General features: G+C 71.1%; 102 protein-coding genes, 3 tRNA genes and 1 pseudogene (1 of these 106 only partly in view). 80 read left to right on the top strand and 26 right to left on the bottom strand.

What is annotated here, in order from left to right; all coding sequences use genetic code 11:
• Positions 1-644, top strand: the 3' portion of a protein-coding gene (gene thrB, locus R4P08_RS04805; protein ID WP_317812614.1) for a homoserine kinase. Its footprint begins 319 nt before the window's first position; only the last 644 of its 963 coding nucleotides appear in the window; its start codon lies off the left edge, out of view; its stop codon occupies positions 642-644.
• Positions 645-692: 48 nt separating this feature from the next.
• Here thrB and R4P08_RS04800 read toward each other — a convergent pair whose 3' ends face one another.
• Positions 693-2,348 (bottom strand): long-chain-fatty-acid--CoA ligase, encoded by a 1,656-nt coding sequence (locus R4P08_RS04800; protein ID WP_317812613.1) that lies wholly within the window; start codon positions 2,346-2,348, stop codon positions 693-695.
• Between the two features lie 469 nt (positions 2,349-2,817).
• On the opposite strand from R4P08_RS04800, the gene rho reads away from it, so the two are divergent.
• The 17 genes from rho to R4P08_RS04715 all read left to right on the top strand — a co-directional run bounded on the left by rho (position 2,818) and on the right by R4P08_RS04715 (position 18,327).
• The gene (gene rho, locus R4P08_RS04795) at positions 2,818-5,031 is read left to right on the top strand and encodes a transcription termination factor Rho (protein ID WP_411741155.1); all 2,214 of its coding nucleotides are present in this window, start codon (positions 2,818-2,820) and stop codon (positions 5,029-5,031) included.
• Complete coding sequence (gene prfA, locus R4P08_RS04790) at positions 5,028-6,113, top strand: peptide chain release factor 1 (RefSeq protein ID WP_317812612.1); 1,086 nt, start codon at positions 5,028-5,030, stop codon at positions 6,111-6,113. The genes rho and prfA overlap by 4 nt, the downstream gene beginning before the upstream one ends.
• Positions 6,114-6,150: 37 nt before the next feature.
• Complete coding sequence (gene prmC / locus R4P08_RS04785; RefSeq protein ID WP_317812611.1) at positions 6,151-7,092, top strand: peptide chain release factor N(5)-glutamine methyltransferase; 942 nt, start codon at positions 6,151-6,153, stop codon at positions 7,090-7,092.
• On the top strand, positions 7,089-7,742 hold the full coding sequence (locus tag R4P08_RS04780) for an L-threonylcarbamoyladenylate synthase (RefSeq protein WP_317812610.1): 654 nt from the start codon (positions 7,089-7,091) through the stop codon (positions 7,740-7,742). The genes prmC and R4P08_RS04780 overlap by 4 nt, the downstream gene beginning before the upstream one ends.
• Positions 7,743-7,745: 3 nt before the next feature.
• Entirely contained in the window at positions 7,746-8,906 is a 1,161-nt protein-coding gene (locus R4P08_RS04775) for an MraY family glycosyltransferase (RefSeq protein ID WP_317812609.1), read from the top strand.
• A 10-nt stretch (positions 8,907-8,916) separates the two neighbouring features.
• Positions 8,917-9,357: a hypothetical protein gene (locus R4P08_RS04770; RefSeq protein ID WP_317812608.1), complete on the top strand. Its 441-nt coding sequence runs from the start codon at positions 8,917-8,919 to the stop codon at positions 9,355-9,357.
• A 253-nt stretch (positions 9,358-9,610) separates the two neighbouring features.
• Entirely contained in the window at positions 9,611-10,390 is a 780-nt protein-coding gene (atpB, locus tag R4P08_RS04765) for a F0F1 ATP synthase subunit A (RefSeq protein WP_317812723.1), read from the top strand.
• 99 nt (positions 10,391-10,489) lie between these two features.
• Complete coding sequence (locus R4P08_RS04760) at positions 10,490-10,738, top strand: ATP synthase F0 subunit C (RefSeq protein WP_317812607.1); 249 nt, start codon at positions 10,490-10,492, stop codon at positions 10,736-10,738.
• 26 nt (positions 10,739-10,764) lie between these two features.
• Positions 10,765-11,337, top strand: coding sequence for a F0F1 ATP synthase subunit B (locus R4P08_RS04755; protein ID WP_317812606.1), 573 nt, complete (start codon positions 10,765-10,767; stop codon positions 11,335-11,337).
• Positions 11,338-11,351: 14 nt separating this feature from the next.
• The gene (locus R4P08_RS04750) at positions 11,352-12,170 is read left to right on the top strand and encodes a F0F1 ATP synthase subunit delta (RefSeq protein WP_317812605.1); all 819 of its coding nucleotides are present in this window, start codon (positions 11,352-11,354) and stop codon (positions 12,168-12,170) included.
• Positions 12,171-12,261: 91 nt separating this feature from the next.
• Complete coding sequence (gene atpA, locus R4P08_RS04745; protein WP_317812604.1) at positions 12,262-13,905, top strand: F0F1 ATP synthase subunit alpha; 1,644 nt, start codon at positions 12,262-12,264, stop codon at positions 13,903-13,905.
• 52 nt (positions 13,906-13,957) lie between these two features.
• Entirely contained in the window at positions 13,958-14,944 is a 987-nt protein-coding gene (locus R4P08_RS04740; RefSeq protein WP_317812603.1) for a F0F1 ATP synthase subunit gamma, read from the top strand.
• 3 nt (positions 14,945-14,947) lie between these two features.
• Positions 14,948-16,396: a F0F1 ATP synthase subunit beta gene (gene atpD, locus R4P08_RS04735; RefSeq protein ID WP_317812602.1), complete on the top strand. Its 1,449-nt coding sequence runs from the start codon at positions 14,948-14,950 to the stop codon at positions 16,394-16,396.
• 9 nt (positions 16,397-16,405) lie between these two features.
• Positions 16,406-16,777 (top strand): F0F1 ATP synthase subunit epsilon, encoded by a 372-nt coding sequence (locus tag R4P08_RS04730; protein ID WP_317812601.1) that lies wholly within the window; start codon positions 16,406-16,408, stop codon positions 16,775-16,777.
• A gap of 57 nt (positions 16,778-16,834) precedes the next feature.
• A complete protein-coding gene (locus tag R4P08_RS04725) occupies positions 16,835-17,284 on the top strand; it encodes a DUF2550 family protein (RefSeq protein ID WP_317812600.1) in 450 nt (149 codons plus the stop codon).
• A gap of 44 nt (positions 17,285-17,328) precedes the next feature.
• Entirely contained in the window at positions 17,329-18,009 is a 681-nt protein-coding gene (gene nucS, locus R4P08_RS04720; protein WP_317812599.1) for an endonuclease NucS, read from the top strand.
• A 15-nt stretch (positions 18,010-18,024) separates the two neighbouring features.
• The gene (locus R4P08_RS04715; RefSeq protein WP_317812598.1) at positions 18,025-18,327 is read left to right on the top strand and encodes an ATP/GTP-binding protein; all 303 of its coding nucleotides are present in this window, start codon (positions 18,025-18,027) and stop codon (positions 18,325-18,327) included.
• On the opposite strand, the gene R4P08_RS04710 is transcribed toward R4P08_RS04715, so the two are convergent.
• Together R4P08_RS04710 and mce are read right to left on the bottom strand one after the other, a co-directional pair.
• Positions 18,308-19,234, bottom strand: coding sequence for a hypothetical protein (locus R4P08_RS04710; protein ID WP_317812597.1), 927 nt, complete (start codon positions 19,232-19,234; stop codon positions 18,308-18,310). The two genes, R4P08_RS04715 and R4P08_RS04710, sit on opposite strands and share 20 nt — an antisense overlap.
• Positions 19,235-19,269: 35 nt before the next feature.
• A complete protein-coding gene (gene mce, locus R4P08_RS04705) occupies positions 19,270-19,740 on the bottom strand; it encodes a methylmalonyl-CoA epimerase (RefSeq protein ID WP_317812596.1) in 471 nt (156 codons plus the stop codon).
• Between the two features lie 75 nt (positions 19,741-19,815).
• On the opposite strand from mce, the gene R4P08_RS04700 reads away from it, so the two are divergent.
• Both R4P08_RS04700 and R4P08_RS04695 read left to right on the top strand, forming a co-directional pair.
• Positions 19,816-21,015, top strand: coding sequence for an acetyl-CoA C-acetyltransferase (locus tag R4P08_RS04700; protein ID WP_317812595.1), 1,200 nt, complete (start codon positions 19,816-19,818; stop codon positions 21,013-21,015).
• Positions 21,016-21,050: 35 nt separating this feature from the next.
• Entirely contained in the window at positions 21,051-21,980 is a 930-nt protein-coding gene (locus tag R4P08_RS04695) for a tetratricopeptide repeat protein (RefSeq protein WP_317812594.1), read from the top strand.
• A gap of 49 nt (positions 21,981-22,029) precedes the next feature.
• Here the strand turns inward: R4P08_RS04695 and glgB are convergent, their stop codons facing one another.
• Positions 22,030-24,363, bottom strand: a complete 2,334-nt coding sequence (glgB, locus tag R4P08_RS04690; RefSeq protein ID WP_317812593.1) for a 1,4-alpha-glucan branching protein GlgB — start codon at positions 24,361-24,363, stop codon at positions 22,030-22,032.
• A gap of 11 nt (positions 24,364-24,374) precedes the next feature.
• Positions 24,375-26,393, bottom strand: a complete 2,019-nt coding sequence (locus R4P08_RS04685) for a maltotransferase domain-containing protein (RefSeq protein ID WP_317812592.1) — start codon at positions 26,391-26,393, stop codon at positions 24,375-24,377.
• 151 nt (positions 26,394-26,544) lie between these two features.
• Between R4P08_RS04685 and R4P08_RS04680 the strand changes: the two genes are divergently transcribed.
• The 3 genes from R4P08_RS04680 to R4P08_RS04670 are packed head-to-tail and all read left to right on the top strand — an operon-like array spanning position 26,545 to position 29,400.
• Positions 26,545-27,387: an ABC transporter ATP-binding protein gene (locus R4P08_RS04680; RefSeq protein WP_317812591.1), complete on the top strand. Its 843-nt coding sequence runs from the start codon at positions 26,545-26,547 to the stop codon at positions 27,385-27,387.
• Positions 27,384-28,169: an NUDIX hydrolase gene (locus R4P08_RS04675; RefSeq protein WP_317812590.1), complete on the top strand. Its 786-nt coding sequence runs from the start codon at positions 27,384-27,386 to the stop codon at positions 28,167-28,169. Before R4P08_RS04680 ends, R4P08_RS04675 begins: the two co-directional genes overlap by 4 nt.
• A gap of 10 nt (positions 28,170-28,179) precedes the next feature.
• Positions 28,180-29,400, top strand: a complete 1,221-nt coding sequence (locus R4P08_RS04670; RefSeq protein ID WP_317812589.1) for a THUMP-like domain-containing protein — start codon at positions 28,180-28,182, stop codon at positions 29,398-29,400.
• A gap of 243 nt (positions 29,401-29,643) precedes the next feature.
• Here the strand turns inward: R4P08_RS04670 and R4P08_RS04665 are convergent, their stop codons facing one another.
• The gene (locus R4P08_RS04665; protein ID WP_317812588.1) at positions 29,644-31,014 is read right to left on the bottom strand and encodes a hypothetical protein; all 1,371 of its coding nucleotides are present in this window, start codon (positions 31,012-31,014) and stop codon (positions 29,644-29,646) included.
• 229 nt (positions 31,015-31,243) lie between these two features.
• On the opposite strand from R4P08_RS04665, the gene R4P08_RS04660 reads away from it, so the two are divergent.
• The 6 genes from R4P08_RS04660 (at position 31,244) to R4P08_RS04635 (ending at position 38,312) form a co-directional block, all read left to right on the top strand.
• Positions 31,244-32,875 carry an AMP-binding protein gene (locus R4P08_RS04660; protein WP_317812587.1) on the top strand — a complete coding sequence of 544 codons (1,632 nt, stop codon included), beginning with the start codon at positions 31,244-31,246 and terminating at the stop codon, positions 32,873-32,875.
• Between the two features lie 133 nt (positions 32,876-33,008).
• Positions 33,009-33,794 (top strand): electron transfer flavoprotein subunit beta/FixA family protein, encoded by a 786-nt coding sequence (locus tag R4P08_RS04655; protein WP_317812586.1) that lies wholly within the window; start codon positions 33,009-33,011, stop codon positions 33,792-33,794.
• A gap of 51 nt (positions 33,795-33,845) precedes the next feature.
• Complete coding sequence (locus R4P08_RS04650; protein WP_317812584.1) at positions 33,846-34,796, top strand: electron transfer flavoprotein subunit alpha/FixB family protein; 951 nt, start codon at positions 33,846-33,848, stop codon at positions 34,794-34,796.
• 83 nt (positions 34,797-34,879) lie between these two features.
• The gene (locus R4P08_RS04645; protein ID WP_317812583.1) at positions 34,880-36,076 is read left to right on the top strand and encodes a cysteine desulfurase family protein; all 1,197 of its coding nucleotides are present in this window, start codon (positions 34,880-34,882) and stop codon (positions 36,074-36,076) included.
• Positions 36,073-37,233: a tRNA 2-thiouridine(34) synthase MnmA gene (gene mnmA / locus R4P08_RS04640; protein WP_317812582.1), complete on the top strand. Its 1,161-nt coding sequence runs from the start codon at positions 36,073-36,075 to the stop codon at positions 37,231-37,233. Before R4P08_RS04645 ends, mnmA begins: the two co-directional genes overlap by 4 nt.
• A gap of 35 nt (positions 37,234-37,268) precedes the next feature.
• A complete protein-coding gene (locus R4P08_RS04635; RefSeq protein ID WP_317812581.1) occupies positions 37,269-38,312 on the top strand; it encodes a cobalamin-independent methionine synthase in 1,044 nt (347 codons plus the stop codon).
• Between the two features lie 35 nt (positions 38,313-38,347).
• Here R4P08_RS04635 and R4P08_RS04630 read toward each other — a convergent pair whose 3' ends face one another.
• Entirely contained in the window at positions 38,348-39,043 is a 696-nt protein-coding gene (locus R4P08_RS04630) for an exonuclease domain-containing protein (protein ID WP_317812580.1), read from the bottom strand.
• A gap of 58 nt (positions 39,044-39,101) precedes the next feature.
• Between R4P08_RS04630 and ligA the strand changes: the two genes are divergently transcribed.
• Positions 39,102-41,282 (top strand): NAD-dependent DNA ligase LigA, encoded by a 2,181-nt coding sequence (gene ligA, locus R4P08_RS04625; protein ID WP_317812579.1) that lies wholly within the window; start codon positions 39,102-39,104, stop codon positions 41,280-41,282.
• A gap of 105 nt (positions 41,283-41,387) precedes the next feature.
• Here the strand turns inward: ligA and R4P08_RS04620 are convergent, their stop codons facing one another.
• Positions 41,388-42,035: an amino acid-binding protein gene (locus R4P08_RS04620; RefSeq protein WP_317812578.1), complete on the bottom strand. Its 648-nt coding sequence runs from the start codon at positions 42,033-42,035 to the stop codon at positions 41,388-41,390.
• 77 nt (positions 42,036-42,112) lie between these two features.
• Between R4P08_RS04620 and gatC the strand changes: the two genes are divergently transcribed.
• From gatC to gatB, 5 genes are read left to right on the top strand one after another with little or no spacing between them, the layout of a single operon-like run.
• Positions 42,113-42,412 carry an Asp-tRNA(Asn)/Glu-tRNA(Gln) amidotransferase subunit GatC gene (gene gatC / locus R4P08_RS04615; protein ID WP_317812577.1) on the top strand — a complete coding sequence of 100 codons (300 nt, stop codon included), beginning with the start codon at positions 42,113-42,115 and terminating at the stop codon, positions 42,410-42,412.
• Positions 42,409-43,863, top strand: a complete 1,455-nt coding sequence (gene gatA, locus R4P08_RS04610) for an Asp-tRNA(Asn)/Glu-tRNA(Gln) amidotransferase subunit GatA (protein WP_317812576.1) — start codon at positions 42,409-42,411, stop codon at positions 43,861-43,863. Before gatC ends, gatA begins: the two co-directional genes overlap by 4 nt.
• Positions 43,860-45,245, top strand: a complete 1,386-nt coding sequence (locus R4P08_RS04605; protein ID WP_317812575.1) for a DHA2 family efflux MFS transporter permease subunit — start codon at positions 43,860-43,862, stop codon at positions 45,243-45,245. The genes gatA and R4P08_RS04605 overlap by 4 nt, the downstream gene beginning before the upstream one ends.
• A 57-nt stretch (positions 45,246-45,302) precedes the next feature.
• On the top strand, positions 45,303-46,337 hold the full coding sequence (locus R4P08_RS04600) for an ATP-dependent 6-phosphofructokinase (protein WP_317812574.1): 1,035 nt from the start codon (positions 45,303-45,305) through the stop codon (positions 46,335-46,337).
• A gap of 10 nt (positions 46,338-46,347) precedes the next feature.
• Complete coding sequence (gatB, locus tag R4P08_RS04595) at positions 46,348-47,829, top strand: Asp-tRNA(Asn)/Glu-tRNA(Gln) amidotransferase subunit GatB (protein ID WP_317812573.1); 1,482 nt, start codon at positions 46,348-46,350, stop codon at positions 47,827-47,829.
• Between the two features lie 50 nt (positions 47,830-47,879).
• Here gatB and R4P08_RS04590 read toward each other — a convergent pair whose 3' ends face one another.
• Together R4P08_RS04590 and R4P08_RS04585 are read right to left on the bottom strand one after the other, a co-directional pair.
• Positions 47,880-49,520 carry an HNH endonuclease signature motif containing protein gene (locus tag R4P08_RS04590; protein WP_317812572.1) on the bottom strand — a complete coding sequence of 547 codons (1,641 nt, stop codon included), beginning with the start codon at positions 49,518-49,520 and terminating at the stop codon, positions 47,880-47,882.
• Between the two features lie 88 nt (positions 49,521-49,608).
• Positions 49,609-50,652 carry an oxidoreductase gene (locus R4P08_RS04585; protein WP_317812571.1) on the bottom strand — a complete coding sequence of 348 codons (1,044 nt, stop codon included), beginning with the start codon at positions 50,650-50,652 and terminating at the stop codon, positions 49,609-49,611.
• Positions 50,653-50,718: 66 nt separating this feature from the next.
• Between R4P08_RS04585 and R4P08_RS04580 the strand changes: the two genes are divergently transcribed.
• Together R4P08_RS04580 and R4P08_RS04575 are read left to right on the top strand one after the other, a co-directional pair.
• Positions 50,719-51,528, top strand: a complete 810-nt coding sequence (locus R4P08_RS04580; protein ID WP_317812570.1) for a DoxX family protein — start codon at positions 50,719-50,721, stop codon at positions 51,526-51,528.
• Positions 51,529-51,611: 83 nt separating this feature from the next.
• On the top strand, positions 51,612-53,099 hold the full coding sequence (locus R4P08_RS04575) for a YhgE/Pip domain-containing protein (RefSeq protein WP_317812569.1): 1,488 nt from the start codon (positions 51,612-51,614) through the stop codon (positions 53,097-53,099).
• Here R4P08_RS04575 and R4P08_RS04570 read toward each other — a convergent pair.
• Positions 53,088-53,357: pseudogene (locus R4P08_RS04570) on the bottom strand (PH domain-containing protein); the annotation flags it as partial. The gene R4P08_RS04575 and the pseudogene R4P08_RS04570 overlap by 12 nt on opposite strands.
• A 351-nt stretch (positions 53,358-53,708) precedes the next feature.
• Between R4P08_RS04570 and R4P08_RS04565 the strand changes: the two are divergent.
• The 4 genes from R4P08_RS04565 (at position 53,709) to R4P08_RS04550 (ending at position 58,871) form a co-directional block, all read left to right on the top strand.
• A complete protein-coding gene (locus tag R4P08_RS04565) occupies positions 53,709-55,604 on the top strand; it encodes an acetolactate synthase large subunit (protein WP_317812568.1) in 1,896 nt (631 codons plus the stop codon).
• On the top strand, positions 55,601-56,107 hold the full coding sequence (gene ilvN, locus R4P08_RS04560) for an acetolactate synthase small subunit (protein WP_317812567.1): 507 nt from the start codon (positions 55,601-55,603) through the stop codon (positions 56,105-56,107). Before R4P08_RS04565 ends, ilvN begins: the two co-directional genes overlap by 4 nt.
• 35 nt (positions 56,108-56,142) lie before the next feature.
• Complete coding sequence (gene ilvC, locus R4P08_RS04555) at positions 56,143-57,156, top strand: ketol-acid reductoisomerase (protein WP_317812565.1); 1,014 nt, start codon at positions 56,143-56,145, stop codon at positions 57,154-57,156.
• An 86-nt stretch (positions 57,157-57,242) separates the two neighbouring features.
• Positions 57,243-58,871 (top strand): hypothetical protein, encoded by a 1,629-nt coding sequence (locus tag R4P08_RS04550; protein WP_317812564.1) that lies wholly within the window; start codon positions 57,243-57,245, stop codon positions 58,869-58,871.
• A 9-nt stretch (positions 58,872-58,880) separates the two neighbouring features.
• On the opposite strand, the gene R4P08_RS04545 is transcribed toward R4P08_RS04550, so the two are convergent.
• Together R4P08_RS04545 and R4P08_RS04540 are read right to left on the bottom strand one after the other, a co-directional pair.
• Complete coding sequence (locus R4P08_RS04545) at positions 58,881-60,365, bottom strand: NAD(P)/FAD-dependent oxidoreductase (RefSeq protein ID WP_317812563.1); 1,485 nt, start codon at positions 60,363-60,365, stop codon at positions 58,881-58,883.
• Positions 60,362-60,943: a hypothetical protein gene (locus R4P08_RS04540; protein WP_317812562.1), complete on the bottom strand. Its 582-nt coding sequence runs from the start codon at positions 60,941-60,943 to the stop codon at positions 60,362-60,364. The genes R4P08_RS04545 and R4P08_RS04540 overlap by 4 nt, the downstream gene beginning before the upstream one ends.
• A gap of 143 nt (positions 60,944-61,086) precedes the next feature.
• Between R4P08_RS04540 and serA the strand changes: the two genes are divergently transcribed.
• The 5 genes from serA (at position 61,087) to R4P08_RS04515 (ending at position 67,207) form a co-directional block, all read left to right on the top strand.
• Complete coding sequence (gene serA / locus R4P08_RS04535; RefSeq protein WP_317812561.1) at positions 61,087-62,679, top strand: phosphoglycerate dehydrogenase; 1,593 nt, start codon at positions 61,087-61,089, stop codon at positions 62,677-62,679.
• A gap of 35 nt (positions 62,680-62,714) precedes the next feature.
• The gene (locus R4P08_RS04530) at positions 62,715-63,734 is read left to right on the top strand and encodes a 3-isopropylmalate dehydrogenase (RefSeq protein WP_317812560.1); all 1,020 of its coding nucleotides are present in this window, start codon (positions 62,715-62,717) and stop codon (positions 63,732-63,734) included.
• Between the two features lie 89 nt (positions 63,735-63,823).
• Positions 63,824-65,686: a DUF294 nucleotidyltransferase-like domain-containing protein gene (locus R4P08_RS04525; RefSeq protein ID WP_317812559.1), complete on the top strand. Its 1,863-nt coding sequence runs from the start codon at positions 63,824-63,826 to the stop codon at positions 65,684-65,686.
• Complete coding sequence (locus tag R4P08_RS04520; RefSeq protein ID WP_317812558.1) at positions 65,686-66,399, top strand: exonuclease domain-containing protein; 714 nt, start codon at positions 65,686-65,688, stop codon at positions 66,397-66,399. Before R4P08_RS04525 ends, R4P08_RS04520 begins: the two co-directional genes overlap by 1 nt.
• 10 nt (positions 66,400-66,409) lie before the next feature.
• Positions 66,410-67,207 (top strand): fumarylacetoacetate hydrolase family protein, encoded by a 798-nt coding sequence (locus R4P08_RS04515; RefSeq protein ID WP_317812557.1) that lies wholly within the window; start codon positions 66,410-66,412, stop codon positions 67,205-67,207.
• Between the two features lie 85 nt (positions 67,208-67,292).
• On the opposite strand, the gene R4P08_RS04510 is transcribed toward R4P08_RS04515, so the two are convergent.
• Positions 67,293-68,423 (bottom strand): isochorismate synthase, encoded by a 1,131-nt coding sequence (locus R4P08_RS04510; RefSeq protein ID WP_317812556.1) that lies wholly within the window; start codon positions 68,421-68,423, stop codon positions 67,293-67,295.
• 123 nt (positions 68,424-68,546) lie between these two features.
• Between R4P08_RS04510 and gltX the strand changes: the two genes are divergently transcribed.
• The 3 genes from gltX (at position 68,547) to R4P08_RS04495 (ending at position 70,310) form a co-directional block, all read left to right on the top strand.
• Complete coding sequence (gene gltX / locus R4P08_RS04505) at positions 68,547-70,031, top strand: glutamate--tRNA ligase (protein ID WP_317812555.1); 1,485 nt, start codon at positions 68,547-68,549, stop codon at positions 70,029-70,031.
• Between the two features lie 79 nt (positions 70,032-70,110).
• Positions 70,111-70,182: transfer RNA gene (locus R4P08_RS04500), tRNA-Gln, on the top strand.
• Between the two features lie 55 nt (positions 70,183-70,237).
• A tRNA-Glu gene (locus tag R4P08_RS04495) sits at positions 70,238-70,310 on the top strand.
• A 47-nt stretch (positions 70,311-70,357) separates the two neighbouring features.
• Here R4P08_RS04495 and R4P08_RS04490 read toward each other — a convergent pair.
• The 3 genes from R4P08_RS04490 to R4P08_RS04480 all read right to left on the bottom strand — a co-directional run bounded on the left by R4P08_RS04490 (position 70,358) and on the right by R4P08_RS04480 (position 73,797).
• Positions 70,358-71,395, bottom strand: a complete 1,038-nt coding sequence (locus R4P08_RS04490) for an acyl-CoA thioesterase (RefSeq protein ID WP_317812554.1) — start codon at positions 71,393-71,395, stop codon at positions 70,358-70,360.
• Positions 71,396-71,500: 105 nt separating this feature from the next.
• Positions 71,501-73,078, bottom strand: coding sequence for an MDR family MFS transporter (locus tag R4P08_RS04485; RefSeq protein WP_317812553.1), 1,578 nt, complete (start codon positions 73,076-73,078; stop codon positions 71,501-71,503).
• Positions 73,075-73,797, bottom strand: coding sequence for a TetR/AcrR family transcriptional regulator (locus R4P08_RS04480; RefSeq protein ID WP_317812552.1), 723 nt, complete (start codon positions 73,795-73,797; stop codon positions 73,075-73,077). The genes R4P08_RS04485 and R4P08_RS04480 overlap by 4 nt, the downstream gene beginning before the upstream one ends.
• Positions 73,798-73,910: 113 nt before the next feature.
• Here R4P08_RS04480 and R4P08_RS04475 point away from each other — a divergent pair.
• Positions 73,911-73,986: transfer RNA gene (locus tag R4P08_RS04475), tRNA-Glu, on the top strand.
• A gap of 91 nt (positions 73,987-74,077) precedes the next feature.
• Positions 74,078-74,950, top strand: coding sequence for an ABC transporter substrate-binding protein (locus tag R4P08_RS04470; RefSeq protein WP_317812551.1), 873 nt, complete (start codon positions 74,078-74,080; stop codon positions 74,948-74,950).
• A gap of 36 nt (positions 74,951-74,986) precedes the next feature.
• On the opposite strand, the gene R4P08_RS04465 is transcribed toward R4P08_RS04470, so the two are convergent.
• The gene (locus R4P08_RS04465; RefSeq protein WP_317812550.1) at positions 74,987-75,688 is read right to left on the bottom strand and encodes an IclR family transcriptional regulator; all 702 of its coding nucleotides are present in this window, start codon (positions 75,686-75,688) and stop codon (positions 74,987-74,989) included.
• A 70-nt stretch (positions 75,689-75,758) separates the two neighbouring features.
• Here R4P08_RS04465 and leuC point away from each other — a divergent pair, with 70 nt between their 5' ends.
• The 3 genes from leuC (at position 75,759) to R4P08_RS04450 (ending at position 78,340) form a co-directional block, all read left to right on the top strand.
• Entirely contained in the window at positions 75,759-77,225 is a 1,467-nt protein-coding gene (gene leuC, locus R4P08_RS04460; RefSeq protein ID WP_317812549.1) for a 3-isopropylmalate dehydratase large subunit, read from the top strand.
• 6 nt (positions 77,226-77,231) lie between these two features.
• Positions 77,232-77,828, top strand: coding sequence for a 3-isopropylmalate dehydratase small subunit (gene leuD / locus R4P08_RS04455; RefSeq protein ID WP_317812548.1), 597 nt, complete (start codon positions 77,232-77,234; stop codon positions 77,826-77,828).
• A 134-nt stretch (positions 77,829-77,962) separates the two neighbouring features.
• On the top strand, positions 77,963-78,340 hold the full coding sequence (locus tag R4P08_RS04450) for an HU family DNA-binding protein (RefSeq protein ID WP_317812547.1): 378 nt from the start codon (positions 77,963-77,965) through the stop codon (positions 78,338-78,340).
• Positions 78,341-78,381: 41 nt separating this feature from the next.
• On the opposite strand, the gene R4P08_RS04445 is transcribed toward R4P08_RS04450, so the two are convergent.
• From R4P08_RS04445 to cofC, 3 genes are read right to left on the bottom strand one after another with little or no spacing between them, the layout of a single operon-like run.
• On the bottom strand, positions 78,382-79,326 hold the full coding sequence (locus R4P08_RS04445; protein WP_317812546.1) for an NUDIX hydrolase: 945 nt from the start codon (positions 79,324-79,326) through the stop codon (positions 78,382-78,384).
• Positions 79,323-81,419, bottom strand: coding sequence for an RNA degradosome polyphosphate kinase (locus R4P08_RS04440; protein ID WP_317812545.1), 2,097 nt, complete (start codon positions 81,417-81,419; stop codon positions 79,323-79,325). The genes R4P08_RS04445 and R4P08_RS04440 overlap by 4 nt, the downstream gene beginning before the upstream one ends.
• Positions 81,416-82,138, bottom strand: a complete 723-nt coding sequence (gene cofC, locus R4P08_RS04435; RefSeq protein ID WP_317812544.1) for a 2-phospho-L-lactate guanylyltransferase — start codon at positions 82,136-82,138, stop codon at positions 81,416-81,418. Before cofC ends, R4P08_RS04440 begins: the two co-directional genes overlap by 4 nt.
• A gap of 110 nt (positions 82,139-82,248) precedes the next feature.
• On the opposite strand from cofC, the gene R4P08_RS04430 reads away from it, so the two are divergent.
• Both R4P08_RS04430 and R4P08_RS04425 read left to right on the top strand, forming a co-directional pair.
• A complete protein-coding gene (locus R4P08_RS04430) occupies positions 82,249-83,247 on the top strand; it encodes an NAD(P)H-dependent glycerol-3-phosphate dehydrogenase (RefSeq protein ID WP_317812543.1) in 999 nt (332 codons plus the stop codon).
• Between the two features lie 10 nt (positions 83,248-83,257).
• A complete protein-coding gene (locus R4P08_RS04425; RefSeq protein ID WP_317812542.1) occupies positions 83,258-84,364 on the top strand; it encodes a D-alanine--D-alanine ligase family protein in 1,107 nt (368 codons plus the stop codon).
• A 9-nt stretch (positions 84,365-84,373) separates the two neighbouring features.
• Here the strand turns inward: R4P08_RS04425 and R4P08_RS04420 are convergent, their stop codons facing one another.
• On the bottom strand, positions 84,374-85,060 hold the full coding sequence (locus tag R4P08_RS04420; RefSeq protein WP_317812541.1) for a DUF3515 domain-containing protein: 687 nt from the start codon (positions 85,058-85,060) through the stop codon (positions 84,374-84,376).
• A 110-nt stretch (positions 85,061-85,170) separates the two neighbouring features.
• Between R4P08_RS04420 and thiL the strand changes: the two genes are divergently transcribed.
• From thiL to R4P08_RS04405, 3 genes are read left to right on the top strand one after another with little or no spacing between them, the layout of a single operon-like run.
• Positions 85,171-86,157, top strand: a complete 987-nt coding sequence (gene thiL / locus R4P08_RS04415; RefSeq protein WP_317812540.1) for a thiamine-phosphate kinase — start codon at positions 85,171-85,173, stop codon at positions 86,155-86,157.
• A 22-nt stretch (positions 86,158-86,179) separates the two neighbouring features.
• Positions 86,180-86,701, top strand: a complete 522-nt coding sequence (locus R4P08_RS04410) for a gamma carbonic anhydrase family protein (protein ID WP_317812539.1) — start codon at positions 86,180-86,182, stop codon at positions 86,699-86,701.
• Between the two features lie 3 nt (positions 86,702-86,704).
• A complete protein-coding gene (locus tag R4P08_RS04405; protein ID WP_317812538.1) occupies positions 86,705-87,421 on the top strand; it encodes a uracil-DNA glycosylase in 717 nt (238 codons plus the stop codon).
• A 117-nt stretch (positions 87,422-87,538) separates the two neighbouring features.
• Here the strand turns inward: R4P08_RS04405 and R4P08_RS04400 are convergent, their stop codons facing one another.
• Positions 87,539-88,333 (bottom strand): enoyl-CoA hydratase-related protein, encoded by a 795-nt coding sequence (locus R4P08_RS04400; RefSeq protein WP_317812537.1) that lies wholly within the window; start codon positions 88,331-88,333, stop codon positions 87,539-87,541.
• 127 nt (positions 88,334-88,460) lie between these two features.
• Between R4P08_RS04400 and R4P08_RS04395 the strand changes: the two genes are divergently transcribed.
• The 11 genes from R4P08_RS04395 (at position 88,461) to smc (ending at position 101,127) form a co-directional block, all read left to right on the top strand.
• Entirely contained in the window at positions 88,461-90,206 is a 1,746-nt protein-coding gene (locus R4P08_RS04395; RefSeq protein WP_317812536.1) for a DAK2 domain-containing protein, read from the top strand.
• Positions 90,203-92,449 carry an ATP-dependent DNA helicase RecG gene (recG, locus tag R4P08_RS04390; RefSeq protein ID WP_317812535.1) on the top strand — a complete coding sequence of 749 codons (2,247 nt, stop codon included), beginning with the start codon at positions 90,203-90,205 and terminating at the stop codon, positions 92,447-92,449. Before R4P08_RS04395 ends, recG begins: the two co-directional genes overlap by 4 nt.
• A 29-nt stretch (positions 92,450-92,478) precedes the next feature.
• Positions 92,479-93,066, top strand: a complete 588-nt coding sequence (rsmD, locus tag R4P08_RS04385; RefSeq protein ID WP_317812534.1) for a 16S rRNA (guanine(966)-N(2))-methyltransferase RsmD — start codon at positions 92,479-92,481, stop codon at positions 93,064-93,066.
• Positions 93,063-93,536, top strand: a complete 474-nt coding sequence (gene coaD, locus R4P08_RS04380; RefSeq protein WP_317812533.1) for a pantetheine-phosphate adenylyltransferase — start codon at positions 93,063-93,065, stop codon at positions 93,534-93,536. The genes rsmD and coaD overlap by 4 nt, the downstream gene beginning before the upstream one ends.
• A gap of 138 nt (positions 93,537-93,674) precedes the next feature.
• Positions 93,675-94,466: a DivIVA domain-containing protein gene (locus R4P08_RS04375; RefSeq protein ID WP_317812532.1), complete on the top strand. Its 792-nt coding sequence runs from the start codon at positions 93,675-93,677 to the stop codon at positions 94,464-94,466.
• 23 nt (positions 94,467-94,489) lie between these two features.
• The gene (locus R4P08_RS04370; RefSeq protein ID WP_317812531.1) at positions 94,490-95,083 is read left to right on the top strand and encodes a YceD family protein; all 594 of its coding nucleotides are present in this window, start codon (positions 94,490-94,492) and stop codon (positions 95,081-95,083) included.
• Positions 95,080-95,793 carry a ribonuclease III gene (gene rnc / locus R4P08_RS04365; protein WP_317812530.1) on the top strand — a complete coding sequence of 238 codons (714 nt, stop codon included), beginning with the start codon at positions 95,080-95,082 and terminating at the stop codon, positions 95,791-95,793. The genes R4P08_RS04370 and rnc overlap by 4 nt, the downstream gene beginning before the upstream one ends.
• Position 95,794: 1 nt before the next feature.
• Entirely contained in the window at positions 95,795-96,736 is a 942-nt protein-coding gene (mutM, locus tag R4P08_RS04360; RefSeq protein WP_317812529.1) for a bifunctional DNA-formamidopyrimidine glycosylase/DNA-(apurinic or apyrimidinic site) lyase, read from the top strand.
• Positions 96,737-96,756: 20 nt separating this feature from the next.
• Positions 96,757-97,257 carry an OsmC family protein gene (locus R4P08_RS04355; protein ID WP_317812722.1) on the top strand — a complete coding sequence of 167 codons (501 nt, stop codon included), beginning with the start codon at positions 96,757-96,759 and terminating at the stop codon, positions 97,255-97,257.
• A complete protein-coding gene (locus R4P08_RS04350) occupies positions 97,254-97,544 on the top strand; it encodes an acylphosphatase (protein WP_317812528.1) in 291 nt (96 codons plus the stop codon). The genes R4P08_RS04355 and R4P08_RS04350 overlap by 4 nt, the downstream gene beginning before the upstream one ends.
• Positions 97,545-97,560: 16 nt before the next feature.
• Positions 97,561-101,127: a chromosome segregation protein SMC gene (gene smc, locus R4P08_RS04345; protein ID WP_317812527.1), complete on the top strand. Its 3,567-nt coding sequence runs from the start codon at positions 97,561-97,563 to the stop codon at positions 101,125-101,127.
• 37 nt (positions 101,128-101,164) lie between these two features.
• On the opposite strand, the gene R4P08_RS04340 is transcribed toward smc, so the two are convergent.
• The 3 genes from R4P08_RS04340 to R4P08_RS04330 are packed head-to-tail and all read right to left on the bottom strand — an operon-like array spanning position 101,165 to position 104,579.
• Positions 101,165-101,908: a succinate dehydrogenase/fumarate reductase iron-sulfur subunit gene (locus R4P08_RS04340; protein ID WP_317812526.1), complete on the bottom strand. Its 744-nt coding sequence runs from the start codon at positions 101,906-101,908 to the stop codon at positions 101,165-101,167.
• Positions 101,905-103,881 (bottom strand): fumarate reductase/succinate dehydrogenase flavoprotein subunit, encoded by a 1,977-nt coding sequence (locus R4P08_RS04335; protein WP_317812525.1) that lies wholly within the window; start codon positions 103,879-103,881, stop codon positions 101,905-101,907. The genes R4P08_RS04340 and R4P08_RS04335 overlap by 4 nt, the downstream gene beginning before the upstream one ends.
• A complete protein-coding gene (locus R4P08_RS04330) occupies positions 103,878-104,579 on the bottom strand; it encodes a succinate dehydrogenase (RefSeq protein WP_317812524.1) in 702 nt (233 codons plus the stop codon). The genes R4P08_RS04335 and R4P08_RS04330 overlap by 4 nt, the downstream gene beginning before the upstream one ends.
• 114 nt (positions 104,580-104,693) lie before the next feature.
• On the opposite strand from R4P08_RS04330, the gene ftsY reads away from it, so the two are divergent.
• The 10 genes from ftsY to rplS all read left to right on the top strand — a co-directional run bounded on the left by ftsY (position 104,694) and on the right by rplS (position 115,123).
• Positions 104,694-106,163, top strand: a complete 1,470-nt coding sequence (gene ftsY / locus R4P08_RS04325; RefSeq protein ID WP_317812523.1) for a signal recognition particle-docking protein FtsY — start codon at positions 104,694-104,696, stop codon at positions 106,161-106,163.
• A 248-nt stretch (positions 106,164-106,411) separates the two neighbouring features.
• Entirely contained in the window at positions 106,412-107,707 is a 1,296-nt protein-coding gene (locus tag R4P08_RS04320; protein WP_317812721.1) for an ammonium transporter, read from the top strand.
• 28 nt (positions 107,708-107,735) lie between these two features.
• Positions 107,736-108,074: a P-II family nitrogen regulator gene (locus tag R4P08_RS04315; RefSeq protein ID WP_317812522.1), complete on the top strand. Its 339-nt coding sequence runs from the start codon at positions 107,736-107,738 to the stop codon at positions 108,072-108,074.
• Between the two features lie 156 nt (positions 108,075-108,230).
• Complete coding sequence (locus R4P08_RS04310) at positions 108,231-110,606, top strand: [protein-PII] uridylyltransferase (RefSeq protein ID WP_317812521.1); 2,376 nt, start codon at positions 108,231-108,233, stop codon at positions 110,604-110,606.
• Between the two features lie 64 nt (positions 110,607-110,670).
• On the top strand, positions 110,671-112,242 hold the full coding sequence (ffh, locus tag R4P08_RS04305; RefSeq protein WP_317812520.1) for a signal recognition particle protein: 1,572 nt from the start codon (positions 110,671-110,673) through the stop codon (positions 112,240-112,242).
• 241 nt (positions 112,243-112,483) lie between these two features.
• The gene (rpsP, locus tag R4P08_RS04300; RefSeq protein WP_317812519.1) at positions 112,484-113,005 is read left to right on the top strand and encodes a 30S ribosomal protein S16; all 522 of its coding nucleotides are present in this window, start codon (positions 112,484-112,486) and stop codon (positions 113,003-113,005) included.
• Positions 113,006-113,010: 5 nt separating this feature from the next.
• A complete protein-coding gene (locus R4P08_RS04295; protein WP_317812518.1) occupies positions 113,011-113,253 on the top strand; it encodes an RNA-binding protein in 243 nt (80 codons plus the stop codon).
• 33 nt (positions 113,254-113,286) lie between these two features.
• Positions 113,287-113,820: a ribosome maturation factor RimM gene (gene rimM, locus R4P08_RS04290; RefSeq protein WP_317812517.1), complete on the top strand. Its 534-nt coding sequence runs from the start codon at positions 113,287-113,289 to the stop codon at positions 113,818-113,820.
• Between the two features lie 32 nt (positions 113,821-113,852).
• A complete protein-coding gene (gene trmD, locus R4P08_RS04285) occupies positions 113,853-114,617 on the top strand; it encodes a tRNA (guanosine(37)-N1)-methyltransferase TrmD (protein WP_317812720.1) in 765 nt (254 codons plus the stop codon).
• A 164-nt stretch (positions 114,618-114,781) separates the two neighbouring features.
• Positions 114,782-115,123, top strand: a complete 342-nt coding sequence (gene rplS / locus R4P08_RS04280) for a 50S ribosomal protein L19 (RefSeq protein WP_317812516.1) — start codon at positions 114,782-114,784, stop codon at positions 115,121-115,123.
• Positions 115,124-115,343: the final 220 nt, after the last annotated feature.

Genomic DNA, 115,343 nt, shown 5'->3' with positions numbered 1-115,343 from the left:
ACGCGATACCGCACTCGCGGGGCCTCGGCTCGTCCGCCTCCGCGGCGGTCGGGGGACTGGTCGCGGCGGACGGCCTGATGGGCCGGGTACTGACCGATGAGCATCTGGTGCAGCTCGCGGGCGAGTTCGAGGGTCACCCCGACAACGCCGCGGCGAGTGTCCTGGGCGGCGTGGTGGTCTCGTGGACCGAGCGATCGGCGACCAACGTGACGTACCGCGCGGTCCGGATGGACGTGGACCCGTCGATCGTCGCCACCGTCCTCGTTCCCGAGGAGACCTCCTCGACGGCGCAGACCCGCGGGCTGCTGCCGGACGTCGTCCCGCACGAGGACGCCGCGTTCAACGCCAGCCGGGCCGCCCTGATGTCCGTGGCGCTGGCGTCGCACCCCGAGTTCCTCCTGGCCGCCACGGAGGACCGGCTGCACCAGTCCTACCGGGCCCCCGCGCTCGTCGGCACCACAGAGTGGGTGGCTCGGCTCAGGAACCGCGGGCTCGCGGCGACGGTCTCCGGCGCGGGACCCACTGTTCTGGTCCTCGGGACGGCCGCCCTCCCAGTGGATCTGCGCGAGAGCGCGGAGGCCCAGGGATGGCGGGTGCTGGACCTGCAGATCGCCGACCGCGCGAGGGTGGTCTCCGCGAGCTGAGGGCCGCGGGACGGCACAGGAACAGGCGCCGGCGCCGGCGCCGACGGGTCAGCGAGCCTGCCCCGGCGAGATGGTGGTGACCTGGTAGTCCCCGGCGGCGTAGCGCGAGCGGATCGCCCGTTTGTCGAACTTGCCCACCGAGGTCCGGGGGACGTCACTGACAAAAGCCCAGTGATCCGGCCGCTTCCACATGTCGAGGGAGCCCTCCAGCGCCTCCCAGAGGGTTCGGGCGGTGGCGTCGGCGCCTGATTTGAGTTGGACCAGGACGAGCGGGCGGTTGCCCCAGCGCTCGTCGGGGACGCCCACGACCGCGGCGTCGGCGACGCGGTGGTCCTGCAGGACCGCGTGTTCGAGTTCGACGGAGGAGATCAGCTCCCCACCGGAGGCGATGATGTCGTCGACCCGGTCCACCACGTAGAGGTAGCCCTTGGGCGAGATGCTGGCCATGTCGCCGGTGCGGAGCCATCCGTCCACAAAGCGATCGCTGGCCTCCCCACCCAGGTAGCCAGCCGTCACCCACGGTCCCCGGAGCTGGAGTTCGCCGACCGACAGGCCGTCGTTCGGCAGCACCCTGCCCCCGTTCACCACCCGGGCCTGGACGGCGGCCGGGAACCGGCCCTGCCCGAGGATCTGGGTTCGTCGGTGGGTGGCCGAGGAGTGCGGGTCCGGCCGGGAGAACGTGGCGATCGGACTCGTTTCGGTGAGCCCGTAGGCCTGCATGATGGTCACCCCGTGGCGTTCGACAAAAGCGTCGAAGAGTGTCTCCGGGACGGCAGAGCCGCCGACGAGGACCTCGCTGAGGTGGCCGAGCGGCTGGGGGTGGGTCTCCAGATGGCGCAGGAGTCGCTGCAGCGTGGCGGGCGTGGTGGCGACCTTGTTGGGTCGGAACCTCCCCAGGAGACCGGCCATGTCACGTCCGGCGTGGAAAGCCCTGCCCGGTCGCGGGCGGGCGATGACGAGGCTCGCCCCGGCCATGAAGCACGCGTAGGGCAGTCCCCAGGACATGACATGATACATCGGAACGGTGGTGAGGACGGTGTCCCCACTGCGCAGGGCGGCGCTCTCGGCCATGCACATCTGCATCGAGTGCAACCAGATGGACCGGTGCGTGTAGGCGACGGCCTTGGACGCACCGGTGGTGCCCGAGGTGTAGGCGATCGCCGCGGTCCTGCGCTCGTCCAGGTCCGGCCAGGGATAGGTGGTCGGCTTGCCGTCGAGGAGCGGTTCGAGCGCGTGGACCTCCATCGGCAGGCCCCCGTTGTCGGGGGAGGCGTGACTGTCGATGACGACGAGGTGGCGCAGCGACCCGACGTCGGCCGCCACGTCGAGGGCCAGGGTGATCAGTTCCGGATCCACCAGGAGGACGGACACCCCGTTGTCCCTGAGGGCGGCGACCAGGAACGGCCGTGGCTGGAAGACGTTGACCGGCAGGACGACGGCGCCCATCGACGGGATGGCGAACATCGCCTCCACGACCTCGTTCCGACCCTCCGAGAGGATGGCCACCACGTCGCCGTCGCCGACCCCCAGATCGCCGAGGGCGTGGGCGGTGGCCGCGGCCCTGGCCGCGAGCACGTCGAACCTGGTGGTCTGAGGCTGCAGGTCCTCGACGAACCCGGTGACCGTGGAACTGCTGTGGCGCTCGGCGGCGTGGGCGAGGATCCGGGACACGAGCAGAGGTGTGTCCAGCATCGTTCCGAACATGGGCCTCCTTCCGCGCGTCCGCGATCGGCTGTAGATTACCGCTGTTCGCGGTCGAGTAAGCCGCGACGGTGGCGACTCGCACGGTAGACATGCGTGGAACCGACCGTCGGGTAGTATGCTTGCCGAAGCCACGGACGCTCGGTCGTCCCGCATCCGAAAGACATCTCCAGTCCGCCCACCGCCTGATGCGGAGGGCGGAGCGTGAGATGGTCCCGGCGGGAGCGGCCGATAGGCGAGTGGTCAACAGGGATCCCGTGCCCGTGCGTGGTTCTCATCCGGAATCGACGGCATGCGTCCGGTCGCCCCGGTAGGTGTCACCTCGTGTGGATCCCCCTCAGACAAATCCGTGTCCGGCCATCTCGCCGCCGCGGAAGGCCTCAGCGGCCACCCGGGACGCCCAGTCCGCGTCCCGGACACATGCTCGGTGCGAGGCGGTCACCCGCCCAGCCCGAGCCCAGAAAGGACCCCCGTGACCTCGACGGAAACCCACTCCACGCTGCCGCAGGGCGCCGCACTGGCAGCCATGCGACTAGCGGACCTCAAGTCTCTCGCGCAGCAGATGGGCCTCAAGGGCCTGTCGGGTAAGCGCAAGGGCGATCTCGTCGAGATGATCGACGGCGCCCGTGGCGGCAGAGCAACAGCCGCCCCCAAGGCCGCCCCCAAGGCCGCTCCCGTGACGGCCCCGGTACGCGATCCCCAGCCGGAGACCCAGCGTGAACAGCCCCAGGGCGAACAGCAGCCCCAGCGTGAACAGACCCAGGGCGAACCGCAGCCCCGGCGTGAGCAGCAGGCCCGGCGTCAGGCCCAGAAGCGCGACGAGGGACCGTCGCAGGAAAGCGCGTCGCACGAGGGACAGGCGCACGAGGCTCAGCCGCAGGAGGGGCAGCGGCGTGACGACGCGCAGAGTCGTGGCGACGAGCAGAGTCGGGACGACGGGCGGTCGCAGGGCGACCGGACCCGTCGCGAGGACGGCGCCCGCAACGGTGGTCAGAACCAGAACCAGAACCAGAGCAACCGGCAGCGCCGGGGTGGTCAGAACCGCGACGACCAGGGTTCGGGCCAGCAGGACTCGGGTCAGCAGGGCGGCCGCAACCGCGACCAGCAGAACCGCGACCAGCAGGACTCGGGTCAGCAGGGCGGCCGCAACCGCGACCAGCAGAACCGTGACCAGCAGAACCGTGACCAGCAGGACTCGGGTCAGCAGGGCGGCCGCAACCGCGACCAGCAGAACCGTGACCAGCAGGGCGGGCGTAACCGCGACCAGCAGTCCGGCGACTCGGCCAACCAGGGCAACCAGGGCGGCGGCAACGGCCCGCGCGGCGACGCCCAGAACCGCGACGACGACGACGACGGCAGCGGCCGGGGTCGTCGGAGCCGTCGGCGCCGCGAGCGCAACCGGGGCGGCGGCGGTGCCCGCCCGGTCGAGGGCGAGACCGAGGTGCGCGACGACGACGTTCTCCAGCCGGTTGCCGGCATCCTCGATGTGCTGGACAACTACGCGTTCGTGCGCACCTCCGGGTACCTGGCGGGTGAGAACGACGTCTACGTCTCGATGAACATGATCCGCAAGTACGGGCTGCGCCGCGGTGATGCGGTCACCGGAGCGGTCAAGATGCAGCGCGACGGCCAGAACGACGGCCAGAACGACAGGCAGGGCGGCGGCCAGAACGACCGGCAGGGTGGCGGCCGGGGCGGCAACCAGAGCAACGCCAACAAGAACCGTGCCGCCAAGTTCAACCCGCTGGTCCGTATCGACTCGGTCAACGGCGGCCCCGTCGAGGACGCGAAGAACCGTCCGGAGTTCGGCAAGCTCACCCCGCTCTACCCCAACCAGCGGCTGCGCCTGGAGACCGAGAAGAACATCATCTCGACCCGTGTGATCGACCTGATCATGCCGATCGGCAAGGGGCAGCGCGCGCTGATCGTCTCCCCGCCCAAGGCCGGTAAGACCACGATCCTGCAGAACATCGCCAACTCGATCGCGATCAACAACCCGGAATGCCACTTGATGGTCGTCCTGGTCGACGAGCGGCCGGAGGAGGTCACGGACATGCAGCGGTCGGTGAAGGGCGAGGTCATCGCCTCGACCTTCGACCGTCCGCCGTCGGACCACACCCAGGTCGCGGAGCTGGCGATCGAGCGGGCCAAGCGTCTGGTGGAGATGGGGCAGGACGTCGTCGTCCTCCTCGACTCCATCACGCGCCTCGGTCGCGCCTACAACAACTCCTCGCCGGCCTCGGGCCGGATCCTCTCCGGTGGCGTCGACTCCACGGCGCTGTACCCGCCCAAGCGGTTCCTGGGCGCGGCGCGCAACATCGAGAACGGCGGCTCGCTGACGATCATCTCCACCGCGATGGTCGAGACCGGGTCCGCCGGCGACACGGTGATCTTCGAGGAGTTCAAGGGCACGGGTAACGCCGAGCTCAAGCTCGACCGGCGCATCGCCGAGCGCAGGGTGTTCCCGGCGGTCGACGTGGGCCCCTCGGGTACCCGCAAGGAAGAGCTGCTCATGACCCCCGAAGAGGCCGGGGTGATGCACAAGCTGCGCCGGGTGCTGTCGGGGCTCGACTCGCACCAGGCCATCGATCTGCTCATGTCGCAGCTCCGCAAGACCAACAACAACTACGAGTTCCTGCTCCAGGTGGCCAAGACGACGCCGACCCTGCCGCAGGACGAGGAGTGACCGAGGCTCCGGGGCACTCGCCGTCCTCGGTCGACGACGTCCTCTCCGAGTACGGCGGGCTCGAGGCGCAGTTGTCGGACCCCGCGCTGCACGAGGACGCGGCCGCGGCGCGGCGGGTGGGCAAGCGCTTCGCCGAGCTCACCCCCGTGGTGCAGTGCTATCGCGCGTTGGTGCGGGTACGAGGCGACCTGGCCGCCGCGCGCGAACTGGCCGACGACGACTCGTCGTTCGTCGAGGAGGCCGAGCGGCTGGCCGTCGAGGCCGTCGAACTCGAGTCCAAGCTCGCGGACCTCCTCGCGCCGCGGGACCCCCACGACGCCGATGACGTGGTCATGGAGATCAAGTCCGGCGAGGGCGGCGAGGAGTCCGCGCTGTTCGCCGCGGACCTGGCCCGCATGTACACCCGGTACGCGGAGAAGCACGGTTGGGTGGTCGAGACGCTCGGGATGACCGAGTCCGATCTGGGCGGCTACAAGGACGCCTCCTTCTCCATCCGGTCCCGGCAGCCCTCGCGAGACGGGGTGTGGTCGCGCCTGAAGTTCGAGGGCGGGGTCCACCGGGTCCAGCGCGTCCCGGTGACCGAGTCGCAGGGTCGGGTGCACACCTCCGCGGCCGGCGTCCTGGTGTTCCCGGAGCCGGAGGACGTCGGTCCGGTCGAGATCGACGAGTCGGACCTGCGGATCGACGTCTACCGGTCGTCCGGCAAGGGCGGCCAGGGCGTCAACACCACCGACTCGGCGGTGCGGATCACGCACCTGCCCACGAACACCGTCGTCACGTGTCAGAACGAGCGCAGCCAGCTGCAGAACAAGGCGCGCGCCATGCAGGTGCTCGCGGCGCGACTCCAGGCGGCGGCCGAGGAGGCCGCGAGCGCGGAGGCATCCGAGGGACGGGCCACGCAGGTCCGGACGGTCGACCGCTCGGAGCGGATCCGCACCTACAACTTCCCGGAGAACCGGATAGCGGACCACCGGGTGGGCTTCAAGGCGCACAACCTCGACTCGGTGCTGGACGGCGACCTCGACGCGGTGCTCGACGCCCTGGCCGACGACGAACGGCGCCGGCGCATGGAAGACGCGTAGGGCGGTGGACGCCCACCCGAACGCAGTCCCGGTCCCCGTGACCGAGGTCGTCAGGTCGGCCGCGCGGGCGCTGCTGGCCGCCGGTGTCGACTCCGCACAGGCAGAGGCGCGGTTGATCTGCGCCCACGTCCTGGGTGTCGACCGGGGGGCGCTCGCGCTGGCCGACGGGGTGGACGCCGCCGGGGTGGCCGAGGTCGAGCGGATGGTCGCCGCCCGCGCCAGGGACCGCACCCCGCTCCAGTACCTCGTGGGCCGCGCGACGTCGGGTCGGCTCGACCTCGCGGTGGGGCCGGGCGTATTCATCCCGAGGCCGGAGACGGAACTGCTGGTCGAGAGCACGCTGGCAGCGCTTCCAGCGCCCGGCCCCGGCACCGGACCCGGTCCCGTCGTGGTGGACCTCTGCGCGGGCAGCGGGACCCTGGCCCTGGAGATCGCCCACGCCCGCCCGGATGCGAGCGTCCACGCGGTCGAGCTCCACGGGCCGGCGCTCGAGTGGCTCCGGCGCAACGTCGCCGAGCGTGCGGCGGCGGGGGACACACCGGTCGAGGTCCACCAGGCGGACGCCACCGACCCTGGCCTGCTCGCGCACCTGCGGGGACGCGTCGACGCCGTGGTGTCCAATCCGCCCTACATCCCGCAGACCGACGACCTCCCCGCCGACGTACTCGGGCACGAGCCGCCGACCGCGCTCTTCGGGGGGACCGACGGCCTCGTCGTCATCGCGCCTCTCGTCGACGTCGCGGCCGGACTCCTCGCCCCGGGAGGCCACCTGGCCCTCGAGCACGACGACACGACCGGTGCCGCCGTCGCGGCGGTGGTCTCCGCCCGGGGACGCTTCGGTACCGTGGACCAGCACACCGACCTCGCCGGACGTCCGCGGTTCGTCACCGCCACGAGACTCGACTCTGACCACGACGACGACAACTCCGGCCCCGACGACGAGGTCGACCCGACAGTCCAGAAGGGGATCACCCGGTGACCATCACCTACGACTGCACCGAGGACACCGGCCGGGAGGTCGGGCTCAGTGCTGCGGCGAGCGGACTGCGCGCGGGCCGGCTCGTCGTGACCCCCACCGACACCCTGTACGGCATCGCCGCCGACGCCTTCGACCCGGATGCGGTCAACCTGCTGCTCTCGGCCAAGCGTCGCGGACCGGACATGCCGGTACCCGTGCTGGTGGGTTCGTGGGAGACCATCGACGGCCTGGTCGTGAGCACTCCGGCCCTGGCCCGCGACCTCATCCGCGCCTTCTGGCCGGGGGGATTGAGCCTCATCGTGCACCAGGCGCCGTCGCTGAACTGGAACCTGGGGCACACCCAGGGGACGGTCATGCTCCGGATGCCGCTGCACCCGGTCGCCATCGAACTCCTGCGGGAGGTCGGGCCCCTCGCGGTCTCCAGCGCCAACGTCTCCGGCCAGCCGCCGGCCACCACGGTCGCGCAGGCGCGCGAGCAGCTCGGCGATTCCGTGGCCGTGTACCTCGACGGTGGCCCGTGCGCGATCGGCGAACCGTCGACGATCGTCGACCTCACCGGCCCCGGGCCCCGCATCGTCCGGGAGGGGGCGGTCAGCGCGGAGCGGGTCGGGGCGGTCCTCGACATCGACCCCGCGACCCTGCGCGGCTGACCCGTGGGAATCGGGGTCCCGTTCCGAGAGCTCCTGCTCATCGGGGTCACGGCAGGCCTGGTCACGTTCATCGTCACGGGCCTGGTCAGGGGAGTGGCGCCCGCGATCGGCGGCCTGGCGTATCCGCGTGATCGCGACGTCCACGTGGTGCCGACCCCGCGGCTCGGGGGAGTGGGCATCTTCACCGGCATGCTGGTCGCGGTCTACCTGGCCGCCCAGCTGCCCGCGCTCAACCGCGCGTTCCCGCCGTTCGCCCCGGACGTCGAGGCCACGATCATCGCCGGCGGGGTGATCGTGCTGGTCGGGATCGTCGACGACATCCTCGGCATCGGCGCGGTCACCAAGCTCGCCGGTCAGGCCGCGGCCGCGGGTGTTCTGGTGGCCATGGGCGTGTCGTGGACGCTGGTCTACATCCCGTTCGGCGGCGGGAACATCCTGGTCCTCGACCAACTCCAGGCCGGGCTGCTGACGGTGGTGTTCACCCTGACGATCGTCAACGCGATGAACTTCGTGGACGGGTTGGACGGCCTCGCGGCCGGGCTCGGCGCCATCGCGGCTCTCGCGATCTGCGTGTTCTCCGTGGGCATCATGCTCGACCAGGGCGGCACCGTCGGCGCGTACCCGCCGGCGCTGGTCACGGCGGTCCTCGCCGGGGCGCTCCTGGGGTTCCTCCCGCACAACTTCCAGCCCGCCCGGATCTTCATGGGCGACTCTGGCTCGATGCTCATCGGCCTGGTGCTCGCGGCGGCGTCCACGAGCGCGTCGGGGAAGATCTCGCAGAGCCTGTACGGGCCGCAGGAGATGATCGTCCTGCTCTCGCCGATGATCGTGGTGGCCGCGGCGATGTTCGTCCCGATGCTCGATCTGGTGATGGCGATCGTCCGACGGGTGGGTGCGGGCCGGAGCCCGTTCGCCCCGGACAAGATGCACCTGCATCACCGGCTGCTGGCCCTCGGTCACTCCCACCGGCGGGTCGCCCTGGTCGTCTACGCCTGGGTCTCGCTCATCGCCTTCGGCGCGGTCGGGGCGACCATGCTCCCGACCGAGGTGATCGTGCCGCTGGTGGCCGCCGGGCTCATCTCGGCCCTGGCGGCCACGCTGGTCCCGCGCCTGCGGCGTTCCCGGGAATCCGGCCATACGGGCATCCCGGGGAGCCCCCGCTAGGCTGCTGGTCATGACGGACACAACTCCACAGCCCGCCGAGAGCGCCCACACCGCCGGACTCCGCAAGGCACTCGCCCTCGGCGCGGTCGCCCTGGTGGTACTCATGATGCTCAGCGCAGGACTCTGGGCGGCCCTCGACGGGACACCCGGCCTGTGGGGCGCGCTGTTGGGGGCGGCGATCGGCGGGGTGTTCGTCCTCCTCACCGCGGTGGTGGTGGTCGCGACCGCCCGCACGTCGCCCACCGTCACCGGTGCGGTGCTCCTCGGGACCTGGTTGCTCAAGCTGATCGTGGCCATCGGCCTGGTCGCGGCACTCAAGCCGTTGGACTTCTACTCCAAGCGGGCCTTCGCCCTGACGATCGTCGTCGCGATGGTGGTGGTCCTGGCGACGGAGACGGTGGCGATCATCCGCCATCCCGCACCCTCCGTGGAACCCGTCCCCGGGGCTTGATCGGCGCCTGACCGGAGCGCGGCCCGAGCAGGGCCGAGAGCGTCTGAACACGGGTGTGCCCCGGTGAGGTCGAGGTCCCGGGTCTTTGTTAGGATGCTCCATGGCGGGAAACCGGGAAGAGGGCACGTCGCGCGAGCGACTGAGAACCCCTGGACCCCGCCGGGTTCCGTTTGTCGGAATCGAAGCGATCCACATTGACCACCGTCTGAAGTAGGCGGCCCGAACAGGGGAGAGAGCGCTGAGCACCTCACTGCTGGCATTCAAGGGCGAGTTCCACCCGCCGTCACTTCACGACTTCTTCCCGCCGGCGGTGCTGTTCGAGGGCACTCCCTTCGAGCTGGACCGGCTCATGATCATCCGCATCCTGGTGGCAGTGGTCGTGGCAGTGCTGTTCTACGTGGGCATGCGCGGCGCGAAGATCGTGCCGAGGGGCTTCCAGAACGTCGTCGAGGTCTCCCTGGACTTCGTCAAGACCTACATCTCGGACGACATCATGGGCAAGAAGGACGGCGACCGGTTCCTGCCGATCATCGCGACCGTCTTCTTCCTCACGCTGTTCATGAACCTCCCGGCGGTGATCCCCGGGCTGAACATCTCGCCCAACGCCCGGATCGGTATGCCGCTGGTGATGGCGTTGGTGGTGTACGTGGTCTTCATCTACGCGGGTGCGAAGAAGTACGGCTTCTTCTCCTTCGTCGGCAAGTCGATCGTCGTGCCGAACCTGCCCCCGGCTCTGCACCTGCTGGTGGTGCCGATCGAGTTCATCTCGACGTTCGTCCTGCGCCCCGCGACGCTCACCATCCGTCTCATGGCCAACATGCTGGCCGGACACATCATGATCGTCCTGCTGTTCTCCGCCACGAACTTCTTCTTCTGGCAGTTCAGCGGATGGACCGCGGTCAGCGTGGTGACCATCATCGTGGCGGTGGCGTTCACCTTCTTCGAACTGTTGGTGATCTTCCTGCAGGCGTACATCTTCGCCCTGCTCGCCGCGGTGTACATCGACCTGTCGCTGCACGCCGACAGTCACTAGAGACTTCCGGCGCCGTCTGAGCGCCGGGACACACAGACCACTCCGACGACCGCGTGCGGACATCCCGCACCGGCCTTCTGAAAAGGAACGGAAACCCACATGGATATCGTCACTCTCGCGCAGGCTGCCGAGTCAATCGAGACCACGGCCAAGGGCTACGGCGCCATCGGTTACGGCCTCGCCGCGATCGGCCCCGGCATCGGCATCGGCATCGTCGTCGGCAAGACCATCGAGGGCATGGCCCGCCAGCCCGAGATGGCCGGCCAGCTCCGCACCACGATGTTCCTGGGCATCGCGTTCACCGAGGCCCTCGCGCTCATCGGTATCGTCACCGGCTTCATCTTCTGATCGCCGGTTGGGGCAAGGTCAACGACATGAATCCGATCCACATCCTCGCCGCCGGCGAGGGCGAAGGGCTTCCTCTCGAGGAGACGCCCAACGTCCTGACGCCGGCGCTGTACGACATCGTCTGGTCACTGATCCCCTTCGCTGTGGTCCTCTTCGTGTTCTGGAAGTTCGTCCTCCCCATGTTCAAGCGGGTCCTGGACGAGCGAACCGAGCGCATCGAAGGCGGCATCGAGCGGGCGGAGGCAGCACAGTCCGAGGCGAAGGCAGCCCTGGACAAGTACAACGCCCAGCTCGCTGAAGCCCGCGTCGAGGCCGCCAAGATCCGTGATGACGCGCGGGCCCAGGGCCAGCAGATCATCGCTGACCTCAAGGCCGAGGCGCAGACCGAGAAGGAGCGCATCGTCGCCGCGGGTGAGCAGCAGCTCGTCGCGCAGCGTCAGCAGATCGTCTCGGAGCTCCGCGGCGACCTCGGTCGTCAGTCGATCGATCTCGCTGAGCGTCTCATGGGTGAGCAGCTGTCCGACTCGGTCCACCGTTCGGGCACCATCGACCGTTTCCTCGCCGACCTCGACCAGGTCGCCGGGGCGGGCCAGAACTAAGGAAGTAGTTGACTATGCACGCAGCAAGCCGCGACGCCCTCGAGCAGTCCCGGTCGGTCCTGCAGTCCACGCTCTCCGCCAACCCCGCCGGCGGGGCCACCGGAGCCAAGCTCGGCGCCGAGTTGTTCCGGGTGGTCGACCTCTTGGAGGGCGACCGCGCCCTCCGCGTCGCTGTGGCGGACTCCTCCGCACCGGTCGAGGCCCGAGAGGACCTCGCCCGGTCGGTACTGGGCTGGAAAATCGACGAGTCGACCCTCGCGGTCGTGCTTGCTGCGGTCGCGTCGTCCTGGTCCACCCCGCGAGACCTGCGCGAGGGTCTCGTGGTCCTGGGCCGGGAGGCGCTCCTGCTCTCGGCCCGCGACCAGGGTCAGCTCGGCACGGTCGAGGACGAGCTCTTCCGGCTCGGACGGATCGTCGCCGGCGACCCGCAGTTCGAACAGGCGCTCTCCAGCCGGACCAGCACCGCCGAAGACAAGCGTGCGCTTCTCGGTCAGGTCCTGTACGGCAAGGTCACCGCTGTCACCGAGGCTCTCGCCTCGCAGGCAGTGACCCGCCCGCAGGGCATGCCGGCGGACGACATCGACGCGCTCTCGCGGTTGGCTGCAGAGCTCCAGGGGCAGGCGGTGGCTGTCGTCACCTCCGCCGCGGAGCTCTCGCAGGATCAGCAGGAGTCGTTGTCGAGCAAGCTCGCCGGGATCTACGGACGTGAGATGGCAGTGCACGTCGAGGTCGACCCGGCCGTGCTCGGAGGAATGGTGATCCGCGTGGGTGACGAAGTCATCGACGGATCGCTCTCCGGCAGGTTGTCCGCCATGAGGCGCTCGCTGCCGTAACCGGTACGAACTGACGAGCAGCGCCTCGCAAAGGGTCGATGCTCACGTGAACAGACAAGTCCAGACCACACTTAGTGAGAGCAGGAATGACATGGCGGAGCTGACTATCTCCTCCGACGAGATTCGTAGCGCGATTGCGAATTACACCTCCAGCGTCTCGTCCGAGGCGTCGCGCGAGGAGGTCGGTCTCGTCACCGACACGGGCGACGGTATCGCCCACATCAGCGGGCTGCCGTCCGCGATGGCCAACGAGCTCCTCGAGTTCCCGGGCGGCGTCCTCGGCGTCGCACTCAACCTCGACGATCGTGAGATCGGCGCGGTCATCCTGGGTAACTACGACGAGATCGCCCAGGGCCAGGAAGTCCGCCGCACCGGCGAGGTCCTGTCCGTGCCCGTCGGCGACGGCTTCCTCGGACGCGTCGTCAACCCGCTCGGCAAGGCCATCGACGGCCTCGGCGAGATCGAGTCCGCCGGCATGCGTGCGCTCGAGCTGCAGGCCCCGTCCGTGCTGGAGCGTCAGCCGGTCGAGGAGCCCATGCAGACCGGCATCAAGGCGATCGACGCCATGACGCCGATCGGCCGCGGCCAGCGTCAGCTCATCATCGGCGACCGCAAGACCGGCAAGACCGCGGTCTGCATCGACGCCATCCTCAACCAGAAGGCCAACTGGGAGTCGGGCGACAAGACCAAGCAGCTCCGGTGCATCTACGTCGCCATCGGCCAGAAGGGCTCCACCATCGCGGGAGTCAAGGCGACCCTCGAAGAGGCCGGCGCGATGGAGTACACCACCATCGTCGCGGCCCCGGCCTCCGACTCGGCCGGCTTCAAGTGGCTCGCGCCGTTCACCGGCTCGGCCATCGGCCAGCACTGGATGTACGAGGGTGCCCACGTCCTCGTCGTCTTCGATGACCTCTCCAAGCAGGCCGACGCCTACCGCGCGATCTCGCTGCTGCTGCGCCGCCCGCCGGGCCGTGAGGCCTACCCGGGTGACGTCTTCTACCTGCACTCCCGTCTCCTCGAGCGGTGTGCCAAGCTCTCGGACGCGATGGGCGGTGGATCCATGACGGGCCTGCCGATCATCGAGACCAAGGCCAACGACGTCTCGGCGTTCATCCCGACCAACGTCATCTCGATCACCGACGGCCAGGTCTTCCTCGAGTCCGATCTGTTCAACCGCGGTGTCCGCCCCGCCGTCAACGTCGGCATCTCCGTCTCCCGAGTCGGTGGCGCCGCGCAGACCAAGGGCATGAAGAAGGTCTCCGGTTCGCTCCGCCTCGACCTGGCGGCGTACCGCGACCTGGAGTCGTTCGCGACCTTCGCCTCGGACCTCGACGCCGCGTCCAAGGCCCAGCTCGAGCGCGGTCAGCGCCTGGTCGAGATCCTCAAGCAGGATCAGAACTCACCCGTAGCGGTCGAGGACCAGATCGTCTCGATCTACCTCGCCGGCGAGGGCTTCTACGACACCGTCCCGGTGGAGGACGTGCGTCGCTTCGAGAGCGAGCTCCTCGAGGCGCTGCGCCACGGTGCCTCCGACGTCTACAGCCAGATCGACGGCGGCGGCGCGCTCTCGGATGAGTCCAAGGCGACTCTCGAGGCCAAGACCAACGAGTTCAAGGAGGGTTTCCAGACCTCCGACGGCTCCAGCGTGGTCAACGAGCCCGAGGCCGAGGCGCTCTCCGAGGACGAGATCGATCGTGAGACCCTCACGGTCACCAAGAAGAAGAAGAAGGCCTGAGGCCTCCGATGACAGCCATCCGATTCAAGGGCGAGAGGAGTGTGATCTGACCGTGGCGAACATGCGTGAACTGCGCGACCGGATCAAGTCGGTCAACTCGACCAAGAAGATCACCAAGGCCCAGGAGGTGATCGCGACCTCGCAGATCTCCAAGAGCCGAGCGAGGGTCGCGGAGGCTCAGCCGTTCGCGGATCAGATCACGGCCATCCTGGCGGACCTGGCGACCGCGTCGTCGGTCAAGCACAGGATGCTCAACGAGCCGGAGGACGCCAAGCGGTCCGCCGTGCTCGTGGTGACCTCGGACCGCGGCATGGCGGGCGGGTACAACCACAACGTGCTCAAGGAGGCGGCCGAGCTGATCGCCTTCCTCAAGGATTCCGGCCGCGAGGTCGACATCTACGTCTTGGGCAACAAGGGCATCGTCTACTACACCTTCCGCGAGGTCGAGCTGGCCGGGGCCTGGCACGGGCATTCCCAGAAGCCCGATTACAAGGAGGCCCGTCCAGCGTTCCAGCTGCTCTCGGCCGCCTTCGCGGCGGGCGGGGAGGCGACGTTCGACGCCGGGGAGTTCCTCGGGGAGAACCACGAGGGGGACACCACCCGCAAGGGCGTCGACGAGGTCCACATCGTCTACACCCAGTTCGTGTCGATGCTCACCCAGACCCCGAGGGCGCGTCGTCTGGCCCCGATCGAGACCCAGGTCGAGATCGAGGAGCTGGATCTGGGCGAGGACATGCTGGACTCGTCCAAGTCGGACTTCAAGCCCGAGGTCACGTTCGAGCCCGACGCGGACACCCTGCTCAACAACCTCCTCCCGAGGTACATGTCCACCCGGGCCTTCGCCGCGCTCCTCGAGTCGGCCGCTTCGGAGTCGGCCGCGCGTCGGACGGCCATGAAGTCGGCCACGGATAACGCGACCGAACTGGTAGAGGGTCTGAGCCGCGAGGCCAACCAGGCCCGCCAGGCACAGATCACCCAGGAAATCAGTGAGATCGTCGGTGGCGCTGGCGCGCTCGCCGCTACCGCAGGAAGTGACTAACACATGACCACAGCTGTTACCGACCAGAGCACGACGGGCACGGCCGGTCTCACCGGTCGGGTCGCCCGCGTCCTGGGTGCGGTCGTCGACGTGGAGTTCCCGCGCGGCGCCCTCCCGGCCCTCTTCAACGCACTGACCGCAGAGATCACTCTCGCCTCGGTCGCCAAGACCGTGACCTTCGAGGTCGCCCAGCACCTGGGTGACAACATGGTGCGCTGCATCTCGATGCAGTCCACCGACGGCCTGGTGCGTGGCGCCGACGTCGTCGACTCCGGCAAGCCGATCTCGGTTCCGGTGGGCGACGTCGTCAAGGGCCACGTCTTCAACGCCCTCGGCGACTGCCTCGACGCCCCCGGCCTCGGCCGGGACGGCGAGCAGTGGGGCATCCACCGTGATCCGCCGCCCTTCGACCAGCTCGAGGGCAAGACCGAGATCCTCGAGACCGGCGTCAAGGTCATCGACCTGCTCACCCCGTACGTCAAGGGTGGCAAGATCGGTCTCTTCGGTGGTGCCGGTGTCGGCAAGACCGTGCTCATCCAGGAGATGATCACCCGTATCGCGCGTGAGTTCTCCGGTACGTCGGTGTTCGCCGGCGTCGGTGAGCGCACCCGTGAGGGCACCGACCTCTTCCTCGAGATGGAGGAGATGGGCGTCCTCCAGGACACCGCACTGGTGTTCGGCCAGATGGATGAGCCGCCGGGGACGCGTATGCGCGTCGCCCTCTCGGCCCTGACGATGGCCGAGTACTTCCGCGACGTGCAGGGCCAGGACGTCCTGCTGTTCATCGACAACATCTTCCGCTTCACGCAGGCCGGTTCCGAGGTCTCGACGCTGCTCGGCCGTATGCCGTCCGCCGTCGGTTACCAGCCGACCCTCGCGGACGAGATGGGTGAGCTGCAGGAGCGCATCACCTCGACGCGTGGTCGCTCGATCACGTCGCTGCAGGCGATCTACGTCCCCGCCGACGACTACACCGACCCGGCGCCGGCCACCACGTTCGCCCACCTCGACGCCACCACGGAGCTCTCCCGCTCCATCGCGTCGAAGGGCATCTACCCGGCCGTCGACCCGCTCACCTCGACCTCTCGGATCCTCGAGCCGGGCATCGTGGGCGAGCAGCACTACCGCGTGGCGCAGGAAGTCATCCAGATCCTCCAGAAGTACAAAGAGCTGCAGGACATCATCGCCATCCTCGGTATGGACGAGCTCTCCGAGGAGGACAAGGTCACCGTTCAGCGTGCCCGTCGCCTCGAGCGCTTCCTCGGCCAGAACTTCCTCGTCGCCGAGAAGTTCACCGGTCAGGTCGGCTCCGTCGTCCCGCTCTCGGACACCATCGAGGCGTTCGACAAGCTGTGCAAGGGCGAGCTGGACCACCTCCCGGAGCAGGCGTTCAACGGCATCGGCGGTCTGGACGACGTCGAGGCGGCTGCCAAGAAGCTCTCAGGGAAGTGACCCTCCACCATGGCTGACATCGAAGTCGAGTTCGTCACGGTCGAGCGTCGTTTCTGGTCCGGCACCGCCACCATGGTGGTCGCCAGGACCACCGAGGGCGAGATCGGTATCCAGGCCGGGCACGAGCCGGTTCTCGGCCAGTTGGACGCCGGTGGCACCGTCACGGTCTACACCGACGAGGGCAAGAAGGTCGCTGCGGTTCAGGGTGGCTTCCTCTCGGTGACCGCGAGCAAGGTCAGCATTCTCGGTGAGACCGCGGAGTGGTCGGAGTCGATCGACCGCGCCGACGCCGAGAAGGCACTGTCCGAAGCCGGCGACGACGCGGCTGCATCTGCAGCCGCCCGTGGCCGCCTCCGGGCCATCGACAAGGCCGGCGCCTAGTACCACCGGGTCCGGCCCGTGATCCATGGCCGCGGCCACCGGAAGGGGTTGAGTAGAGTGACGACTCCCGAGACTGTTCTCGGTGTCGTCCTCCTGCTCGTCCTCTCCCCGGTGGCCGCGGCCGCGGTCTATCGTCTGATGGTCATCCGGCGGGACTCCACCTCCGTCCTGGTCAGGGGCAGCGGCAAGGGGGACCGCTGGCGCCACGGCGCCATCAGGTACTCCGACACGGATGTAGCGTTCTACCGACTCCTGAGCGTGCGGTTCGGTGCGGACGTGCGTGTGGACCGCAGGAGTCTGACTCTCGGTCCCCGGCGTCAACCCACCGGCTCGGAACTCGACGTCGCCGAGGTCGGCGAGATGATCGTCTCGTTCTCCGGTACCCGCCGCGGGGGCCTGCCCATCGAGGGCGAACTCTGCATGAGGCCCGCCGAGTTGACCGCGCTGCTCGCCTGGGTCGAGGCCTGCTCCACCGCCTCGATCCGCCGCACCGACCGCCGTCGCTGAGCCCGGTCTGTTCATCCGGTACGACCCCTAATCCAGGAGGACGCGTGCGTCTCGTCGTCGCCACATGTCAGGTCGACTATGTGGGTCGCCTGACGGCCCACCTGCCGATGGCCCCGAGACTGCTGCTGGTCAAGGCCGACGGCTCCGTGAGCATCCACGCCGACGACCGCGCGTACAAGCCGCTCAACTGGATGACCCCGCCGTGCTCCCTCACCGAGCAGGACCACCCGGAGGACCCCGAGCACCGGTTGTGGGTGGTGGAGAACAAAGCGGGAGAGCAGCTCCGCATCACCCTGACCGAGGTGCACCACGACTCCCACCACGAGCTGGGCGTGGACCCCGGACTCATCAAGGACGGCGTCGAGGCACACCTCCAGGAACTGCTGGCCGAGCACATCGAGACGCTCGGCAAGGGATACACCCTGGTCCGCCGGGAGTACATGACCGCGATCGGTCCGGTGGACATCCTCGGCCGTGACGCCGCCGGCGTGACGGTGGCGGTGGAGATCAAACGCCGCGGTGATATCGACGGGGTGGAGCAGCTCACGCGATACCTGGAGTTGCTCAACCGCGACCCGCTGCTCGCCCCCGTGAGCGGGGTGTTCGCCGCCCAGGTGATCAAACCCCAGGCCCGGACCCTCGCCGAGGACCGGGGTATCCGCTGCGTGACGCTCGACTACGACACCCTCCGCGGTATCGAGTCGACGCACCTCCGGCTCTTCTAGAGGGCGGGAGCTCACGTGCCCAGGCGGCATCGGCGCGCCGGCGGGGGAGAGCCCCCGCCCAGGCGGGACGGCGTCGGCGGCGGCGACCTGGAGTCCGGTCCGTCCGGGGATCCCGACCGGTACCACGTCCGCCGCGTCCCGGGCTCACGCGCGGGTAAGGACTACCGCTGCCCCGGGTGTGACCACGTGGTGGTCGCCGGAGCCGCGCACGTGGTGGCGTGGCCGGACCGGCCGGGCGGCGACGACGAGCGCCGCCACTGGCACAGCGGATGCTGGTCCGGTCGGGGCAGTCGCGGTCTCACTCGTCGGTGGAGTTGAGTCCGGGCTCGTCGGTGGCACCGGTGTCGTGATCGGCCAGGTCGTCCTCCGGCAGGCGCCCGGGGATGGGCTCGAGCCGGGCCCGGATCGCGGCGAGATCCGCGACGACCTGCTCCCGGACCAGCCGTAGTTCCCCGGTACGCCGGCGCGCCCGCTCGATCATCGCTGCAGCGGCGGTCCTGGCTCCCTCGATCGTCTCCCGGGCTGACTTCTCCGCCTCGCGTCTCGTGGCCTCCGCGGCGGCCACCGACGCCTCGTGGCGGGCCTCCTCCTCGCGGAGTGAGGCGCTCCTGCGGGCGTCCGAGGCCAGGGAGAAGTCCTCGTCGATCTGATCCCGCCGTCGGGCGGCCTGCGTGTCGAGCTGCCGGGCCTGGTTCTCCGCCGCACGCAGGAGCTGCTCCGCCCGCGACTGCGCGGTGGCCAGGACCGCGGTGTGTTCGACCCGGACCGCCTCCGCGCGCTCCCGAGCCGCGGCGAGTTCCGCTCTCGCCACGTCACGGTCGACCGCCGACTCTCGAGCCGCGGTCTCCCGGAGTCTCCATGCCTCTTCCTCGGCGTCCGCCCGGATGCGGTCGGCCATCGCGTGGGCGGAGTCGCGGAGGGACCCGGCCTCCGCGGCCGCGAGGGAGAGCATGGTGGAGATGCGGTCGGACATCTGTTCGCTGGTGACAGGCGCCCGCCCGAGTTCGGCGACGCGCGCCTCGAGCGCGTCGGTACGGGCTCTGTCCCGGGCGGCCTCGGCCGCCACCCGTTCGGCGCGCTCGACGGCGGCGTCCCGGTCAGCGCGGAGCAATTCCACCTCGGCCTGCAGGCGCGCGAGCGTGGCGGACACTTGTTCCCGGTCAAACCCCCTGCGGACCACCGCAAATGGCTCGGCGGTCGCGGTGGGCGTGTGCGTGCTCGACATGCCCACCACCCTAGCGGTGGAGCCGGGCCGGGGCCCTAGTGGTGATCCGCCGCGGGCTCGACCAGTTCCAGCAGCACCCCGCCCGCATCCTTGGGGTGCACGAAGTTGATGCGGGAGCCGGCGGTGCCCTTCTTGGGGGAGGGGTAGAGAACCCGGACACCGCGGTCGGTGAGGTGTGCGGTGATCGCCTCGATGTCGGTCACGCGGACGGCCATCTGCTGGATGCCCGGGCCGCTCCGATCGAGGTACTTGGCGATCGTCGACGACTCGTCCAGGGGAGCGAGCACCTGGAGGAGCGCACTGCCCTCCGGGCGACCGGGCGATCCGAGCATGGCCTCGCGGACGCCCTGCTCCTCGTTGACCTCCTCGTGGAGGTTCTCCATCCCGAGGTTGTCGCGGTACCAGGCGACGGCGGCGTCGAAGTCGGGCACGGCCACTCCCACGTGGTCGATTCCCACGACGAGGTCGGACGGCAACAAGGGCTGGCTGTCTGGGGTAGTAGTCATGCCGTCCACGGTAGTCCGTGAGCCGAGACGGTAGTTTGGCTGTACTCGTACCACCCCTCAATCGGAAGGTGTCCCATGACCGCCGACTCCACCCGCACCGTCATCGTGTCCGGGGCCCGCACCCCGTTCGGCCGCCTCCAGGGAGGCCTCTCCTCACTCTCCGCGCCCGAGCTGGGTGGCCTCGCGATCCGCGCCGCCCTCGAGCGGGGCGGCGTGCCCGCCGAAGCGGTTGACCAGGTGATCATGGGCCAGGTGCTCGCCGCAGGTAACGGTCAGATGCCCGCGCGTCAGGCCTCGCTCGCCGGCGGGATCCCGAAGCGGGTCGACGCGCTGAGCATCAACAAGATGTGTCTGTCCGGCATGACCGCGATCGCGCTGGCGGACCAGGCGATCCGCTCCGGTTACTCGGAGGTCGTGGTCGCGGGCGGCCAGGAGTCGATGTCCCAGGCTCCGCACCTGCTGCCCAAGAGCCGCAGCGGGTACAAGTACGGCTCCATCGAGGTCCTCGACCACATGGCCTACGACGGCCTGCACGACGTGCCGACCGACCAGCCGATGGGCGCGCTCACCGAGACCCGCAACGCGGAGCTCGAGATCACCCGTGAGCACCAGGACGAGTTCGCGGCGATCTCCCACCAGCGTGCGGCCAAGGCGTGGGCGGACGGCAAGTTCGCCGACGAGGTCGTGCCCGTCACGGTGAAGGGCCGTAAGGGCGACACCGTGGTGGAGACCGACGAAGGCGTGCGAGCTGACTCGACCGCTGAGTCGATGGCCAAGCTCAAGGCCGCCTTCGCCAAGGACGGGACCATCACCGCAGGCTCGTCGTCGCAGATCTCCGACGGCGCCTCGGCGGTCGTCGTCACGTCCGCCGCCCGCGCCGAGGCCGAGGGCTGGCCCGTGCTCGCCGAGATCGTCGGGTACGGCACGGTCGCCGGCCCGGACTCGACCCTCCAGCACCAGCCCGCCGACGCGATCCTCGACGCCTGCCGGCGCGCGGACATCGAGGTCGACGACATCGATCTCTTCGAGTTCAACGAGGCGTTCGCCTCGGTCGGCCTGCACTCGACCAAGATGCTCGGCGTGAGCAACGACAAGGTCAACGTCAACGGTGGCGCCATCTCCATGGGCCACCCGATCGGCGTGTCGGGCAACCGGGTGGTCCTCACCCTCGCGCTCGAGCTGGCCCGCCGCGGTGGCGGCCTCGGCGCAGCCGCCCTGTGCGGCGGTGGCGGACAGGGCGACGCCATGATCATCCGGGTGCCGGCGACCAGCTGACACCCGTCCGGGCCGACCGTGGCAGGATCGACGACGTGACGAGACCAGGTAACCGACCTCCTTCCGTTCCCGAGAAGCAGCTCGCGGCGTCCCTCTCCGGCGCCGTCGACCTGTCGGGTCTGAAGAAACGTGCCGAGGTGAAGCGGGACGCCGCGGCGACGGCCGGCGCTCCCCGCCCGGGCGCCGGGGTGGCATCCCCGGTAGAGGTGACCGAGGCGTCGTTCGAAGAGGAGGTCCTGGTCCGGTCGACGCAGGTCCCCGTCGTCGTGGAGCTCATGTCCCGGCGCGCGCCCACCGCGCTGACCGCCCAGCTCTCCGCGATGGCCGCGGAGGCGGGCGGTCAGTGGGTGCACGCGGTCGTCGACGTGGACGCCGCACCGGGGATCGCCCAGGCGTTCCAGGCGCGGGCGGTCCCGACGGTCGTCGCCGTCGCGGCGGGCCGCCCGTTGGCGGACTTCGAGGGTGAACAGCCGGAGGACGCGCTCCGCCAGTGGATCGCGGCCGTCCTCAATGCCACCGAGGGCAAGCTCAGCGGGCCCTCGGCGGCGGAGCCCGAGGGTGAGCCGGAGGAGGTCGCGGACACCGAACGCGACGCGGCCGAGGACGCGCTGGCGGAAGGAGACCTCGTCGCCGCCGAGGAGCGGTTCACGGCCCTCGTGGAATCACGCCCCGGCGACCACACGCTCCGCGAGGCGCTGCGCTACGTGCAGGCCGCACGCCGTGCGACGGAGGAGTCCGACGCCGGGGAGGGCACGGTTCTCGCCGCGCTGCGGGCGGCCGACCGCGGGCTCGTGGGCGGGGAGTACGACTCCGCCTTCGCGGTCCTCGTCGACGCCATCCGGGTGAGTGCCGGCGACGACAGGGCGACGCTGCGTGCCCGACTGGTCGAGCTGCTCGAGGCGCTGCCGGCAGACGACCCCCGGGTGCTGGCCGCTCGCCGGAACCTCGCGAACGCGCTGTACTGACACCGGAGGCCCGGGGCGCGCGGTGCCCCGGGCCTTCTGCGACCAGCGGTCAGCGCGTGTGTCGGAGCCACACCGCGGCGCGCGGCCCGACGGTGATCGACGCCGAGTGCGGGCGGCCGTGGTGCGCGCGATCCTCGGCGTGGACCCCTCCGAGATTGCCCGTCCCCGAACCCTCGTAGGCGGACGCGTCGGTGTTGAGGATCTCCTCCCAGTACCCGGCTTCGGGCAGCCCGATCCGGTACTCGCTCAGGGCGGCGCCGGAGAAGTTCACCACGCACGCGATCGTGCTGCCCGCGTGATCGGTGCGCAGGAACGCGAGCGCGTTGTGCTGGGCGTCGTTGGCCTCGATCCAGGAGAAGCCCGAGGGGTCGTCGTCCAGGGTCCAGAGACCGGGGTTCTGGGCGTAGAGCGCGTTCATGTCCTTCACCGAGGCCAGGATGCCGCGGTGGTACTCGCCCTCCCAGCCCTCGAGGTTCTCCCAGGTCACGCCCTTCTCATCGTTCCACTCGCCCACCTGGCCGAACTCCATGCCCTGGAAGAGCAGCTTCTTGCCGGGATGGGCCCACATGTAGGCGTACAGGCCGCGGAGACCGGCGGCCCGGTCCCACGACGTGCCGGGCATGCGCTCCCACATGGAGCCCTTGCCGTGCACGACCTCGTCGTGGCTCAGCGGCAGGACGAAGCGCTCGCTCCACGCGTACATCAGGGAGAACGTGACCTCACCGTGGTGGTGACCGCGATAGACGGGATCGAGCCCCACGTAGCGCAGGGTGTCGTTCATCCAGCCCATGTTCCACTTCATGGAGAAGCCGAGCCCGCCGGTGTCGGTGGGCGCGGTGACCCCGCCCCATGAGGTCGACTCCTCGGCCACGGTGAGGAAGCCGGGGTGCTCCCGGTGCACGGTGGCGTTGACCTCCTGCAGGAACGAGATGGCCTCGAGGTTCTCTCTACCGCCGTAGCGGTTGGGCAGCCATTCGCCCTCGTTGCGGGAGTAGTCCAGGTAGAGCATCGAGGCCACGGCATCCACGCGGAGGCCGTCCAGGTGGAACTCCTCCGCCCAGTAGAGGGCGTTGGCCACCAGGAAGTTGCGGACCTCGTGGCGACCGAAGTCGAACACGTAGGTGCCCCAGTCGGGCTGCTCGCCGCGGCGCGGGTCCGCGTGCTCGTAGAGCGGGGTGCCGTCGAAGCGGCCGAGGGACCACTCGTCCTTGGGGAAGTGCGCCGGGACCCAGTCCACCAGCACGCCGATCCCGCGCGAGTGCAGGTGGTCCACCAGGTAGCGCAGGTCGTCGGGCGAGCCGAAGCGGCTGGTGGGGGCGAAGTAGGAGGACACCTGGTAGCCCCACGAGCCGCCGAAGGGGTGCTCGGCCACGGGCATCAGTTCCACGTGCGTGAACCCGGTCTCGGTCACGTGGTCGGCCAGCTGGTGCGCGAACTCGCGGTAGCCCAGCCCCGGTCGCCAGGATCCCACGTGGACCTCGAGGACGGTCATCGGGGACCGGGAGTGATCGCGGGTCTTGCGCGCGGCGATCCACTCGTCGTCGTCCCACTCGTACCCGGACGTGAACACCTTCGACCCGGTGGCGGGGGGCACCTCGGTGGCCACCGCGAGCGGGTCGGCGTGGTCGACGGTCCGCCCGTCGGCTCCGCGGACGCAGTACTTGTAGACGGCGCCGTCGCCCACGCCCGGGACGAACAGCTCCCACACGCCTGAGTTGCCGATCTTGCGCATGGGCAACGCGACGGGGTTCCACCCGCAGAAGTCGCCGACCACGCTGATCCCGCGGGCGCCCGGAGCCCACACCGCGAAGGACGTGCCGCTGACGGGCCCGCCGGGGGTGTCGTAGGTCCGCACGTGCGCGCCGAGGACGGTCCACAGCCGCTCGTGCCGGCCCTCGCCGATCAGGTAGAGGTCAATCTCGCCGAGGGTGGGCAGGAAGCGGTAGCCGTCGGCGACGGTCCGCGTGTGCCCGTCGGGGTAGGCGATCCGGTAGCGGTAGTCGGGGACGTCCTGATCGGGGAGCGTCGCGTGGAACATGCCCTCGCCGAGCGGCTCCATGGGCACGACCCGCTCGCCCAGGACGATCTCCACGTCAGTGGCGCCGGGCTGCAGGGTGCGCACCACGGAACCGTCGGCGGTCCGGTGCGCGCCGTAGACCGCGTGGGGGTCGCGGTGGGTGCCCGAGCGCAGCGCGTCCAGGTTGCCGCCGGAGAGTTCGGCGCCGGGCAGATCTGAACCGGGGAGATCGGAACCCGAGAGCTCAGTGGCGACCTCCTCGGGCGTCCGCCAGACCGCGTCCGGATCGACCGGCGGTGTCACCCGCTCGGCCCCCTTCGCGGAGGTCTCGGGAGCGGGTCGGCGCTTCTTGTGGTGCTTTCCCATGCCGGTATGCCTCAATCCACGATGTGAGTGCGGTAGGTCAGTTCGACCCTACGTGCTTCGTCGCACGGCGGGATCACGATGATGTGAGCCACCGCGTTCCAGGGCTCGAGCCGCACGTAGTTGCTCGATCCCCAGTGGAATTCTTTCCCCGAGACCTCGTCGAGGACGCTGAACCGGGCGTCGGCGTCGTACCCGAGGGCGGCCATGTCCAGCGTGAGGGTGCCCTCCTGGACCCCGTGGGAGTCCAGGGAGACCACGGACAGGACGCAGTCGCCGGTGGCGGGATCGATCTTCGAGTAGGCGATGATCTGGTCGTTGTCCACCTCATGGAAGCGCAGCGTGCGCAGCTGCTGCAGGGCGGGGTGCTCGCGGCGGATCCGGTTGAGCGTCCGCAGCCAGGGTGCCAGCGACTGTCCGGCGGCCTCGGCCCCGGCGAAGTCCCGCGGGCGGAGCTCGTACTTCTCCGAGTCCAGGTATTCCTCGCTGCCGTCGGCGACAGGCTGCCACTCGTACAGCTCGAAGCCGGAGTACACGCCCCACGACGGCGAGAGGGTGGCCGCGAGCGCAGACCGGATCGCGAACATCGCCGGTCCGCCGCGCTGCAGCGACTCGTGCAGGATGTCCGGGGTGTTGGTGAACATGTTGGGCCTGGCCTCGTCGACGTGACCCAGGAGCTGCTCGCAGAACTCGACCAGGTCCGCCTTGGTGGTCTTCCACGTGAAGTAGGTGTACGACTGCGAGAACCCGCGCTTGGCCAGGCCGAACATCCGGGCCGGGCGGGTGAACGCCTCGGCCAGGAACAGCACGTCGGGCTCGGTCCGCTTGACCTCGGCGATCAGGCGGCTCCAGAAGTCGGCCGGCTTGGTGTGCGGGTTGTCCACGCGGAAGATCCGCACCCCGAGGGAGGTCCACAACCGGACCACGCGGAGCACCTCGGTGTAGATGCCCTCCGGGTCGATGTCGAAGTTGACCGGGTAGATGTCCTGGTACTTCTTGGGCGGGTTCTCGGCGTAGGCGATGTGGCCGTCGGGCAGGACGGTGAACCACTCGGGATGCGCCTGCGCCCACGGGTGGTCGGGGGCGCACTGCAGCGCCAGGTCGAGCGCGATCTCGATCCCGCGGGTGGCGGAGTAGTCCACCAGCTCGCGGAAGTCCTCGATCGTGCCGAGCGCCGGGTGCACCGCGTCGTGACCGCCGTCCGCGGAGCCGATCGCCCAGGGGGAGCCGACGTCGCCGGCGTCCGGGGTGAGGGTGTTGTTGCGGCCCTTCCGGTTGATCTCGCCGATCGGGTGGATGGGCGGCAGGTAGACCACGTCGAACCCGAGGTCCGCCGCGTGGTCGATGTACGCCCGGGAGGTCGCGAAGGTGCCGTGGACGGGTCGTCCCTGCTCGTCCCACCCGCCGGTGGAGCGGGGGAAGAACTCGTACCAGGAGCTGAACTGCGCCCCGCGGCGGTCGACCCACACGCGGTAGGTCTGACCGGGCGTGACCAGTTCCCGGACCGGGTTGGCGGCCATGGCGGCCGCGACCTCGGCGGACAGCGCGGGGGCCGTCCGGGTGCCGGCGTCGCCGGGGCCGCGCAGCGTGTCGGCCGCCCCGGTCAACAGGGCCGCGCGGTCGGTGGCGCCCGCGGCGGCGGCCTGCCCGGCGCCCAGTTCCAGGACCCGGGCGCCCAGCTCGAGCTCGTTGCCCAGCACGTCGGCACCCTGGCCGGCGTCCATCTTCTTGACGATGCCGCTGCTCCACGTGGCAAAGGGGTCCGACCACGCCTCCACGCGGTACGACCACATCCCGGGGGTGTCGGTGGTGAGGAGCGCGTGCACGGTGTCGTGCTCGGCCCCGGGCACCATCGTCGTCCGGGAGGAGGCGCCGCCGGGCCGGCGCACGACCAGGCTGGCGGACAACGCGTCGTGTCCCTCCCGCCACACGGTGGCGGCGATCGGCACCACCTCACCGACGACGGACTTGGACGGGAACCTCCCGCAGGAGACCAGGGGGCGGACCTCGTCGATGGCCAGACGGTCGTTCACGGCGGTGCTCCTCTCGGGACGTGGATTCCGCTGCGCGGAAGCGATCACCCCACGACGCTAGCGAAGCGGGGGCGATCTGGGAGGGGTGTCACCTCCGGTTCACCTGCCAAGCCCGTGTTCCTCGCCACCCTTCTCCCCGATCCGGGGTTAGATGGGCTGCGTGGATGCGCCGATCGAGACCGACCCCGACCTTGTCCTGGACCTCCGGGACGTCTCGCTCCGGCGGGACGGGCGGACCCTGGTGGGTCCCGTCACCTGGCAGGTCGAGCTGGACGAGCGTTGGGTGGTCCTGGGGCCCAACGGCGCGGGGAAGACCTCGCTGCTGCGTATCGCCTCGGCGCTCGAGTACCCCAGCACCGGCACGGCGGTGATCCTGGGTGAGCAACTGGGACGGACCGAGGTCACCGAGCTCCGCAGCCGCGTGGGCCTGTCCTCCGCCGCGGTGGCGGGCCGGATCCCCGGAGACGAGATCGTGCAGGACCTGGTCGTCTCCGCCGGCTACGCGGTGCTCGGCCGGTGGCGGGAGGCCTACGCCCAGGAGGACTTCGACCGCGCGGCGGACACGCTGGAGATGATCGGCGGCGAGCACCTCGCGCTGCGCACCTGGGGGACGCTGTCGGAGGGCGAGCGCAAGCGGGTGCTGATCGCGCGCGCGATGATGACCGACCCGGAGCTCCTGCTGCTGGACGAACCCGGCGCGGGACTGGATCTGGGAGGCCGCGAGGATCTGGTCGCGAGGCTGGAGGACATGGCCATGGACCCCGACGCTCCGGCCACCGTCCTGGTGACCCACCACGTGGAGGAGATACCCCCGGGTTTCACCCACGCGATGCTGCTCGCCGAGGGCGGGGTGACCGCGCTCGGGCTGATCGACGAGGTGATCACCTCGGAGAACCTCAGCCGTTCGTTCTCCCAGTCGATCGTGGTGGACGCGATCGACGGGCGTTACTTCGCCCGGCGCGCCCGCCGGTCCGGCCGGCACCGACGACCGTGACCCGCCCCGAACCCGCGACGGCCTCCGCCCCGGAGTCCGTCCCCGTCCGTGAGGCCGCCACGGTCGCGCTGGTCCGCGACGCGCGCGTCGGTGGTGGCCTCGAGGTGTTCCTCCAACACCGGGTCGCCACCATGCAGTTCGCCGCCGGCATGTCGGTGTTCCCCGGCGGCGGCGTGGAACCCCGGGACTACCTGGGCGCCCGGCCGTGGCTCGGCCCGGAGCCGGAGTGGTGGGCTGAGCGGTTCGGCATCGACACCGACCGGGCCGCCGCGGCCGTGCGGGGGGTGACGCGGGAGCTGTTCGAGGAGACCGGAGTCCTGATGGCCGAGCCCGATCCCGCGGCGGCTGATGCGACGCGGCCGGCGCAGCTCCCCGGCACCGCGCAACTCCCCGGCACCGCGCAACTCCCCGGACCAGCCGAGCGCCGGGCGCTCGACGCCGGCGAGGGAGACCTCGATTCGCTGCTGGCCGCCCACGGCCTGGTCCTGTCCGCGCATCTGCTGCGCCCGTGGGACCGGTGGACGACCCCCGTCGGCCCACCTCGTCGGTACGACACGCTGTTCTTCGTGGCCGCGCTGCCCGAAGGGGCGGAGGCCGACGGGGGGACGAGCGAGGCGCGCGCGACCGAGTGGATGCGCGCGGACGACGCCTGCACGGCGGGCACCCTCGGGCGACTGGGGATGCTCCGCCCGACCCTCGACGTGCTCGCCGACCTCGCCGCCGCCGCGGACGTGGCCGAACTCCTCGACACGCCCCGGGCCATCACGCCGGGCGGCCGGTAGTGGGGCACCGGTGACCCCGGAGGACCTGGACTTCCTGCAGTCCGACGCCGGGGGAGACCTGCTCGCCCTGGCAGAGGGACTGGACTGGTCGCGCGCGCGGATGGTCGCCTCGACCGCGTCCGTCCGGCGGGTGGACCCCGTTCACGCCGCCGCCGCGATCGACGTGGTGACCGCCCGGCTGCGGGCCTCGGGCCGGATCCGCGGCGCAGAGCGGATGCTGCTGACGGACGAGGCCGTCCAGCAGGCCACCGCGTGGCCCGTGGCCGCGCTCCGCGCCCAGCGCCTGGCCGGCCGGGACGTCCACGACGTCACCTGTTCGGTGGGCGCCGAGCTGGGCGAACTCGTGCGGACCGCGGGCCGGGTCGTCGGCTCCGATCTCGACCCGCTCCGCGCCCGGATGGCCGCGCACAACGTCCCGGGCGCCCTGGTGTGCGTGGCGGACGCGCTGGCCCCGCCGAGCCGCGACGCCGTGCTGGTGGCGGACCCCGCCCGACGGTCCGGCGGGCGGCGGATCCACGATCCCGAGCAGCTCAGCCCGCCGTTGTCGGCGCTGCTCTCGGTCGCGGCCGGCCGCGACCACGCGATCAAGTGCGCGCCCGGACTGGACACCTCCCTGCTCGACCACTCCGGGGAGGTCCAGCTGGTCTCCCTGGACGGCTCCGTGCGGGAGGCGTGCCTGTGGTCGCGGGGCCTGTCCGCGGGGGTGCGGCGCCGCGCGAGCGTGGTCCGCACCGGGCCGGCCGGCACCCCAGGACCCTGGGGACCGGGACGACTCGTCGCGGACGGGGTCGCCGTCCACGTCGAGGAGGTCACGGACGCGGACGACGACGAGGTGGACGCCCACGGGGAGGCCGACAGGTTCATCGTCGACCCCGACGGGGCGATCGTCCGGGCGGGCCTGGTGCGGCACTGGGCCCGCCGTCACGGGCTCCGGCAGCTCGACCCCCGGATCGCGCATCTCACCGGCCCGCGCGTGCCGGACGGATACACCGGCTTCGAGGTACTGCAGCGCTGCAGGCTCGACCGCAAGGAACTGCGCCGGGTGCTGCGGGAGCGCGACTGTGGCTCGCTGGAGATCCTCGTCCGCGGGGTCGACAACGACCCCGACGTGCTCCGCCGGTCACTGGCGCTCAAGGGCACCCAACCCCTGGCCCTGGTGGTGACCAGGATCGACAGGTCGGCGGTGGTGTTTGTGTGCGGGCCGCGGACCGCCGATCGCCCGGACGGCTGACGGATGAACAGCGCTCACTGGGACCCTGCAGCACGGTTCGCGCACGCCGGAGGCGAGGAAGACGAGCGGTAGCGCCCGGTGCGCGAGAAATCCGCCCCTCGTATAGCGATCCGCGCGCGGAGGTCCGCGGGCGGATCGTAATCGGAGGGGCGGATTAATCCGTCGTTCGTCTGCGGGCCGCGCACAGGCTGACACTGGCCACCAAAACGCTGGTCACTCGAAGACTGATCACTAGAACGCTGGTCACTCGAAGACGTAGACCGCGCCCATCGCGGTGGTGAGCGCGATCCGCCCGTCGCTGTCCACACTCAACCCGGAGACGGGCCCGGTGGCGGCGGGGACCGCGATCTCGTGCACGGTACGGCCGTCCGTGCCGTCGAGCAGGTGGACGGAGATGCCCGGCTCGTCGTCGGTCCCCCCCGACCGGACGGCCACCACCACCCGCCCGTCCCCGGTGGCGGCGGGGTTGGTGAGCTGCCGCAGGTCGTCCCGACGCCAGACCTCCCGGCCCCGTCCGTCCTCCTCGCGGACGGCCACCACGGGCGCCGGGCCGGCGTCGGCCGCGTGGTCGTCGTCAGGTCCGCGCCACACGGTGGTCGTGCGACCGCCGGTGACCAGGGTGCCGTCGGGGAGCAGCGCGGGTGGTGTATCGGGCCGGTACCCGACCGGGGCCGACCAGAGCGGGGAGCCGTCGGCCGTGGAGAAGGAGGACAGCGAACCGTCCCGGGCGTGCAGGTGAACCCGGGAGCGGTCGTTCGACAGCACCACCGGGACGCCGAGGCGGCCTCCGGGGAGCCCGACGCGCCAGAGCACCTCCAGTCGCCCGGTCTCGCCGGCGGTGAACCGCACCGCGACCAGCTCTGGTGCGGGCTCGCCCGGATTCCAGGCGGTGAGGTACGCGGTGCCGGTCTCGGTGTCGACAGCGGCGGGACCCGGCGCCGGACACCCGCGCTCCCCGGAACCGCACCACGGCAGGCCGAAGGCGGGGTCGGAGGCCGCCATCTCCCCGGCCACCGGGAGCTCGGACGAGGCGTCGAGCCCGGTCTGGGTGTTGACCACCCTCGCGATCCCCAGGTGCGAGATGAGCAGGAGGTGGCGGTTGTCGAGCAGCGTGACGGTGGTGGGGATGCCCCGCGTCTCGGCGAACCAGCGGTTCTCACCCTCCGCCGCCACCGCGCCCACGCCGCCGTACATCGGCACGAACAGCGAGCCGCGGCCGTCGACGGTCGTGGTGATGCGGGGCCCGTCGGTGGGCAGGCGCAGGCACCAGCGCTTGCGCCCGTCGTCGGCGGTCAGGGCGAAGAGGTTGCAGCCGCGATCGGAGACGGTCGCCTGGAAGAACGTGCCGATCCCGTCGGAGCTCGCGACGCCGGTCGCGGGGGCTCCGAGCGTCCGGGACCATACGAGTTCGGGGGAGTCCGAGACCGCGGCGTGCGCGCGGCCGGAGTTCGGGGGACCACCGGTGACGGAGGACCAACTGGCCGCCTGACCGAGGCGGGCGTCACCGCTCCCGGTGCTGGAGGCACACCCGGCGGCGAGCCCCACGGAGATCGCGCCGACCAGCAGGGCGCGTGCGGCACGCGCGGCAGTGGACGGTGTCGGTGCCGATCCCACTCGGGGTCCCCTCTCCTTGGGCAGCTGTCAGGGAGAGCGTAGTCGGCGCTCACGTGCGCGCTCTCCGGACGCTCCGGGGACGGGCTGCGACAGGCCGGCGGCGTGCGGCGGCGGCCGGCCGCGGCAGGGGGAGGACGGGGGAAGCGACGGGCGGCTGGAGACCGACGCGGTTACCGTGACCGGTATCACCCCACCACATCATCCCACCACGAGAGGCGGACCACCCGCGATGACAGCCACGTCCGGACTAGACACCGCGCTCACCCCGCTGAGCTTCCTGGAAAAGGCCGCGCGGGTGGCCCCTGACGCGATCGCGGTGGTGGACGGGCCCCGTCGCCAGACCTACGCCGAGTTCGCCGACCGGGCCACCCGGCTGGCCTCACTCCTGCGGATGCGCGGCGTCGCCCGCGGAGACCGCGTCGGCGTGCTGGCCCCGAACTCGGCCGAGGCGCTGCTGGCGCAGTTCGCGGTCCCGCTCGCCGGCGGGGCGGTGGTGGCCCTCAACACCCGTCTCGCCCCGGCCGAGGTCAGCTACATCGTCGACCACGCCGGCATCAAGGTGCTCATCGCCGACGCCGAACTGCTGGCCGGCCTCGGTGACGCCGTGCCGGAGGCGATCTCGTTGATCCTGGTGGCGCCCGATGCCGACGGAACCCAGCCGGATCCGACCCGCTTCGGCCCCCGCGCCCAGGCGCTGGACGACGAGTTGGCGCAGGCATCGCCGCGGCCGGTGCGGTGGACGGTGGAGGACGAGGACGCCGTCATCGCCGTCAACTACACCTCCGGCACCACCGGCCGCCCGAAGGGCGTGATGTACACCCACCGCGGCGCCTATCTCAACGCGCTGGGCGAGATCGTCACCCAGGATTTCGACTCACACTCCCGCTACCTGTGGACGCTCCCGATGTTCCACTGCAACGGCTGGTGCACCACCTGGGCACTGACCGGGGCGATGGGCACCCACGTGTGTCTGCGCGCCGTGCGCGGGGAGGACATCTGGAGACTGTTCGACGACGAGGGGGTCAACCGCCTCGCGGGCGCACCGACCGTGTTGTCCACGATCGCCGACGACCCGGCGGCCCGGCCGACCTCAGGGATCCGCATGGTGACGGCCGGCGCCCCGCCCTCGCCGACGATCCTGCGCCGCTTCGAGGACCTGGGGATCGACGTCACCCAGGTGTACGGGCTCACCGAGACGTACGGGCCGTTCACGGTGTGCCTGCCGCAACCGGGGTGGTCGGAGCTCGACCCGGACGAGCGGGCCGCACTCAAGTCCAGGCAGGGCGTGGCGATGATCCACGCGGACACCGTCCGCGTGGTCGAGCGGACGACCCCCGGTGATTCGCGTCTGATCGACGTCCCCGCCGACGGCGTGACGATGGGCGAGGTCGTGATGACCGGCAACGGCGTGATGAAGGGGTACTTCGCCGACCCCGAGGCCACCGCGACGGCGTTCGCCGGCGGCTGGTTCCACTCGGGAGACCTCGGGGTGATGCACCCGGACGGTTACGTGCAGCTGCTCGACCGGGCCAAGGACGTGGTGGTCTCGGGCGGCGAGAACATCTCGACGATCGAGGTGGAACAGGCGATCGCGTCCCACCCCGACGTGGTGGACTGCGCCGTGGTGTCGATGCCCGACGAGAAGTGGGGTGAGCGGCCCAAGGCATACGTGGTGGTCAAGACGGGGTCGAAGCTCGACCAGGCCGGGGTGATCGACCACTGCCGGACCAAGATCGCGCGGTACAAGGTGCCGGGCGCGGTCGAGCTCACCGAGGCGCTGCCGCGCACCTCGACGGGCAAGGTCCGCAAGAACGAACTCCGCGACGCCGCGTGGTCCGGGTGGGAGAAGCGGATCAACTGACGGCCCCTCCACGGCCCCTCCACGGCGGAGTCGGCCCGGGTGGCGTTATTGTGTCGGCAGGACCCACATCTGGGGCGCCCGCCTACTACGGAGGCGCACCCAGCCCCGACTCGCAGGAGGTCGACGCAGGCCCATGACGAATATCGTCGTACTGATCAAGCAGGTTCCGGACACCTACTCGGAGCGCAAGCTCTCCGACGGGGACTTCACCCTGGACCGCGAGGCCGCAGACGCGGTTCTGGACGAGATCAATGAGAAGGCTGTCGAGCAGGCGCTCAAGATCAAGGAGGCCGAGGGCGGCGAGGTGACCGTGCTCTGTGCGGGGCCGGACCGCGCGTCGGAGGCCATCCGCAAGGCGCTCTCGATGGGAGCGGACAAGGCCGTCCACCTCAATGACGAGGCGCTCCACGGTTCGGACTGCGTCCAGACCGCGTGGGCACTCGCCAACGTCCTCGGCACGATCGAGGGCACCGAGCTGGTCATCTGCGGTAACGAGGCCACGGACGGTCGCATGGGGGCCATCCCGGCCATCATCGCCGAGTACCTGGGCCTGCCGCAGGTCACCCACATGCGCACCCTCGAGGTCTCGGGCGGGACCGTCAAGGGTGAGCGCGAGACGGACGAGGGTCTCTTCGAGATCGAGGCGCCGCTGCCGTGCGTCGTCTCCGTCGGCGAGAAGATCAACGAGCCGCGCTTCCCCTCCTTCAAGGGGATCATGGCGGCCAAGAAGAAGCCGGTCCAAGTGCTCACGCTCGCAGACGCCAATGTCGAGCCCGGTCAGGTGGGCAAGGACAACGCCGCCTCCACGGTCACCTCCTCGGTCCCGAAGCCGGCGCGTACGGCCGGCGAGAAGACCGCTGACGAGGGCGAGGGCGGCAACGAGATCGCCAAGTACCTCGTCGCGCAGAAGATCATCTGACCCGAGCTCACCCGACCGACTCACACCAGTCTTTTTCAAGGAGAACCCACCATGGCTGAAGTCCTCGTCGCGGTCGAGCACGTCGACGGCGAACTCAAGAAGGTCACCCTCGAGCTGCTCACCGCCGCCCGCGCGCTGGGCGAGCCGTCCGCGGTCGTGTTCGGCCCGTCCGGCACGGCCGCCGCGCTCACCGAGGCCCTCAAGGCCGGCGGCGCAGAGAAGATCTACGTCGCCGAGGGCGACACGGTTCAGAACTACCTCGTGACCCCCAAGGTCGACGTCCTGGCCGGCCTCGCCGAGCAGGGCGCGGTCGCGGTCGTGCTGGCCGCCACGTTCGAGGGCAAGGAGGTGGCGGGTCGCCTCGCCGCCCGCACCGGATCCGGCATCCTCGGTGACGTCGTCGAGATCAAGTCCGACGGCTCGGCCGTCCACTCGATCTTCGGTGGCGCCTTCACCGTCGAGGCCACCGTCTCCGGCGACACCCCCGTCTACACGGTGCGTCCGGGTGCGGTCGAGGCCGCACCCACCGCCGGTGCGGGCGAGGTCGTCGAGGTTCAGGTCCCCGAGCCCGAGAACGCCGCCAAGATCGTCTCGAGCAACCCGATCGTCGGTGGCGACCGCCCGGAGCTCACCGAGGCGACGATCGTCGTCTCCGGTGGCCGCGGTGTCGGTTCGGCCGAGAAGTTCACCGAGGTCGTCGAGCCGCTCGCCGATTCGCTCAAGGCCGCCGTCGGCGCGTCCCGTGCGGCCGTCGACTCGGGTTACTACCCGGGCCAGTTCCAGGTCGGCCAGACGGGCAAGACCGTGTCTCCGCAGCTGTACATCGCCCTCGGCATCTCGGGTGCGATCCAGCACCGCGCGGGCATGCAGACGTCCAAGACCATCGTCGCCGTCAACAAGGACGAGGAGGCCCCGATCTTCGAGATCGCGGACTACGGGATCGTCGGCGACCTTTTCAACGTCGCCCCCCAGCTCACCGAGGCCGTCAACGCCCGTAAGTGAGTCACGCGCACGCTTCTCATCCGGACCCCGGCACCCCTGCGGTGCCGGGGTCCGGCGCGTTCGGGCGTATCGTTGCCGTCGATATGCTCACGACCCGCCACGCGCACTATCTGGACCACGCCGCGACCACCCCGATGCGTCCGTCGGCCATCGCCGCCTACGCAGAGGCGGCCGCGACCACCGGCAACGCCTCCTCGCTCCACGGCGCGGGCCGTCGCGCCCGCCGGCGGGTGGAGGAGGCCCGCGAATCGCTGGCCTCCCACCTGGGGTGCCGGCCCTCCGAGGTCGTGTTCACCTCGGGTGGAACGGAATCGGACAACCTCGCGGTCCTGGGCCAGGCGGCGGCAGCGACCGGCGACGTCGTCGCGGTCGGTGCGACCGAGCACCACTCCGTCCTCGACTCGGCCGCTCACCTGGCCACGGATCGCGGCGGCCGGATGGACGTGCGCGCGCTGCCCGTCGACGCCCGCGGCGCGGTCACCCCCGGAACGGTCGACCAGCTGGTCGACGAGGTGGGTCCGCGGCTCGCTCTGGTCGCGGCGATGCTGGGCAACAACGAGATCGGCACGCTGACCGACGTCGCAGCGGTGGCCGCGGCCGCCCGGTCCGTCGGCGCGGCCGTCCATACAGACGCCGTGCAGGCCGTCGGCCACGTCCCGGTGGACTTCAGTGCGCTCGGTGTCACCTCCCTGAGCCTGTCCGCGCACAAGTTCGGCGGCCCCCTGGGGGTCGGCGCGCTGCTCATCAGTCGCGGTGCGGACTGCCTGCCGATCGGGTTCGGTGGCGGTCAGGAGCGGGATCTCCGCTCGGGTTCCGTGGACGTCCCGGGCGTGGTCGCGATGGCCGCGGCCCTCGACGAGGCGGTCAGCGGCATGGAGGTCGAGGCACGGAGACTGGAGGGGCTCCGTGACCGGCTCGTCGCCGGAGTCCTCGCCGAGGTGCCGGGTGCTCTTTCCAACGGCGGAGGGGAGCGTCTGCCGGGGATCGCCAACATCACGTTCCCGGGATGCTCCGGGGAGTCGCTCATCCTGCTGCTCGACGCGGCGGGTGTCGAGTGTTCGACCGGCTCCGCCTGTACCGCGGGCGTCGCCGAGCCGAGCCACGTTCTCCTGGCGATCGGTGCCGGTGACGCGGCCGCCAGGAGCAGCCTCCGGCTGAGCCTGGGATACACCACCACTGACGACGACGTGGACGCCGCTATCGCCGCGCTCGGCCCCGCCGCCGAACGCGCACGCTTCGCCGGACTCGGGCTGGTTCGAACCGGGTCGGGCGCGTCATGAGGGTCCTGGCCGCGATGAGCGGGGGAGTGGACTCGGCCGTGGCCGCAGCGCGTGCGGTGGCCGCCGGTCACGAGGTCGTGGGTGTCCACCTGGCGTTGAGCGCCGACCCGGCGACCCTGCGGACGGGATCCCGTGGCTGCTGTTCCCGCGAGGACGCCGGGGACGCCCGCCGGGTCGCGGACCTGCTGGGTATCCCGTTCTACGTCTGGGACTTCGCCGAGCGGTTCCGTGCCGACGTCATCGACGACTTCGTGGAGTCCTACGCGCGCGGCGAGACCCCCAACCCGTGCCTGCGGTGCAATGAGCGCATCAAGTTCGAGGCGCTCCTGGATCGGGGGATGGCGCTGGGCTTCGATGCCGTCGCCACCGGGCACTACGCCCGCCTGTCCACCGAGGAGCTCGCCGACGGTTCCCGCCGTCCGGTCCTGCGACGCGCGGTCGACCACGGTAAGGACCAGTCCTATGTCCTCGGTGTGCTGACCCCCGAGCAGCTCGCGCACTCGATGTTCCCGCTCGGGGATTCCCTCAAGTCCGAGGTCCGCGCCGAGGCGGAGGCGGCGGGTCTGCCCGTGGCCTCCAAGCCCGACAGCCACGACATCTGCTTCATCCCCTCCGGCGACACCCGGGCCTTCCTCGGGGCACGGATCGGCCTGCGCCCCGGCGCCGTGGTCGATGCCGACACCGGAGACGAACTCGCCCGCCACGAAGGGGTGTTCGGGTTCACCATCGGCCAGCGCAAGGGGCTCGGTGTCGAGGGTCCCGCGGCGGACGGCCGCCCCCGCTACGTCACCGCGATCGACTCCGTCACCGGCACGGTCACCGTCGGCGGTTCGGACCACCTGCTCTCGGAGTCGATGACCGCGTCCTCGCCCTACTGGTTGGTCGACGACGACATCCGCGAGACCGCGTGCGGCGTCCAGATCCGGGCCCACGGCGAGGCCACCCCGGGCCGGGTCTCCCGGGTCGGCGACGGACCCGACGCCCGCCTGGAGATCACGCTCGACGAGCCGGTGCGCGGAGTCGCCCCCGGCCAGGCGGCCGTGCTCTACCGGTCCGAACCCGAGGGCGACCGCGTCCTGGGCAGCGGAACGATCACCGCATCCCGGCCGGTCACTGACGACCGTGTCACCGGGGACCACGTCACCGAGGCGCTGTGACTCCGGTGTCGATCGGCAGCACCGGTCCCGGCCCGATGACCGGGACAGACCCCCGGGAAGCCGCGCGTGTCGTACTGGGCGAATGCCACGCGATGCCGTTCCTGCCCGAGCTGCCCGATCGGGGTCTGGGCGCCGACCAGGTGGGCAGGACCCTGGCGATGCTCGCCGACCTGCCCGTCGACGTCTCGACGCGGGGATGGCGCCTCGCCAACTCTCCGGGCCGGTTCGCGCGCAGGGCCTCCGACTTCCTCGACCGCGACCTCGACGCGCTCGAGGAGGCCGACGAGCTGGTCAGGGACCCCGAAGGCGATTCCGCACCGGTGGATCGGCGCCTGGTGGTGCGGGTGCTGGGTCCGTGGTCGCTCGCCGCGAAACTCGAACTTCCCGGTGGCCTGCCGGTGCTGACCGACCGCGGGGCGCGCCGCGATCTCGCCGGATCGCTCGCGGAAGGCGTGGCGATGCGTGTCGCGCGCCTGGCGGATCGACTGGGCTCGGGGACGCGGATCCTGCTCGACGAGCCGATGCTCTGGCACGTCGCCGCCGGGAGTGTGGCCGGTCCCAGCCGCTTCGACCCGATCCGGGCCGTACCGGAGGATCAACTGGCGCTCTCGCTGTGCCGGTTCGGCGACGAACTCCGCCGAGCAGGAGCCAGCGACGTGCTGATCCGCGTGCCCGCCGGCACCGAGCCGCAAGCCCCCGCGAGGTGGTCCGTCGTCGCCGAGACCCCACGCGACGAGACCCCGCTCGACGGACTCTGCGTGGCAGCGGAGCTCCTGCACTCCGCCCGGTCCCACGACGCCCTGGACGCCGCGGGAACAGTGCTGGCCGACGGACGGGTCCTCCAGCTGGAAGGCCTGCCCGGCACATCCCGGCCGCCGCGCACCGGACCGGAGATCGAGGGGGCGGTGCCGGCGATCCTCGCGTTGCTCGAACGACTCAGCGCACCCCGCTACGCCGGCCTGGACCAGCTGGTCCTCACCCCGACCGTCGACGCGATGACCTCCGGCCGGATCAGCCCGGCGGAGGCCCTCGCCGCGGTACGGCGGGTGGCCGAGGTCGCGCCGATGATGGCCGAGTAGAAGCGACCTACCCAGAGCGACCTACCCAGAGCGATCTACACAGCGGCCATGGGCCACTGTGTGTTGACGTCCGAGGCGTCCTTGCCCGTCTGCTCGAGATATGCCGCGAAGTCCCGCTGCCGCGTCTCGTGCCATCGCGCCTGTTGGGCGTTGACCTCGCGCCAGTCCGCGCCGGCCAGATCGGGGAGCTCTCCGAGTATCTTCCACGCCAGCCGGGCCGCGGCCAGTGCGTCCGCGGTGGCCTCGTGCGCGGCGTCCAGCCGCACACCGTGGTGGGAGCACAGCGCTTGGAGCGTCCGCTTGCCCTTGCGATAGGGGTCGGTCGCCCGGTCCATGACGAAGGGATCCACCACGGGGCCGAGCACCTCGAACGAGGGGTCCCATCTGCGGAGGATGGTGAGGTCGTAGGCCGCGTTGAACACCACCAGCGCCCGACCCTCCCGCCATCCCGTCCTGATGTCCGCGATGGTCTCCGCTACCACCTCGGCGTGCGGACGCCCGTGTTCCCGGGCCTGGGCGGTGGTGATGCCGTGCACCGCCGTGGCGCCCTCCGGAATCTCAATCCCGGGATCCGCCATCCAGTTGCGCTCCGCCTTGCGGGGTCCGTCTATGGCGATCAGCGCTGAGCTGACGACGTGGGCGGTATGCGGATCGGGCCCGGTGGTCTCGAGGTCAAAGGCGAGCAGGCGGTTGCGGTCGATGGTGACGGGGATCTGGCTGTCTATGGTCATGCGGTCACCGTAGGGCAGCCCTCCGACATCGGGCCCGGCGCGGCACTACCCTGTCCTCGTGAGCCAAGCCAGCCAGACCAACGAGCCCACCGGTACCGGGGACATCCCGCCTGACGTGCGACAGGCGTGGACCGATCTCGCGGAGATCGTGCGGGACCACCAGTTCCGCTACTACGTCAGGGACGCCCCGGTGGTGTCGGACGCGGAGTTCGACAGATTGTTCGGCGAGCTCGAGGCACTTGAGGAGGCGCACCCGGCGCTCCGGACGGCGGATTCCCCGACCCAACTCGTGGGCGGCGGCTTCTCCACCGACTTCGCGGCGGTCGAGCATCTCGAGCGGATGACCAGCCTGGACAACGTGTTCTCCGAGGAGGAGCTGCGTGCCTGGGTGGCCTCCGCGGTCGAGCACTCTCAACGGCCGGCCGAGGACCTGCAGTTCCTGTGCGAGGTCAAGATCGACGGGGTGGCGCTGGACCTGGTGTACCGGGACGGGAAGCTGGTCACCGCCGCCACCCGCGGCGACGGCAGGACCGGCGAGGACGTGACGCTCAACGCGCGGACGATCAACGACATCCCGGTGACGCTCACCCCGTCGGAGGGCCGGCCCGTGCCGGCGTTGCTCGAGGTCCGGGGCGAGGTGTTCTTCCGGCTCGAGGACTTCGCCGACCTCAACGCGCGTCTGGTGGCCGAGGGCAAAGCGCCCTTCGCCAACCCCCGCAACAGCGCTGCCGGCTCCCTGCGCCAGAAGAACCCGGCGATCACCGCCCAGCGGCGGCTGGGGATGTACTGCCACGGTCTCGGTGCGGTCGAGGGCGTGACCTTCGACAGCCTCCACGACGTCTATCTGGCCCTGGCGGAGTGGGGCCTGCCCGTCTCGCCCCACACCGCGCCCGCCACGGGTGTCGACGAGGTGCTCGAGCGGATGCGGTACTGGGGCGAACACCGGGGCGATCCAGAGCACGAGATAGACGGACTCGTCGTCAAGATCGACGACCGCTCCGTCCAGCGTCGGCTCGGGCAGACCTCCCGCGCTCCGCGGTGGGCGATCGCCTACAAGTACCCGCCGGAGGAGGTCATGACCAAGCTCCTCGACATCCGGGTCTCCGTGGGGCGGACCGGGCGGGTCACCCCGTTCGCGCACATGGAGCCGGTTCTGGTGGCCGGATCCACCGTCTCGCTGGCCACGCTGCACAACCAGACCGAGGTGGTGCGCAAGGGCGTGCTCATCGGCGACACCGTGGTGATCCGCAAGGCCGGTGACGTGATCCCCGAGGTGCTCGGCCCGGTGGTGGAGCGGCGCGACGGGACCGAGCGGGAGTTCGTCTTCCCGGAGCGGTGCCCGGAGTGCGACACGGTCCTGGCGCCGGCCAAGGAGGGCGACGCCGACTGGCGCTGCCCCAACCAGCGTTCCTGCCCCGCCCAGCTCCGCGAGCGACTGTTCCACCTGGCGTCGCGGAACGCCCTCGACATCGAGGCGCTCGGCTACGAGGGCGCCTCGGACCTGCTCTCGAGCGGGGTGCTGGACAACGAGGCCGGGCTGTTCGAGCTCTCAGAGGCCGACCTCCTGCGCACCTCGCTCTACACCCGCGTGGACAAGGCGACCCGCAAGCAGATCGCCGAGGGTGCCCAGCCTGAGCGCGTCGTGCTCACGGAGAACGGCCGCAAGCTGCTGACCAACCTCCAGACCGCTAAGGAGCGGCCGCTGTGGCGCGTCCTGGTGGCGCTGTCGATCCGTCACGTCGGTCCGACGGCGGCTCGCGCGCTGGCCACCTGGTTCGGCACGATGGAGGCCATCCGCGCGGCCTCCGAGGACGAGCTCGCCGAGACCGACGGCGTGGGCGCGACGATCGCGGCGGCGGTGGTCGAGTGGTTCGGCGTGGACTGGCACCGCGAGATCGTCGACAGGTGGGCGGCCGCCGGGGTGTCGATGGCCGATGAACGAGACGAGTCGATCCCGCGCACGCTCGAGGGACTGACCATCGTGGCCACCGGCTCCCTCGAGGGGTTCACCCGCGACGGCATCAAGGAGGCGATCATCGCCCGCGGCGGCAAGGCCTCGGGTTCGGTGTCCAAGAAGACCGACTACGTGGTGGTGGGTGACAGCCCGGGCTCCAAGGCGGCCAAGGCGGAGTCGCTCGGCCTGACGATCCTCGACGAGGCCGGGTTCGTTGCCCTGTTGGAGAACGGGCCGGCGCCGGCGGACGACGACGAGGTGGCGGAGGCGACCGGGGAGGTCTGAGGATGACTGCGTGAGGTGCGCTGCGTGTCCGGTCCATTCGCCCAGCTCAGGGCCGGGGAAAACGGGCAGACACGCAGCGCAACCCGGTTGATGGAGGGGTGGGGCTCAGCCGGCGTGGAGCGTCCGCAGGATCCCGGTGAGGTATCCGAGGCGGGCGATCTCGGACGGCCGGAACGAGGGTCCCCCGGGACGCCCCACGACGAGAACGTGATCAGTCGCGAGGGGCGCTGCCGCCAGCGCGGTGTCCATCGACGTCCATTCGGCGGGGACCTCGTCGTCGTCGAGAGAGGTCGCCCGCTCCAGGTCCCGGACCGCCGGCACGTCCGTCCCCTCCCACATCGGCGCGGACTCGCCACGCGCGACGAGGCGGCACCGGTCGTCCGACACCTGCACCACGAGCGCCCACCCGACCCGGAGGGCGCCCGGGAGCTCGTCGGCGAGCATCTGCGACGCCCCGGCTCCCGCACCGGCCACGGCGTCGATCAGCTCGAGCTCGCGGTGCGCGTCGAGGATCCCCCCGAAGGGCCGCAGCGAGTCCACCACGACGCCGTCGAGGCGTTCGGCCGCCGTGATGAGCGTGTCCGGGAAGGTGCCGTTGGGGACCGCCACCACGATGTCGTCCACGGCCACACCGTCGAACCGGTCCACCACGTCGAGGCTGATGATGTCCGCCCCGGCGGTTCCCAGGGCCACCGCGAGGGACCCGAGACTGCCCGGTAGGTCGGGCAACAGGACGCGGAGCAGATACGACATGACGCCCATTGTGCCGCACTCACGTGGGCTGACTAGGCTGGGCCGGTACCGACCACGCCACCGGAAGGGGCAGACACGTGACCTCGATCTCACGCGGGGACGTCGCGCATCTGGGCAGGCTCTCCCGCCTGGAACTGAGCGACTCCGAGCTGGATTCGTTCGCTCGACAGCTCACCGACATCCTCGACCACGTGCAGGCGGTGTCCGAGGTCGCAGCGGACGACGTGCCGGCGATGAGCCACCCCACCGCGATCTCCAACGTGTACCGCGCCGACGTGGTCACCCCGGGCCTGACCGCCGCACAGGCGCTCGACCAGGCCCCGGCCGCGGACGGGCAGCGCTTCGGGGTTCCGCAGATCCTGGGGGAAGACGCATGACCCAACTGACCACCGCCTCCGCCAGCGAGCTGGCCGGCCGGATCGCCGCGCGGGAGGTGTCCTCGGAAGAGGTCACCCGGGCCCATCTCGACAGGATCGCCGAGGTCGACGGCGAGATCAACGCGTTCCTGCACGTGGGCGCGGACGAGGCTCTCGACGCCGCCCGCGCCGTGGACGCCCGACTGGCGGCCGGGGAGGAGCTCGGCCCGCTGGCCGGCGTGCCCATCGCGCTCAAGGACGTCTTCACCACCACCGACGCGCCCACGACGTGCGGCTCCCGCATGCTCGAGGGCTATCGCTCCCCGTACGACTCGACGGTCACCGCCAAGCTCCGCGCGGCGGGCATCCCGATCCTCGGTAAGACCAACATGGACGAGTTCGCCATGGGGTCCTCCACCGAGAACTCCGCGTACGGCCCGACCCGCAACCCGTGGGATCCCAGCCGCACCCCCGGCGGGTCCGGCGGCGGTTCGGCTGCGGCGTTGGCCTCCCACCAGGCACCGATCGCCATCGGCACCGACACGGGTGGGTCGATCCGCCAGCCCGCCGCGCTCACCGCGACGGTCGGCGTCAAGCCCACCTACGGGACCGTGTCCCGGTACGGCCTGGTCGCCTGCGCGTCGTCGCTGGACCAGGGCGGACCGTGCGGCCGGACCGTCGAGGACACGGCCCTGTTGCACCAGGTGATCGCCGGGCACGACCCGCGCGACTCCACCAGCCTCGACGTGTCGATCCCCGACATGGTCGCGGCGGCCCGCGAGGGCGCGAAGGGCGATCTGTCGGGTGTCCGCGTCGGCGTGGTCTCCGAGCTGGCCGGCGAGGGCTACCAGCCGGGTGTAGAGGCGTCCTTCCAGGCCGCCGTCGAGACCCTGCGTGGGCTCGGCGCGGAGGTCGTGGAGGTCTCGTGCCCGAACTTCCGCTACGCGCTGCCCGCGTACTACCTGATCCTCCCGTCGGAGGTCTCCAGCAACCTGGCCCGCTTCGACGCCATGCGCTACGGCCTGCGGGTCGGCGACGGTTCCGCGGACCAGGTCATGGCGGCCAGCCGCGAGGCCGGCTTCGGTGACGAGGTCAAGCGCCGCATCATGCTGGGCACCTACGCCCTGTCGGCCGGCTACTACGACGCCTTCTACGGCCAGGCCCAGAAGGTCCGCACGCTCATCGCGCGCGACTTCGACGCCGCCTACGAGAAGGTGGACGTGTTGGTCTCGCCGACCACCCCGACCACCGCGTTCCCGCTGGGCGAGAAGGTCGAGGACCCGGTCGCGATGTACCAGTTCGACCTGTGCACGCTGCCCCTGAACCTCGCCGGGCACTGCGGCATGTCCGTGCCGTCCGGACTGGTCGACGGCCTGCCCGCGGGTCTGCAGATCATGGCGCCGGCGCTGGCCGACGACCGCTTGTACCGGGTGGGTGCTGCATTCGAGACCGCGAGGGGTCCGATCGCGTGACCCACGTCCCCGAGCGGGACGCCTGGAAAGCACTCGCGGCGCTGGTCCTAGGGTTCTTCATGATCCTGGTGGACCAGACGATCGTCGCGGTGGCCACCGAGGCGTTCGTCACCCAGCTCGGCGCGACGACCAACCAGGTCATCTGGGTGACCAGCGCCTACCTGCTGGCCTACGTGGTCCCGCTGTTGTTCACCGGCCGGCTGGGCGACCAGATCGGGCCCCGCACGGTCGCGATCGCGGGCCTGGTCCTGTTCACCGGGGCCTCCCTGTGGTGTGGCCTCGCCGGCAACATCGAGACGCTCATCGTCGCGAGGGTGTTCCAGGGGCTGGGCGCGGCGCTGCTCACCCCGCAGTCCCTCAGCGTGATCACCCGGGTCTTCCGGCCCGAACGTCGCGGGGCGGCCATGGGGACGTGGGGCGCGGTCGCGGGCATCGCCTCGGTCGTCGGTCCCGTGTTCGGCGGTGTGCTCATCGACGCGTTCAACTGGCGCTGGATCTTCTTCGTCAACATCCCGTTCGGCGTCCTGGCCGTGGTCCTGGTCTGGCTGTGGGTACCGAGATTCGAGAAACGACCGCACTCCTACGACGGCCCGGGCATCGTCCTGTCGGCTCTGGGCTTGTTCCTGCTGGTGTTCGGCATCCAGCAGGGTGAGTCCCACGGCTGGGGCGGCATCACCACCGCGCTCATCATCGCGGGCACCGCGGCCCTGGTCGCCTTTGTCTGGTGGCAGTCGCGCGTGCGGACTGAACCGCTGGTGCCGCTACGACTGTTCCGGGACCGCAACTTCTCGATCGGCACGTTCGGCGTCTCCACGATCGGCTTCGTCACCGCCGGGACGATGGTGCCGCTGATGTTCTACCTCCAGGGCGTGACGGACCTCAGTCCCACCCGCGCCGGTCTCATGTTGTTGCCGATGGCGCTGATCGCGGGCGTCCTCGCCCCGGTGGTCGGGCGCTGGGCGGACAGGGTCGATCCGCGACTGTTCACCGGGATCGGCTACTTCTCCTACGCCATCTCCCTGTTCTGGCTGGCGCTCGTCATGGACTCGCAGACGTCGATCCCCGTGCTGCTCGGGCCCATCGCGCTGATGGGTGTGGCCAACGGGTGTGTCTGGGCGCCCACGTCGTCCACCGCGATGCGTCGCCTCGAACTCGCCTCGGCCGGCGCCGGCTCGGGGGTCTACAACACCACCCGCCAGGTCGGCGCCGTTCTGGGCTCCGCGGCGATCGGGGCGCTGATGCAGGCCCGGTTCGCCGTGCACGGCGACATCGGACAGGCCGTGGCGGATGCCATGTTCCTGCCCGCCGTGGTGGTCCTGCTCGGCGGGCTCGCCACCATGGCGTTCCGTACCGGTGAACAGTCTGTGACCACGGCCCGGTGACCGGCACTCCCGCCGGGGAGCGCCCCTAGACTGCTGGGGAACCGAGAGGAGGTCCACGTGCGTATAGGCGTGCTCACCGCAGGCGGCGACTGTCCCGGACTCAACGCGGTCATCCGCGCGCTGGTCCGGACGGCCAACTCCGAGTACGACTCACCGGTCCTGGGTTTCCAGGACGGGTGGTCGGGGTTGGTCCACGACCGTGCGGTCCCACTGTTCGACGACGAGGGGATCGACCGCATCCTGCTCCGCGGAGGCACGATTCTCGGGACGGGCAGGCTCAACCCGGACGTCCTCACCTCGAGCCTGCCGGAGATCCGCGCCACTCTCGAGCGGCATTCGTTGGACGCGCTGGTGGCCATCGGCGGCGACGGGACGCTCAAGGCGGCGCGGTGGCTCACCGAGAACGGCATCCCCGTGGTGGGCGTGCCCAAGACGATCGACAACGATGTGAGCGGCACCGACTACACGTTCGGCTTCGACACCGCCGTGTCGATCGCCTCCGACGCGATCGACCGGCTGCACACCACGGCCGAGTCGCACGAGCGCGTGATGCTCGTCGAGGTCATGGGACGCCACGCCGGGTGGATCGCCCTCCATGCCGGGCTCGCGTCGGGCGCCCACATGATCGTGATCCCCGAGGTGCCGTTCGACATCGACTACGTGTGCAAGGTGATGAAGCGCCGCTTCCAGATGGGCGAGGCCTACGGGATCTGTGTGGTGGCAGAGGGCGCCACCCCTGTCGAGGGTTCGGGGATGTCGCTCCGCGCGGGCGGGACGGATCAGTTCGGCCACGAGGTGTTCACCGGCGTCGCCGACCAGATGGCCACCGCGATCAAGGCGCGGATGAACCGGGACGTGCGCACCACCGTGCTGGGGCACATCCAGCGTGGCGGGACGCCCACCGCATACGATCGCGTCCTGGCCACCCGGTTCGGGGTCCACGCCGCGCATGCGGTCCACCGTGGAGACTTCGGTCAGATCGTCGCCCTGCGGGGCGAGTGCATCGAGATGGTGTCGGTCGAGGAGGCCGTCGCCGTGCTCAAAACCGTTCCGGAGGACCGCTATCGCGAGGCCGCCTGCCTCTTCGGCTAGATTGTTCCGCATGGAGTTCACCGAGGTCGTGTCCCATTTCGATCCCGTCATGGGGATGGAGGTGCACGTCGAGCTGCACACCGCCACCAAGATGTTCTGCGGGTGCCCGACGGCGTTCGGGGCGGATCCCAATACCCAGGTGTGCCCGGTGTGCATCGGATTGCCGGGGGCGTTGCCGGTGGTCAACGGGCAGGCGGTCGAGTGGGCCATCAAGATCGGCCTCGCCCTGGGGTGTTCGATCGCCCCGTACAGCCGGTTCGCGCGGAAGAACTACTTCTACCCGGATCAGCCGAAGAACTACCAGATCTCGCAGTACGACGAGCCGATCGCCCACGACGGTTTCCTCGACGTCCAGCTCGACGACGGCACCACCTGGCGGGTCGAGGTCGAGCGGGCGCACATGGAGGAGGACACCGGGAAGTCCACCCACGTCGGGTCGGCCAGTGGCCGCATCCACGGCGCCACGCACTCGCTGCTCGACTTCAACCGGGCCGGCGTGCCGCTGATCGAGATCGTCTCCAAGCCGATCGTCGGTGCGGGGGAGCGGGCGCCCGAGATCGCCCGGGCATACGTGTCCGCCCTGCGGGACCTGCTCAGGAGCCTCGACGTCTCCGACGTCCGCATGGACCAGGGCTCGTTGCGGTGTGACGCCAACGTCTCGCTGATGCCCAAGGGCGCCACCGAGTTCGGCACCCGCACGGAGACCAAGAACGTCAACTCCCTGCGCAGCGTAGAGGTCGCCGTGCGCAGCGAGATGTGCCGCCAGGCCGACGTCCTGACCGCCGGCGGCGAGATCGTTCTGGAGACGCGCCACTTCCACGAGACGGACGGGACCACGACCTCGGGTCGGCCCAAGGAATCCGCCGAGGACTACCGCTATTTCCCGGAGCCGGACCTCGCCCCCGTCGAGCCGTCGATCGAACTCATCGAGAAGGTCCGCGCCGGGCTCCCCGAGCTGCCGTGGCTACGCCGCGCGCGCGTACAGGCCGACTGGGGCGTCTCCGACGAGGAGATGCGCGACCTGGTCAACGCCGGCGCGCTCGACCTGATCCTGGCCACCGTCGATGCGGGTGCGTCCCCGACGGAGGCGCGGTCGTGGTGGGTCTCGTACCTGTCGCAGCAGGCCAACAAGCGTGGCGTGGCTTTGCCTGAACTCGACATCACCCCGGCCCAGGTGGCGCGGGTCATCGAGCTCGTCTCCGAGGGCAAGCTCACCAACAAGATGGGTCGTCAGGTCGTGGACGCGATCCTCGACGGCGAGGGCGAGCCCGACCAGATCGTGTCCGACAAGGGCCTCGAGGTGGTCCGGGATGACTCGGCCCTGCAGAAGGCCGTCGACGACGCCCTGGCTGCCCAGCCGCAGATCGCGGAGAAGATCCGCTCCGGCAAGGTCCAGGCCGCCGGCGCGATCGTCGGTGCGGTCATGAAGGCCACCCGTGGTCAGGCGGACCCGGCTCGGGTGAAGGAACTCGTGATCGCGGCCTGCGGCTAGGCGGTATCGCTGACGCTGACGCTGCCGCTGACGCTGCCGCTTCCGCTGGCTCAGTACGAGCTGGTTCTGTCGACGCCGGGTGGGTTGGTGAGGTGGCCGTCTTCGGCGATGAGGTGGTCGAGGCGCTGTTGCCAGGTGTGTTCGAGGAGTTGGTCTCGGGCCTGGGCCAGTGGGCCGGTGGGTTTTGTGCGGTGTTCGTGGCCGGTGTCGGTGATGATGATCAGTTCACCGAGGGGGCCGGGGCGGTAGGCGTTGTGGCCGAAGGTCTTCTCGCGGTGGTGTTTGCGGCAGAGGCAGACGAGGTTCCATTCGGCGGTGGGGCCGCCGAGTTCGGGTCGTTGCAGGTCAAAGGCGATGATGTGGTCGATGTCGCAGTCGTGGGCGTTGACGTTGCACCCGGGGTGGCGGCAGGTGGCGTCGCGCAGTCTGATGCGTTCGGCCAGGGCGGGGGTGAGGAAGTATTTGAGGACCGAGTCGGGTTTGTCCAGGACGCCGGGGGTGGGGTCGAGGAGGGTGAAGCGGAACCGGGCATCGCCGCCTCGGAGGAGTTCCTCGCAGAGCCATTCGAAGCTGGAGTAGGCGCCGCTGACGAACTGGACCCGGTTGGGTAGTCCCTGGGCGGCGGCGGCGATGACGGAGATCCGGATCGGTTGGTCGGTGCCCCACGCGTTGCCCGGGGCGGGGCGCGCGGCCCGAGCCTCGCCGGAGCCGGACCCGGAGCCGGACCCGGAGCCGGAGGCGGAATCGGAATCGGAGCCGGCGTTGGCGCTGCTGCTGTTGCTGTTGCTGTTGCCGCTTTCACGCTCGCTCGGGTTGGGGGTGTCGGGGTTGGTGGGGTCGTCGTAGAGGGTGCAGCCGAGGTCGTCGGTGGTGGGGTCGCCGAGGGCGGCCAGGGCGTCGGCGCGCAGTTGGTGGCGGGTGCGGGGGTGGCCGGCCTCGGCGGCGGCGCGGGCGATGGCCTCGATGCGGCGGCGGAGTTTCTCGGCGTCGGCGATGGGCAGGTTGGCCCACATGGAGGCCATGCCGTGGCGTTCGGGTCGGAAGCGGACGGTGCGTTTGTCGACGGCGTCGGCGACGGCCTGGTCGGTGGCGCTGGGGTCGCGGCGTTCGACGGCACTGTCGATGAGCCCGTCCACGGCGGTGCGGCTGGGGCGGTGTCCGCCGTCGAGGTGGCGGGCCAGGGCGTCGATGACCTCCGATTCCACGCCGGGCAGGATCTTGTCGGGTACCTCGGCCAGCCGGCAGGCGGTGTCGATGGCGAGTTGTTCGGGGAACATCCCGCGGGCCACTACTGAGCGCAGGCGCGGCAGGCGGGTGTGGATCTGCATGCCGGCGGTGACCAGGCGGGCGGCGTGCCAGGTGGTCAGGGTCAGGGCGGCGCAGAGGTGGTCGCGGGCCCGGTCCTCGGGTTCCAGCCGGGCGTGGGCGGGGCGAGGGTCCGAGGAGCCCGGGCCGGTGTGGGTGTTGCGGTGGGCGTCGGCGTCGATCCGGCGCATCGACTCGACCAGGAAGAAGGCGGCCTGAAGGCGGGTGGCGGCGGTGAGGTTCTGCGCCAGGGTCGCCGCCCGGGCCACCTCACTCAGGGCTTCGGCGCCCAGGGTGTCCAGGGCGTCGGCGCCGAGCGCGGTCAAGGCCTCGCCCGCGGCGCGCAGCGCCCCGGGGAACGGCGGACTCGTCGTCGTCGCACTCATGACCGTCCCCCCTCCCACCTCGCGCCGAACTCGAACATGCGTACCATTTTAGCGGCGCAACGAGGGTCGCACAAGGGTTCGAGAGAGCCTATGTTCGGGCGTCTCCTCCGCTGCCGCCGGGCAGGGGCAGGATGACGGCCCGGTCGTCGGTGGACACGGGAGATCCGCCCCGCTTGTTGGTGGTGCCCGCGAGGAGGAGGCCATCACCGACCACCGCGAGGCCGGTGAGCCGGCCGTAGCGGCCTCGTGCCAGTTCCTCCGGCTGGCTACGTGCCGCGCCGCCCGCGAGCGGCAGCGTGTCGGCCCGTTCGCCGTCCGGCAGCGCGAGGGCGAGGGAGTCCCCGGTGGCCGCGCACCCGCCGGCCGACCGCTGGTCGGGCCAGGTCCAGATAACTCGATCGGCAGTTCGGACGACTGCGCCGCGGTCGGTCACCGCCGAGAGGTACAGGTCCTCGCCGTGCGTACACAACCCGTGGATCTGACCCAGTCCGCGACCGACGACCACAGGGTTCTCCGCACGACCGATGCCCCGGAAGCCGGGGAACCGGAGCAGTTCAGAGCCCACTCCGACGGTCAGGACCTTGTTGATGAACGCGAGTCCGCCGTTCTCCGACGGGGCGAGTTCGGCCACCGTCCTGGGGGCGTCCCCGCGCGCGAGACGTTCGACCCGGGTCGGACCGTCGCCGACGACGAGGAGATACACCAGCCGATCCTGGTCGAAGTCAGGGGAGGGCGCGATGGCGGCCACCCGACCGCGGCGCGGATCCACGCGGCCGAAGTCCTCGGGCGGCGCGTCGACGGAGACGATCTTGACGCCCCCCGTCGCTTCGGCGACCAGGGCCCTCTGGCCGAGGCCCGCGACGGCGACAGCAGGGTCCAGGCACGTCGCGATGACGGCCGGGTCCGGGTCCACGCAGGGCCCGGTCTCCGGAGTCGTCTCGGGATCGACGGAGCCCGGTGTCGATGAGGGCGGAGTCGGCGAAAGCGGGGGAGCACCGGGCGGGGTCGACGGCGGTGCGGCGGCCATGCCGGGGCCGGGCGCGGGTGTGAAGGGGTCTTCGAGACGGTCATCGAACCTCGCGCACCCGGTCACGGCGACGGCCAGGACCACCAGCAGCGAGAGTGATCTCATGCCGACAAGCCTACGGTGCGTCGTGTCCTGAAGACGGGCACCCGCGCATCGGCCTATGGTCGATACGTGACTTCCTCAAAGCCCGGAGACGACGCCCGCACCGAGATCATCCACGACGTCGACTATCCGCTCGACGTTCCCAACTCGTCGGGCCCCGGTTCACGACCGGGCACCGCTGATTCGGCGACCACGGCGTTCCCCGCAGCAGGCCGTACGGACAACACGCAGTTCGCGGAGCCCGGAGGCTACGACACGTCGACGCCACTGCCGTTCGGGGAGCAGCCGGCCACCATCGCGCCGTCCCGTCGGGACGAGATCTCCCGGCGCGGCACTACCGACTTCGGGCTGTTCATCCTGAGGCTCGTGGTGGGAGCGCTCCTGGCGATGAGGGGACTGCAGAAACTCTTCGGACTGTTCGGCGGCCCGGGAATCGACGGTTTCGCGCAGACCCTGACCGACTCAGGGTTCGAACAGGCCCGAATCCTCGCGATCACCGGTGGAGCCCTCGAGCTCGTCGCGGGCATCATGCTCATCGTGGGTCTGGCCACGCCCATCGCGGCGGCCGGATTGTTCGCCCTGGTCGGAGTGGGTATCGCGATCCGTCTCACGAGCAGTGATCCCCTCCCGCTCCTCGGGGACACGACTCGCGGCCTGGAGACGTCCGTCCTGTACGCGGCCGCGCTGCTGGCGCTGCTGTTCGCGGGACCCGGCCGCTGGTCGGCGGACCGGAGGTGGCGCTGGTCCCACCGTCCCCGCTTCAGCGGAGTGATCTGGTTGCTCCTGGCCGTGATCGTGGCCGGAGTGCTCTGGTATCTGCTCAACGGCACCAATCCGCTGGTGTCCACCACCGACAGCGCTCCGGTCACCGCAGGCTAGGGCGCCCGTAGTCGGACCCCGCGGGGGTAGGTTTCTCTCGGCCGACCACTCCGTCGGCCCGCCCGACGCGAATGAGGATGACCATGACCGATTCCGGACATACGGGCGGCTTCCGCGAGTTCGTCTCACATTCAGCCGGTGCGGTGCTGCTCGTCTGCGGACTCTTCTTCCTGCTGTCGTTCATGTACCTGGGCGGCACGGCGGATCCGCAGGCGCACGCGAAGTACATCCCGGTGGCCGTGGTCGACGAGGACCGGGGCGCGACGCTGGAGACGCCGATCGGACCGCGCGACATCCAGATCGGGTCGCAGATCACCGCAGGGCTGCTCCAGAACAACGACTGGGAGAAGATCCGGCTCCACGTGGTGGACGCCGGGGAGGCAGAGGAGGGCCTGCGGGACGGGGAGTACTTCGGTGCGGTCCGGATCCCCGACGGGTTGAGCCAGCGGGTGGTCGACCTGGTCAACGCCGCTGCCACCGAAGCGGGCGACGATGCGCCGGCGCCCGAACGCGCCCACATCACCGTCGAGAACTCGCCACGGGTCTCCATCGTGTCCGGTCAGGTCATGAGCACCATGGCGGACGCGATGCGGGAGTCGTTCCGCGACCGGATGGGGACGGAGCTGCTGTCGCAGTCCCGGTTGCTGGCGGAGGCGGAGGGCAGGACGGTCGGGGCTGCCGCGGCTCTCGCCCTGGAGGATCCCGTACGTATCGACGCCGCTGCGTGGAGCCCGCTGCCGGACGGGGTGTCCAACGCATCCCTGCCGATGTTCTACGCGCTGATCGTGATCCTCGCGGGATTCACCGGGGCGATGATCATCTCCGCGCTGCTGGACGCGCGGCTGGGCTTCATCCCGTTGGAGATCGGGCCGCTCGCGCTCCACGTGCACGTCGCGCCGTTCGGCCGACTCCAGACGCTGGCCCGCAAATGGGTGGTGACCCTGGTGACGGCTCCGCTCGTGTCCGGGCTCTGCCTGCTGGTCGCCGACATCATCGGCATCACCGGGCACGACCCGTGGCACATGTTCTGGTTCTCGAACCTGGTGATCCTCGCCGTGGGGGTGTGCGCACACACGATCATCGCGGCGATCGGCAACGCCGGACTGCTGGTGAACCTGGTGGTCTTCGTGGTCCTGGGGATACCCACCTCGGGCGGCGCCACTCCCACTCAGATGCTCCCGCAGGTGTTCGTGGCGATCGGCACCTTCCAACCGATGCACCAGGCCTACCTCGGACTGCGGTCGATCATGTTCTTCGATTCGAGCGTGGATGCAGGTCTGGGGCACGCGGTCTGGGTACTGGGCGGCTGGCTGATCGCCGGGCTCGTGGTGGGCGTGGTGGTCACCCTGGTCTACGAGCGGATGGGGATGCGCCGCCAGGCCGTCGCCGACCGTGTCCCGGCGGGGCGCCGGTCCAGCGGGGCCGGATCAGGGAGCGGGGTCGGCGCCGGGAGCGCTGTCAGTTCCGGGGGTGCTGCCGGCTCCGGGGGTGCTGTAGGGATCGCGGATGCGCCCGCTGCTGGCCACGGAGAGGCGGGGGAGATCGTGGAACGACACCCCGCCCATCGGTAGCGACTCCTCCGAGGTGGTGACGAGTCGGGCGAAGCCGGACTTGGGGAACATCACGCCCTTGACCTCCTCCCAGGGAACGGTGCGGCTCGACCTCCACGACGACAGGTGGACGCCCTCGTCGTCGAGCCGGGTCCTGGTCCGCGCGACCCACCAGCCGAAGGCGATGGGCAGGAGCACGAGCCACCCGAGTGCGACGGGGTAGCTGGTGACGGGCCAGATGATCGCCAGGACGACCACGGCGATGACGATGTACGACATGGGGTTGACCCGGAAGAGGGCACGGTCGCTGGGTGTCGACTCAGGGACGGGGGCTCTGAAAGTGGCGCTCATGATGGCTCCCAGTCTGGCACGGTCCACTATGTGGGATCGGCGTTCCACGAGTTGACGACCGCAGCGGCCGCGGCCTAATCTGGGCGGGTGAACATCTGGAACGGTCTCGTACTCGGCCGGCGCGTCGACGCCTGAGCCTCTACCTGGCTTTCCCTCGACGCGCACCCTCGCCGGCCCCGGTGGCCGTCGGGGGTTTTTTGTTGCCGGGTTCCCGTGGTCCCACCGGACCGCTGAAGGCGACGAACGACAGCTCCACGACCAGCATGAAGGACAGTTGAAGTGAGCGCACCAACGGCACAGCCCGGACCTCGTCCGGGTGCAGAGCAGAAGGCCCGGTCCGCGGCCCCCGAGCGGATGACGGGGGCGCAGGCGGTCGTCCGCTCCCTCGAGGAGATCGGCACCGAAGTCGTCTTCGGCATCCCCGGCGGGGCGATCCTGCCGGTCTACGATCCCCTCTACGACTCGGTCAAGGTCCGGCACGTGCTGGTCCGACACGAGCAGGGTGCGGGCCACGCCGCCACCGGGTACGCCCAGGCCACGGGCCGGGTCGGCGTCTGCATGGCCACCTCGGGTCCCGGGGCCACCAACCTGGTGACCCCGCTGGCGGACGCCCAGATGGACTCGGTGCCGATCGTGGCGATCACGGGCCAGGTGGGTACCGCACTCATCGGCACGGACGGCTTCCAGGAGGCCGACATCTCCGGCATCACCATGCCGATCACCAAGCACAACTTCCTCGTCTCCCACGGCGAGGACATCCCGCGGATGATCGCGGAGGCGTTCCACATCGCGCAGACCGGCCGCCCGGGCGCCGTCCTGGTGGACATCCCCAAGGACATCCTGCAGGCCGAGATGATCTTCTCGTGGCCGCCGGAGATGAAGCTCCCGGGGTATCGGCCCGTGACCAAGCCGCACGGCAAGCAGATCCGTGAGGCGGCCCGGCTCATCGCCAAGGCCTCGCGTCCGGTCCTCTACGTCGGTGGCGGCGTCATCAAGGCCGATGCCTCGGCCGAGCTGATGGAGCTCGCCGAGCTCACCGGCATCCCGGTCGTCACCACACTCATGGCGCGGGGCGCGTTCCCGGATTCGCACCGCCTGCACTACGGCATGCCCGGCATGCACGGCACCGTGGCCGCGGTCGCGGCGCTGCAGCGCTCGGACCTGCTCGTCACCCTGGGGGCCCGGTTCGACGACCGGGTCACCGGTCGGCTCGACACGTTCGCGCCCGGCGCGAAGGTGATCCACGCGGACATCGACCCGGCCGAGATCGGGAAGAACCGCGTCGTCGACGTGCCGATCGTCGGTGACGTCAAGGAGGTGCTGATCGAGCTCGTCCAGGCGCTCCGGGGCGACAGCGACTCGGGTTCACCCGCCGAGCCCACCAGCTGGGTGGGGCAGCTCGACGAGATCCGCTCCGAGTTCCCGCTCGGTTACGGCCCGCAGTCGGACGGCTCGCTCTCTCCCGAGTACGTGATCGAGCGACTCAGCGCGGCCGCCGGCCCCGATGCCATCTACTGCGCCGGCGTGGGGCAGCACCAGATGTGGGCCGCCCAGTTCGTCCAGTACGAGAAGCCGCGCACCTGGCTCAACTCGGGCGGGCTCGGGACCATGGGGTACGCGGTGCCCGCGGCCATGGGCGCCAAGTTCGGCCGCCCGGACGCCGAGGTGTGGGCCATCGACGGCGACGGCTGCTTCCAGATGACCAACCAGGAGTTGGCCACCTGTGCGATCGAGGGCGCGCCGATCAAGGTCGCGTTGATCAACAACGGCAACCTCGGCATGGTCCGCCAGTGGCAGACGCTGTTCTACGACAAGCGCTACTCGCAGACCGACCTGTCGACGCAGTCCATGCGCATCCCGGACTTCGTCAAGCTCGGCGAGGCCCTGGGCTGCGTGGCGCTGCGCTGCGAGCGACCGGAGGACGTCGACGAGGTGATCGCCCAGGCACGTGCGATCAACGACCGCCCGGTGCTGATCGACTTCATCGTGGGCAAGGACGCCCAGGTGTGGCCGATGGTCGCGGCCGGGACGTCCAATGACGAGATCATGGCGGCCCGGGACATCCGGCCGCTGTTCGACGACACCGATTCCGTGGCGGACGACGCCGCGGACACCCACGAGGCGACCGAGCGGATCGACGCCGCGGTGCTCGCCGCGCAGGAGGAGGACCAGTGACCCTTCGCTCCCACACCCTGAGCGTGCTGGTGGAGGACAAGCCCGGCGTGCTCGCGCGCGTGGCGTCACTGTTCTCCCGGCGCGGATTCAACATCGAGTCCCTGGCGGTGGGCCCCACCGAGACCGACGGGCTCTCGCGCATGACGATCGTCGTGGCCGTCGACGACTTCCCGCTCGAGCAGGTGACCAAGCAGCTCAACAAGCTGGTCAACGTCATCAAGATCGTCGAGCAGGACCCGGCCGGTTCGGTCGCCCGCGAGCTCACCCTCGTCAAGGTCCGCGCCGACACCACCAACCGTGGCCAGATCGTCGAGATCGCCAGCCTGTTCCGCGCACACATCGTGGACGTCTCGCCGGAGTCGCTCACGCTCGAGGCCACCGGTACCCCGGACAAACTCGACGCGCTCCTCCGCATGCTCGACGGCTACGGGATCCGCGAGATCGTGCAGTCCGGCATGGTCGCGCTGGGACGCGGCCCCAAGTCCATCAACACCACTCGATAGTCTCGACTCCTATCACCAAACGAAGGGAATCCACCATGGCAGTGGACATGTTCTACGACGACTCGGCCGATCTCTCGGTCATCCAGGGCCGCAAGGTCGCCGTCATCGGCTACGGCTCGCAGGGTCACGCGCACTCGCTGAGCCTGCGCGACTCCGGTGTCGAGGTCGTCATCGGCCTCCGCGAGGGCTCCAACTCCCGCGCCAAGGCCGAAGAAGCCGGCCTGAAGGTCATGACCGCCGCGGAGGCCTCCAAGTGGGCCGACGTCATCATGCTGCTCGCCCCTGACACCTCGCAGGCCAAGATCTTCACCGAGGACATCGAGCCCAACCTGAACGACGGCGACGCGCTGTTCTTCGGCCACGGCCTCAACATCCACTTCGGCCTGATCAAGCCCGCCGAGAACATCACCGTCGCGATGGTCGCCCCCAAGGGCCCCGGCCACCTGGTGCGTCGTCAGTTCGTCGACGGCAAGGGCGTCCCCGCCCTCATCGCCGTCGAGCAGGACCCCAAGGGCGAGGGCCAGGCGCTCGCGCTGTCCTACGCCAAGGCGATCGGTGGCACCCGCGCGGGCGTCATCAAGACGACCTTCAAGGACGAGACCGAGACCGACCTCTTCGGTGAGCAGGCCGTGCTCTGCGGCGGCACCGAGGAGCTCGTCAAGACGGGCTTCGAGGTCATGGTCGAGGCCGGCTACGAGCCCGAGCTCGCCTACTTCGAGGTCCTCCACGAGCTCAAGCTCATCGTGGACCTCATGTACGAGGGTGGCATCGCCCGCATGAACTACTCGGTGTCCGACACCGCGGAGTTCGGCGGCTACGTCTCCGGCCCGCGCGTCATCGACGCCGGCACCAAGGACCGGATGAAGGCGATCCTGTCCGACATCCAGGACGGCACCTTCACCAAGCGTCTCGTCGCCAACGTCGAGGGCGGCAACAAGGAGCTGGAGCAGCTCCGCAAGGAGAACGCCGAGCACCCGATCGAGGTCACCGGCCAGAAGCTGCGCGACCTGATGAGCTGGGTCGACCGGCCGATCACGGAGACGGCCTGAGTGTTGCCGGTCCGTCCACGCGGACGGACCGGTAGGGTCCGTCGGGATCGATTCCCGATGACATCCCGCTGACCAGGAGGACCGCCGTGCGCCACACGAACAGAAGTGTGGGGGCGGCGGTCCTCGTCATTTCCCTCTCCGTCTCCGCCGTCGCGTGTTCCTCCGAGACCGGGAGTGACGGACCGGGGATCGCGGCCGCGCAGGTCGAGGGCGACAGGGTGGCCGTCGACGCGAGAGGTTCCGGCGTCGACACCACGCGACTGTTGGTGGGGTCCGCGCCGGTGGTCGTGGTCGCCGCGCCGGATCCGGCAGCCCAGGCCCGGGCGGCCTCGGTGGCGGTTGGGTTGCGCGCGCCGATGCTCACCGCGATACCGGGCGGGGACGACGCCCTGGCCGACGAGGTGACCCGGCTCGGCGCCGAGCGGGTGCTGCGGGTGGGCGCGGTGACGTTCACGCCGGACGACGGCGAGGTGGTCGACGCCCCCCGGGACCGCTCGGAGCTCGAAGAACTCACCGGGATCACGTTCGACTCCGAGGTCGAGGTGCCGATGGACCGGGTGGACGACGTCACGGTGCATCAGCTGCCCGGCTCGCCGTCGCTGATGGTGGCCGGGGAGTTCTCCGCCGGCGCCGAGCCCGGAGCCGAGCCCGCGTCGGGTGCCCGGGCCTTTGCCGCGAGCGAGCCCGCCTGGTCCGCCGACGACGCTCCGCGCGTGCTCGTGCATGACCGGACCCCCGTGGCGGCGGTGGCCACGGCGGTCGCCGCCGGCGCGGCGGTATCCCACCTGCGGGCCCCGGACCCCCGGGTGGACGGCGGCAGCGTCGAGGCGGTCAGGGAGGCCGACGTCGTGGTGGCGCTCGGGCCCGGTTGGGGTACCGAGGAGGAGCTGTCCGACCGGATCGAGAAGGCCCGCACCGTCCCCGAGCTGCCCGGCGGTGGACAGCTGCTGTTCCCCGGTCGGCGATTCGTCGCGGCATACGGGTCGCCCATCACCCCGGCCCTGGGCATCCTCGGCGAGCAGGGGCCGGAGGAGAGCGTGGCCCGGGTGCAGCAGTTGGTCGAGGAGTACCAGCCGCACTCCCCGGAGCCGGTCGTCCCGGCCTTCGAGATCATCGGCACGGTCGCGGCGGGTGGGCCCGGCGCCGACGGGAACTTCACCAACGAGTGGGATCCGGAGGTCTTCATCCCGATGATCGACGCGATCACCGAGGCCGGGGGATACGCCGTGATCGACCTCCAGCCCGGGATGGCGGACCTGCTGGACCAGGCCAAGATCTTCGAGGAGCTGCTCAAGCGTCCCGGGGTCGGCCTCGCGCTGGATCCGGAGTGGAAGCTCACGGCCGGACAGCAGCCCGGCGCCCAGATCGGGGCCGCCGACGCCGACGAGATCAACCGGGTGATCACCTGGCTGGCCGACCTCACCCGGGACTCGGGAGGCCCACAGAAGCTGCTGATCCTCCATCAGTTCAGCCTGGCGATGATCAGCAACCGCGAGAACATCGACACCTCCCGTCCCGAACTCGCGATCGCCCTGCACGCGGACGGGCACGGCACCCCGGACCTGAAGATGGAGACGTGGGGCGTCCTGCGCCAGGGGCTGTCGCCCGACATCTGGATGGCGTGGAAGAACTTCTACGACGAGGACACCCCGACCTTCACGCCCGAGCAGACGATGGCCGTGGAGCCCCGGCCGTGGTTCGTCTCCTACCAGTGAGCCGGCCCGTCAGCCGCCGATGATCCGGTCCGCCACGTGCTGCCCGGCCATCCCGTGGACGCCGGGGCCCGGTGGCGTGGAGCCGGAGGCGTGCCACACGCCGGGCACGCCGGTGGCGAAGGGGTCGACCCGCGCGACCGGACGGGCGACGAGCCCGCGGAGGTCCACCCGGCCCGCGGCGATGTCCCCGCCGGTGTAGTTGGCGTTGTGGTCTCCCATCCGCGCGGCGGGCGTGCACCGGGCGGCCACCACGACGTCGCGGACGCCGGGCGCGACCGCCTCCAGCGCGGACAGGACCTGCTCCGTCTGGTCCTGCTCGGAGAAGGCGGGCACGTGCGCATAGGTCCACAGGGGACGACGCCCGTCGGCGGCGATACGACCCGGGTCGGTCACCCACGGTTGCGAGACCAGCACCATCGGCCGGTCCGCGTGACGGCCGGCCGCGACCTCGCGTTCGGCGGCCGCGATGGCGCGCGAGTCGCCTCCCAGGTGCACGGTGCCCGCGCCGGCCAGTCGCTGGTCGCGCCACGGCACCGGGCCGGAGAGGACGAGATCGACCTTGGCGGCGGCCCCGCCGACCGGCGCGCTGGTGAGTCGCCGGGCCCGCCGCTCCACCGCCGGCGAGGGCGAGGACGCCAGCAGGATCTCGCCCAGAATTCGGGAGGAGGTGTTGAAGACGATGTCGCGGGCGTCGAGCTGCGCGAGCGAACCCACCCGGGTGCCGGTCCGGATCTCCCCGCCGGCGTCGCGGACCGCGGCGGCTAGGGCGGCGGTGATGGCACCGCTGCCACCCACCGGAAGGGCCCACCCGAGCGGGGAGTGCAGGAGCGAGCCCAGGACGAGCCCGACCCCGGTCGCGGCCGGTGAGGAGAGGGAGGTGATGGCGTGGGAGGAGATCCCCGAGAACAGGGTGCGCCCGTCGGGCCCGAACGAGTCGCCCAGGATCCCGCTCATCACTCCACGCGGATGGGCTCGCGCGAAGGCCGCCGCGAGCGCCGCGGTGGCCGCCACCGGCGGAACCGACCGCTGGTCGGACAGCGCGGCCGCGACAACGTCGAGGGACTGCTCGGCCACCTGGCCCATCACCCGCCACCAGGCGCGGGCCTCCGCCTCGGATCCCAGGCCCTCGGCGAGGGTGCCGGGGGAGGGATCTGCCGGGAAGACGATCGCGTCCCGCCCGGGCAGCGCGTGGGCCAGCTGGACCGGAGGGGTGACCATCTGCACACCGTGCGCGGCCAGGTCGAACCCGCGGAAGAACGGGGAGGCGCCGCCCATGGGATGGACAGCCGAGCAGGGGTCCACCATCAGGTCCGCCCCGGCGTCGTGGGGCATGCCGTCCATCGGGAGGGTACGGCACCCGCCGCCGATGGTGTCCTCGGCCTCGAGCACCACCACCTGAAGGCCGGCGCGGGCGCACAGGAGCGCGGCGGCGAGCCCGTTGGGTCCGGATCCCACCACCACGACATCAGCGCGTACGACTCCGGGCCCGCTCACTCGAAGACCGCCAGGCCGTAGGTCCTGCGCAGCTCCTCGAGCAGCCGCTCCTGCGCCGCGGCCTGTCGGGCCAGATCGGTCAGGACGCGGCCGGTGTTGCCTCCGCCGACCTCGTCGTCGTCGACCCCGGAGGGTCCGTCCGCCACCCACGAATCCGCCAGCAGTTCCCACATGCTCCGTTTGGCCACCACGAGGGTGCGCAGGGCCTCCAGGACGCCGAGTCGGGCGAGGGGATCACTCAGCACCGGGCCCACGGGGACCACGGAGAGGGTCAGCTTCGAGGACAGTCGCAGTAGACGACGGCCCGGCGTGCCGATGGGCGTGAGCTGGGAGAGCAACAGGGAGGCCGTCTCCATCTCCTGCTCGAACTCCCCGCGCAGGGGGACCAGGCGGGCCCGGTCGTCGGGACCCACGGCGCTGATGCAGCGGTCGAGGACGCTCCGGCCCACCGCCGCACCGTAGAGGTGCACCCGCAGGTAGGTGGCCACCGCCGTCGGACCGCGGGCGGGAGCGAGCACGGGGAGCCAGGGGTTGGGCAGGCGGACCGGGAATCCGGTCGACCGGGGGGTGCGCGGCATGCGTCATCCGTTCATCGGCGTCGGTGGGTCCTGCGGTGACATCAGCCACGCTAGGCCTCCGTGCTCCCCCCGGCCACTGGTCGTGGCCCGTGTGTGGTGGCCTAGACTGGCCGTGCCTATTTTGACACCGAGGAGATCCCACTGTGACAGCATCCGGACGTCCCGTCGTCCTCATCGCCGACAAGCTCGCCCAGTCGACCGTCGACGCGCTCGGCGACGCCGTGGAGGTCCGCTGGGTCGACGGCCCGGATCGCCCCAAGCTCCTCGAGGCCGTCAAGGACGCCGACGCCATCCTCGTCCGCTCCGCCACGACGGTCGACGCCGAGGTCCTGGCCGCCGCGCCGAAGCTCAAGATCATCGGCCGCGCGGGCGTCGGCCTGGACAACGTCGAGATCCCCGCCGCCACCGAGCGCGGGGTCATGGTGGTCAACGCCCCCACCTCCAACATCCACTCGGCCGCCGAGCACGCCGTCGCGCTGCTCATGGCCGCCTGCCGCCAGATCCCGGCCGCCGACCGCACGCTGCGCGAGCACACGTGGAAGCGCAGCTCCTTCAACGGTGTCGAACTGCTCGGCAAGACCGTCGGCGTGGTGGGCCTGGGGCGCATCGGACAGCTCGTGGCCCAGCGGCTAGCGGCGTTCGAGACCAACCTCATCGCTTACGACCCCTACCTGCCGGCCGCGCGCGCCGCCCAGCTGGGCATCGAGTTGGTGGACATCGACGAGCTGGTCTCGCGCGCCGACATCATCACGATGCACCTGCCCAAGACCAAGGAGACCGCCGGCCTGTTCGACGCCGCGCGGCTGGCGCGCGCCAAGGACGGCGTCGTGATCGTCAACGCCGCGCGCGGCGGGCTGATCGTTGAGTCCGCGCTCGTCGACGCCCTGAAGTCCGGCAAGGTGCGGTCCGCCGCACTCGACGTGTTCGACACCGAGCCCTGCACCGACTCGCCGCTCTTCGACCTCGAGAACACGGTCGTCACCCCGCACCTGGGCGCCTCCACCAGCGAGGCCCAGGACCGCGCGGGCACCGACGTCGCGCGCAGCGTCCTGCTGGCCCTGCGCGGCGACTTCGTGCCCGACGCCGTCAACGTCTCCGGCGGGCCCGTCGGGGACGAGGTCGCGCCGTGGCTCGACCTGGTCCGCAAGGTCGGCCTGATGGCCGGGCACCTGTGCCCGGGAGTGCCCGTCACCGTGCGCGTCGAGGTGGCCGGGGAGCTCGCGGCCGAGCAGGTCGACGTCCTCGGACTGGCCGCCCTGCGCGGCATGTTCTCCGCGATCACCGACGAGCCGGCCACCTTCGTCAACGTGGGCCAGATGGCCGAGCAGCGCGGGGTCACCCACTCGGTGGAGACCCACAGCGAGTCCAAGGCCTACCGCAGCACGGTCACCGTCACCGCCGTGGCGGCCGACGGCGCCAGCGCCGACGTCACCGGGACCCTCTCCGGACTGGACCAGGTGCAGAAGATCGTGCGCATCAACGAGCGCGGCTTCGACATGCGCGCCGAGGGCCAGAACCTCTTCGTCCACTACTCCGACCGCCCGGGCGTGCTCGGCAAGGTGGGCTCCATCCTCGGCGGCGAGGGCATCGACATCCAGGCCGCCGCGCTGAGCCAGGACGCCCACGGCGAGGGTGCCTCGCTCATCCTGCGCGTGGACCGTGCGGTCGCCGAGCCGACCGTGGACCGGATCATCGCCGAGCTCGACGCCACCGCCACCCAGATCTCCCTGGCCTGAGTGGATAGGGACCGGTGAAGAGGAATACAGAGAACATGAAGCTCGCAGTCATCCCCGGCGACGGGATCGGTGTCGAGGTCACGGCCGAGGCGCTGAAGGTGCTCGACGCGCTCGTACCCGGTGTCGAGAAGACCGAATACGACCTCGGCGCCCGGCGGTACCTGCGCAACGGGGAAACGCTCACGGACGCGGACGTGGAGAGCCTCAAGGGGCACGACGCGATCCTGCTGGGCGCGATCGGCGACCCGCGGTCGGTTCCGGCCGGCATCCTGGAGCGCGGCATGCTGCTCCCGCTGCGGTTCGCGCTCGACCACCACGTCAACCTGCGTCCGTCGCGGCTGTTCCCGGGCTCGGCCACCCCGCTGAAGAACCCGGGCGAGATCGACTTCGTGGTGGTCCGCGAGGGCACCGAGGGCCTCTACACCGGGAACGGCGGGGCGATCCGCGTGGGCACCCCGCACGAGATCGGCACCGAGACCTCGGTCAACACCCGCTTCGGTGTGGAGCGCGTGGTCCGCGACGCCTTCGCCCGCGCGCAGACTCGCCGGCGCAAGCTCACGTTGGTCCACAAGACCAACGTGCTGGTCAACGCCGGCGGGCTGTGGCAGCGCACGGTCGACGAGGTGGCGCCGGAGTTCCCGGACGTCGAGGTGGACTACATCCACATCGACGCGGCGACGATCTACATGGTCACCGACCCGTCGCGCTTCGACGTGATCGTCACCGACAACCTGTTCGGCGACATCATCACCGACCTCGCGGCCGCCGTCACCGGCGGCATCGGCACCGCGGCGTCGGGCAACATCGACGCCTCCGGCACCAACCCGTCCATGTTCGAGCCGGTCCACGGGTCCGCCCCGGACATCGCCGGCCGGGGCAAGGCCGACCCGACCGCGGCCATCCTCTCGGTGGCGCTGCTGCTGCGCCACGTGGGCAAGGTCGCCGAGGCCGAGCGCGTCGAGGCGGCGGTCGAGGCCGACCTCGGCTCGCGCGGCGACGGCCCCGTCGTCACCACCGAGGTGGGCGACCGGATCGTCGCGGCGGTCAGCCGCTAGCACGCCCCGGCCCCACCCTCCCGCGGCCCGCGGGTGTGAATCCCGTGAAGCGGATCACACCGCGGGCCGCGGGCGTACAGAGTGGCCTCATGGACGTTGAACTGGCCGAGGTGCGGGACTTCCTCGCCCGCTGTGCTCCCTTCGACGAGCTGCCCGGCCCGCTGCTCGACCGGATCCCGGCGCGCCTGACCCAGCGCTACCACCGCCGCGGGACGGTGATCGTCGAGGCCGGGGGCCGCAACGACACCCTCCACGTGATCCGCTCCGGTGCGGTGGAGGTGTGCGACCCGGACGGCACGCTGCTCGAGGCCCGCGACGAGGGCGACTGCTTCGGCTACTCGACCCTGGCCCACACCGGCCCCTCCCGGTACCGGATCGTGGCGGTCGCGGACACCCTCCTGCTCGAGATGCCGCGCGAGGTCTTCGACGAGATCGCCGACGCCCATCCGTCGTTCCGGCACTTCTTTGGTGAGCGCAGCGACCGGATCCGCGCGGACCTCGCCTCGGCCCGGCTCGCGGCGGCCGGCGGGGACGCGCTGGGGACGCCGGTGGGGGAGCTGCTCTCGCGCGAGGCGGTGACGGCCCCGCCCGACACGACCATCCGTGCGGCGGCCCGGATCATGACGGACCACCGCGTGTCGGCCCTCCTGGTGGTCGCCGACGGGCGGGTCGTGGGCATCCTGACCGACCGCGACATCCGGTCGAAGGTGGTCGCGGTCGGCGGGGACACGGGCACCGCGGTGTCGACGATCATGACCCCGGACCCGGTGACGGTGGACGCCCGGACCCGCACCTTTGACGCCACCCTGTTGCAGATCGAACGGGCCGTCCATCACCTGCCGGTGGTCGAGGACGGTGCGCCCGTCGGCATGGTCACCACCGGGGACCTGCTCCGCCTCGCGCAGACCGACCCCGTTTACCTGGCCGCGCGGATCTCCCGGGCGCCCGACGCGGCCGGTGTAGCCGAGCGCGCCGCCCGACTCCTGCCGCTCGTGGGGGAGTTCGTCCGGCGCGGGACCGCCCCCCAGGACATCGGGCGGGTCATCACCGCCACGGCCGACGCCGCCACCCGGCGCCTGATCGAGCTGGCCGAGGCCGAACTGGGGCCACCCCCCGTGCCCTACTGCTGGGTCGGCCTGGGCTCCCAGGCCCGCGGCGAGCTCGGCGTGGCCAGCGACCAGGACAACGCGCTGATCCTCGACGACGCGGTGGACACCGCCGCCGGCGCGCACGAGTACTTCGCCGCGCTCGCCGAGCGCGTGTGCGCGGGGCTGGATGGGGCGGGCTTCCCGCTGTGTCCCGGTGAGGTCATGGCCTCCAACCCCCGGTGGCGCCGGACGTGTGCGGACTGGGAGCGGCAGGTGGGGGACTGGGTGCACGCCCCCGAGGCCGACGCGGTGCTGCACGCCCAGGTGTTCTTCGACATCCGGGCCGTCCACGGGGACACCACGCTGTACCTGCGCGTCCGCGAGCAGATGCTCGAGCGCTCCATGGGCAGCCGGAGGTTCCTGGGCCACCTCGCGCGCATCGCGTGCGAGTGGCATCCCCCGCTGGGCTTCTTCCGAGGACTGGTCGTGGCGCGGCGCGGTGACTACCGCAACACGCTCGACCTGAAGGCCGGCGGCATCGCACCGGTGGTGCAGATCGCGCGCCTGTACGCCCTGTCCGCCGGGCTCTCCGAGGTGTCGACCCTCGGTCGACTCGACGCCGCCGCCGGCGCGGGGTTGATCGGCCGCTCCGACGCCGAGAACCTGGGTGAGGCCTTCCGGTTCCTCCGTGGCCTGGCCTACCGGCACCACGCCCGCCAGATCGCCGACGACGTCCCGCAGGACAACCACGTCGACCCTTCCGTGCTGAGCTCGGCCGACCGCAACCGGCTGCGGGGGGCCTTCCGGATCATCGCCGGGTCCCAGGACGCGATCGCCCTGAAGTACCACGTCGGACAGATGTGATGCTGGAGCGGTGGACCGGACAGGGGCGGCGGCGGCGCGCCGCCAGGCGTCTCCCCGACGGTCCGCTGCGGCGCTACCTCGAGACGCCCCCGCCGGGCCCGGCGACGCCGCTCACGGACCTGCCACTGCTGGCGATCGACGTGGAGACCACCGGACTCGACCCGCGCCGTGACCGCGTGCTCTCGGTGGGTCTGGTCCCCGTGGACGGGGAGCGGATCGTCCTGGGCGGTGCGGCGTCCATGCTCCTGCGGCCGCACAGCGCCGAGGACGACGACGGGGTGGGGCAGAGCGCCACCGTGCACGGCATCACGGATGACGCCGTGGCGGCGGGGGTCGACGTCGAGGGCTTCCTGGACAGGATCTTCACGGCGCTGGCGGGCCGGGTCCTCCTGGCGCACTACACCCGTATAGAGACAGATTTCCTGGGTGCCCTGTGCGCCTCGGCCTACGGCGTGCGACCGCCGCTCCTCGCCGTCGACACCCTCGAACTGCACCGCCGGGTGCTGGGAGGAGGCATCGACATGGGCTTCACCCCGGACCCCGACACGGATGCGCTGCGGCTGTGGGGGGCCCGGGAGCGATACGGGCTGCCCCGGTACCGGGCGCACGACGCACTCGTCGATGCTCTCGCCTGCGCGGAGCTGTACCTGGCCCAGGCGGCGGACCTGCACGACCGCGGGGTGACGACGCTCCGAGATCTGCGCACGGCATAGGATCGCCGGTATGCGTCTCGCCCGTATCGCCCACCCTCAGGGATTCGCCTTCGTCGAGGTCCGCGGGGACATCTCCAACCCCGCCGCGCTCACGTGCGCCGAGATCTCCGAGCATCCCTTCGGCACCCCCGAGTTCACCGGACGCGAGTGGCCCCTCGCCGACGTCCGACTCCTCGCCCCGATCCTGGCCTCCAAGATCGTCTGCGTGGGCAAGAACTACGCCGATCACGCCGAGGAGATGGGGTCCGAGGCCCCCGCCGAGCCGTTGATCTTCCTCAAGCCCAACACGTCGGTCGTCGGTCCCGAGGCCGGGATCGCGTACCCGCCCAGCTCCGAGCGGGTCGACTACGAGGGCGAGCTCGCCGTGGTGATCGGTCAGCCGTGCCGCAACGTCACCGCCGCCCGCGCGCACGAGGTGATCCTGGGGTACACCTGCGCGAACGACGTGACCGCGCGCGACCAGCAGCTCTCGGACGGCCAGTGGACCCGGGGCAAGGGCTACGACAGCTTCTGCCCGCTGGGCCCGTGGATCGTCACCGACCTCGATCCCAACGGCCTCGACGTACGCACCACGCTCCACCACGCGGACGGCACCTCGGAACTGCGCCAGGACGGCAACACCTCGCAGTTCATGCACACCGTGGGCGAGATCATCGAGTACGTCAGCAGGGTGATGACCCTGCTGCCCGGCGACGTGGTGCTCACGGGCACTCCGGCGGGTGTCGGGCCCATGCTGCCCGGCGACCGCGTGACCGTGGAGATCGAGGGGATCGGCGCGCTGAGCAACCCGGTCGTCGATCGGGCCTGATCGACAGGGCCTGATCGACAGGGCCTGATAGACAGGGCTGGCCGGCCCACCGCGCCTGATCGCCGGCCGCGCTGGCCGGCCGGGGTCAGGCGACGCTGAACGCCCTGAGCACCGTCCGGAGCTTGGCCGCCGTCTCGGCCACCTCGTCGTCGGGCTCGGAATCGGCGACGAGCCCTCCGCCCGCCCAGGCGACGGCGCCGGAGCGGTCGGCGTCGATCTCGGCGCAGCGGATGGTGACCATCCAGTCGCCGTCGCCGCCGGCATCCGCCCAGCCGACCGCGCCGGCGTAGAAGCCCCGCTCACCCTCGAGTCCGGCGATCACCCGCCGGGCCTCGTCTGTCGGGGTTCCGCACACCGCGGGGGTGGGGTGCACGGCCAGGGCGAGGTCCAGCGCGGTGGTGCGGGCGTCGGCGATCCGCCCGCGGATCCGGGTACCCAGGTGCCACATCTCGCGCGTCGAGGTCAGCGACGGGTGCTCGGGGATCTCGATGTCGCTGCAGAGGGGGGCGAGCGCGGCGGCGAGGGAGTCCACCACGAACGCGTGCTCGGCGGCGTCCTTGGCCGAGGCCTGCAGCGCGCGCCCGGCAGCCTGGTCCACGGCCGGGTCGCCGGAGCGGGGCGCGGAACCGGCCAGGGGATGGCACTCGACGATGTCACCGCGGCGCCGCACCAGGAGTTCAGGGCTCGACCCCACCAACACCCGGCCGGTGTGGATCCCGCCGGCGGGGGAGAGGTCGACGAGGTAGCCGTCGGCGGACGGACTCGAGTCGATGAGCGCCGCGCACACCGCGTGCGGGTCGATCGGTTCGTCGGCGACCAGCCGGACCGCGCGGGCCAGCACCACCTTGTCCAGACCGCCGGCCCGGATCCCCGCGACGGCGGTGGCCACCCGTTGCCGGTGCACCTCCGTGGGAGGGAGTTCCACGGCGACGTGCGCGCGGGTCCGTATCGAGCGGAAATAGGCGGGGGGCTCGAGGGGGCCGTCGGTACGGACGACGATGTGGGGCTCGACCAGGGCGGCCGGAGCATCCGGCTCGAATCCGATCGCGCCCACCACCAGCCCGCAGTCGCCGGAGCGGAGGGCGAGTGCCGCGTCCGCCGGGTCGGTGAACCCGCGGACGGCGCCCTGGGTGCGGAGTGAACCGGTGTGGCGGGACAGGAGGAAATCCGGGGCGGTGACGGGCCTGGCGGCGTCGGCGTGGGGCCCTGACGCCACGGCTCGCCTCCCTTGTGTCGGATGGGCGTGGCACGCGCGTGAATCGCGGCCACGGCTACCGGGCCGATCCTAGGCCGGTCCTCCGCGGGGGTGCGAGCCGGGACCGTCACTAGGATGGTCCTCATGACCGCTTCAGATGTCCGTGTCCGCTTCTGTCCGTCGCCTACAGGTACTCCCCACGTGGGGCTCGTCCGGACGGCGCTGTTCAACTGGGCGCACGCCCGGCACACGGGCGGGACGTTCGTCTTCCGCATCGAGGACACCGACGCCGCGCGGGACTCGGAGGCCTCCTACGAGTCCCTGCTCGACGCGCTGCGGTGGCTCGGCATGGACTGGGACGAGGGGCCCGAGGTCGGCGGACCGTACGCGCCGTACCGGCAGTCAGAGCGGCGGGAGCTGCACCTCGACGTGGTGCGCAAGCTCCTCGAGGCGGGGGAGGCCTACGAGTCCTTCTCGACCGCCGAGGAGGTCGAGGCCCGCCACCGGGCGGCGGGTCGGGATCCCAAGCTCGGCTACGACGGGTTCGATCGCGACCTCACCGAGGAGCAGAAGCAGGCCTACCGCGATTCCGGCCGCGGCGCGGTGGTCCGACTGCGGATGCCGGACGAGGACCTGGCATGGGACGACCTCGTCCGCGGCGACACCGTGTTCAAGGCCGGTAGCATCCCGGACTTCGCGCTGACCCGGGGCAACGGCGTCCCGCTGTACACCCTGGTCAACCCGGTCGACGACGCGCTGATGCAGATCACCCAGGTGCTGCGCGGCGAGGACCTGCTCAGCTCGACCCCGCGCCAGATCGCGCTCTACCGGGCCCTGATGCGGATCGGCGTGGCCGACCGGGTCCCCGAGTTCGGGCATCTGCCGTTCGTCATGGGCGACGGCAACAAGAAGCTCTCCAAGCGGGATCCCGAGTCCAACCTGTTCCTGCACCGCGACCGCGGCATGTTGCCCGAGGGGCTGCTCAACTACCTCGCGCTGCTGGGCTGGGGCCTGTCCGACGACCGCGACGTGTTCTCCCTCCGGGAGATGGTGGAGGCCTTCGACATCCGCCAGGTCAACTCCAACCCCGCGCGCTTCGACCAGAAGAAGGCCGACGCGATCAACGCCGAGCACATCCGGCAGCTCGCGCCGGAGGAGTTCGCGCGTCGACTGCGCGAGTTCCTGGTGGCCCACCCGTCCGAGGACGGACTGACCCTCCCGGCGGAGCTCGACGGCGACCGCTGGGCCATCGTGGCGGAGCTGCTGCAGACCCGCATCGTGGTCCTGTCCGATGCGTGGAGCCTCATCCGGTTCCTGGTGGTCGACGAGGCGGCGTTCACCGTCGATCCGCAGTCCGCCGCCAAGAACCTCAAGGCCGAGTCGCGCGAGGCCGTGGAGGCCGCTGTCGCCGCGCTGGAGGGGCTCGAGGACTGGACCACACCGGCGATCGAGGCGGCGCTGTCCGGCGCGCTCGTGGAGAACCTGGGGATCAAGCCGCGCAAGGCCTACGGTCCGGTGCGGGTAGCGGTGACCGGATCGCACATCTCTCCGCCGCTGTTCGAGTCGATCGAGCTGCTGGGTCGGGAGGCCACGATCGCCCGTCTGCGAGCTGCACCGATCGCCGAATGACCAGGCGATTTGGCATTCACCCCTACTGACTTGGTAGTCTCTTCGAGGCGCCCCGCGAGGGGCGGACAAGTGAATGTAGTGGCCTATGGTGTAATTGGCAACACAGCGGTTTCTGGTACCGTCGTTCTAGGTTCGAGTCCTGGTAGGCCAGCTGAGCGCGTCACCGCGCTCGCTACAACGAGTCCCTCACGGGACTCATAGTTCTAGCCCCCGTCGTCTAGCGGCCTAGGACGCCGCCCTCTCACGGCGGTAGCGTGGGTTCGAATCCCATCGGGGGTACACACAAACGAACGCCCGGAGCTCATCGCTCCGGGCGTTCGCTGCATTTACCGGTTGATCCTCGCCAGGGCGGCCACCGGGGCGAGCGCCTCCGGGCCGTCCGGGCCGTCCGGGCCGTCCGAGCTGTCTTGGCCGGACCCGGAGCCGGACCCGGAACTCGTGACCCGGCCACGACCCCGCAACCGGATGAGGTGCCGCGCGTGGTCGTCGAGGGCGCTGTCCTCCGCGGAGACGGGGTCCCAGCGCGGTACCGGGGTGGGGCGCTGGTCGGCGCCCAGCGCCGCGCACACGGTCAGACAGTGGGTCGTCAGGACTCGTTCGGCGGACGTGGGGTCTCCCGAGCGGACGTGGACGGACACGTGGAGGGTCTCGTGTCCGGTGTGCAGGAGTCTCGCCTCGACCTCGACGACGTGCCCGATCCGCACCGGGTGGTAGAAGCGGACCCCGCCGGCGTAGACGGACGTGCAGGGGGTCCCGGACCACTGGGTGGCGCACAGGTTGGCGGCGTCGTCGATCCAGGACATGAGCCGCCCGCCGTGGACGTTCCCTCCCCAGTTGACGTCCCGCGGCGCGGCGAGGAACCGGAGGGTCGAGCGGGGTGCGGTTCCCCTCTCGGAGTAGGTCTGCCGGGCCATCGCGTCCTCGATGTCCCGCCGGAGCCGGATCCGCAGAGCCGCCTCGTCCGATTCGTGGACCTCGAGGCGCGAGGCGGGCAGCCAGGGGGGAACCGGGGTGGGGACGCCGTCGCTGACGGCGATGAAGACGACGAGGCACTCCGCGCTGTGCTGGTAGTCCAGGGTGACCGGATCGGCCGCCCGCACATCGCACTGGATGTGCATGGACGTGGTGCCCGTGTGGACCAGGCGCGCCGAGACCTCGACGAGCATCCCGGAGTGGACGGGACGGGTGAACCGGACGTTGCCGACGTACGCGGTGACGGCGTATCCGCCGGACCACGCCGCGGCCTGGGCGTACGCCGCCTTGTCGAGCCATTCGAGGATGCGGCCCGTATGGACCTGCTCGCCGTTGCCGACATCGGTCGGGGCGGCGAGGAAACGGAGGACGGTCTCGCGGGTGATCGGCACGTCACGCACGCTAGTGGCGCTGCGTTGCTGCCCGGTTGCCGCGCGTGTGGATCACGTGACGAGGTGCTCACCCGGCGTGCGCGCCGCGGTGAGCACCTCGCGTGGTCAGGAGACGGTCTCCTTGAGTTCGTCCTCGCGCAGGAACAGCAGGAAGATCGTGGCGAGTACCACCAGCGGCACCACGAAGTGGTAGATCGGCACCAGGGCGTCGTTGTAGGAAGCGACGATCGCCTCGTGCAGCGGTCCGGGAAGGCCGGCCAGGACGTCCGGGCTCATCGAGTTGGAACCGGAGCCACCGGTGATCGCACCGGCGGCCGCAGCACCCTCCGGCCCCATGGCGGCGGCCGCGGCGGGGACCTTCTCGCCCATCAGGTCGGCCAGCCGGCTGACGAACAGCGACCCCACGATGGCCGACCCCAGGGTTCCGCCGATCTGGCGGAAGAAGTTGTTGGACGCCGTCGCGGTGCCGACCATGGAGACGGGGAACGAGTTCTGGACGATCAGCACGAGCAGCTGCATGCACAGGCCCAGGCCGAAGCCGAAGACGAAGATCACCACGCCCAGGTGCACCAGTGTGTCGTGGGCGCGCAGGGAGCCGATGAACCACAGGCCGACGGCCATGATGACGGTGCCGACCACCGGGTACCACTTGTAGCGGCCGGTGCGGCTGACGATGTTGCCCACCACGATCGAGGTGCCCATCATCCCGACCATCATGGGGATCATCATCATGCCCGCGGCCGTGGGGCTGAGCCCGTGGACCATCTGGATGTAGGTGGGCAGGTAGGCCATGCAGCCGAACATCGCGACGCCGATCAGGAGCCCGGCGGCGGTGGACAGCGTGAAGTTCCGCTCGGCGAACAGCGTCATGGGGATCAGCGGGTGCGGCGAGCGCCGCTCGACCAGGACGAACGCCACCGCGCAGACCAGGAACAGCGCGCCCAGGCCGAGCACCATCGGGTCGGTCCAGGCGTACCGGTTGCCGCCCCACGAGGCGGCCAGGATCAGGGAGGAGGTGCCGATCACCATGAGCGCGGTGCCAGGCCAGTCGGTCTGGCGTCCGGCGCCCCGGTTCGGCAACCGGAGCGACAGCACGGCCACCCCGAGCGCGAGCAGGCAGATCGGCAGGTTGAACCACAGCGCCCAGCGCCACCCGGGGCCCTCGGTGAAGAAGCCGCCGAGCAGCGGGCCCAGGACTGACGACAGGCCGAAGACCGAGCCCATGATCCCCATGTAGCGGCCGCGCTGGCGGGCCGGGACCACGTCGGCGACGATCGCCTGGGACAGGACCATGAGCCCGCCACCGCCCAGCCCCTGGACGGCGCGCGCCGCGATGAGGACGTCGATGTTCCACGCGAGTGCGCCCAGCACCGACCCGGCCAGGAAGATCAGGATCGCCGCGACGAACAGGGGTTTGCGGCCGATCTGGTCCCCGAGCTTGCCGTACACCGGCAGGCCGATGGTCATGGTGAGCAGGTAGGCGGTGATGACCCAGCTCATCTTGTCGACCCCGCCCAGGTCCGCGACGATCGTCGGCAGCGCGGTGGCGAAGATCATCTGCCCCAGGGACACGATGAGCATGCCCAGCAGGAGGGAGCTGAAGACCAGCGGCACGTTGTGCATGGGCGGTGCGGGTGGGGCGGTGTCGCGGGTGTCCGTCGTGCGGACGGTGGTGTCGCTCATGAAGGGGTTCCCCTGGTGGTAGTGGGTGCGGTGGGTGCGGGGTATGCGTTGGTGCGGGCAGTGTCAGTGCGGGGGGCCACCAGGTGCGCGAGCTGCCCGAGCGCGGTGGCGCACTCGCCGTCGAGGTCGTCGAAGGTCGCCGATTCCCGCGTCAGCCAGGTCGAGAACCCGAGGTTCGCGGCGCCCGCGACGAGGGCTACGCAGGCGCGTGCCTCCGCCTCGGCGGGGACCCCGGTCAACCGCCGGAGCGACGGGTGCCGTTGGAAGTGCTCGGTCACCAGGTCCACCAGCTGGAGGTGGAAGCGGGACGACGAGGTCATCCGGGCGGCCCCGAGGTCCGGGTTCGCGCGGAAGATCGCCCGTCGGCGTTGCGCCAGCGTCACGGTCTGGGCGTTGTCGGCGGTGCGCGCGGCGGCGAACGCGCCGAGGAACAGCCGTAGGAGCGCCCCGGGCACGTCCGGGTCGACCGCGTCGAGGAAGTCCGCACGGTCACCGTCCGGGACGGTGACGGGGGGCGAGCCGATGACGGCCGCCTCCTTGGAGGGCACGTAGTTGAAGAAGGTGCGCTTGGACACCTCCGCGTCCGCGCAGATCTGGTCGACCGTCACCGCGTCGTAGCCGTGCTCGAGGACGAGCGAGGTCGCGGCCGTCTCGATGGCCACCATCGTGGCGCGTCGTTTGCGCTCCCTGAGGGAGTCCGGGTCTGGTGGTGAGGTCACGAAGGGAGCCTACAGAATAAGTACACCGAGTGCATAGTTGCACTCGGTAAAGGCCGGTTGGCCGGGCGATTTTGAGGTGCGGGGGTGGGCTCGGTAGTCTCATCGGGTACCAGGCCCCCGTCGTCTAGCGGCCTAGGACGCCGCCCTCTCACGGCGGTAGCGTGGGTTCGAATCCCATCGGGGGTACCAGAGAAGCATTTGTCCCGGTTCGTCGCGAGAGCGAGGAGCCGGGACATCGTGCATTTCAGGGCGGGTCACGGGGGCGTGAGAGGATTCCGGCGTGCCGACTCGCCGCGACGCCCTCCGCCTGGCCCTGGGGGCCGGACTCGGTCTCACGGGCCTGTCCGCGTGCGGGACGGGCGGGGAGGCGACGACGTCGATGATGACGACGACGACGAGGTCGCCGGTCTCCGGAGATGACCCGCTCGCCCCTCCGAGTCCCATCCGGACGCCCACCGCGGACTCGCCGGTCCGGCGCGTGATCACCCTCTCGTCCGCCGATCTGGACGTCCTGCTGGCCCTGGACCGAGAGCCGGCGGCGGCGTGGGCGGCCGACGGCACGGGACCCAGGCCCTGGCGGGACCGGGCGGCGCCGCCCGCACCCGATTGGGGCGGCCCGGGACTGCCGAGCCTGCGCTCGCTGTTGCCGTTCGGGGTCGACGCGTTCGCCCTCGCGGCAGCCGACGCCTCCGAGTCGCAGTTGCGCGGACTCGAACGGCTGGCCGGGGTCATCGTGGACCCGGGTGGCCGGCCCGGGTGGCGGGAGCACCTCGACCTGGTGGCGGCGGCCGTCGATCGCGATCCCGACCCGGCCGCCGGCGTCGCCGAGGAGGCGCTGGACGCGTGGGCCGGGGGACAGCGGAGGCTGGGGGTGAGAGCCCTCGTCGTCGTCGTGGGTACCGGCGCCCGCCCCGACACCCCCGTCGCGACCCTCGGGGAGGGGTCGCCGCTCGGTGGGGAGATCCGGCGGCTGGGCCTCGACGTGGTCTCCTACGCGGAGCCGACACCGTATCGCGAGCTGCGGAGGCCCGGGGTGCAGGTGGTGCGCGTGGACCCGCGCGACGGCGACCTCGTGGCGGCGGTGCGCCAACCGAGCGTGACCAGCCTGCCGTGGGCGCTCGGGCGGCTGGTCGCGGGACGCCGGCCCGTCTGACCCGGGGCGCCTGCCGTGATTCCCGGGGGCGGGGGGCTAGAGCCGTTTGTGGATCGCGTCGGCGGCGGCGAGCAGGTCGGCGGCCCAGCGCACGCCGGGGCGTCTGCCGATGCGGTCCACCGGGCCCGAGACGGAGATGGCGGCCACGACGCTCCCGCCCGCGTCTCGGATGGGGGCGGAGATGGAGGCGACGCCGGCCTCGCGCTCGGCGATCGACTGGGCCCAGCCCCGGCGGCGCACCTCGGCCAGCTGCCTCTCGGTGTACGAGGCGTCGACCAGCAGCGCTCGCTGGGTGGCGGGATCGGCCCAGGCGGCCAGCACCTTGGCCCCGGAGCCCCGGGTCATCGGCAGGATCGCGCCCACGGGGACGGTGTCCCGCAGGCCGGTCGGGGGTTCGGCGGAGGCCACGCAGACCCGGTGGTCGCCGTCGCGGCGGTACACCTGCACGCTCTCCTCGGTGGCCTCCCGGAGGCGGGGCAGCACGGCGGAGGCGGCCTCCGCCAGGGAGTCGGACGCGTGGGCGGCGAGTTTGGCCAGACCGGGGCCCAGACTCCACACGCCGGCGTCGTCGCGGGAGAGGAGTTGGTGGATCTCGAGCCCCACCGCGAGCCGGTGGGCGGTGGCCCGGGGGAGCCCGGTGCGCTCGCAGAGTTCCGACAGGACGCACGGCTGCTCGGCCACGGCATGGAGCACCGTCATGGCTTTGTCGAGGACTCCGATTCCGCTAGACTGTCTCACAGTTCGACTATAGCGTCCTACATGTTGAGAATCTATCGATTCGAGGACAGGGATGTGGACTGGAGGCGTGATGAGTGAGACAACGACCGGCGGCGCGCGGCCCCGGACCCTGGCCGAGAAGGTCTGGGACGACCACGTGGTGGTCCGCGGAACGGGCGAGGGGGAGTCCCGCGAGCCCGACCTCGTCTACATCGATCTCCATCTCATCCACGAGGTCACCAGCCCCCAGGCCTTCGACGGGCTCCGGCTGGCCGGCCGCGGCCTGCACCGCCCGGACCTCACCCTGGCGACCGAGGACCACAACGTCCCCACTGACATCGTGGGCGGTGCGATCAACCTCATCGCCGACCGGGTCTCGCGGACCCAGATCGAGACCTTGCGCAACAACTGCGCGGAGTTCGGCGTCCGGGCGTACCCGATGGGCGATTCCGAGCAGGGGATCGTCCACATCATCGGCCCCCAGCTCGGCCTCACCCAGCCCGGCATGACGATCGTGTGCGGCGACTCCCACACCTCGACCCACGGCGCGTTCGGCTCCATCGCGATGGGTATCGGCACCTCCGAGGTCGAGCACGTCATGGCCACCCAGACGCTGTCCCTGCGGCCGTTCAAGACCATGGCGGTCACGGTCACCGGCGAGCTGCAGCCCGGCGTCTCCGCCAAGGACCTGATCCTGGCCGTCATCACCCAGATCGGCACCGGCGGCGGTCAGGGCCACATCATCGAGTATCGCGGCGACGCCATCTCCAAGCTCTCGATGGAGGCCCGGATGACCATCTGCAACATGAGCATCGAGGCCGGGGCGCGGGCCGGCATGATCGCCCCCGACCAGACCACGTACGACTACCTCGAGGGTCGGCCCCACGCGCCCGCCGGCGCGGAGTGGGACGCGGCCGTCGAGTACTGGAACGGCCTGAACACCGACGACGACGCCGTGTTCGATACCGAGGTCGTGATCGACGGCTCAACGCTCACCCCGTTCGTCACCTGGGGGACCAACCCCGGGCAGGGCGCGCCGCTCGGATCGGCCGTCCCGCACCCCGAGTCCTTCGGCGACGAGAACGAGCGGATCGCCGCCGAGGGCGCCCTGGAGTACATGGATCTCGAGGCCGGCACGCCGCTGCGCGAGGTCGGGGTCGACGTGGTCTTTGTCGGGTCGTGCACCAACGGTCGTATCGAGGACCTGCGGACCGTGGCCGAGGTCATCGAGGGCCGGACGGTGGCGGACGGTGTCCGCATGCTGGTGGTCCCCGGGTCGATGCAGGTCCGTGAGCAGGCCGAGGAAGAGGGCCTGGACAAGGTGTTCACCGCCTTCGGCGCCGAGTGGCGTCAGCCCGGGTGTTCCATGTGCCTCGGCATGAACCCGGACTCGCTCCTGCCGGGGCAGCGCTGCGCCTCGACCTCCAACCGGAACTTCGAGGGTCGCCAGGGCAAGGGCGCCCGCACCCACCTCGTCAGCCCGGCGGTCGCCGCGGCCACCGCCGTCATCGGGCGCCTCGCCTCGCCCGCCGATCTCGAGCCCGCGAAGGGGGCCTGACTCTTCATGGAGCCCATCACCACCCACACCGGCATCGGTGCCCCCCTGCACCGGTCCAACGTGGACACCGACCAGATCATCCCGGCCGAGTACCTCAAGCGCGTCACGCGCACCGGGTTCGAGGACGGCCTGTTCTCGTCCTGGCGGGCTAACGAGCCCGACTTCGTCCTCAACCGCTCGCCGTACGACCGCGCCTCCGTGCTGGTGGCGGGTTCCGACTTCGGTACCGGCTCCTCCCGCGAGCACGCGGTGTGGGCGCTGAAGGACTTCGGTTTCCGCGTGGTCATCTCGTCCCGTTTCGCCGACATCTTCCGCGGCAACTCCGGGAAGTCCGGTCTGGTGGCGGCCCAGGTCGACCAGCAGAATGTGGAGCTGCTGTGGAAGATCATGGACGAGCGACCGGGAATCGAGCTGACCGTCGACCTGGTCACGCGGACGGTCACCGCGGGTGATGTGACCGTTCCGTTCGACATCGACGACTACACGCGGTGGCGTCTCATGGAGGGGCTCGACGATATCGGGCTCACCTTGCGACAGGCCGATGCCATCTCGGAATTCGAGGCGCGCAGGCCCTCGTTCAAGCCGGTCACCACCCCCCGTTGACGGGCCTTCGCCGGGAAAGTGTGGAGTCTCCTCCGAAACCGACCCGGACTGGTGTCTAGGTGTGAATATGCTTATGTTTACTGCGGTGCGGGAGTATCCCGCGCCCGCGTACCCACTCGAAGGGGGACCCCGACGTGAACAAGGCTGACCTGATCGCAGAACTGGCGGACCGGATGGGCGGAGATCATCAGCTCGCCACCGAGGCACTGGAGAACACACTCGACATCATCGTGCGGACGGTGGCGTCGGGGGAGTCCATCACCATCATGGGGTTCGGCATCTTTGAGAAGCGCCGCCGCGCAGCCAGGGTCGCGCGGAACCCGCACACCGGCGAGTCCATCCCCGTGCCGCCCACCTACTCGCCGGCGTTCCGCCCGGGGCAGTACTTCAAGTCCGTGATCCAGGGCAGCGAACCGCTCCCCGAGGGGCGCCTGGCCGCCAAGCGGTCCAGCTCGCACCAGGCGTTCGGCGGTCTGCGCAACGGGGTGGCCCAGCACGACAAGGTCAGCTGAGGACCGGGTCAGCTGAGGTTCAGGTCAGCTGAGCCGCCGGCTCACAGCAGCGGCAGGGGGCTCGGGTAGTAGTCGGCGTACACCAGCGTCTCGCCGTCGAAACCCAGCCCCCATGCCCCGGCCTTCTTGGTCGACGTGGACCCCACGCTGATCCCGGCCAGCGCGGCCAGGTCCTCGACCATCCCGGGGATCGCTGTTCCCTGCGAACTCACCGCCGCCACCCCGTTGCCGGCGGCGAGCTCGACCAGGCGCCGTCGTGCGGCCACCGGGTCGTCCAGGTATCCCTCGTCGGTGAGTGCCGGCTCGGTTCCCATCCCGACCCCCAACTCGTCGGCCAGTGGGGCGAGGGTCTGTTCACAGCGCACCCGGGGGGCGCTGAACAGCCGCCGGACACCAAAGGCCCGGAGCATCGGGACCAGGAGCTCGGCCTGGGTCCGCCCCGACTTGTCGAGCGGACGGAGCGTGTCGTCGCCGCTCCACTCCGACCTGCTCCCGGCCTTGGCGTGCCGGACCAGCAGGAGGACCGAGTCCGCCGGTCGGGCGTCCGCGAAGCGGGACAGAATCTTGCGGTCCAACGAGTAGGAGACCAGTTCCCTGGCCTGGTCGACGGGCAGCCACCGGATCTCGTCCACCTCGGAGTTCGGCTCGAACCCACCACCGTGGGCGAGCGCCGACCAGTAGGTGACCTCTTTGCGGGTGTTCGCCTTGAGCGGGTACGCCGTGGTGCCGATCCGCGACTCGAGGGCAGCGGTGAAGCCCGTCTCCTCGGCGATCTCCCGCACCGCGGTAACCGGCAGCGACTCCCCGGCGTCGACCTTGCCCTTGGGCAGTGACCAGTCGTCGTAACGGGGGCGGTGGACGACAGCACAACGCGGGGTGTCCCCATCCATCCGGTACAGCACCGCACCGGCGGCGGGGACCACCCGGACACGGGACCCGCCCTTGCCGCCCGTCCTGCTCCCCACCTTGCCCGGCGCCTTGCTCAACGGTTCCGGAACCCTGCGTGGAAGGCGGCCATGCGTTCCTGGTGGTCGACCGAGTCGGCCCAGTCCTCGGCGGGCGGCATGCGCGTCCACGAGGCGTCGGGCTGGAGGTGGAAGCTCCTGGTGGCCGGATCGAGGGCGGAGTCGAAGATGCGGTGGATCTGCCCCTTGAGCCGGGGGTCGGTGACCGTGGTCATGACCTCCACTCGGCGGTCCAGGTTGCGGTGCATCATGTCGGCGCTGCCGATGAGGACCTCGTCCGCCGCGCGGAAGTTCAGGATCCGCGAATGCTCGAGGAAGCGGCCGAGGATCGACCGCACGTGGATGTTCTCGCTGAGCCCGGGCACCCCGGCGCGCAGAGCACAGATACCGCGGACGACGATCTCCACCGGGACACCCGACTGGGAGGCGCGGTAGAGCGCGTCGATGATCTGCTCGTCGACCAGGGCGTTGGCCTTGAGCCGGATCCCCGCCTCGCGTCCCTCGGCCGCGAACGCGATCTCGCGGTCGATCCGCTCGATGAGCCCCGAGCGGATTCCCTCGGGGGCCACGAGCAGTCGCCGGTACTTGGAGACGTTGGAGAACCCGGTGAGGTGGTTGAACAGGTCGGTGAGGTCGGACGCGACGTCCTCGTCCGCGGTGAACAGCCCGACGTCCTCGTAGAGGCGGGCCGTCTTGGGGTTGTAGTTGCCGGTGCCGATGTGCGCGTAGCGCCGGAGCTGGTCGCCCTCCTTGCGCACCACCAGGCAGGTCTTGCAGTGGGTCTTGAGGCCCAGCAGGCCGTACACCACGTGGACGCCGGCCTGCTCGAGTTCGCGGGCCCAGCGGATGTTGTTCTGCTCGTCGAACCGCGCCTTGATCTCGACCAGCGCGACCACCTGCTTGCCCGCCGCAGCAGCGTCCACGAGCGCGTTGACGATGGGGGAGTCGCCGGAGGTCCGGTACAGGGTCTGCTTGATCGCCAGGACGTTCGGGTCCGCTGCGGCCTGTTCGATGAACCGCTGCACGGTGGTGGCGAACGACTCGTAGGGGTGCTCGACGAGGACGTCCCCCTCCTGGAGGGAGGCGAAGATGTTCCGGGCCGTCTCCCGCTCACCGAAGGCCGGCGGCGTGGCCGGGATCATGGCCGGATCCTTGAGGTCGGGCAGGTCCAGCCCGTGGATCTGCCAGAGGCCCGTCAGGTCGAGCAGCCCGGAGAACCGGATCACGTCCGCGTGTTCCACGTCGAGCTCGTGTTGCAGGATGCGGAGCATCCGCGGCGTCATGTCCTCGGCGATCTCCAGGCGGACGGCCGAACCGAAGCGGCGGCGGGCCAGCTCGCGTTCGAGGGCCTGGAGCAGGTCCTCGTCGCGGTCCTCCTCGACCTCCATGTCCGCGTTGCGGGTCACCCGGAAGACGTGGTGCTCGACGATCTCCATGCCCTGGAAGAGGTCGCCGAGGTGCGCGGCGATGATCTGCTCCGCGGGGACGAACGTGTACTCGTCGTCGACCCCCCGGTCCACCCGGACGAAGCGGGGGACGTTGTGCGGGATCTTGACCCGGGCGAAGTGCTCCTGCCCGGATCCGATGTCCCGGATGATCACCGCGAGGTTGAGGCTGAGGCCGGAGATGTAGGGGAAGGGGTGTGCCGGGTCGACCGCGAGCGGGGTGAGGACCGGGAAGATGGAGTTCCGGAACAGCTCCGCCAGCGAGAACCGCTCGTCCGCGGTGAGCTCGCTCCAGGGCAGGATCCGGACCCCGTTCTGCTCGAGCTCGGGACGGATCTCGTCGTGGAACAGCCGGGTCTGCTCGTCGCAGAGTTCGCGCGTACGGATGCTGATCCGGCCGAGCTGCTCGGCAGGTGTCTGGCCATCGGCCGACCGCACCGACAGCCCCGTCTTGTCGCGTCGCTTCAGACCGGCCACGCGGACCATGTAGAACTCGTCGAGATTCGAGCCGAAGATCGCCAGGAACTTGGCGCGCTCGAGCAGCGGCAGTTCCTTTTCTCCGGCCAGTCCCAGAACCCGGGCGTTGAAGTCGAGCCAGCTGAGTTCGCGATTGAGGTAGCGGTCGCGGGGTCGGGGGAGCAGTTCGTGGACGAGTTCGTCTGCGGTCACGGGACCATTGTTGCCGATACCCCGGCGGCGTGGGCGCCGGGTGCGTCGGCGCGTGCCCGGAGAGTCGTAGCGGTGGCCCCGCCCACGGTTCGGCCGGAGAGTCCGGCCAGGTCCTCGGGGGTGTCGACATCGCGTCCGGCGGCGCCGGAGGTGTCGGCACCCAGGAGCGGGACCGCCCCGCCCTCGGAGACGTGCCGGGCCGCGGAGTCGGCACCGAAGCGGGGCACCCGCGTCGTCGCGGGGCCGGTCCAGAAGACCATGGTCGTCCCGACGCCGCGATGGTCGGGGACCATGGAATGCGCGTGCCGAGCGGCGGCGGAGAGCACCCGTTCGAACGTGTCGGAATCGAGCTCGGGGAGATCCGCGGTCACCACTCCCACCGGGCCCGACACCCCGGAGAGCGCCGCCGTCAGAGCGGCGTTGAGCGGATCGATGTCCGGCCGGTCCGGGCCGGCCGGGGGTTCCGGCACGACCTCGAGACCGAACCCTCGGGCGAGAGCTCCGACATCGGGGTCGGAGGTGACCACCCTGACGCGGGAGACGGCGGGCGACCCGGCGCAGGTGCGGAAGACGTCGGTGGCCATCGCCAGGACGAGCGCACGGCGACCCGGGGCCGACAATGCGCGTGCGAGCCTGCTCTTGGCGCGGTCGAGAGCCTTGACGGGGACGATGATCGTCCACCCGCCGTCGGCTGTCCCGCGTCCCACCATCGTGCTCATCGCCCGCCATCCTGCCAGCCGGGCCGCCGGAGTGCCCCGCGCCGGGTAGCGTTTGCTCACGATCCACCGTCGGTGGGACTGAGGTGGAGCACGGAGAGCCGGGAGGCGAAATGGCGCGGGTCGCGGTGATGGGTGCGGGGTCGTGGGGGACCGCGGTGGGCAAGGTGCTCGCGGATGCCGGCAACGAGGTCGTCATGTGGGCCCGGCGCGATGAGGTGGCCCGGGGGATCAACGAGGGACACCGCAACGACAAGTACCTACCGGAGATCATCCTGCCGGCGACCGTCACCGCCTCGACCGATCCGGCCGAGGTGCTCGCGGGGTCGACCGAGGTCGTGCTGGCGGTCCCGTCCCAGAGCCTGCGCGGGAACCTGGAGACGTGGGTGGACCTGTTCGAGCCGGGCGCGGGGGTCATCTCCCTGGCCAAGGGCATCGAGACGGGCACCCTGATGCGGATCAGCGAGGTGGTCGCCCAGGTCACGGGGCTGCCGGAGGACAAGATCGCCGCGCTGTCGGGGCCGAACCTGGCGCGGGAGATCGCGGAGGGTCAGCCCGCGGCGACCGTCATCGCCTGCACCGACCCCGAACGCGCCGCCCGGCTCCAGGACGCCTTCTCCACGCGCTACTTCCGCCCGTACACCAACACCGATGTGGTGGGTTGCGAGATCGGCGGTGCCACCAAGAACGTGATCGCGCTGGTGTGCGGGATCGCCCGCGGGATGGGGCTCGGGGACAACACGATGGCCACGCTCGTCACCCGGGGCCTGGCGGAATCCACCAGGCTGGGCGTCGCCCTGGGGGCCAACCAGATGACGTTCGCCGGTCTGGCCGGGCTCGGCGACCTGGTGGCCACGTGCACCTCGCCGTTGTCGCGGAACCGCACCTTCGGCGAGCGCCTGGGCCGGGGGGAGACCCTGGAACAGGCTCAGCAGGCCACCAACGGCCAGGTGGCCGAGGGCGTGAAGTCCTGCACGTCGATCCGCGAGCTCTCCCGCCGGGTGGGGGTGGAGATGCCGCTCACCGAGGCGATCCACGAGATCTGCCACGAGGGCGGCAACGCCGTCGAGGTGGCGGTGCGCCTCATGAGGCGCAGCACCAAGCCCGAGTAGCCTCGGCCCGGTGAACCGCATCACCGTTGCCGTCCTCTACGGCGGTCGCAGCTCCGAACACTCCGTGAGCTGCGTATCCGCCGGCGCCGTCATGGCCCATCTCGACGCCGCCGTCTATGAGGTGATCCCCGTGGGGATCACCGGGTCCGGGGCCTGGACCCTGGGCCCCGACGATGTCTCCGACCTGCGCATAGTCGACCGCAGCATGCCGGTGGTCGACCCGCACCGCCCGCAGGTCGCGCTCGGCCTGTCCGTGGACGACCGCGGGGTGCTGCGGTACGTCGACGGCGAACGGGCCGGGGAGGAGATCGCCCGCGTGGACGTGGTCTTCCCGGTCATGCACGGCACGCACGCGGAGGACGGGACCATCCAGGGGCTGCTCGAACTCTCGGGGATCCCGTACGTCGGGCCGGGCGTCTTCGCCAGCGCCGCCGGGATGGACAAGGAGTTCACCAAGGTCGTACTGGGCGCGGCGGGGCTGCCGATCGGTCAGCAGGTCGTGCTGCGTCCGGGGACCGAGAGCCTCTCCGAGGCGGACTGCGACCGGCTCGGACTCCCGCTGTTCGTCAAGCCCGCCCGCGGTGGCTCGTCCATCGGCATCACCAAGGTCTCGCGGGCGCAGGACCTCGAGGCGGCGATCGCCGAGGCGCGCCGCTTCGACCCCAAGGTGATCGTCGAGGCCGCCATCGTCGGACGCGAGGTCGAGTGCGGCGTCCTGCAGTACCCGGACGGACGCGTGGAGGCGAGCCTGCCCGCCGAGCTGCACATCCCCGGGGAGGCCACCGGCCAGCCCGGAGAGACGGAGGGCGAGGCCTTCTACGACTTCGACACCAAGTACCTCGACGACGTGTGCACCTTCGACCTGCCTGCCGAGCTCCCCGCCGGGGAGACCGACCGTCTGCGGGCGCTCGCCGTGGAGGCGTTCCACGCTCTGGACGCCCGGGGACTGAGCCGGGTGGACTTCTTCGTCACCGACTCCGGCCCGGTGATCAACGAGGTCAACACCATGCCGGGCTTCACCCCGATCTCGATGTACCCGCAGATGTGGGCGGCGACCGGGGTGGACTACCCCACCCTGCTCGACACACTCCTGCGGACCGCGCTCGCCGGGACCTGACCCCGCTGGTCAGCCGATCGGCGCCGGCCGCGGTTCGACGGCGTCGAGGCTGGCTTCGAGTGCGTTGGACAGGTCCTGGATCGGGCCGGTCCCGCTTCCCTCGGGCAGCGTCACCGCGATGTACTGCGGCCGGTCGACGGCCACCCAGGTCGACGACGTCACGGCCGGGTCCGGATCGGGTTCGTTGAACCACTCCACCCCGTTGACCTCCTGCAGGGTGGTGCCGACGGTGAAGGTCGGCGGGGCGTCGAGTCCACAGCGGACCACGACGGGCTCGGCGTCGGGCATCCGGTAGGCCGCCGCACCCGGCGGGGCGGGTTCGTTGAACGCCACCCGCCTGGCGTCCCCGAGGGAATCGGGCAGCGACCGGAGCAGGGCGAGACAATCCTCGGACTCCGCGCCGGGAGCCGGGACGGTCACGGCCGTGACGGGTTCGCTCGCGGCTGCGTCGGCCGCCTCGTCGCCGACGCCCCGCACCAGGACCAGGACCACGGCGAGCATCACGAGCGGGATGATCACCGCGGCGATCACCACGAGGGTAGAGACCGGCCGTGGGGTTCCGTCCGCAGACCTGTCGGAAGGGCTCACGGTGTCGCGAGGGTCGTAGCCGCGAGGGCCGGTGTTGCCAGGTCCGGTGTCGCGAGGGCCGGTGCTGCCAGGTCCGATGTCGCCCGGGTCGGTGTCCGTAGTGCTCACGCCGTGTCGTCCCCTCGCCTCTGCCGGGCCGCCGTGGTGGCGGCCGCTAGCCTGACGGCAACGCTACAGACCCGCTCCGGCTCGCCCGGCGCCTGACCGCGAGGACATCGATGAACCCAGCGACCGACCCGCACCCCACCGTCGCGGCGGTGGGGGAGGCCGCTGTCCTGGCGGTGCTGCGGGGTCCGGGGGACGCCCACTCAGGGGACCCGGTGGGCAACGGCGACGACGCCGCGGTCCTGGGTCCGGCCGCCGCGACGGTGGTGACGACCGACATGCTGGTGGAGGGGACGCACTTCCGACTGGACCTGACCACCTGGAGGGACATCGGACGCCGGGCCGTGGCCCAGAACGTCTCGGACGTCCTGGCGATGGGCGCCGACTGCTCCCGTGTCCTGGTGGCCGTGGCCGTACCCGGCGAGACCACGACGGATCAGATCGCCCAGTTGTCGGCCGGGATCCACGAGGAGGCAGCGCGATCCGGCGCCGTGGTGGTGGGCGGCGATCTCACCAGCGCCCACCTCGTCGTCGTCAACGTGACGGCGATCGGCACCCTCCCGGACGGGGCGCGCCCCGTGCGGATCGACGGCGCCGCCCCGGGCGACGCGGTGGCGCTCACCGGTCAACCCGGGCGGTCCGCGGCGGGGCTCGCGCTGCTCCTGGCCGGCCGCGCCGACGGCCCGCTGCAGCAGTCGCACCGGGTGCCCGTGCCGCCGATCGGCTCCGGCACGGCCGCGCGGCTGGCCGGGGCCCACGCGCTCACCGACGTCAGCGATGGTCTGCTCCGCGACCTCGCGGGCGTCGCGCGGGCCTCGGGGGTGGCCGCCGACCTCGTCGTCGACGCGCTTCCCGTCGACCCCCTCCTCGCCGGCGCCGCGACCGCCCTCGGCGCGGCGGACCCCGACGCGCAGGTCCTGGACTGGATCCTCGACGGCGGCGAGGACCACGGGTTGCTCGGCACGTTCCCGCCGGGCGCGACCATCCCGCCGGGGTTCACCGTGATCGGCAGGATCAGGTCCGGGGAACCGGGCGAGGTGACGGTGGACGGCGATCCCCGGACCCCGGGAGGCTGGGACTCCGCCCGCAGCGTGAACTAGACCCGCGAACTAGGGTGGCCGCATGGCTGTCTACGCACTGGGAGACCTCGAACCCGACATCGCGCCCGACGCGTGGGTGCACCCCGACGCCGTGGTCATCGGGCGGGTACGCCTCGGCCCGGGCGTCTCCGTGTGGCCGACCGCCGTCCTGCGCGGTGACTACGGGCGGATCGAGGTCGGGTCGATGACCAACATCCAGGACGGGACGATCGTCCACTGCACCGAGTCGGAGCCGACGCTGATCGGTGAGCACTGCATCGTCGGCCACAACGCCCACATCGAGGGCGCGACCATCGGCGACGGTTCCCTGATCTCCTCCGGCTCGATCGTGCTCAACGGCGCGGTGATCGGCGCGGGGGCGATCGTCGCCGCCGGGTGCCTGATCCCGCCGCGGTTCGAGCTGCCCGCCGGGCGCATGGCGATGGGGGCGCCCGCGAGGATCCGCGAAGGGTACGAGGTGAACCCCGAGATGCTGGCCGGGAACACGCAGAAGTATCACGACAACGCGATGAGGTACCGCTCCGAACTCCGACGGTTGGACTGACCGGTGGGCGGTCTACAGGCGACCCCGCCGCCTCTCGGGGACGTGATCGACCCCGGGTGGGCGCGGGCGCTCGCGCCGGTGGCGGAGCGGATCCGCGAGATGGGGGACTTCCTGCGGGAGGAGACCGCCGCCGGCCGGGGTTACCTCCCCGCGGCGGACCGGGTGCTGCGCGCGTTCTCGCACCCGTTCGACGACGTCCGGGTGCTGATCGTGGGCCAGGACCCCTACCCGACGCCCGGCCATTCCGTCGGGTTGAGCTTCGCGGTGGACGCGGACGTCCGCCCCCTGCCGCGGAGCCTGGTCAACATCTATCGCGAATACTCCAACGACCTGGGGCTGCGGGCGCCGGAGCACGGCGACCTCCAGGCGTGGGCGAGTGCGGGGGTCCTACTGCTCAACCGCGTCCTCACCGTGGCACCCGGGGAGCCCGCCTCGCACCGCCGCAAGGGCTGGGAAGAGGTCACCGGGAGAGCGATCGAGGCGCTGGTGGAACGGGACCGTCCGCTGGTGGCGATCCTGTGGGGCAGGCAGGCGCAATCGCTGGAGCCGTTGCTGGGGGAGACGCCGATCATCGCCTCCGCGCACCCCTCGCCGCTCTCGGCCTCGCGCGGGTTCTTCGGCTCCCGTCCGTTCAGCCGCGCCAACGACGAGCTGGCACGGCTGGGTGCGGAGCCCGTGGACTGGCGGTTGGCGGACCGACCCGGGGAGCCACCGGCCTGATCGAGCGGCGGCCTGAACGAGCGGCGGCCTGAACTAGCTCCGGCCTGACTGACGCCGAGGTGACGCGCGCTCACCTAAACACATGTAGAGGAGCGCCCGCACCGGGTCGCCGAGGACTCAGGCGTCGCCGAACCGCGGGGTCCGCTTGGCCACGAACGCGTTCACGCCCTCGATCCCGTCGGGGGACACGGCCAGCGTCGCGATGGAGTCACGCTCGGCGTCGAGCTGCTCCGACAGCGAGTTGACCTCGGACCGACGCAGCAGTTCCTTGGTCGCGGCGTAGGACGCGCGGGGGCCGGAGGCGAGCCGTGCAGCGAGCTCACGGGCGGCGGTGGGGACATCGCCCTCGACGAACGTGGTGATCATCCCCATCCGGTGAGCCCGCTCGCCGTCCACCGGCTCGTTGCCCAGGATGAACGCGCGGGCCGCGGACTGTCCGATCGCTCGCGGCAGCCGCCACGACATCCCGCCGTCGGGGGACAGTCCGATCCCCGGATACGCGGCCAGCAGGCGGGTGTCCGGGCCGCCGACCGAGAAGTCGGCGGCCAGCGCCAGGGACAGCCCCGCCCCGGCCGCCCAGCCGGCCACGGCGGCGACCACCGGCACGGGCGCCCGGTCGAGCTGGCGGACCACCCCGTGGAGGCGGTCGGCGAGCTCGCGGACGTGCTCCGACCGGTCCTCGGCCGCCGCGAACCCGGGCACGTTGCCGCCCGCGCAGAAGTTCTTGCCCAGGCCCACCAGGAGGATCGCCCCGACGTCCACCGTGCCGGCGAGCACCGAGTCGAGGGCGACGCCGGCCTGGCTGATGCAGTCGGAGTCGAGCGAGTTGCCCTTGCCGTCGAGCGACACCGGGAGCGTGAGGACCCCGCCCTCCAGGGAGACGAGGGGGGTGTCGGCGAGATCAGAGGTCATTGGCGCTCCCGGTGCTGATGGTGGCCGTCTCGGCCAGTTCGACGGCTGTCGAAGGGTGAGGGTACTAGGCTTGGCCGCGCCGACGGTGACGTCGGGGCGCAGGGGTGAGCCGAATCGAGGAGGGGTGATGACGCCGGAGTCGACGCGTGTCGAGGAACGCCCGTCCTCTCTCGACGCCCACGGGTTGCTGGGCTGGGCCCGCAGGTGCGTGGAGCAACTGGCGACCCACCGCGAGGAGATCAACGCTCTCAACGTCTTCCCGGTTCCGGACGCCGACACGGGCACCAACCTCCTCTACACGATGCGAGCCGCCGTCGAGAGGGCCGAGGGCGAGGAGGCCTGGATCTCCGAGGGTGGGGGAAGCGCCGGAGCCCGCGAGATCGCGGTGGCGCTGGGCCACGGCGCGGTTCACGGAGCGCGGGGGAACTCGGGCGTCATCCTGTCCCAGGTCCTCCGGGCGGTCGGCGAGGCAGCGACCTTCACCGTCCTCGACGCCTCCACCTATCGGCGCGCGCTCCGGACCGCGGTCACGCTCGTCAACCACGCGATCAGCGACCCGGTCGAGGGCACCATCGTGACGGTCCTGCGCGAAGCCGCGGCCGGGGCGGTCCGGTCCTCGGCCTCGTCGCTCGCCGAGGTGGCACGGGCCGCCGCGGACGCCGGGGCCCAGGCCCTCGACCGCACGACGTCCCAGTTGCCGGCGCTCGCGCGGGCCGGAGTCGTGGACGCCGGTGGTCGCGGCCTCCTGATCCTCCTCGACACCATGGTCGAGGTCCTCCTGGGGGAGGCCCCGGAGCGGCCGGACTACTTCATCCCCGCCGACCAGCCGAGCGACGCGGCCACCCGGTCCGACCCGTCGGCCGCGGCGACGGGCAGGGACGGCTCGGAGGTGACCCGTTACGAGGTCATGTATTCGCTGACCCACTCGGATGACGCGCGCGCGGACGAGGTCAGGTCCGCGCTGCGGACGCTCGGCGACAGCGTGGGGGTCGTGGGTGACGGCGGCACCGGGGACAACGCGCGCTGGGCCGTGCACGTGCACACCAACGACATCGGTACGGCGATCGAGGTCGCCCTCCCGCTCGGCCGGATCACCGAGATCCGGGTGACGGACATGCTGGACCCGGTGCACGCGCCCGCCGCGGTCGACCACGCGGACGGGCACACCCACGCAGACGACCGCCTGGACGGTCACCTGCACGCGGACGGGCACGGGCGGGCCCCCGAGCGGGCGGTCGTGGCGATCGTCCCGAGCGGCCCCCTGGCTGACCTGTTCGCCGAGGCGGGGGCGCACACCGTGGACCCCGGGGAGAACGCCGACGGGGTGGTCGACGCGGTTCTGGCGGTGTCCGCCGAGGAACTGCTGGTGCTGCCCAACGGCGAGCTGTCCAGGGCCCAGATCGGTGCGCTCGACGCGGCGCTGCGCGAGGTCGACGGGCAGGCCCTCATCCTCCCGACGGGATCGGCCGTCCAGGGCTTGTCGGCACTCGCGGTCCACGATCCCTCGACCACCCTGTCCCTCGACGGCTTCGGCATGGCCGACGCCGCCGCGGCCACCCGGCACGCCCACCTGGTCCGGGCCGAACAGGACGCGCTCACGATGGTGGGACGCTGCGACGCGGGTGACCTGCTGGGCGTGGTCGGCCACGACGTCGCGCTCATCCACACGGACCTGGTGGACGCCGTCTGCGCGCTCGCCGAGAGGTTGTTGTCCTCCGGCGGGGAGCTGGTCACCCTCCTGCTCGGCGAGGAGTACGACGAGGCCGCCTCCGAAGCGGCGTTGTCCCGCCTGAGGAACCGCCACCCGGACGTCGAGGTCGTGGGATACGCCGCCGGGCCCGGCCGGGTGCTCGCCCACGTCGGGGTCGAATGACCGCGCTGGCCACCACGGACACCCCGCTGACGGAGGTCCTCGATCCCGAACTGGCGGAGCGGATCACCGGCGCCTTCGGCCACCGGACCGTCGGCGACCTGCTCCACACCCTGCCCCGGCGCTACCGACAACACGGGCAGCGCTACGACAAGCGCGAGCTGGTCGACGGCGAGCGGGTGACGATCATCGGGAAGGTCCGCACGGCCGCGACCCGCACGTACAGCACCAAGCAGGGCCAGGCCCGGGAGATGCTCACGCTCACGGTGGAGGACGGCGACACCTCCTTCAGGGTCGTCTACTTTGCCGGCCGCAAGATCAAGTTCATGCTGCCGGTGGGCACGGTGGCGATGTTCGACGGGACCGTGTCGCGGTTCCGGCGCGAGCTCGACCTGAAACACCCCGAGTTCCTGGTCCTGCGCCCGGTCTCCGGACCCGGGGGCCAGCTCAAGGGATCCGGGAACCTCGCCGCCCTCGCAAGGTTGTCGGCGGAGATCGACGCGGAGGGCGGCCCGAGCCTGTTCGACCGTCCGCTGCTGCCCATCTACGCGGCCAAGGAGGGGGTGACCTCGTGGGACCTGCTCGGCGCGGTGGTGACCGCCGTCAGGGCGCTGGTCCCGGTGGTCGATCCCCTGGACGCCACCGTGCGGGCGGTGGCAGGACTGATGGACCTCGACGACGCGCTGCGCAAGGCGCACCTGCCGGAGAACACCGAGGAGAAGGACAGGGCGGGCTACCGCCTCCGGTTCGACGAGGCGATCGCGCTCCAACTCCTCCTGGGCGCCCGGCGCCGGTTTGTCGCGCGCGACCCCGCCCCGGCCAGTCCGGTGCGCTCCGGCGGCGTGCGGGCCGCGATGCTCTCACGCCTGCCGTTCGAGCTCACCGACGGCCAGGAGACGGTGCTGGCGGAGATCACGGCGGACCTGACCCTCGACGAACCGATGAACAGGCTGCTCCAGGGTGAGGTCGGCTCCGGCAAGACGGTCGTGGCCCTGCTGGCGATGCTCCAGGTGGTGGACGCGGGGCGACAGTGCGTGATGCTCGCCCCCACCGAGGTGCTGGCCTCCCAGCACCACCGCTCGTTGTCGGCGATGCTCGGCGACCTGGGCGAGCAGGGGCGGTTCGGCGCGGCCGAGCAGGCCACGCGGGTTGTGCTGCTGACCGGGTCGATGTCCATCGCGCAGCGGCGGGCCGCGCTGCTGGACATCGTCACCGGCGAGGCCGGGATCGTCGTGGGCACCCATGCGCTGATCCAGGACTCGGTGGACTTCTTCGACCTGGGTCTGGTGGTGGTGGACGAGCAGCACCGCTTCGGCGTCCGTCAGCGCGACCGGCTCCGCGCCAAGGGCCGCGAGGGTCTGGTCCCGCACCTGCTGGTGATGACCGCGACCCCGATCCCGCGGACCATCGCGATGACCGTGTTCGGCGACCTGGAGGTGTCCGAGCTCCAGGAACTGCCCGGTGGCCGCCGGCCCATCTCCACCTCGGTGGTGCCGGCCCGCGACAAGCCGCTGTGGGTGGAGCGGGCGTGGCAGCGGGTGCGCGAGGAGGTGGACGCGGGCCACCGGGCGTACGTCGTGTGCGCGCGGATCGACGCCGCCGAACCGGACGACGACAAGGCCGACGACGCCCCGCCGCTCGCCGCCGCCGTGGACCTGCACGAGTACCTGTCCACGGGCCCGCTCTCCGGGGTCCGGGTGGGTCTCATGCACGGCAGGCTGCCGCCGGAGGAGAAGGATGCGGCGATGGCGGATTTCGCCTCGGGGCGGCTCGACGTCCTGGTGGCGACGACCGTGATCGAGGTCGGCGTGGACGTCCCGGAGGCCACCGTCATGGTGGTGATGGACGCCGAGCGGTTCGGGGTGAGCCAGCTCCACCAGCTCCGTGGGCGGGTGGGCCGGGGCGGGTTGCCGGGGCTCTGCCTGCTCGTAACCAATTCCCGCAGGGGCGGCAAGTCGATGGAGCGGCTCGACGCGGTGGCCGCCACCACCGACGGGTTCATCCTGGCCCAGCTGGACCTGGTGCAGCGCCGGGAGGGCGACGTCCTGGGCGACGCCCAGTCCGGTGCGCTCTCGGCGCTCCGACTGCTGTCGGTGGTCGACGACGGCGAGGTCATCGAGATCGCCCGCCGCCACGCCGAGGAGATCCTCGACGCCGACCCCGGTCTCCACGACCACCCGGCCCTCGCCGAACGGGTCAGCCGCCTGGCCGGGTCCGAGGAATCCGACTACCTGTTCAAGTACTGACCGCCAGCATCTCGACAACCAGGGGAACCATGACCCGCATCATCTCGGGCCGCCTGCGTGGGCGGTCGATCACCGTGCCGCCAGCGGGGACCCGGCCCACCACCGACCGCGTCCGCGAGGCGCTGTTCAGCGCGATCGTCAGCCGCGTGGACCTCACCGGTGCAGCCGTGCTCGACCTGTTCGCGGGATCCGGCGCGCTCGGGCTGGAGGCGGTCTCGCGTGGTGCCGACGTGGCGTGGTTCATCGAGGAGAATCCCCGCGCCGTGGCCTGCCTGAAGAAGAACACCACCGGGTTGTCGTCGTCGTTCCCGTCGACCCGGGCGACCATCAGGCGGGCGGCGCTTCCGGCTGCGGTCGCCGGACCCTGCCCGGTGGCGGGCGGTTTCGACCTGGTGCTCGCCGACCCGCCGTACGCGGGTTCCGGAGCGCTCGACGCCCCCGTACTGCAGGCGCTGCTGGAGGGCGGGTGGCTGGCCGCGGACGCGCTCGTGGTGTGGGAGCGGTCCAAGCGGGACCCGGGGGTGCGATGGCCCGACGGATACGAGCGCGAGTTCGAGCGGACCTACGGCGAGACCGCCGTCGAGATGGCCAGGCCGGTTGATACGGTCGCCCCATGACGACTGTCGTTTGCCCGGGCTCCTTCGATCCGGTGACCCTCGGGCACCTGGACATCATCCGCCGATCGGCGGCGCTGTTCGACGACGTGATCGTCTGCGTGGTGGCCAACCCCAACAAGCAGGGCACCTTCACCATCGACGAGCGCACGGAGTTGATCTCCGAGGTCTGCGCGGACATCCCCGGCGTGCGGGTGGACAGCTTCTACGGACTGCTCGTGGACTACTGCCGCGATCAGGGCGCGACGGCCGTGATCAAGGGCCTGCGGGACTCCACCGACTACGACTATGAACTGCCGATGGCGCACATGAACCGGTCGATCTCCGGGATCGACACCGTGTTCCTGCCCACCAGGTCCGATCTGTCGTTCGTGTCCTCGTCGCTGTGCCGGGAGGTCACGCGCCTGGGCGGCGACGTCTCGCACCTGCTGCCGGACGTCGTCGCGCGGGCGCTCTCCGACCGGCTGGGCTGATCGAGGGCGGTCGGGCTGAGCCTCCCGTGGGCGACTCGCGACCCCGACCGACGGACACACCGCCGCCGCACCGGCCCCGGGGCCCGCGTTGCGGGCACACTGGGGGCGCAAGTGTGACAAACCGGTGAAGGGACGAGCGTGTACCGAGTGTTCCAGGCCCTCGACGAGCTGAACGCGATGATCGAGGACGCCCGCAGTCTGCCCATGACCGCGAACTGCATGGTGCCCAGGCACGAGTCCCTGCTGTTGCTCGACGACATCCGGGACTCCTTCCCCGGCGAACTCGACGACGCTCAGGACGTGCTGGACCAGCGCGACCGGGTGCTCGCCGAGGCGGACGCCACCGCCCGCGACACCGTCGCCGCCGCTGACGCGGAGGCCGACCGCACGCGCCGCGAGGCGCGCGAGGACGCGGACGCCATGCTCGCCGACGGGAAGGCGCGAGCCGACCGGATGGTCGCCGAGGCCACCGCGCACGCCGACGGACTCGTCGGCGACGCCCGCGCCGAGTCGGCGGAGCTGCTCGACCGCTCCCGGCGTGACGCCGAGTCGACCACCGCCCGCGCCCGGGCCGAGGCCGACAGGCTCGTGGAGCAGGCCAACATCATCTACGACCGCACGATCACCGAGGCCCGGCAGGAGCAGCAACGCATGCTCGCCGAGTCCGAGGTCGTCCGGATCGCGGACGAGGAGGCCGCACGCGTCCGCGACGCCGCGCACGCCGAGAGCGAGCGGCGGCGCGAGGAGTGCGACGCCTACATCGACGGCAAGATGGCCACGTTCGAGGAGTTCCTCGCCTCGACCATCCGGACCGTCGCGCGCGGCCGGGACGAGTTGCACGGGGCCGCCCCGGCAGGGCGGCGTGAGACGCCCGTCCGCCGCGCCGCCCGCGAGGACGAGCGTCACGGTGACGGGTACGGGGACTACTGACCCCGGCGGGTAGTCTGCAGGGCGTGTCCACCTCCTCCCGCACCCCCCGCCACCACCCTCGGCCGGCCGCCGATTCCCTCGTCCTCGACACCCGCACCGTCGCCCGGACCCCCGGCGCCACGGCGCAGGTGCAGCGGTCGGCCGTGCTGCCGTCGAACGTCGGCGTCGAGCTGATGAAGATCCCCGCGAAGTCGGAGGTCGAGCTGGACCTCACCCTGACCTTCATCGACGAGGGCGTCCTGGTCACCGGGTCGGTCACCGGGCACGCCGAGGTCGAGTGCGCGCGGTGCCTGGGCAGGTTCACCACCGGGTCCACGGTCTACCTGACGGAGATGTACGCCGCCGAGGGCACCGCGACGGCCGCCGGCGCCGAAGAGGACGACGTGCGCCTGCTCGACGGCGACCTGCTCGACCTGGAACCGGCCCTGGTGGACGCGTTCGGTCTGAGATTCCCCATGTCGCCCACGTGCACCGACTACGGACACGACGAGTGCGTCAACCCCGACACCCCCGCGCCGGACGGCATCTCCGGCAGCACCGAGGGACGGATCGATCCGCGGTGGGCCGGGCTGGCGGAGAAGTTCGGGACCACCGGGGCGGCCGAGGAGACCGAGTGACTAGCGGGTCCACTGCACTGGGCGCCGTACTCGGGGTGGAGCTGCCCGAGCCGCTGGCCACCCAGGCGCTGACACACCGGTCCTACGCCTACGAGCACGGCGGGCTCCCACACAACGAACGCCTGGAGTTCCTCGGGGACGCCGTCCTGGAACTGATCGTCACCGAGTACCTCTACGGCGAGTACCCGGACCGGCCCGAAGGCGATCTGGCCAAGATCCGCGCCAGCCTGGTCAACACCTATGTCCTGGCGGACATCGCCCGTGAGCTGGGGCCCGGCGGTCTGGGCGCGCATCTGCGCCTCGGCCGGGGCGAGGAGCTGACCGGGGGACAGGACAAGCACTCGATCCTCGCGGACACCCTCGAGGCGGTGTTCGGCGCCGTCTACCTCACGCACGGCCTCGAGGTCGCCCGCGTCCTCATCGAACGGATCATCGGCGAGCGGCTCCGGGTGGTCCCGACCCTCGGCGCCGCGCTGGACTGGAAGACGAGCCTGCAGGAGAAGAGCTCGGCGCTGGGACGGGCCGGGGTCCGGTACGCCATCACCTCCACCGGGCCGGACCACGACAAGCTGTTCGCCGCGGTGGTGTTCGTCGGCGACGAGGCACTGGGCCAGGGCGCCGGCCGGACCAAGAAGGAGGCCGAGCAGAAGGCGGCCGAGCAGGCCTGGGCCGCCCTGGACCAGACCGCGCCGGGCCGGACCGTCGGCTGAGATGCCGGAGCTGCCCGAGGTCGAGGTGGTGCGCCGAGGCCTGGAGTCCCACGTGGTGGGCCGGGGGATCACCCGGGTCGAGGTGACCGGTGCCCGTACGGCCCGCCGTCAACCCGGCGGCCCGACGGAGATCGTCGACCGCCTCCGCGGACGGGTGGTGACCGGGGCCCAGCGGCGCGGAAAGTACCTGTGGTTGACCTTCGACGGGGACCACACGGCCGGAGCCGACTGCCTGCTGGTCCACCTGGGGATGAGCGGGCAGATGCTCGTGACGACCGCCGACGCGCCGCCGGTGCGGCACATGCACGCACGGGCCGTCCTGGACGACGGCAACGAGCTGCGCTTCGTGGACCAGCGGACATTCGGTGGGTGGACCGTGGTGCCGCTGGCCGAGGCCCTCGACGGCACCGGTGTGCTCCTGCCGGCGTCGGCCGCCCACGTGGCCGCCGACCCCTTCGAGCCCGGCTTCGACGCGCTGGCCACGGCCCGCGCCATCCGCCGCCGGGACACCGAGATCAAGAGGCTCCTGCTGGACCAGACCGTGGTGTCCGGCATCGGCAACATCTACGCCGACGAGGCGCTGTGGCGTTCCGGGATCCACGGTCGGCGCCGCGCCGGCGCATTGACCCTCACCGCCGTCGCGGGGGTGCTCGATCACGCCCGCTCCGTGATGTCCGACGCCCTGGACGCCGGCGGCACGTCCTTCGACGCGCTGTACGTCAACGTGAACGGGGCCTCCGGCTACTTCGACCGCTCACTCGACGTCTACGGGCGGGCGGGGGAGCCCTGCTCCCGGTGCGGAACCGCGGTGGTCCGGGAGGACTTCATGAACCGCGGCTCGCACTTCTGCCCCGTGTGCCAGGTGCCGCCCCGCCGGAGCGGAGCCCGGGCGGGCGGCCGCTCGGTGCCGGGCCGCTCGCTACCGGGCCGCTCGGTACGATGACCAGCATGGACGAGACCGGGATGAACGAGACCAGCACAAACAAGTCCTCGCAGCAGTCACAGCCCGCCGCCGAGCTGTGGGTCGAGCGGACCGGGACCCGCCGGTACGTCGGCCACAATTCCCGGGGCGCCACGGTTGAGGTCGGCTCCGCCGATGTCGAGGGCGCGTTCACGCCGGGTGAGCTCCTGAAGGTCGCGCTCGGGGCGTGCACCGCGATGTCGTCGGACTTCACCCTTTCCCGCCGCCTCGGGGACGACTACGCCGCCACCGTCCGCATCGCCGGCCACGCCGACCGCGAGGTCGAGCGGTACCCGCATCTGGAGGAGACCTACGAGCTGGACCTCTCCGGACTCGACCCGGCCATGCGCGAGCGGCTGCTCGACATGGTGCGGCGGTCGGTCGACAAGGCCTGCACGGTCGGGAGGACCCTGGAGGCCGGGACGGAGATCGAGCTCGGGTTCGAGACGGGATCCGACACGGAGTCAGGTTCGGGGACAGCGACGGACCCGAGCGCAACGTGACCACGCCCGCGCACGACCAGGTCCGCATGGTCGCCTGGGTCCACGGCCGCGTCCAGGGCGTGGGCTTCCGCTGGTGGACCCGCAGCCGCGCACTCGAACTCGGCCTGACCGGTTACGCCACCAACAAGCCGGACGGGCGGGTCCACGTGGTGGCCGAGGGCCCGGAGTCGGCGTGCCGGGCCCTGTTGGAACTCCTGCGCGGTGGCGGACCCCCCGGAGTGGTGGACCTCGTCGTCGACACCTGGGAGCCGGCCCGCGGCGGCGTGACGGGATTCGTCGAGCGCTGACCTAGGATCGGACCCCATGTATCTCAAGTCGTTGACGCTCAAGGGCTTCAAGTCCTTCGCAGCGCCCACGACGCTGAAGTTCGAGCCCGGGATCTGCTGTGTGGTCGGCCCCAACGGATCCGGCAAATCCAACGTCGTGGACGCGCTCAGCTGGGTGATGGGCGAGCACAGCGCCAAGACGCTGCGCGGCGGCAAGATGCAGGACGTGATCTTTGCCGGTACCGCCGGGAAGGCGCCGCTCGGCCGGGCCGAGGTCACGCTCACCCTCGACAACTCGGACGGCACCCTGCCGATCGACTACGCCGAGGTCTCGCTGACCCGGCGGATGTTCCGCGACGGGGCGGCCGAGTACGAGATCAACGGTGACCGCGCCCGCCTGATGGACGTGCAGGAGCTGCTCTCGGACTCCGGGATCGGTCGCGAGATGCACGTGATCGTGGGCCAGGGCAAGCTCGCCGAGATCCTGGAGTCCAAGCCCGAGGAACGCCGCGCCTTCATCGAGGAGGCCGCCGGGATCCTCAAGCACCGCCGGCGCAAGGAGAAGGCGCAGCGCAAGCTGGCCGGGATGCAGGGCAACCTCGACCGGCTGAGCGATCTGACCGGCGAGCTCCGACGTCAGCTCAAGCCACTGGGGCGGCAGGCCGAGGTGGCGCGTCGCGCGCAGTCCGTCCAGGCCGACCTCCGCGACGCGACCTTCCGGCTGGCGGCCGACGACCTGGTGACCCGACGCGCTGAACTCGCGGACGCCGAGAGCGTGCGCTCGCAGCTCACCGGCCAGGTGGCCGCGGCCGCCCGGCGCCGCGATGAACTGGCGACAGCGGTCGCGGACACCCAGACCGAGCTCGACAGGCTCACGCCCGAGGCCGACGCCGCCCAGCACCGGTGGTTCGCGTTGTCCACGATGGCCGAGCGTGCCCGCGCCACCGCCCGTATCGCGGCGGACCGGGCGCGGTCCCTCGCCGCCGAGACGGCCGTCCACCACGGCACCGACCCCGACGAGTTGGACCGCCAGGCCGAGCGGGCCGCCACCCAGGAACGGGAGCTCGCGGCGGAGGTGGAGCGCGCCGCAGCCGAAGCCCGTCGCGCGACAGATTCCCTCAGGGCGGCGGAGGCGGAACTGGCCGGGCTCGAGGCCGAGCACCTCAAGGCGGTCCGCGCGATCGCCGACCGGCGCGAGGGGGTCGCCCGGCTCGCGGGCAAGGTCGAGACCCTGGCCGCGCGGGTCGAGTCGACCGAGGCGGAGATCGTCCGCGTGGATGCGGAAGCGAGGAGCGCCCGCGCCGCGGTGGCGGACGCGGAGGCCGAGTTCGACGCCGTCCACGCCCGCGTGGGCGCGCATTCCGAGGGCGAGCGGACCCTCGACGACCACCTGGGTCGGGCCGAGCGCGCGCACCTCGCGGCGCGCGCCCGCCTGGCCGAGCTCCGGGGGATCGAGCGCGAGGCGGACCAGCGGATCGCCGGTCTGGCCGCCCGGATCGAGGCCCTCGAGCAGAACAAGGGCGCCGGGGACGGGGCCGAATGGGTGCTCGGCCACCTGGGGACCGACACCGTCGCGGGGACGGTGGGCGAGCTCCTGGGCGTGGAGAACGGGTGGGAGCGCGCGGTCGGTGTGGCGCTGGGCCCCGCCGTGGACGCGGTCGTCGTGGAGGCCGGGGTGGACCGCCGGTCGGTCCTGGCGGCCCTGCGCGAGGCCGACGCCGGGCGCGCCGGGCTGGTGGGCCGCGGGGTCGCCGGAGGTGACTACCGCCTGGCGGTGGACCTGGTCGACGGCGCCCGCTGGGCGCTGGACGTGGTGACGGTGCCGGGGGATCTGGTCGCCGCCGTCACCGCCTTGCTGGTCGACGTGGTGGTGGTGGACGACCTCGAGGTCGCGCACGCCCAGGTGGAGGCCGACCGGCGGGTCCGGGCGGTGACCCGGGACGGCGAGCTGGCCGGTGCGGGGTGGGCCATCGGCGGCTCGGCCACCGGGCGGACGGGGCTCGAGATCCAGTCCGCGATCGACGCGGCCGTGGTCGAGCGGGACGCCGTGCGCGCCGAGATCGAGACCACCCGCGCCGAGCTCGCGGGAGCCGAGGCCGAGGACGTGGAGCGGGCGGACCGCTTCTCCGAGTCCCTGGCCGCGATCACCGAGTCGGACGCCGCGATCGAGGAGACCTACGCCGAGCTCGCGCGGATCGGCACCCGCCGCCGCCGCGCGGAGCACGAGGTGCGGCGCCTGGAGCAGACGCGGCGGATGGCCGTCGACAAGCTCGACGCCTCCCGCGCCGAGCACGCCGAGCTCACCGACCGCCTGGCGCGCGCCGGGGACGACGACGACGAGGGCCGGCTTCCGGCGGATGACGGTCGGGTCGCCGCGCAGGCCGCCGTCGCGGCTGCCCGGGGGGTCGAACTCGAGGCCAGGCTGGCGCACCGGTCCGCCGAGGAACGCGCCGCCGGGGTCCGCGGGAAGTCCGCGTCGTTGCGCAGGGCGGCTCAGGCGGAGAGGGAGTCCCGGGCGCGGGCCGCCCGGGCCGCCGCCACGCGACGCCGCGGGGCCGAGGTCGCCGGCGTGGTGGACGAGTTGAGCGTGCGCCTGCTGGCCAGGCTGGACGAGCTGATCGCCTCGGCGGGCGCCGAGCGGGACCGGCTGTCGGCCGGGCGGTCGGAGGCCACCTCGCGCGTGGCCTCGCTCCGCACCGAGCTGGCGCGGGCGGATGCCGAGGTCACCAGGCTGGGGGACGCCGCGCACCGCGACGAAATCGTCCGCGCGCAGCTCGAGGTCAAGGTCTCCGAGCTGGAGGCCGCGGTACTGGAGCGGCACGGGATCGAGCCCGGGGCGCTGGTCGCGGACTACGGCCCCGAGGTCGGCCTGCCGCCGTCCGCCCTGGAGATGGCGGAGTACGAGGCCGCCCGCGAGCGCGGCGAAGACGTGACCCCGCCCCCGCCCATGCCGTTCGTGCGCGCCGAGCAGGAGCGGCGACTCAAGCTGGCGCAGAAGGACCTGGCCACCCTGGGCAAGGTCAACCCCCTGGCACTGGAGGAGTTCTCCGCGCTCGAGGAGCGGTACGCATTCCTGTCCACCCAGCTCGACGACGTCAAGAAGGCCCGCACGGACCTCGAGGGGGTGATCGACGACGTGGACGCGAGGATCGAGCAGATCTTCACCGAGGCCTGGGTGGACGTCGAGCGCGAGTTCCGCGACGTGTTCTCCGTGCTGTTCCCCGGCGGCGAGGGCCGGCTGATCCTCACCGACCCCGGCGACATGCTCGCGACCGGCATCGAGGTCGAGGCCCGGCCGCCGGGCAAGAAGGTCAAGCGCCTCTCGCTGCTTTCCGGCGGCGAGAAGTCCCTGACGGCCGTGGCGATGCTCGTGGCGATCTTCAAGGCCCGACCCAGCCCGTTCTACGTGATGGACGAGGTCGAGGCCGCGCTCGACGACACCAACCTGCGCAGGCTCATCGGGCTGTTCGAGCAGCTGCGGGAGACCAGCCAGCTCATCGTGATCACCCACCAGAAGCCCACGATGGACGTGGCCGACGTGCTCTACGGCGTGTCCATGCAGGGCGACGGCATCTCCAAGGTGATCTCCCAGCGCATGCGCTGACGGTCACCGGCACCGGCACCGGCACCGGCACGGCCGGTCAGGACCGCCTGAACACCGCGCGCAGCCGCTCCCGGTTGACCACGCCGGTCGCGCGCAGCGGGATCCCCGCCGGGCACACCCGGGCGCACTCGCCGTAGAGGCCGCAGGAGCCGAACTCCTCCTCTGCCGCGCGGGTGATCTCGCGGGCGCGCGGCGCGCGGTCCCGGCTCGAGATCGGCATCAGCGCCAGGTGCCCGAGCTTGGCGCCCACGAACAGGGCGGCCGAGCCGTTCGGGCAGGCGGCCACGCACGCGCCGCACCCGATGCAGGCGGCAAAATCCAGCGCGGTCTCCGCCGCATCGTGGTCCTGGAGTTGGGAGTCGGCGTCCGGCGCCGTTCCGGCGGGGATCCCGACGTGCGCGCCGGCCTCGCCGACCCGGTCCAGCGCGGACCGGTCCACCACGAGATCGCGGATCACGGGGAACACGGCCGCGCGCAGGGGCTCGATGCGGAGGGTGTCGCCGTCGGCGTAGCCGGCCAGCCGCTGGTGGCACGAGGGCGTGTTCTCGGCCGGGCCGTGCGGGCGCCCGTCGACGGTCACGCCGCAGGCACCGCAGATGCCCTCGCGGCAGTCGGAGTCGAAGGCCACGGGCTCCTCGCCGGCGTCGAGAAGGCCGCTGTTGAGGGTGTCGAGCAGTTCGAGCACGCTCATCTCCGGCTCGGCGTCGGGGACCTCGTAGCGCTCGTACCGGCCGGTGTCCTCGGGCCCGGTCTGGCGCCAGACGCGCAGGTTGAGCTTCATCGGTAGTCCCTCGTGGTGAGCCCGACGGCGGAGAAGTCGAGCGGTTCGGCATGACGGGTGAAGGTGCGCGGGCCGCCGCGGTCGTCGCCGTCGGATCCCCAGGCGGAGGCGAAGCACCAGGTGTCGTCCCGGCGCAGCGCCTCCCCGCCTGAGGTCTGGTGCTCGTCCCGGAAGTGCGCCCCGCAGGATTCGTCGCGGTCCAGGGCGTCGATGCACATCAGTTCGGCCAACTCGAGGTAGTCGGCCACCCGGCCGGCCAGCTCGAGCACCTGGTTGAGGTGCTGACCGGAGCCGGTCACCCGGAGATCGGACCAGAACCGGGACCGCAGGTCGCGGATGCGATCGATCGCCGTGGAGAGGCTCGCGGCCGTCCGCGACACCCCGCAACCGGCGTAGAGGATCTCGCCGAGCTCCCGGTGGAAGTCCCCGGGTCCGGTCGTCCCGCCCACCGCCAGGAGGGCGTCCACGCGGTCCCGGGCGCGGCCCACCGCCGTGGTGACCACCTCGTCGTCGTCGTCCGGTGGGTCCTGACCGAGGCGCGTGGACAGGTGCGCCGGCACCGAGTGCGGCAGGGTGAACCAGCCGTCCACACTGGCGCTGAGCAGGGAGTTGGCCCCGAGCCGGTTGGCGCCGTGGTAGTTCCAGCCGCACTCGCCGCCCACGAACAGCCCGGGGATCGAGGTCTGCAGGTCGTAGCTGCTCCACAGCCCGCCCATGGTGAAGTGGCAGGTGGGGGCGATGCGCATCGGCACGGCGTACGGGTCCTCGCCGGTGGCGTGGGAGTACAGCTGCATCAGGTTGCCGTAGCGCTCGGTGATCTGTTCGCGGCCGTCGCGGGCCAGGGCGTCCCGGAGGTCCAGGTACACCGAGTTCGAGCGCGGACCCACCCCGCGGCCGGCGCGGATCTCCGCGGTGATCGCCCGCGAGGCCACGTCGCGGGGGACGAGGTTGCCGAACGCCGGGTACCGACGCTCGAGGAAGTAGTCGCGCTCGGCGTCGGGGATGTCGCCCGGGGCGCGATCCTCTCCCTCGCGCAGCGGCACCCAGATCCGGCCGTCGTTGCGCAGGGACTCGCTCATGAGGATGGTCTTGGCCTGCCAGGCCGTGTCCTTGGGCAGGGCGGTGGGATGGAACTGGACGAACGACGGCGACGCGAACAGCGCCCCCCGCTGGTGGGCGCGCCACACCGCCGAGGCGTTGGAGTTCACCGCGAGCGTCGAGTCGTGGAAGACGTTGCCGTACCCCCCGGTCGCCAGGACGACCGCGTGGGCGGTCACGGCGCGGATGTCCCCGGAGACGAGGTCGCGGACCACCACCCCGTGGCACCCGGAGTCGTCGACGACGAGGTCGAGCATCTCGTGGCGGGTGTGCAACGTCACGGTCCCCGCCCTGATCTGGCGCGCCATGGCCTGCACGCCAGCGATCTGGAGCTGCTGCCCGGTCTGGCCCCGGGAGTAGTAGGTGCGCGAGACCTGGACGCCGCCGAACGACCGGGTGGCGAGCACCCCGCCGTACTCGCGGGCGAAGGGGGTCCCGATCGCGGCGAAGTGGTCGATGACGCGCACCGACTCCTCGCCCAGCCGGTACGCCTCGGCCTCGCGTCCGCGGAAGTCGCCGCCCTTGACGGTGTCGCGGACGAACCGGGTGAGCGAGTCGCCGTCGACCCGCCGGGCGCGCGCCGCGTTGATGCCGCCCTGCGCGGCGACGGAGTGCGCGCGTCGCGGCGCGTCGTGATAGGTCAGCGCGGTGACCCGGTAGCCGAGCTCGCCCAACGCCGCGGCGGCGCCCGCCCCGGCCAGACCGGTTCCCACCACGATCACGTGGAAGCGGTGCCGGTTTCCGGGGGAGACCAGCCCGTAGTCGTCCCTGCGGCGGGCCCAGGCGGTGGCCGGGTCGCCCTCGGGGGTCCCCGGGGCCAGGATCTCCCCGACGCGGGCGCCGGGAACCGTGACCGGCGGTGGGGTGAAGGTCATGAGAGCCACCCGAGTTGGACCGCCAGGGGGATCGCGGCGTTGCCCAGCAGGACCGCCACGGCCGCGATCCCGCCCACGATCGCGACGACCGAGCGGGCCCGGACCCCGGTCACGCCGAGGTCTCCGGCGCTCGTGCGGACTCCGTGGGCGACGTGCACCGCGAGCAGCAGCATGGTGATCCCGTAGAAGGCGGCGACGAACGGCCGGGAGAAGCTCGCCACCAGGTTGGCGTGGGCCGATCCGGCGGAGAAGGTCTCCGGGGCCACCGGTGCCGTGCCGGTGGTCATGTCCAGGATGTGGACGACCACGAAGAGCAGCAGCACCACACCGGTGAGCAGCATGCTCCGCGCCCCGAACGACGCGAGGGTGAACCCGGTCCGGCGCCGATGCGGACCCGCGGCCGCGCGGGAGCGGCGGACCAGCACCACGGAGCACGCGACGTGCGCCACCAGGGCCAGCACCAGGACCACTCGCAGCAGCCACAACACGCCGCCGTGGGGGACCAGCGGATAGAAGAGGGTCCGAAGCCAGACCGCATAACCGTCGAATCCGGCCGCACCGCCGAAGACCTTGAGGTTGCCGATCATGTGGACCACCACGAACGCGGTGAAGAGCAGGCCGGTGACCGCCATGACGAACTTGACCATCCAGGTGGGGAGGTGGATGGAAGAGGGGGCCCCGGCGTCGACCTCGGTCACTCGCGCGCACCTCCTCGTGTCACGTGTCCGAGTCTAGGTGCGCGCGTCTCCCGGGATCGGCGATCGTCACAGGTGCAGTCGGCCAGCGAGGTGCAGTCGTCCATACTGGGCATCGTGAATACCACCACCTGGATCATCGTCGCCGTCGCCGTCGTCATTCTGCTGGCCGTCATCGCGCTCGTCGTGGGGCTTCAGCTCCGGAAGAAGCGGCAGATCTCCCTGAGCAGGCCGGAGGAACGCAGGGAGCTCACCCGGGAGGAGCGCTCGGGCAACTATCAGGCCGGGACCGGTTTCTCCTTCACCCCGGCCGGCAGCACCGCGACCGCGGCGCTCCCGAAAGAGCCCCTGCCCCGGGAGGCGGCACCGTCCCCGGGCCCGGTGACGCGGCCCGAGACCCGTCCCACGGCAGAGCCGCGACCGGCAGTGGAACCGCGACCGGCAGTGGAGCCGGCAGCGGAGCCGCGACCGGCAGCGGAGCCGCAGGCGCCCGCGCCCGAGCCCGACATCGCGCCCGGGACGAGCGCGGACACGGTCGTCGTGGAGCCCGCCCCGGTCCAACCCGTGGTGGTGCCTGCCGACGTCCCCGACGCCGAGATCCCCGCGCCGCCGGCGGTGGAGATCAGCGGCGCCCCCGCGCCCGTGGCCCCCGTCGAGCGGATCGACCCGTCAGCCGGTCGCCTCGACCGCCTCCGGGGCAGGCTCGCCCGTTCCCAGAGCACGGTGGGCCAGGGGCTGCTGGGGCTGCTGGGTGCGGGCGACCTCGACGAGGACGCGTGGGAGGAGATCGAGGACACGCTGATCATGGCCGATCTCGGATCGACGGTGACGCAGCGTGTGGTGGACCGCCTGCGCGCGGACATCGCGACCCGTCAGATCCGGACGGAGGCCGAGGTGCGGGATCTGCTCCGGCAGGCCCTCGTGGACAACCTGCACCCGGAGTACGACCGCTCGCTGCGCGCGCTGCCGAACAACGGCAAGCCGGCTGTCATCCTCGTCGTCGGCGTCAACGGCACCGGTAAGACCACCACGACCGGCAAGCTCGCCCGCGTCCTGGTGGCCGATGGCCGCAACATCCTCCTGGGCGCAGCGGACACCTTCCGCGCCGCCGCCGCCGACCAGCTCCAGACCTGGGCCGAGCGCGTGGGCGCCGAGGTCGTGCGCGGCAGGGAGGGGGCGGATCCCGCGTCGGTGGCGTTCGACGCCGTCGCCCGGGGCATCGAGACCGGGGTCGACGCCGTCCTCGTGGACACCGCCGGTCGTCTGCACACCAAGACCGGGCTGATGGACGAGCTCGGCAAGGTCAAGCGGGTGGTGGAGAAGAAGACCCCCGTGGACGAGGTGCTGCTGGTGATCGATGCGACCACCGGGCAGAACGGTCTCATGCAGGCGCGGGTGTTCAAGGACGTCGTGGACATCACCGGTGTGGTGCTCACCAAGCTCGACGGCACCGCCAAGGGCGGGATCGTGTTCCAGGTCCAGCACGAGCTCGACGTCCCGGTCAAGCTCGTCGGGCTGGGGGAGGGCGCCGACGATCTGGCGCCGTTCACCCCGGAGGCCTTCGTCGACGCGCTGCTCGGGATCTAGAACACCCGCAGCCAGGGCCTCCGGGCGTCCAGGACACATGACCGGAACGCGGCACCGCACCACGTAACAGGGATGAAACAACGCCGCACACCCGCCGCAACACCGGAACGGAAATCTTATGTCCCGAGGGTGAGCGACCAGACGCTCACCGCGGAGACGAGGAGGACCTCACGGTGATAGGTGACAGTGTCCTGTTGCTCGCCCAGGAGGCGACGACGACGGAGATCAGTGCGGGAGACACCGCCTGGATGCTGATGGCGGCATCCCTGGTGTTGCTCATGACGCCTGCGCTGGCCTTGTTCTACGGCGGTATGACACGCCAGCGGTCAGTGCTCAACATGATGATGATGTCGTTCGGCGCGATGGGCGTCGTCGGCGTCGTCTACGTGCTGTGGGGTTGGTCGATGTCCTACGGCACGCAGTCGGTTCTCGGGGTGTTCGCCAACCCCTTCGAGATGTTCGGCCTGGCCGGCGTGATCGGTGACGCGGAGAACTGGATGGTGTCCAGCTTGGGCGCCTATCCCCAGGTCGTCGACGTGGCTTTCCAGGTCACCTTTGCGATCATCACCGTCGCCCTCATCTCGGGTGCGATCGCCGAGCGCGTGAAGTTCGGCACCTGGCTGGTCTTCGTGGGCGTCTGGGTCACGCTGGCGTACTTCCCGCTCGCCCACATGGTGTGGGGTGGCGGGCTCCTCTCGGGTTCCGAGAACGGCCTGGCGTCGATGATCTTCGGTACCGTCGACGACGGTGAGGGCGGACTCGCCGCGGCCGTCGCCCCGGTCGACTTCGCGGGCGGCACCGTGGTCCACATCAACGCCGGTATGGCCGCGCTGGTCCTCGTCCTCCTGATCGGCAAGCGCTACGACTTCGGGCGCACCGCGTTCCGGCCGCACAGCCTCCCGCTCGTCATGCTCGGTGCTGCCCTCCTGTGGTTCGGGTGGTTCGGGTTCAACGCCGGTTCGGCGTTCGGCGCCAACGGGGCCGCAGGTCTGGCCTGGATCAACACCACCGTCGCGACCGCCGCCGCGATGCTCGGCTGGCTCCTCACCGAGCGGATCCGGGACGGACACGCGACCAGTCTCGGCGCCGCCTCGGGCGTCGTCGCCGGCCTGGTGGCCATCACCCCGGCCGCCGGTTCGGTGCACCCCCTGGGTGCGATCGCCGTCGGTGCGATCTCCGGTGCACTGTGTGCCCTCGCCGTGGGGCTCAAGCACAAGTTCGGGTACGACGACTCCCTCGACGTCGTGGGTGTCCACCTCGTGGCCGGTCTCTGGGGCACCATCTCCATCGGCCTCCTGGCCACCGGTACTTTCGGCACGGATGCCGGCGTGTTCTACTCGGCGGACGGGTGGCGGCTGCTCATCGTCCAGATCGTCATCGCCCTGGTCGCCCTCGTGTTCACCGGCATCATGACCGCGATCGCCTACGTCATCTGCCGCCCGCTGGGCTGGCGCATCAGCGAGACGGACGAGCAGTCCGGCATCGACGGCGCCGAGCACGCGGAGACCGCGTACGAGGCCTCCACCAACGCGCTCATCCGTTGAGCCGACAACTGCGAAAGGAAGTCCAGATATGAAGCTCGTCACCGCGATCGTCAAGCCGTTCACACTCGACGACGTCAAGGCCGCCCTCGAACAAGCGGGTATCCACGGACTCACCATCAGCGAGGTCCAGGGCTACGGCCGTCAGAAGGGACACACAGAGGTCTACCGTGGCGCCGAGTACGCCGTGGACTTCGTGCCCAAGATCCGGGTCGAGGTGGTGGTGGACGATGATTCACTCGACACGGTGATCCAGCTGATCGTCGACGCCGCCCGGACCGGGAAGATCGGCGACGGCAAGGTGTGGGTGACCCCTGTCGAGAGCATCGTGCGGGTCCGTACAGGCGAGGCGGGCGAGGCCGCCATCTGACCGGTTCACCGCTGCTGCGCGGTCGACCCCCGACACGGGGGCCGGCCGCGCCGTCGTGTGTGCGGACTCGTTCACAGAAGTGAAACACGCAGGCCCCGTGCGTGTGACACGGCCGCGACAGGCTGGGACACGACCTATGACGACGAGGGGACTTCCATGACCGCGACAGCGGACGGCAGGCGCGCCACGGCGCTCCGGGACGGGCGCGAGAAGATCCTCTCCGCTTCGCGGGAGAGCCTGTCGGCCGCCGCACTCCGAGAGGCCCTGTGCGAGCTCTACGAGATCGAGCTGGGACGGCTCGCGGAGGACGCGGGGATCGGCCCGGACTCCGGGTTCGCGCTGGTGGCGCTCGGCGGGCTCGGTCGGCGAGAGGTGCTGCCGTACTCGGACCTGGATCTGGTGCTGATCCACGAGCGTCGCCCCGGCCGTGATGTCGGCGAACTCGCCGACGCCCTGTGGTACCCCCTGTGGGACTCCGGGGTGGCCCTGGACCACAGCGTGCGGACGGTGGACCAATGCCTCTCGGTGGCGGCCTCGGATGTCTCGGTGGGGCTGAGCCTGCTGGACTGCCGGGTGATCGCCGGTGATGCGGACCTCGGGGCGCTCGTGGTGAACGGGGCCCGGCGCCAGTGGCGGGACCAGATCGCGTCCCGGTTCGACGACCTGGTGGCCGCGGCCGGCGCGCGCCGGCACCGGTCGGGGGTGATCGCCCACCGCATCGAACCGGACCTCAAGAACGGAGTGGGCGGGCTCCGTGACTCGCAGCTCGTGTCGGCTCTGGCCGTCGCCCACCTCAGCGACGGCCGACCGGCCGTGCCGGGGGGGATGGCGGCCGCCCATCGGCTGGTCCTGGACGCGCGGACCGAACTCCACCGGGCCAGTGGGCGGGGCCGGGAGGTCCTCCACGCCCAGTACGGCGACGAGGTGGGGCAGGCGCTCGGGCTGGGCGACCGCTTCGATCTCGCGCGCGCCCTGAGCGACGCGTCGCGGACCATCGCGTTCACCGCGGATCAGGCTATCCGCGGGTCGTGCGCGACCCTGTCCTCCCGGGGACTCTCCGGGCTGCTGCGCAGGTCGCCGGTGCGGCGTCCGCTCGACGACGGGGTGGTGGAGCATGCGGGCGAGGTGGCGCTCGCGAGGGACGCACGGGTCGGGGAGGACCCGTGGCTGCCGCTGCGCATGGCCGCCGCCGCCGCCCGGTTCCGCCTCCCCATCGCGGGCTCGACGCTCGGCGTGCTCGTGGAACGTTCTCCGGCGCCGGAGGGTCAGTGGCCCGCCGAGGCACTCTCGGACCTGCTCGTCCTCCTGGGTTCCGGCGAGGCGCAGCTCCCGGTGATCGAGGCCCTCGACCGCAGCGGGCTGTGGGAGCGGATCCTGCCCGAGTGGTCGGGTGTCAGGGACCTGCCGTCCCGGGACCGGTCCCACGTGTACACAGTCGACCGTCACCTGGTCCAGACGGCGGTCGAGGCGTCCCGCCTCACCACCTCCGTGGCGCGGGCCGATCTGCTCCTGCTGGCGGCGCTGTTGCACGACCTCGGCAAGTGCCGCGACGGGGACCACAGTGTGAACGGCGCCGAGATCGTGGGGCCGATCGCGCGGCGGATGGGGCTCGCCGTCGACGACGTGGACACGCTCGTCCGGATCGTCAGGCACCACCTGCTGCTCGCCGCGACCGCGGTGCGTCGCGATCCCTCGGATCCGGACACGGTCGACGAGGTGTCGGCCGCGCTCGAGGGCGACGCGACCGCGCTCGACGTGCTCGCCGCGCTCACCGAGGTGGACTCGATGGCCACGGGCCCGACGGTCTGGACCCCTGGTCGGGAGAGGGCGCACGCGGCGTTGGTGGACGCGTGCCGCCACCGGTTCGAGTCCGTGCCCGGGCCCGTCGAGGCCCCGAAGGTGGACGCCACCCGGCCGCACGGACCGCCCGATGTCGTCGTGGATCTCAGCACCGCGGGGACCGGGTCGAACCACGAGGTCACGCTGGTCGTCCCCGGCGGGGGGAGATCGCTCGCGGTCACCGCGGAGGTACTCGCCGCGCACCGCCTGGAGATCGTCGACGCCGAGGTCGACCTTCGACCGCCCGGCGGGATGCGCGCGAGGATGACCGTCTCCACCCGCTTCGGCGACCCCGCGGACCCGCGACTGCTGCGCCAGGACCTGCGCAGGGCGGTCGACTCCGGGCTCTCGGCACAGCTCCGTGCGGCCCTGGAGCGGAGTATCGCCCACCCGTTGGGACCGGCGCAGGCCAGATCATCCGTTCTGGTTACCCGCCGCAGCGATGCCGACGGGATCCTCCTCGAGGTGCGGTCGGAGGATCGGCCGGGATTGTTCGCGCGGATAGTCGCGGCGATCGTGAACACCGGGGCCAGGATCGACTGGGTGGTGGTGCGCACCCGGGGCGCGGCCGTCGAGGACGTGTTCGCGTTGTCGGGCCCGGGAGCGGTCCTGGGGACGGCCACGGAAGTCGAGTCGCTGCTGCCCCGACCGGATCCAGCCACGCCGCTCGGCGGGCATGCCGATACCCTGTGAGCAGTCGTCGCCGACGACGCCGGGATCCCCGCGCTCCCGGCCCGCGAACCAGGGAGCTGTAGCCGTGTTCGATTCCTTGTCCGATCGCCTGACAGGTGCGCTCAAGGACCTGCGCGGAAAGGGCCGGCTCAGCGACGCCGACATCGACGCGACGGCCCGTGAGATCCGCCTGGCGCTGCTCGAGGCGGACGTCGCGCTGCCCGTCGTGCGCACCTTCATCGCCAGGGTCAAGGAGCGGGCCAAGGGCTCCGAGGTCTCCGAGGCGCTCAACCCCGCGCAGCAGGTCGTCAAGATCGTCGACGCCGAGCTCACCGCCATCCTCGGCGGCGAGGTCCGCCGCATCGACTTTGCCAAGCAGCCCCCGACGGTGATCATGCTCGCGGGCCTGCAGGGTGCGGGTAAGACCACCCTCGCCGGCAAGCTCGCCCACTGGCTCAAGGGCCAGGGTCACACCCCGCTCCTGGTGGCCTGCGACCTCCAGCGACCGGGCGCCGTGGACCAGCTCCGCATCGTCGGCGAGCGCGCCGGCGTCCAGGTCTTCGCCCCGCACCCCGGCACGTCGGTGGGCGGCGACGGCGAGGTCGTGGGGGTGCAGGAGCCGGTGTCAGTGGCCCAGCGGGGTCTCGCGCACGCCCGCGCCAAGATGCACGACGTGGTGATCGTCGACACCGCCGGTCGACTGGGTATCGACGACGAACTCATGGCCCAGGCCAGGGGCATCCGCGACGCGGTCCAGCCCGACGAGACCTTCTTCGTCCTGGACGCGATGATCGGCCAGGACGCCGTGGTGACCGCCGAGGCCTTCCGCGAAGGCGTCGGCTTCACCGGCGTCGTGCTGACCAAGCTCGACGGCGATGCGCGCGGCGGCGCCGCGCTGAGCGTCCGCGAGCTCACCGGTACGCCGATCATGTTCGCCTCCGACGGCGAGAAGCTCGAGGACTTCGACGTCTTCCACCCCGAGCGGATGGCCAGCCGGATCCTCGGCATGGGCGACGTGCTCTCGCTGATCGAGCAGGCCGAGACGGTATTCGACGCCGAGGAGGCCGAGAAGACCGCCGCCAAGATCGGCTCGGGGGAGCTCAGCCTCGAGGACTTCCTCAACCAGATGCTCATGATCCGCAAGATGGGTCCCATCGGGAACCTGTTGGGCATGCTGCCGGGCGGCAAGGAGATGAAGGCCGCCGTCGGGGACATCGACGAGAAGTACCTGGACCGCATCCAGGCGATCATCCGGGGCATGACCCCGGGGGAGCGCGCCGATCCCAAGATCATCAACGGATCCCGCCGGCAGCGCATCGCCAAGGGCTCCGGCGTCACGGTGACCGACGTCAACCAGTTGGTGGACCGGTTCTTCGAGGCCCGCAAGATGATGAGCCGGATGGCGGGTCAGATGGGCATGCCCGGTGCCGGAAAGAAGAACCAGCGCAAGGGCAAGAAGGGCAAGGGCAAGGGGCGCGGACCGACGCAGTCCAAGAACAGGGCGATGATGCCCGGCGGGATGCCGGGGATGCCGGGGATGCCGGGGCTGCCCCCGGGCGGGATGCCGGACCTGTCGCAGATGCCGCCCGGACTCGACAAGCTCCCGCCGGGTCTCGAGGGTCTGGACCTCAACGACCTGAAGTTCCCCAAGCGCTGACCGGTCCGGTCCGGGCCCTGGCGATCGGTGCCAGGGCCGATCGGGGATCAGGTCCGATTGGGATCAGGGCAGTGGCGGCGTTTAGACTGGTCCGCTGGACGCCGTCATCGGTGGGTCCTGCCGGCGTGAGCCGGTTGGTCCCGTGCCGACCGGCGGTCACCCACAAGGCGAAACCGGACCCCGCACACCCGCGGGAGTCGCTGAATCGCCACGTGACCCGCAACAGAAAGCGAGACGACCCATGGCCGTCAAGATCAAGCTCACCCGCCTCGGCAAGATCCGCAACCCGCAGTACCGCGTGATCATCGCCGATGCCCGCAACCGTCGTGACGGGCGCGCCGTCGAGACCATCGGTCTCTACCGCCCGAAGGAGGAGCCGAGCTTCATCCAGATCGACTCCGAGCGTGCGCAGTACTGGCTCGGCGTGGGCGCGCAGCCCACCGAGGCTGTTGCCGCCCTGCTGAAGATCACCGGTGACTGGCAGAAGTTCAAGGGCCTCGAGGGCACCGAGGGCACCCTCCGCGTGGCCGAGCCCAAGCCCAGCAAGCTGGACCTGTTCAACAAGGCGCTCGAGGATGCCCAGGGCGAGCCGACCGCCGAGGCCATCACCGCCAAGCGCAAGGCCGAGAAGGCCAAGAAGGCTGACGAGGCCAAGAAGGCCGCCGACGACGCCAAGAAGGCTGAAGAGGCCGCCAAGGCTGCCGCAGCCGAGGGCGAGTCCGCCGAGGCCGCGCCGGCCGACGCCGAGACGCCCGAGGCCTGAGACAGATGAGTGACATGGTCGTCGATGCCGTCGACCACCTCGTCCGCGGAATCGTGTCGGACCCCGACGCGGTCTCCGTCGAGTCGAGTGGCGGCCGGCGCGGCACCGTGATCCGCGTCGCCGTCGCGCCCGATGACCTCGGACGCGTTATCGGCCGCGGTGGTCGCACGGCCTCGGCGATCCGGACGATCGTCTCCGCCGTCGGCGGACCCGATGTCCGGGTCGACGTGGTCGACACCGACCGCTAGAACTGTTCGGATCGCCCCAACCGGAAGGACACCATGGAGCTCGTCGTGGGACGCGTAGTCAAGTCACACGGCATCCGCGGTGAACTGGTGGTGGACGTGCGCACGGACTCGCCGGGAGACCGGTTCGCCGTGGGTGCGCGCCTGGTCGGACGCACGGGCAAGGGGCCCAAGGCCACCGACCGAGAGGTCGTCGTAGAAGCCGCCCGGGATCATTCCGGGCGGCTTCTCGTGCGCCTCGAGGGTGTGAACGACCGGGACACGGCGGACGCACTGCGCGGGACGCTCCTGCTCGTGGACTCCGACGCCCTGCCGGAGAACGACGACCCGGACGAGTTCCACGACCACCAACTCGAGGGACTCCGGGTCCTCGACACCGCCGGAGCACAGCTCGGCGAGGTCACGGAAGTCATCCACACCCCGGGCGGCGAACTGCTGAGCATCCGGCTCTCGGACGGCAGCGACGCGCTGGTGCCCTTCGTCACCGACATCGTGCCCGAAGTGGACCTCGGAGCCGGCACCTGCGTCATCGACCCACCGGAAGGGCTGCTAGACCTGGGGTCGTCATGACGAATCCTGACGAGGGGGTCTCCGGACCGCTGATGCGTCTCGACGTCGTCACCGTCTTTCCCGACTACCTCGACCCGCTCCGGCTGGCACTGCTCGGGCGCGCGATCGACCGCGGAATCCTCGAGGTTGGCGTCCACGACCTCCGGACCTGGACCCACGACGTGCACCGGTCCGTCGATGACACCCCGTTCGGCGGCGGACCCGGCATGGTCATGCGGCCGACGGTGTGGGGTGAGGCGCTCGACGAGCTGGTCCCGATGAACGAGGCGGATCCGGGGAATCGCCCCCTGTTGATCGTCCCGACGCCTGCCGGTCGGCCTTTCACCCAGGCTGACGCCCACCGCTACGCGGAGAGGCGCCACCTGCTCTTCGCCTGCGGTCGCTACGAGGGCATCGACCAGCGCGTGGTGGACGAGGCCTCCGGACGGATGGACGTCGAGGAGGTCAGCATCGGCGACTACGTGCTGATCGGGGGCGAGGTCGCCGTGCTGGTCATCGCGGAGGCCGTGGTCAGACTCCTGCCCGGCGTCCTGGGCAACAAGCGCAGCCACCAGGAGGACTCGTTCTCCGACGGTCTGCTCGAGGGGCCCAGTTACACGCGTCCGGAGGTGTGGCGGGACCGGGCCGTTCCCGAGGTCCTCAAGAGTGGTGATCACGCCCGGATCGTGCGGTGGCGCCGGGACGAATCGCTGCTCCGCACCGCGGCGCGCCGTCCCGACCTCCTCGCCGGTGCCGACCTCGACGTCAAGGACCGCGAGGCGCTCGCCCGGTTCGGCTTCGAACCCGGCACCCACTGATTTGGGTCGGGTGCTCCGGGGATGGCACACTAGCGAGGTTGACCATTCGGGCGCATCCGTGCGCCCGCGGACGGTCGCGCTGATCCGGGGCACGAACCGGTCGACCTGCCTGACGGCGGGCGCCAGGGTCCTCTGTCCTCAATTCCTGACATCTGAGGAACTCAATGAACACTCTCGACTTCATCGACAACAAGTCGCTCCGCGACGACATCCCGGCGTTCCGGCCCGGCGACACCCTCGACGTACACGTCAAGGTCATCGAGGGCTCCAAGGAGCGTGTCCAGGTCTTCAAGGGCGTCGTGATCCGTCGCCAGGGCGGCGGCGTCCGCGAGACCTTCACCGTCCGCAAGATCTCCTTCGGCGTCGGCGTCGAGCGCACCTTCCCGGTGCACTCGCCCACCATCGACAAGATCGACGTCCTGGTGCGCGGCGACGTCCGTCGCGCCAAGCTCTACTACCTGCGTAATCTCCGCGGCAAGAAGGCCAAGATCAAGGAGAAGCGCTGAGCTGATCGGGCGGGGCCGACTCGACCGCAGTCTGCGGTGGTAGATCGACTACGCTCGTCCGGGTGAGCAGCACTGAATTGCCTGGAAAGAACCCCTCCGAGCCGGGGGCCCCGGGTCACCGGGCCCCGGCGCGGGGGGGGGGGCGGAACGGGCCCCCCAGGGATATAGAGGTCCCCGCTCTGGTGGGGATTGCGGGGGGCCCGGGTGTGGTCTGCGCGCC

Origin of the sequence: Rhodococcus sp. IEGM 1408, assembly GCF_033142235.1 — a bacterium.
GTDB lineage: Bacteria > Actinomycetota > Actinomycetes > Mycobacteriales > Mycobacteriaceae > Dietzia.
Note: the sequence above shows the minus strand (reverse complement) of the source record. Positions and strands in the feature narration are given on the sequence as shown.

What these genes read in the sequence shown, in the direction of transcription:
- R4P08_RS04800 (WP_317812613.1), bottom strand. Translation starts at nt 2,348, where the DNA reads ATGTTCGGAACGATGCTGGACACACCTCTGCTCGTGTCCCGGATCCTC.
- R4P08_RS04770 (WP_317812608.1), top strand. Translation starts at nt 8,917, where the DNA reads ATGACGGACACAACTCCACAGCCCGCCGAGAGCGCCCACACCGCCGGA.
- R4P08_RS04760 (WP_317812607.1), top strand. Translation starts at nt 10,490, where the DNA reads ATGGATATCGTCACTCTCGCGCAGGCTGCCGAGTCAATCGAGACCACG.
- R4P08_RS04755 (WP_317812606.1), top strand. Translation starts at nt 10,765, where the DNA reads ATGAATCCGATCCACATCCTCGCCGCCGGCGAGGGCGAAGGGCTTCCT.
- R4P08_RS04750 (WP_317812605.1), top strand. Translation starts at nt 11,352, where the DNA reads ATGCACGCAGCAAGCCGCGACGCCCTCGAGCAGTCCCGGTCGGTCCTG.
- atpA (WP_317812604.1), top strand. Translation starts at nt 12,262, where the DNA reads ATGGCGGAGCTGACTATCTCCTCCGACGAGATTCGTAGCGCGATTGCG.
- atpD (WP_317812602.1), top strand. Translation starts at nt 14,948, where the DNA reads ATGACCACAGCTGTTACCGACCAGAGCACGACGGGCACGGCCGGTCTC.
- R4P08_RS04730 (WP_317812601.1), top strand. Translation starts at nt 16,406, where the DNA reads ATGGCTGACATCGAAGTCGAGTTCGTCACGGTCGAGCGTCGTTTCTGG.
- R4P08_RS04710 (WP_317812597.1), bottom strand. Translation starts at nt 19,234, where the DNA reads ATGTCGAGCACGCACACGCCCACCGCGACCGCCGAGCCATTTGCGGTG.
- mce (WP_317812596.1), bottom strand. Translation starts at nt 19,740, where the DNA reads ATGACTACTACCCCAGACAGCCAGCCCTTGTTGCCGTCCGACCTCGTC.
- R4P08_RS04700 (WP_317812595.1), top strand. Translation starts at nt 19,816, where the DNA reads ATGACCGCCGACTCCACCCGCACCGTCATCGTGTCCGGGGCCCGCACC.
- glgB (WP_317812593.1), bottom strand. Translation starts at nt 24,363, where the DNA reads ATGGGAAAGCACCACAAGAAGCGCCGACCCGCTCCCGAGACCTCCGCG.
- R4P08_RS04680 (WP_317812591.1), top strand. Translation starts at nt 26,545, where the DNA reads ATGGGCTGCGTGGATGCGCCGATCGAGACCGACCCCGACCTTGTCCTG.
- R4P08_RS04660 (WP_317812587.1), top strand. Translation starts at nt 31,244, where the DNA reads ATGACAGCCACGTCCGGACTAGACACCGCGCTCACCCCGCTGAGCTTC.
- R4P08_RS04655 (WP_317812586.1), top strand. Translation starts at nt 33,009, where the DNA reads ATGACGAATATCGTCGTACTGATCAAGCAGGTTCCGGACACCTACTCG.
- R4P08_RS04650 (WP_317812584.1), top strand. Translation starts at nt 33,846, where the DNA reads ATGGCTGAAGTCCTCGTCGCGGTCGAGCACGTCGACGGCGAACTCAAG.
- R4P08_RS04645 (WP_317812583.1), top strand. Translation starts at nt 34,880, where the DNA reads ATGCTCACGACCCGCCACGCGCACTATCTGGACCACGCCGCGACCACC.
- mnmA (WP_317812582.1), top strand. Translation starts at nt 36,073, where the DNA reads ATGAGGGTCCTGGCCGCGATGAGCGGGGGAGTGGACTCGGCCGTGGCC.
- R4P08_RS04635 (WP_317812581.1), top strand. Translation starts at nt 37,269, where the DNA reads ATGACCGGGACAGACCCCCGGGAAGCCGCGCGTGTCGTACTGGGCGAA.
- R4P08_RS04630 (WP_317812580.1), bottom strand. Translation starts at nt 39,043, where the DNA reads ATGACCATAGACAGCCAGATCCCCGTCACCATCGACCGCAACCGCCTG.
- R4P08_RS04620 (WP_317812578.1), bottom strand. Translation starts at nt 42,035, where the DNA reads ATGTCGTATCTGCTCCGCGTCCTGTTGCCCGACCTACCGGGCAGTCTC.
- gatA (WP_317812576.1), top strand. Translation starts at nt 42,409, where the DNA reads ATGACCCAACTGACCACCGCCTCCGCCAGCGAGCTGGCCGGCCGGATC.
- gatB (WP_317812573.1), top strand. Translation starts at nt 46,348, where the DNA reads ATGGAGTTCACCGAGGTCGTGTCCCATTTCGATCCCGTCATGGGGATG.
- R4P08_RS04590 (WP_317812572.1), bottom strand. Translation starts at nt 49,520, where the DNA reads ATGAGTGCGACGACGACGAGTCCGCCGTTCCCCGGGGCGCTGCGCGCC.
- R4P08_RS04585 (WP_317812571.1), bottom strand. Translation starts at nt 50,652, where the DNA reads ATGAGATCACTCTCGCTGCTGGTGGTCCTGGCCGTCGCCGTGACCGGG.
- R4P08_RS04575 (WP_317812569.1), top strand. Translation starts at nt 51,612, where the DNA reads ATGACCGATTCCGGACATACGGGCGGCTTCCGCGAGTTCGTCTCACAT.
- ilvC (WP_317812565.1), top strand. Translation starts at nt 56,143, where the DNA reads ATGGCAGTGGACATGTTCTACGACGACTCGGCCGATCTCTCGGTCATC.
- R4P08_RS04540 (WP_317812562.1), bottom strand. Translation starts at nt 60,943, where the DNA reads ATGCCGCGCACCCCCCGGTCGACCGGATTCCCGGTCCGCCTGCCCAAC.
- R4P08_RS04530 (WP_317812560.1), top strand. Translation starts at nt 62,715, where the DNA reads ATGAAGCTCGCAGTCATCCCCGGCGACGGGATCGGTGTCGAGGTCACG.
- R4P08_RS04525 (WP_317812559.1), top strand. Translation starts at nt 63,824, where the DNA reads ATGGACGTTGAACTGGCCGAGGTGCGGGACTTCCTCGCCCGCTGTGCT.
- R4P08_RS04520 (WP_317812558.1), top strand. Translation starts at nt 65,686, where the DNA reads ATGCTGGAGCGGTGGACCGGACAGGGGCGGCGGCGGCGCGCCGCCAGG.
- R4P08_RS04515 (WP_317812557.1), top strand. Translation starts at nt 66,410, where the DNA reads ATGCGTCTCGCCCGTATCGCCCACCCTCAGGGATTCGCCTTCGTCGAG.
- gltX (WP_317812555.1), top strand. Translation starts at nt 68,547, where the DNA reads ATGACCGCTTCAGATGTCCGTGTCCGCTTCTGTCCGTCGCCTACAGGT.
- R4P08_RS04485 (WP_317812553.1), bottom strand. Translation starts at nt 73,078, where the DNA reads ATGAGCGACACCACCGTCCGCACGACGGACACCCGCGACACCGCCCCA.
- leuC (WP_317812549.1), top strand. Translation starts at nt 75,759, where the DNA reads ATGAGTGAGACAACGACCGGCGGCGCGCGGCCCCGGACCCTGGCCGAG.
- leuD (WP_317812548.1), top strand. Translation starts at nt 77,232, where the DNA reads ATGGAGCCCATCACCACCCACACCGGCATCGGTGCCCCCCTGCACCGG.
- cofC (WP_317812544.1), bottom strand. Translation starts at nt 82,138, where the DNA reads ATGAGCACGATGGTGGGACGCGGGACAGCCGACGGCGGGTGGACGATC.
- R4P08_RS04430 (WP_317812543.1), top strand. Translation starts at nt 82,249, where the DNA reads ATGGCGCGGGTCGCGGTGATGGGTGCGGGGTCGTGGGGGACCGCGGTG.
- thiL (WP_317812540.1), top strand. Translation starts at nt 85,171, where the DNA reads ATGAACCCAGCGACCGACCCGCACCCCACCGTCGCGGCGGTGGGGGAG.
- R4P08_RS04410 (WP_317812539.1), top strand. Translation starts at nt 86,180, where the DNA reads ATGGCTGTCTACGCACTGGGAGACCTCGAACCCGACATCGCGCCCGAC.
- R4P08_RS04400 (WP_317812537.1), bottom strand. Translation starts at nt 88,333, where the DNA reads ATGACCTCTGATCTCGCCGACACCCCCCTCGTCTCCCTGGAGGGCGGG.
- R4P08_RS04395 (WP_317812536.1), top strand. Translation starts at nt 88,461, where the DNA reads ATGACGCCGGAGTCGACGCGTGTCGAGGAACGCCCGTCCTCTCTCGAC.
- recG (WP_317812535.1), top strand. Translation starts at nt 90,203, where the DNA reads ATGACCGCGCTGGCCACCACGGACACCCCGCTGACGGAGGTCCTCGAT.
- rsmD (WP_317812534.1), top strand. Translation starts at nt 92,479, where the DNA reads ATGACCCGCATCATCTCGGGCCGCCTGCGTGGGCGGTCGATCACCGTG.
- coaD (WP_317812533.1), top strand. Translation starts at nt 93,063, where the DNA reads ATGACGACTGTCGTTTGCCCGGGCTCCTTCGATCCGGTGACCCTCGGG.
- mutM (WP_317812529.1), top strand. Translation starts at nt 95,795, where the DNA reads ATGCCGGAGCTGCCCGAGGTCGAGGTGGTGCGCCGAGGCCTGGAGTCC.
- R4P08_RS04355 (WP_317812722.1), top strand. Translation starts at nt 96,757, where the DNA reads ATGAACGAGACCAGCACAAACAAGTCCTCGCAGCAGTCACAGCCCGCC.
- smc (WP_317812527.1), top strand. Translation starts at nt 97,561, where the DNA reads ATGTATCTCAAGTCGTTGACGCTCAAGGGCTTCAAGTCCTTCGCAGCG.
- R4P08_RS04340 (WP_317812526.1), bottom strand. Translation starts at nt 101,908, where the DNA reads ATGAAGCTCAACCTGCGCGTCTGGCGCCAGACCGGGCCCGAGGACACC.
- R4P08_RS04335 (WP_317812525.1), bottom strand. Translation starts at nt 103,881, where the DNA reads ATGACCTTCACCCCACCGCCGGTCACGGTTCCCGGCGCCCGCGTCGGG.
- R4P08_RS04320 (WP_317812721.1), top strand. Translation starts at nt 106,412, where the DNA reads ATGCTGATGGCGGCATCCCTGGTGTTGCTCATGACGCCTGCGCTGGCC.
- R4P08_RS04315 (WP_317812522.1), top strand. Translation starts at nt 107,736, where the DNA reads ATGAAGCTCGTCACCGCGATCGTCAAGCCGTTCACACTCGACGACGTC.
- R4P08_RS04310 (WP_317812521.1), top strand. Translation starts at nt 108,231, where the DNA reads ATGACCGCGACAGCGGACGGCAGGCGCGCCACGGCGCTCCGGGACGGG.
- rpsP (WP_317812519.1), top strand. Translation starts at nt 112,484, where the DNA reads ATGGCCGTCAAGATCAAGCTCACCCGCCTCGGCAAGATCCGCAACCCG.
- R4P08_RS04295 (WP_317812518.1), top strand. Translation starts at nt 113,011, where the DNA reads ATGAGTGACATGGTCGTCGATGCCGTCGACCACCTCGTCCGCGGAATC.
- rimM (WP_317812517.1), top strand. Translation starts at nt 113,287, where the DNA reads ATGGAGCTCGTCGTGGGACGCGTAGTCAAGTCACACGGCATCCGCGGT.
- trmD (WP_317812720.1), top strand. Translation starts at nt 113,853, where the DNA reads ATGCGTCTCGACGTCGTCACCGTCTTTCCCGACTACCTCGACCCGCTC.
- rplS (WP_317812516.1), top strand. Translation starts at nt 114,782, where the DNA reads ATGAACACTCTCGACTTCATCGACAACAAGTCGCTCCGCGACGACATC.